The following is a 99,009-nucleotide window of genomic DNA, read 5'->3' on the forward strand; positions in this document are numbered from 1 at the left end:
CGCATCCGCAGGCCCGAGGTCCTTGACCTGGAATCAATGGATGTGGACGCTGCCCGACGGACCCGCAGCGTCATCATGCTGCTGGGGCCACTCCTGGACGAGACCAGCGAATACTTGCTTCCCTACGCCGGTGGTTGCGACCTCGGAACACGCACCGTAGAGCCCCACATGCAGGCGCTGCGCCAGTTCGGCCTGGACGTTGAGGCAAAGTCCGGGTTCTACTCGGTCACCGCGCCTCCCGCCGACGGACACCACCGCTCGTTCGTGCTGACTGAGCGCGGCGACACCGTCACGGAGAACGCCATCATGGCAGCGGCGCACCGCGAGGGCACCACGGTTATCCGCAACGCCAGCCCGAACTACATGGTCCAGGACCTCTGCTTCTACTTGCAGGGCTTGGGAGTGGACATCCAGGGCGTGGGAACCACCACATTGAAGATCACCGGCCGGCCGGCCATCGACGTGGACATTGAATACTTCCCGTCAGAAGACCCCATCGAGGCCATGAGCCTGATCACCGCCGGAATCGTGACCAATTCGGAAGTCACCATCCGCCGGGTCCCTATCGAATTCATGGAGATCGAGCTGGCCACCCTGGAACAAATGGGCCAGAAGCTCGAAATCTCCGGTGAATACATGGCCCGCAACGGCCGCACCCGCCTGGTGGACGTAACCACCAAGCCCTCGGAGCTGCACGCCCCGCAGGACAAGATCCACCCCATGCCGTTCCCGGGCCTGAACATCGACAACCTGCCCTTCTTCGCCGTCATCGCCGGCAATGCTGAAGGACAGACCATGATCCATGACTGGGTCTACGAAAACCGGGCCATCTACCTGACCGAACTGAACAAGCTCGGCGCCCAGGTGCAGCTCCTGGATCCCCACCGGATCTACGTCAACGGACCCACCAAGTGGCGTGCCGCGGAAGTCGGTTGCCCTCCGGCCCTGCGTCCGGCTGCCTGCCTTCTCCTGGCGATGCTTGCGGCCAGGGGTACGTCCGAGTTGCGCAACATCTACGTGATCGAGCGCGGTTACGAGGACCTGGCCGAGCGGCTGAACACCATCGGCGCAAAGGTGGAGTACTTCCAGGACTGATGCTGACGTATTTCTGCTGGATCATCGGCTTTCGCAGCAACGGGAAAGCCCGGAATCACGGGCCTTCCGGCTGCTGCTTCGAGCGATGATCCAGCAAATACGCTGTCACCGCCTACCCTGCGCCCTTCCGAGCCCAAGGCACGCCCGGATCTGGCCTAGGACCAAGTCCGGCGAGTTCCAGATTTGCTCGGGGGCGAAGCTCAGGACGCGGTAACCCAATGCATGGGCAGCGTTCAGCCTGCCCATGTCCTTCCGCCACGCCTCCCTTGAACTGTGGAACTGATAGCCATTGACCTCCACAATCAGCCAGCCATCAATCAGGGTGTCCACCCGGCCCACTCCGGAGATATGGACTTGGCGTCTGAATGATAGACCAGCTGATTCGAAGAGCAGGCGGGCACTGATCTCCGGGACGGATTCAGACAAACCGTCGGCCTTACGCAGGAGTTTCCTCGCATTCCCGAAGTGGTTGGCCCGCAGCTCGCCCTCCAGGACTTCACGGGGAACTCCACGGTTTTTCATGGCGGACTGAGCCACGGCAATGGCGTCAACGTCCGGCAGGCACGTGAGAGCATGAATGACGGTGTCTTCCAGCGATGCAACTGGAATGCAGGACTCCGGGCCCAGCCTAAGACCACCGTGCCGGATAAACCCCCGGCCTCTGTTGTGCTTGGTTGCCAGATGAAGTCTTCCCGGTTTGTCTTTAAGCCAGAGGCCATAGCGGACAGCAGCGCTTGCGCATGTCAGAAGTCCGTTGTTTACGAGGGCGGAGACAAACTCTGTATCTGCGGATGGCAGAGCCCATATGCCGTGCCGCGGTTGATAGGCCCCCTCGAGCTTCCTTAGGTCACCCGGGGTGTGCCCGTGGGCCCTGAGAAGACCCACCTTGGCTACTCCACCTACTGACGACAGGAATTCGAATGCGTTCATGCCTTCAGTCAGTCACGGACAGGTCCCTCCCCGGCCTGGAAACTTCGCGTATGTGGACAATTCTGCTGGATCATCGGCCCCGGCCAGCTTGCTTGACCCGCTGATCCGTGGGTCCCCTCCGCTACCAAGGGCGATGATCCAGCAGAATCTGTTTGCCGCAGGCCAATCCGCAAGCCCCACCCGATGTTCGGGAGGCAACCCGCTGCTGACCAGGGCGCGGCGGCCTTAGCCCTCCATGTCTCCGATGTTCCCGCTATCCCCGATGCCCCCGGGTTCCGGCCAAGCCATCAGGTACGCTCCTACAGCTCCTTCGGTGAGGTAGAAAACCAGGGGCGGTATGTCCTTGGTGGCAGCCAGGACCGCCCCGGAAACCGCGGCCATGCCTGCTGCCGTCAACCCCACCCATCGTTTGGCGGGGGACTTCAGGAGGCTGCCTCCCAGTGCTGCCAAGCCCACCACATGCAGCCATGAGTAGGCGAGGAACGGTGCATTGGATCCCCGAAAAGCAGCGAAACGCTCAAGGTCCGAGGCCCGCCGCGACAGGCTGTAGATAAAGAATGGGGCGCCCGCAAGCAGCACTGTCGCTGCCGCGGACGCCCATGCTTTGGAAGGTCCGGCCGGTTGTGTCTTTGAGAACGCCATGAAGCCCACCGGTACTGCGGCGGTTCCTGCAGCGGCCGCGTGATGGCCGATCACCCAGCCGCGCTCGCTGGCAAGCAGCAGACGCAGGCGCTCTGCGGGGTCTTGCATGAGGTACACCCGGGACCCCGGGGAAATCCCGGCCAGCCACACCACCGAACCCGCAACGATGACAGCCCCCGCCCGGCGGTATGGATGCCTCATGCCAGCAAGGTTAGACCTGTTTGAGGGCCTTCTCCAGATCCAGGATGAGATCGTCCACGTCCTCGAGCCCCACCGACAAGCGCACCACGCCATCGAACAGCCCAATCGCCGCGCGCCCCTCCGGCCCCATGGCCCGGTGGGTGGTGGTGGCAGGGTGGGTGATCAGGGACTTGGAGTCACCGAGGTTGTTGGAGATGTCGATGACACGAAGCCCATCAAGCAGAGCGAACGCGGCTTCCTTGGCGGAGCGGCCAGCTGACGGCGAGAGCTCGAAAGTGAGCACCGTGCCGCCGGCTTTCATCTGCTTCGCCGCGAGCTCGTACTGCGGGTGCGATTTCAGCAGGGGGTACTTGACCCAGCTGATGGCGGGCTGCTGCTCCAACCATTCGGCGATCTTCAGGGCTGATGCCGAGCTGTGGTTGACGCGCAGCCCGATGGTCTCCAGTCCCTTGGTCAATACCCAGGCGTTGAAGGCCGAAAGCGATGGTCCGGTGTGGCGCATGAGCTGCTTCACGGGTCCGTCGATGAATTCCTTGGTGCCCAGGATTGCGCCACCGAGGACGCGTCCCTGGCCGTCGATGTGCTTGGTGCCTGAGTACACAATCACGTCGGCGCCCAGCTCACCGCAGCGTTGCAGCAGCGGAGTGGCAAAGACGTTGTCGACGACGACAGTCGCCCCCGCGGCATGCGCCAGTTGGCTGACAGCCTCGATGTCCACGATTTCCTGCATGGGGTTGGAGGGAGACTCGAAGAACACCGCAGTGGTGGGTTCGGAGAGGGCCTCACGCCACTGTTCCAGGTCCGGGCCATCCACGAAAACGGTTTCCACACCCCAGCGGGGAAGGATCTCGTTGAGGATCACGAAGCAGGAGCCGAAGAGGGAACGGGCGGCAACCACCCGGTCGCCGGCAGCCAGCAGGGCACCCAACGCGGTGAAGACAGCGGACATGCCGGACGCCGTCGCAAAGCACGCCTCGGTTCCTTCGAGCAGGCGCAGCCGCTCCTGGAAGGTGGCCACGGACGGGTTGCCGTAGCGGGAGTAGACGAAGCGTTCGTCCTCTCCGGTGAAGGCACGCTCTGCGGCGGCGGCGGATTCGTAGACGAAACCGGAGTTCAGGAAGACGGGTTCGGCCGTTTCCTGGAAGTTGGTGCGGTCAAGGCCACCGCGGACGGCTTGGGTATCGGGGCTCCAGCCGGCGGCGTCGGGATTGAAAGTCACTTACTCGGTCCCCAGATTCGTTGGCAGGCCACGGTTCTTCCAACCATTCACAGTCCGTTCGCCGTAGCGGTCGGGTTCGCCCTCAAAGCCTTCAAGGACGTTGTAGGCGGTGAAGCCTGCCTGGGTGGCGGCGATGGCGGCGGAGATGGAGCGCTGGCCGGAGCGGCAGATGAAGACGAGCTCCACGCCGTCGTCCTCTGGCGCTTGCTGCTGCAGGTCCTCGATGAAGCGGGAGTTCGGGATGCCGCCTGCGAGGTTCCACTGGATGAACAGGGGATCGTTCTCGGTGGCTTTCGTGTCGGGAATGCCGATGTGGGCCCATTCGCCCTCGGTGCGGACGTCCACCAGGATGGCGCCCTGTTCAAGTTTGGCCCACGCGTCCTGCGGGGTCAGGTCACCTGCGTAGCTCATGCGTGGCCCTCGAATGCTTCTTCGTCGTCGGTTTCCAGTTCATCAACGGCGTTGGCAACTGCGGCATCGGCGCTGGCAATCGCGGCAGGCAGGACTACGGCCTGTGCGACGATCACCTCGGTTCCGTTGAAAGTGGCTGCGGGGCTGCCGTGCAGTACGTACCCGTCCGCCAGGGCGTTGGTGATCCGCTCACAAAAGTCGCGGGTATCCGGGCCTGTTATCAGGCGGTAAGAGAGTTTTTCTTCAGTGGGTTCAGGCATTGCTGGTGCTCCTCAGTCACGCTTGCAGTTCGAGTTGTCGATACGCCGAGTAGTCACCTGAGGCACCCCGCCGGAGAGAGGGTTGCCGACCAGCAAGTCAGGGCTTTGCGCTGGTTCTCATTACTCAAGAAAAACGTAGCATTCACGACGACGGCCCGCACGGCGGCCGTCGTCATGTTGCGTAATCGGAGGGTGCTGGAGTACGGGTCCAATTAAGACGTCCCGGGAGCATAATTGACGCAGTACGACCCCCCGTAACTTCGTATGAAATCAGGTCGCGGTGAACGGACAGAGCAGTTCTACACTCAAGCCCATGCTGCATTTTGGTTGGTTTGTGGGGCACGGATTCGGGGTCCAGGGCTGGGGAACTCCGGGCTACAGCCTGGGCTACGACTGGAAGAAACCCGCCCTGTACCAGGAGGCCGTGCGCGCGTTCGAGCAATCCGGGCTGGACCTGTTCATCATCGAGGATTCCCTGACAGTGCCGGACACGTACGGGGGTTCGGCCGAGGTTTCGCTGGCCCATGCTTCCTTTGCGCCGAAACATGATCCTTTGGCGTTGGTTCCGTACCTGCTTTCCGCCACGGAGCACTTGGGGATCGTTCCCACGGTCAGCGCTTCCTTCTACCCGCCCTTCACTGCGGCCCGGCTTCTTGCCACGTTGCAGCACTTCTCAGACGGGCAGCTCGGTTGGAACGTGGTCACATCGGGCAGCGACCTCGCCGCCCGGAACTACGGGCTGGACCAGCAGATCGAGCATGACCTCCGCTATGAAAAGGCTGAAGAATTCGTCGACGTCGTCAGGCGGCTCTGGCGGAGCTGGGAGCCTGACGCCGTGCTTGAGGACGTTTCAGCCGGGGTATTCGCGGACCACACCAAGGTGCATCCGATCAACCATCAGGGCGAGTTCTTCAAGGTCCGTGGGCCACTGAACACGGCTCCGCTGCCCGAGGAACCCGTGCTTGTCCAAGCCGGTGCCTCTCCCAGGGGCAAAGCGTTCGCCGGTGGTCACGCGGATGTGGCGATTGCCCTCGCCCGCGGCGTGGACGGGATGAAGGCTTACAGGGATTCGATCCGGGCTGAGGCGGCGAAAGCAGGGCGGAATCCCGACGACGTGAAGGTGCTTTTCGTCCTGAAGCCCACCGTTGTTGGATCTACTGCCGAGGCCGAGGAGTTGCGGGCACAGCGCCGGGAACTGACGCAGCGTGACATCGACAGCCAGCTGAATTCGATTTCCTACCTATCCGTGATCGACTTCAAGCAGTTTGATCTCGATGCCCCGCTTCCGGAGCTGAGCACCAACAGCAACCAGGGCACCCTGGAGCACTTTGCCAAGGCGGCTCCTCCCGGGTCCACGCTGCGTGAAATCCTGCAGGCCCGCAGCGGTGGTGCCGGGGATTCGATCATCGGCACGGCCGGTGAAATCGCGGATTACCTGGAGGAGACCGGCTCGGCGGTCGGGGGCGATGGCTTCCTGTTTTCCGGCTTTGTTGATCCGGTGACCGTGCACGGTGTGCTGGACAAGCTCACGCCCGAGCTGCGGCACCGTGGCCTGTTGAGGAAGAGTTACGGCAACGGCGGATTCCGCCAAAATCTGCTGGATTTCTAGTGGGCACTTTCACTATCGGGACAGGCCCCGTTTCCGCGTCGGCCGTGGCGCAAGCAGCAGCTGATCCGTCGTTTCACGTGGAACTCAACCAAGATGCGTTGAATTTGATCCGCCGGGGGCGGGAGATCGTGGAGCAGGCGGCTGCCTCCGGCCAGCGGGTGTACGGACTGAATACCCTGCTCGGATCAGGCCGGGACACGGTTGTGGAGGAAAAGTCACTCCTGGCCTACCAAGTCCAGGTAGTGAGGTACCACAACAGCGGCGTGGGCCCGTATCTGGACCGTTCCCCAGCCCGGGCGCTGATTCTGGCCAGGCTTGTCGGATTCAGCCGGGGCGGCTCCGGAGTACGTGCCGGGACCGCCGGGTTCTACGCCGAACTGCTCAACCGCGGCGTCTTTCCGGCCATCCCGCGCGAAGGCTCGGTAGGTTCTTCGGACCTGACCCAGCTGGCCGCCGTCGCTGCCGTGGCACTGGGTGAGGGCGAAGCGTTCGACGCCGCGGGCATGCTGGTGCCCGGCGCCAAAGCCCTCGCGGACGCCGGTCTGCAAGCCCTGGTTCTCGCGCCAGGGGAGGCGCTGGCCCTGGTGAGCGCCAACGCATACTCCGTTGGCGCAGGTACCCTCGCTTTGGCCCGCCTGCGGCACCTCGCCCGGCTGGCCGACGTCGCGCTTTCACTGTCGCTGGAGGCGATCGCAAGGTACGACGGCGGCGGGAACCTCAGTCCCTTTTCGCCGGCGATCCAAGCGGCCAAGGCGGTGGACGGCCAACGGGACTCGGCGGCAGCTGTTCGCCGGCTTCTGAGCGGCGGATGGCTGGAGGATGTCCGGCCGGAAGTGTCCGTGCAGGACGCGTTGTCGTTCCGGGCAGCTCCACAGACCCATGGGGCGTTCCGGGCCTTGGTGTCGCGGCTGCGGTCGGCCTTGGAGGTGGAATTGAACGGCCGGGGGGACAACCCGTTGGTCGATGTTGAGTCCGGTGCGATGGTGTCCGGTGGGAACTTTCAGCCCATGCAGCTGGCGTTATCCTTCGAGAGCTTGCGCCTGGGATTGGCGCACGTGGGAATTTCCAGCGAGCGGCGGATCGCCAAGCTGTATCCGCCGCAACGGGCCATCCGGGCCAGGCACCTGGCAGCGTCAACCTCCGCGCCTGGAACGGCGTCTGCCTTGATCCAGGAGGAGCTGCCCGGGCTGCTCTGGTATTCCGCGGCGGGGCTGTTGGCCGAGCTCAAATTCCTGGCAGCTCCTGCAACCCTGGGGGCGCCCACGCTCTCGGCCGACATCGAGGACCACTCCACGCTCGCGCCGCTGGCACTGCAGCAACTGGAGAAGTCGATTGATGCTGCGGAGAAGCTCCTGGCCATCGAGTCCCTCACGGCTTCCTACCTCTTGCTGGAAGCGGAAGCTGCACAGCCGCTCGGCAACGGAACCGGGCTGGTGGTGGGCAAGCTGGCTGATGTGCTTGCCGACCGGCCTTCGGCGCCGGACCTGGTGGAGCGCTCGCGGACTGTGTTGCGCGAAGCCGTGGACCAGCTTTTCACTGAAACAGAGGAGGCGACGCCATGAGCACGGCCACCCGTAAACATGGAATCCACGCACAGCCCGGGAGTCTTGACGGTCTCGACGCCTCGGTCCTGGAAGAGGTGGGGAACACCCCGCTGGTCAAGCTGGAGGCGTTCAGCCGCGGATTGGGGAGCGTCATCCACGTCAAGCTGGAGTCCGAGAACCCCGGCGGCTCCATCAAGGACCGTACGGCACTGAGCATGGTGCGGGCGGCCGAGCGTTCGGGGGAGTTGAGGCCGGGTGCCACCATTGTGGAGAGCACGTCCGGTAACACCGGCATCGGGCTTGCGCTGATCGGATACCTCACCGGCCACCCTGTAGTGGTGGTCACGGGCGACACCATTTCACAGGAAAAGCTCGCTGCGCTGCACAACTATGGGGCGCGGGTGATCCTGACCGATTGGAACGCGCCGTCGGAATCTCCGGAGAACGCGAGGGCTGTTGCGGCCCGGATTACTGCTGGGACGCCGGGCGCCTGGCGGCCCATGCAGTTCGATAATCCGGCCAATCCCTTGGCGCATTATGAGACGACCGGGCCGGAGATCTGGGAACAGACGGGTGGTCTGGTGACGCACTTCGTGGCCGGCATCGGTACGGGCGGGACCATCAGCGGTAACGGGCGGTACTTGAAGGAGCAGGTGGCGGCTTCGCGGCCGGGCGGGCACCTTGAAGTGGTGGGCGCCGATCCCTATGGATCCGCCTACAGTGGCGGCCATCCCGGCGAGATCCTGGTGGACGGCGTCGGCAATTCCTGGCCACAGGAAGAGTGGCCCAGGATCTTTGACCGCTCCATCGTGGACCGTTTCCTCCGGATTCCCAATGACGAGGTCTACTCAACCGTCCATCGGCTCCTCGACGAGGAAGGCCTGGCGCTGGGCCCTTCGTCCGGCCTGTCCGTGGCGGCCGCCGTGCGCGTGGCCCGCGCTGCGCCTCACGGTTCGGTGGTGGTAGCGATAGCTCCCGACGCCGGTACCAACTACCTGAGCAAAGCCTTCAACCCCGTGTGGCTGGCCGAGCATGGCATCCGCCTGGCCGCCGACACCCCGGAGTGACCCTCCCTCACGTCCTGTGTGGGGCGGACGCGTGCTCTTTCAAGCGCTCGCGGAGCGCGGTGCGTTAAGCTCCAACCATGCCTGAACAGGAAACAAAACCGCGGCTGGCCGGTTATCTCGATAAGCAGCAACCCGATCTCTACGCGACGCTCAGTCACTATTCGCAGCAACTTGTCGATGAAGCTGACCGCCTCGGGATCCCGCGCCGGACCCTGGAACTCATCAACTACCTGTGTTCGCAGATCAACGGGTGCGCGTTTTGCTTGGACCTTCACCACCGCCGGGCGCTGAAGTATGGCGAGACCGAACAACGCCTGTCATTGGTGGCCGTGTACAAGGAGGTGCAACTCTTCGAACCCAGCGAGGTTTTAGCCATGGAGATCGCCGAGCAGATCACCCGCATGAGCAGCTCGCGTCCAAGCCCGGAACTCTTTGAACAGGCGCGCAGGCACTACAGCGACGAGCAGATCAGTGTCCTCTGCATGGCGGCGATTGGAATCAACGCTTTCAACAGGCTGTCCATCCTGAGTGAGCACCCGGTCAGAGTAGCCAAAAAGTAGTGGCTGGGGCCGTCCGCAGTACTGAGTGCCAGGCGTCCTGACCTTCTTTCAGAGCAAATCAGCCCTTGGGCAACCGCAATAGGTTGGCCAAGGGCTGATCTGCATCCAAACAGGGTCAGGAAGCCGCAGAGCTAAGCGTCCAAGGCCTTCTTGAGCGACCGCCGTCGTCCGTACTTGAAGTAGAAGAACGCGTAGCAGGCACCCACGAAAGGCACGCCGAACAAGAGGGCCGTCACCTGGTTGGGATCGAACGCGATGCCGATCAACGACACAACGCACAAGGCGAAGGCGAGGATCGGCACCAGCGGAAAGAGCGGGGCCTTGTACGGCAGGCTGTTGACGTTACCGCCATTCCGCACGAACGTCCTCCGGTAGATGAAGTGTGAAGCCACGATGGACATCCACACACCCACTGTTGCAAAGCCGGCCACGGAAACCAGGACCAGGTAGACGGTAGCGGGTGCCACGACGCTGCTGATGAGCGAGGCCAGGCCGCCAAGCATGCTCACACAGAGGGCAACCAGGGGGATGCCGCGCTTGGTGAGCTTCTTGAAGGCCTGGGGTGCGTGGCCTTCATCGGCCAGCGAGAACAGCATGCGGGCACAGGAGAAGAGCCCGCAGTTTCCGGCTGAAAGCAACGCGGTGATGATCACAAAGTTCATGATGTCGGCCGCGTACGGGATGCCGAGCATGGAGAAGACGGTGACGAACGGGCTTTCGTCCACGCTGACTTTTTCATAGGGGATGGTTGCCGCGATGACCGTGATGGCTCCCACGAAGAAGATCATCAGGCGGATCACTGTGGTTCGCATTGCCTTGGGGATGTTGGCGCCGGGGTTGGCGGTCTCGCCCGCTGCAACGCCGATCAGTTCGGAACCGGAGAAGGCGTAGAAGACTGCCAGGCACGTGACGAAGACTCCAGTGAAGCCGTTGGGGAACAGCCCGTCAGGGGTGCTGAAGTTCTCGCCAAACGTGGGGTAGTCGCCCGTAGCCATGGGGTGGAAACCGGTCAGGGCGGCGCCGCCCAGGATGATGAGGCCGACGACGGCGGCGACCTTGATGAGCGCGAACCAGAACTCTGATTCTCCAAAGACGCGCGATGAGATGGCGTTCAACGTGAAGAGGACTGTTGCGAACACGAAGCACCAGATCCAGACGTCCACGCCCGGGAACCACCGTTGCATAAGAAGCCCGGCCGCGGTGAATTCCGAACCGAGGGCCACAGCCCAGCAGAGCCAATAGAGCCAGGCAGTGGCAAAGCCCGTGGCCGGTCCGATGGTCCGCGCTGCGTAGATGTGGAATGCGCCCGAGACAGGAAACGCAACAGCGAGTTCCCCGAGGCAGGCCATCACCAGATACACCACGACGGCGCCGATAAGGAAGGCAAGCACCGCGCCCAGGGGGCCTGCGGTTGCGATGGTGTAGCCGGAACTGACGAAGAGGCCCGAACCGATGACACCGCCCATGGCGATCATGACCAGGTGCCGGGCCTCCATGGACCGGCGAAGCCCTGATGTGGAGGCGGCAGTTGCGGACTGCGCCTCGGTTGCCGATGCTTCGGCTTTTGTGGGGGAGCTGAGTCCCATATTCCCTCCGGGAAGTTAGCCAGCAAAGTCTGAAGTAGTGCCGGTTGGACGTGATCCAACTAACACGAGAACAAGATTCATCACATGACGAATGACCATTTCAAGGAGGATAAGAGAAATGCGATTGAACGCACAAATTGCCCACGGCTGAGGCCAAGAGTTCCTAATCATTGAGTCATGCGAGCAATTACTCTACTTGCGACCTGCTAGGTTCCAAGCGGAGCATCCTTGGCGGATGCCCCGGGGCGGACCTCTATTCGATGCCTGCGAACAACTCGTTCAGCTCAGCTGTGAGCTGCTTTCGGATGGCCGGTGTACCGACCTCCTTGCCGTTGATGTGATTCACCGGGGCGATCAAGCGAATACTGGAGATGAGCCACACGGCGTCAGCATCGAACAAGTCTTGCGGCTCCAGCGGGCCGTAGCCCAGTTCCCAGCCGGCCGCCTTGGCTGCCGCGAACAGCGCACCCTGCGAGGTTCCCGGGAGGATGCCGCTGTCCAGTTGCGGTGTGATGAGGCGGCGAACAGTCCTGACGGAACCATCGCCGTCGTCTACTTCTTCAAGGTGCGCCAGCAGCACCGTGGACGTCGGCCCTTCAAGGACGCGGCCATCTGTCGAGGTGAAGATCGCGTCGTCGGCGCCTTGCTTGTGCGCGTAGCGCAGGGCAGCCATGTTGACGGCATAGGAAAGGGTTTTGGCGCCGAGCAAAAGCCATGGCGCGCGCTCGCCCGCTTCGGTATCGAAGCCACGGTCCAGAAGTACGACGTCGATGCCCGTCTCCCGCTGCCGGCGGCTGCCCGCGGGTGAGGGCGAAGCCTGTACCCAGCAAGTGGGGCTCGCCGCACCTTCAACCCCGCGGGTGACGATGAGTTTGACCACAACCTCGTCCTCCTCGGGCGTGGGCGCCGGGTGGACAGTGCGGAATTCCGTGATGGCCGTGTCGATGGCCCGCCGCCAGGCATCCTGATCGGGCGGGGTCAGGTCCAACGCGGCTGCGGAACTGGCCAGCCTGTTGAGGTGTGCCTGGACTTTCCGGGGGCGCCCCTGGACCGCCAGGAGTGATTCGAACACACCATCTCCGCGTGTAGCTCCCAGGTCCGTGGCCATAAGCTGCGGTTGGCTGGAATCGGCAATTCGGCCGTTTTCGAAAGCGGGGTCCAGGAAAACGAGGACCGTGGGGGCTGCTGAAGTCATGGTCCAAGCTTAGTGCGGGGCCACTGCTGATGACTTTGCCGGATAGGCTGTGGTCACTGTTGTCCATGAACCGTGGGGGTTTTTCACGTGCTCTTTCCTTTTCCGTTTGGCCAGGAGTGGACCTGGTTGCTGGGTGCGTGGGCCATCGTGGAAGTCGTCATGCGCATCGTCCTGCTGGGGATCATCCCCGGCAACCGGCGCCCCACAACCGCCATGGCCTGGCTTTTGGCGGTCTTCCTCATCCCATCAGTGGGGTTTGTGCTCTTCCTCCTCTTTGGCAATTTCAAACTTTCCCGGCGCAGGCGTGAACAGCAGGAAGAAGTCAACCGCCGCGTCCGCGCAGTGACCTCCGATCTGTCGGATCCCGTGAGCGTCTACTCCGGACCTGAGTGGGTGAAATCGGCCGGGGAACTCAACCACCGGCTGGGTTCACTGCCCATGGTGGATGGCAACAAGGTGGAACTGATCCCCGGTTACCAGGAATCCATCAAAGCCATGGCCGAAGCCGTCAGGGATGCCAAGAACTACATCAACGCCGAGTTCTACATCATGAGCAGTGACTCCGTGACAGATGAGCTGCTCACTGAGATGGAAAAAGCGGCTGAGCGTGGCGTTACCGTAAGGCTCCTCTTCGACCACATCGGAACATTGCGGGTCAAGGGCTACCGTCGCCTCATCCGCAGGCTCAAGGCGGGCAAGATCCAGTGGAAGCGAATGCTGCCGCTGCTGCCCATCCACGGTCAATGGAGGCGCCCGGACCTGAGGAACCACCGGAAGATCATGGTGATCGACGGACAGGTCGCATTCACCGGTTCGCAGAACCTGATTGAGCCGTCCTACAACAACCCCAAGCACCACAAGGTGGGCCGCAAGTGGGTTGAGCTCATGTCCAGGCTTGAGGGTCCGATCGTGCCCACCCTCAATGTGGTGTTCGCAACAGATTGGCTCAGCGAAACGGACGAGTCCTTGGAGGACCAGCTGCGCCTCCCGGCCTTGCCGTCCCCGGGGAAGGTCACCGCACAGGTTGTGCCCAGTGGCCCCGGGTTCGCTACGGAGAACAACCTGAGGCTCTTCAACACACTGATCTACTCGGCGCAGCACCGGATTTCGATCTGCAGCCCGTACTTCGTTCCTGATGACTCGCTGCTGTACGCCATCACCACTGCAGCCCAGCGGGGGGTGGACGTGGAGTTGTTCGTCTCGGAGAAGGGCGACCAGTTCCTGGTGCACCACGCGCAGCGCTCCTACTACGAAGCATTGCTGCATGCAGGGGTGCGCATCTATCTCTACCGCGCGCCATACGTACTCCACGCCAAGCACTTCACCATTGATGACGAGGTGGCGGTTCTCGGTTCCAGCAACATGGACATGCGCTCCTTCTCCCTCAACATGGAGGTCTCGGTGATGCTCCTGGGCTCCGAGACCGTGAACCTTATGCGGGCCGTGGAGTCCACGTACCGCGAGGTATCCCGTGAGCTTATGCTGGACGACTGGATGGACCGGCCCCCGCTGGCCAAGTATGTGGATAACGTGGCCAGATTGACGGCAACGCTCCAGTAATCCTCAACAGGGATTCAGTCGGGGAACCCGGTGCCAAGGGTGGAGAGCACACCGAAGGCCTTGGTCCGTATTTCCTCGTATTCGTCGTCGGCCACGGAGTCGGCAGTAATGGCCCCTCCTACGCCCAGCGACAGGGTGCGCCCGTTGTCGCCGTCGGGATTGACCACCAGGGTGCGGATGACCACCGCGAGGTCGGTGGCGGCGTTCAGGGAGAAGTAGCCGATCGCGCCGGAGTAAATGCCGCGCGGCCCTGATTCGAGCTGGTCCAGGATGTCCATGGTGCTGATCTTGGGTGCCCCGGTCATGGACCCTGCCGGGAAGGCGGCCGCTACAGCTTCTGCCCGGGGAGCACCGGGTTTCAGATGCGCGTCAATGGTGCTGACCATCTGGTGGACGGTGGCGTAGCTTTCGATGGCGCACAGCCTGCTCACTGTCACCGAACCGGGGATCGCGAAGTGGCTGAGATCGTTGCGGAGCAGGTCCACGATCATGATGTTTTCGGCGCGGTCCTTCAGTGATGTCTCAAGGTCCTGCCGCAGGGCTGCGTCCGCGTCATGGTCGGCAGACCGGCCCCGGGTGCCCTTGATCGGCTCGGCGCGCATGCCGCCGTCGGACAGGATCCGCAGGAACCGTTCAGGTGAGGTGCTCGCTGTCTCCAGGTCCCCGAACCGCAGGTAACTGGCGAACGGGGCCGGGTTCCTGCGGCGCAGCGCAAGGTAGCTGCTCCACGCGTCGAAGTTCCCCGCGTCCGCTTCCAGGGTGGTGGTGAGGCAGATTTCGTAGGAGTTGCCCTCGCTGATTTGGTGCTGGGAGTCGGCGATTTTGCGTTTGTAGTCGGTGGCGGAATCACGGCTGGTGAATTCGGGAACAGTTCCCGAAGGTGCCGCTACGGCAGCGTTAACGCCAGTGGTGGCCCCGACGACGGCGGAACGCGCCTCGCGCAGCCACTCGTCCGCGTCGGGGGCGTCCAAGGCAAGCAGCCAGACTGTTTGCTCGCGGTGGTCCAGCACCACGGCCCGCCCTGCGAAGAGGAGTGCGGCGTCCGGGGTTGCCGACCGGACATCGTTGCCGCCGGTTTCGCGTTTGAGTTCGTACCCGAGGTATCCAAGCCAGCCAAGGGTGAATTGGCCGTCGTATCCACGGGGCGCGCGGACGGCACGCCTGCCCCAGACGGAGTCCAGCCACCGGAAGAAGGGGCCTGGGGTGGTTACTGAGGCTGACCCTGCCGTAACGGTGGTGACTCCGGAACGGTGCGATACCGCCTGGCCGAACGTACCGCCGTCGTCGGCCAGGATGCTGAAGCGGCTGCGGGCCGCGGCTTGGGAGCGGCCGGCCACGGCGGCTGCGTTGGAGGAGTCAAGCCACACGGCGTTCTTTGAGTGCCCGTAGAGGGTTTCAAAGAGGTGCGCGGCGTCCGGGGCCCCCTCCAGGCGTTCGGACCGCAGTTGCAGCCCGCGTCGTGCGCTCAGTTCCGGGGAGAGGATGGCTGCAAGCGCCGGCAGGTACATGAGTGCCTGCAGGACGTGGTCGGGCGCGCTGCCGTTGGCGGAATTTTGAACGTGGATGTCGGCGTCGGCGATCACGGAGTCGTCCGACAACCACTCTTCTTCCTGGGCAGCCCAGGTGTCCCAGTACGGTTCGTAGGTGCTTCCGTCGCGTGTCAGGGCCCGACGACGGCGATCGTCGCCGTCCGCTTCCACCCACACCACCGCGTCCAGCAGGGGACGGGCGGCGTCTGCGGCGGATCCCACGCCCTCCACGATGACTATTTCAGCCGGCAGCGTGACGTTCAACCCGCCGTCGTAATGCCGTTCCCAGTCCCAGCTGACCCATTCGGCGGCCGATCCCTGGCTGAGCGGGGTGAGGACGGTGGCCACGTAGCGCTCGATGCCGGTACGCAGGCCGTTCCATCCCGGATAGATGTCCTCGAGGTGGAAGAGCGAAACTTTGTGGTGTTGCCGGAGCCGAGCCGCGAGCTCGACGGCCAGTGTGGTTTTGCCTGCGCCGGACCTGCCGTCAACAGCGATGATCACGGGTGCAGGGGTCATGTCATAGAGGTTACCTGCTGGTGCTCCTGGCCTGCTTCGGTGTCTGCGGAGGCGATGGCTGCTTTGACGTGTTCCACGATTCCCGGGATGGCCGATTTGATGAGCGTCCAGGTGTTGTCGAAGTCCGTGTGCCCGCCGTACCACGGGTCTTCGATGCCGAGATCCAGGGAGCTGCGTCCCGCCATCCGGGGGTCGAAGCTTCGCAGCATACGGACCTTTTCCAGTGCGGCGCGGTCTGGGGCGCCTTCCTGGAGCCAGCCGAAGTGGTCGACGTCCAGGGCCAGGATCAGGTCCCGCCCGGCGAACCATTCGTGCTGCCATTCCCGGGCCACGTGGTCCTCGGAGGCGATGTGCTGGGCTGTCAGGACGCGGGCGGCGCGTGGGTCGATGGGGTGGCCGACCTCGTAGCCCGTAGTGCCCGCTGAGTCGACCACTACAAGCTTGCCGAGCCCTTCCGCGGTGAAGGCTTCGGCCAGCATGAGCGCTGCCATGGGCGAGCGGCAGATGTTACCGGTGCAGACCGTAATGATGCGGTATGGGCTCGTCGTTGAGTACATGCAGCAAGCATGGTTGATGGCACCCCCTCTTGGCTAGGGGCAACTTCACAAGGGAGTCACTTTTGCTGTCAAAGCTGTCACAGCGGTAGGTGCTGCGCCCCTTCCATCAGGCGGTGGCGGCTGTTGGGGCTTCGGCCGCAAGTGCTGCTGCGGCGAGAAAAACGGTGCGGACGACGGCGGCGCGTCGCCTTTGGATGCGGCCGGGGTCGTTGCCGGCCATGAGTCCGTCCAAGGCCGGCAACACGGGGGCGGAATCGCAGAGGCTGACAATGGTGATGAGGAGGTCTCCGGCGTCTTCCCGGGAGATTCCGGGCAGGGCCGCGATGGTGCTGTTGACCTTCGACGCGCAGTTGGCCATGCGTTTTGGCAGGCCGACTACATCGGATCCCCGCTCGAGGCCTTCCCAGAACAGCAGTCGTGGCGCCGTGGCGTCTTCCTGGTGGTGGTCAAAGAGCCGCCCGGCGTAGTCCGCCATGGCTTCCGGCCCGTTGCCCTCGATGGGTACTTCATCCATGAGGGAGCTCAGGGCCGCCACAATCACGGCGTCGAACAGTCCGTTTTTGTTGCCGAAGTACTGGTAGATCCGCTCTTTGTTGACCCCGGCCTCGGATGCGATCCTGTCGATGCGGGCACCGGCCAGCCCGCGCGTGCAGAACTCGGACGTTGCCGCTTCCAACAGCAGCGCCTTGGTTCGTTCTGTGTCCCATGCCATGGGGTCATATTAGCAGTTTCCAACTAAGTAGTTGTAATTGTGGGGAGGTCCGGCTATGGTGATCTCAAGTCAATTACAACTATCTGGTTGGAGAATCTGATGACGACCGACATCGCCGCTGAATCAACTGCCCCCACCGTCCCGGTCCCGGCAGCAGCCCGCCCGCAGGGACCCTCCGTTCACATGCGGGCGCTCATTACCTGGATCGCCATATTCCCGCTTGTTTCTGTCGGGATGCTGCTGCTCGGCCCGATCATGGAGCCCTGGCATCCGGTTCTGCGCGCACTCCTGCTGACCGCATTCGTTGTCCCCACGGCTGTCTACCTGGTGGTGCCGCGCCTCATGGCCGGCCATGGAGCCCTGTCCCGCAAGGCTGTGGAGCGCTCCGCCCGGCGCTCAGCCCGCAAGTCCGCTTAACCCAACCAGGTCGCAGATCAGGTCGTTCCCAGCGCTGGGAACGACCTGATCTGCGATCTGCTTGGGTGGGGAGGCTGGGTTAGGACGTGCGCGCAGCCTCGACTTCTTCGCGGCTCGCATACGCGGCCTGCGTGCCCTTCTTCGTTGCGGCCAAAGCAGCAGCCACCGAGGCAAAGGATGCGGCATCGGCCAGGGATTCTCCGGCCGCCAAACGTGCAGCGACAGCACCCGTGAACGCATCTCCTGCACCCGTGGTGTCCACGGCGTCCACCCGGGTGGGGGAGATGCGCGTGATCTGCTCCTCCGTTCCACGGGCGAGCGAGTCCAGAACCACGGAACCTTGGGCGCCGAGAGTCACCAGCACCCGCTGCAAACCCCGGTCCGCGAACTGGTCCCGGACCGGCTCCCACGCCTCAGCTTCGGCGGCGGCATCGGGAATATCAGCCTCGGAGCCCAGGAACAGTGCGGCTTCGTGCGCATTCACCAGCAGAACGTCACTCAAACTGGCCAAAACCTCGGGCACCTCAGCGTACGGCGAGAGGTTCAACAGAACTGTTGCCGCGGCGTCGTGCCCTGCTTGGGCGGCGGCCACGACGGTATCGATCCCCACCTCCAGGCACAGGCAGACCACGGCGGCGTTGCGGAAGGCGTCAGCCTCCACGTCCGATGGCTTCAGGGTGCCGTTGGCTCCGGCCGAGATGATGATGCTGTTCTCGCCGCCCGCGTCCACGGAAATGACGGCGACGCCGGTAACTGCGTCGGAGCGTCGGACGCGGGAAACATCCACGCCCGCATTGGCCGTGGAGTCCAAAAGCATGGTGCCGTTGGAGTCGTCGCCCACAGCGCCGATCAGGCTGACCTGGCCGCCGAGCTTGCTTGCGGCCACCGCCTGGTTGGCGCTCTTGCCACCTGGGTTCACCGCGAAGCCGTTGCCATGCACCGTCTCGCCGGGGTTGGGGAGGCGGTCGGTGTAGATGGTGAGGTCGGCGTTCAGGGAGCCGACGACGACGATCCCCGCCTTGGGCGCGTTGCTGCCGTTGCTCATGCGGTCACCGCAGCTTCGTCGGCCACTTCTGCGTCCACCGGCTTGGGAATCAGGAGCGAGGCGGCGAAGGCAGCGAGCGTGATGGCGAGGCCCACCACGACAACCGTCAGGTAGGAAGCCTTGGTGTCGTTGAGCGAGGCTGTGGCCACGAGCACGGCCGGCAGGACCAGGAAGCTGAGCCCGGCGCCAAGGTTGAACGCTCCGGCGTTCATGCCCGGGAGGAAGCCGGGGTTGCCTTGCGGCGAAAGGACCACGCCCAGTCCGTTCAGCATGATGTTGACGGTACCGGCGTACATGATGCCCAGCAGGGCCGTGCCCAGGATCATCATGGGCAGGTTGTTGAGGCCGAAGAACGCGATGATGGCCAGTGCCACGAGGCTGCCGACCAGGCCGATGCGCAGGACCTTCGTGTAGCCCAGGATCGGCGCGAGGCGGCCACTGATCGGGCCGAAAATCCAACCCAGCAGCGCATACGGCGTCAGGATCATGAGCGACATCTCCGTGGGTCCGACACCGAAGCCCGGATCAGCAGCTTGGACGTAGGCCGGGACGATGCCGTTGATGACCGCGAAGATACCGGTCATGGTGAGGGTGGTGGTCAGCAGCGGTGCCCACGTGGAGCGCTGGCGCAGGTGCACGGTTTCCACCATGGGCTGCTTGGCGCGCTTCTCGACAGTCCAGAATGCAAAGAACGCGACGGCGGCAATCACCGTCAGGCTGATGGCCAGGGTCAACGTGCCGGAATCGAAGGCCGTGGCCAGCTTGGAGCCTTCGTTCAGTGCCGTCAGCAGTGCGCCCACGGCGATCACAATGAAGAAGACGCCCAACCAGTCCATGGTGGTGCCGGCTGCGGGCTTGCTCTCGCCGGCCAGGACGGCGATGAGGACCGTGGCCACCACAGCCAGAGCCACCATGAGCCAGAAGATGCTGCGGAAGCCGAAGTTCTCAGCGAAGTAGCCTCCGACAAAAGAGTCGACGCCGGCCACGCCGCCGTTGACAGCCGTGATCAAGCCCATGAGCGTGCCGTACTTGCGCGGGTTGCTGACCGCGGAGCGAAGCATGATCAGGCACAGCGGGACCGTGGGCCCACTGACGCCCTGGATGATGCGGCCCACGAAGAGCCACGTTACGTCCGGTGCCATCGCGGCGATGACGGATCCGACGGCCATGAGGAGCATCATGCCCACCAGGATCTTCTTGCGGCCAACGATGTCGCTGAGACGCGGCAGGAAGAGCGAGAACAGGGCGGCGGCTGTGAAGAACCAGGTCTGGGACAGGCCGATGGTGGCCTGGTCAGTGTTGAGTTCGTTGCCCATGGTGACCAGGGCCGGACTGAGCATGGAGGCGTTGAGCTGGAAAGCCACGCAGGCTGCCAGCAGGGCGACCATGAGCGCGGTGACGTTGCCGCGGGAGGACTTTGTTTCAGTGAGCGTGGACATCAGTTGGACTCTCCTGCCAGGACCGTTTCGGCAACTGCGGTGGCGTCAGCGCCGCCGTCGAGCGTTGGTTCGCCGATCCGTTGGATCGCATCGGTGACCAGATCCCAGAACTTCTTGTGGTCCAGGTCCACGGCGACGGACGTGTGGCAGTCCTCCGGAGCGGGCGCGCGGAAGTCGGCCACGGTCATGCCGAGGGTGAGCTTGCCCTGGAGTTCGATGTCCACGGGGACTTTGCGGGTGGTCATGACGGTGGGGTCGATGACGTAGGCGACGGCGCAGGGGTCGTGGACCGGCGGGAAGTCGAAGCCCTGGGCGTCCTTGTAGGTCTTCTTGAAGAATTCCATGAGTTCCAGGACGAACTTGGCCGGCTTGGTGCCGATGGCTGCGATGTTGTCGACTACCTCGTCCGTGGCCAGAGCCTGGTGTGTGAGGTCGAGGCCCACCATGACCACGGGCCACTTTTCGTTGAACACGATGTGCGCGGCTTCCGGGTCGATGATGATGTTGAACTCCGCCACCGCGCTCCAGTTGCCCACGTGGTAGCCGCCGCCCATGAGGACAACTTCCTTCACTCGCTCCACGATGCGTGGTTCTTTGCGGGCGGCCATGGCGATGTTGGTGAGGCCCGCCGTGGGGACCAAGGTGACCGTGCCCGGCTCGTGCGCCATGACGGTGTCAATGATGAGGTCGACGGCGTGACGCGGGTCGAGCTCGATTGCGGACTCAGGCTGCTCGGGGCCATCCATGCCGGAATCGCCGTGGATGCTGGGGGCGGTTTCGATGGTGCGGACCAAGGGGCGGTCGCAGCCGGCGGCGAACGGGACGCCGGTGATGCCTGCGATGGTGGCTACCGAGAGTGCGTTGCGGGTGACTTTCTCCAGCGTCTGGTTGCCCACCACGGTGGTCACGGCGAGCAATTCGATGTCCGGGTTGCCGTGCGCCAGCAGCATTGCCACTGCGTCGTCATGGCCGGGGTCGCAGTCAAGAATGATCTTCTTGCGTGTGTTGGATTCCACGTTTCTCTCCACGTCATTGGGGCCTGCCTGGAACTGACCCCGGGCAGGGCGATAAGCATTCAGGGTGATTTTGGCATTGCTTCGGCCGTTGCGTCAAACGCTTAACGTGAAGTGCGTCAAGCGCTTGATGCCTTGCCGCAGGTCAGGACGGTGCAACAACGCTACGATCGATGCATGGAATCCCTGGAACGGCGCAGCGGCCGGGCACATCGCACGCCCCGGGTGACAGCTGCCATGGTGGCCGCCCGGGCAGGTGTCTCAACGGCCACAGTTTCCCTGGTGGCCAACGGCAAAACCCAGGGGCGGGTATCCGACGACAACATTTCCCGCGTCCGTTCCGCGATCGCCGAATTGGGCTACGTGGTGGACAGCATCGGCAGCTCACTGGCCCGCGGAGTCAGCTCCATCGTCATCCTTGTCACGCCGGACGTGTCCAACCCCTTCTTCGCCAACGTGATCGCCGGGGTGCGGGAATCGTTGGGCGCCGAATATCAGCTGCTGCTCTCAGTGACCGACGCCGGCGAGTCACCCCAGGCATCCGACGTGCGGAAGTTGCTGGCCCTCCGGCCTGCAGGGTTGCTGGTGGGTGCCCCGAGCGCAGAGTTCCTGGAGGACCTTTCCGCGGCCGGCCCACTGGTGCTGCTGGACGCTCCCGGGTTGGAGGCTTTTGCTCCGTCCGTGAACCTTGATGTTGCCCAGGGAGCGCGGGAGCTTGCCCGGCATCTTGCGTCTTCCGGGCACACCCGCGCCGCCTATGTGGATGGCATCACCGGAACCGCGACGTTCCAGCTGCGGCGTGAAGCCTTCTTGGCCGAGGCGGCCGCGTGCGGACTTTCCGTCGCTGATGGCCATGTGATCAGTACCCCGATCGACGTCGGTGCTGCCGCGGCCGCCTTCGCCGAAGCGTGGCCGGAGTGGCAGCGCGAGGGCGTGACCGCCGTCGTCTGTGGGACGGACACGCACGCCTATGGCGTGCTGCAGGAGGCCCGGGTTGAGGGCGTCCGGATTCCTGAAGAGCTGGCCGTGGCGGGCTTCGACGACCTTCCCTATTCGGCCACCAGCAACCCCAGCCTCACCAGCGTGCACCTGCCCGCGAGACCACTGGGCCGCAAGGCAGGGGAGCAGCTCCGAGGGCTGATGGAAGGCATGCCGTTGGCGGAGCCACACGTGACGCTCGAAAGTTCGCTGGTGGTTCGGGGATCTACGGCGTAGGACCAGTTTCGTAGCTCCCGGCGAACTATCGCTTCAACGGGCGGAGCTGTTCCTCTGTGACAGGCAGCGAAACTGTGAAATAGATCTGCGGCGCCGTCATGTCGCCCCAATCATCTTTCTTCACCCGAACTGCGGTGGGTGTTACCTCGGCTATCCGGACGCGCAACCAGCCGCCGTCGTCGAGCCGCAATTCGTGCGGGTCCGCCAGGTAGCGCAACCCGAGGTCATCGAGAACTTCCTCCGCGCTCAACCAGTCCACGATTTCCGTGCGCGGACGGCCCAGCAAGTCCATGGCGATGAAACCGTCGTCGGCCGGCTTCATCCATCCAACATGTTCGCCGTCATCCGCGCGCCGGTGCTCGATCCAGTCCGATTCCATGCCTCTGACCGTAGCATTCGCGCGGTGCGGGAGACGTTAGTGAATAACTGCCAGGAGCATGCCCACCAGCACAAAGAGGCAACCGAAGATGCGGTTGAGGATCATCTGGCCGCGCTGGTCGTGGGTGAATCGTTGGAACGAGCGGGCAGCCAAGGCGAAGAAGAACCACATGACCATGATGTCGATGGCCAGCACAGTGGCGGTCAACACCACATATTGCTGCACCAAGGGCTGGTCCGGGCGGATGAATTGCGGCATGAACGCCAGGAAGAAGACGATCGCCTTGGGATTCAGCAGGTTGACCCAAACCCCGCGCTGGAACATGGACAGCGCGGGCTCGTTCTTCTTATCATCCACCTGTTCCTTGTCCAGGTCAGGCTTGTGCAGGAACTGCCGGATGCCGAGGTACACGAGGTAGGCCGCGCCGGCATAGCGGATCACGTTGAAGATGACCGGGGAGTTGGACACCAGGACGCCGACGCCCAAAGCGACGATCAGGATGTGGATGACCAAGGCAACCTGTTGACCGAGGATGCCCCAGATGGAGCGGCGGAAGCCTGAGTTGAGCGAATTGCTCATGGTGAAGATCGCGCCGGCGCCGGGAGTGAAACTGATCAGGGTGCCGGCGCCAACCAGGGCCAGCCAAAGTGAAAACTGCACCATGTCAGCTTATGCGGGGGAGGAGCGTAGTGAGGACCGTACCTTCACCACCCGCTTTGGCGGGCGGGATGCGGCGAACGCACCCGGAATAGGTTGATTCAGCCCTGTTGTGAGTTGAAAGAGGGTGGTGAAGGTACAGCCAAGGCCCGGGGCAATGAGGCAGACTGATCCCGTGAGCGGAATCCCCTGGGTGCTGCACGTTGATCTCGACCAGTTCATAGCGGCGGTCGAGGTACTGAGGCGGCCCGAGCTGGCCGGTAAGCCGATCATTGTTGGCGGCCGCGGCGACCCCACGGAACGGGCTGTGGTGTCCACGGCCTCCTACGAAGCCAGGGCGTTCGGCGTCGGCTCGGGAATGCCGCTGCGGATCGCAGCCCGGAAAGTGCCGGACGCCATCATCCTGCCGGTCGACCAGGAAGCCTATCTGGCGGCCTCCGAGACCGTGATGGCCACCCTGCGCGAGCAACCCGGCGCAACGGTCCAAGTGCTCGGCTGGGATGAGGCCTTTGTCGGGGTGGAAACTGAGGACCCGGTAGCGTACGCGAAGCGGATTCAGGCAGCCGTGCTGGAGAACACCCGGCTCCATTGCAGCGTGGGTATCGGCGACACCCTGGTCCGGGCCAAGAACGCGACGGATTTCGGCAAACCCGCCGGCATCTTCAGTCTGACGAAAGACAACTGGCTGGAGGTCATGGGGGACAAGCCCACCATTGAGTTATGGGGCGTCGGGCCGAAGATTTCCAAGCGGCTGGCCATCCACGGGATCACCACGGTCAACGAACTCGCCGCGTTTAACCCCCAGGATCTCGTCGCCGAGTTCGGACCAAAAATGGGCCCTTGGTACGCGCAACTGGGCCGTGGCGAGGGTGCCGCGGAAGTGGACGACACCCCTTGGGTTGCCCGGGCCCACGGCCGCGAGACCACCTTCCAGCAGGACATCACCGAAGCCGCGCAAATCAGTGAAGCCCTCAAAGAGCTGACCGCCCGGGTCCTCGAAGACGTGGCGGCAGAGGGTCGCCCCGTGATCGGTCTGACCCTGAAGGTCAGGTACAAGCCGTTCTTCACCAAGACCTACGCCAGGAAAATTCCCGAGACCTACGACCGCGACCAAGTCCTGGCCCAGGCTCTCGACCTCACCGCCAAGATCGAGCCCGACCGCCCCATCCGGCTCCTCGGACTGCGGGCAGAAATGGCCATGCCGGAGGAAGCCCGGAAGGGTCACACGCCGACGCGCAGCGGTTGGTAACGCCTTCGGTCCTAGAGCACGACGCCGGCCTGCCGCTTACCAGCGCGGGTGGATCGCTTCGCGGAAGTACCGGTCGTAGATGTCACGGACCCCGTCGGACAGCCCCGCGCCGACGACCTTCATGTCTCCGGCCTCCGCGTTGGCAGCGGCCTGCTGGGCTGAGCGCGCTCCGGGGATCACCGTGGTGACGCCATCCTGGGCGACGATCCATGCGAGGGCAGCTTGCGGGGTGGTGACGCCGTCGGGAACCAGCGCGCTGAACTCCTGCGCGGCCGTAAGGCCAGTGGCGAAGTCCACGCCGGAGAAGGTCTCGCCGACATCGAAGGCAGCGCCGGAACGGTTGTAGTTCCGGTGGTCGTCGGCCGGGAATTCCGTTTCACTCGTGTACTTTCCGGAGAGCAGCCCCGACGCCAGGGGCACACGGACAATGATGCCAACGCCGGCTTCCTTCGCAGCGGGCAATACTTCGTCCAGCGGCTTGAGGCGGAAGGCGTTCAGGATGATCTGCACGGAGGCAGTGTTGCCTCGCTTGATGGCTTCAAGGGCCTCGTCCGTGCGCTCGACGCTGACTCCATAGTTGAGGATGGCACCTTCGCTGACCAAGGTGTCCAGTGCGTCGTAGACTGCGGAATTGCTGTAAACGGACGTGGGCGGGCAGTGCAGTTGGACCAGGTCAAGGGTGTCCTGTTGCAGGTTGCGGCGCGAACGGTCGGTCCATTCGCGGAAATTTGCCAGGGTGTAGTTTTCGGGGACCTGATCAACGCGGCGTCCCATTTTGGTGGCTACGGTGACGTTCAGCTCCGGGCGGGCGGTGAGGAAGCGGCCAATGAACTGCTCGCTGCGCCCATCGCCGTAGACGTCAGCGGTGTCGAAGAACGTGACGCCATGCTCAACCGAGGCTTCCAGAACGGCAAGTGCGTCCTTCTCGGTAACGGATCCCCAGTCGGCCCCGAGCTGCCACGTTCCCAGCCCGACGGTTGAAACGGATCGGCCGGTCTTGCCAAGTATGCGCTGTTCCATGGTGTCGACTATATGGGGTCAGGCCCCGGCTGAGTCCAGTGCCTCCACTTTGCCCAACAGGTACCGGCGCTCCTGTAGGCTGCGGGTCTTTCTTGCAGCGGCGAGGAAGGCCGCACGGGCCTCGGGGAATGCCCCGGCCATCTCATGCAAGTGCCCACGGACGGCGTCCAGGCGGTGTGATCGCCCGAGGGCGTCATCCAGGCCCGCAAGCAACTTCAAACCAGCGTCGGGCCCCTTCACCATGGCCACTGCCACGGCACGGTTCAGCGCCACCACTGGACTGGGAGCCACGGCATCCAGAACGGTGTACAAGGCAAGAATCTGGGGCCAATCGGTCTGCTCGTGTGTGGCAGCTTCGGCGTGCACAGCAGCAATCGCCGCCTGCAGTTGGTACGGCCCGGCCGCGCCCCGTCCCAGCACGGACGACAACAACGCAATGCCTTCCTGGATCTGCCCGCGATTCCATAAACTCCGGTCCTGCTCAGCCAGTGGCACCGGGGTTCCATCGGCCTCGGCACGTGCCGCCCGACGGGAATCGGTCAACAGCATCAAGGCCAGCAGCCCGGTCGCCTCGAGCTCTGACGGCACAGCGGCCACCAGCAATCGGGCCAACCGGATGGCCTCCGCCGTGAGGTCCTCGCGCTGCAGCGACGAACCGGAACTGGCTGCGTAGCCTTCGTTGAAGATCAAGTAAAGGACGTGAAGTACGACGCCGAGCCTCGCCTTCCGTTCGGAAGGCGGCGGCATGCTGAACGTGGCTCCCGCTTTCTGGATCCCCTGCTTCGCCCTGCTGATGCGTTGTCCCATGGTCGCTTCGGGGACCAGAAAAGCTGAGGCGATTTCCGCCGTCGTGAGTCCTCCAACTGCCCGCAGCGTGAGGGCCAGTTGCGACGGCGCCGATAACGCGGGATGGCAACAAAGGAACATGAGGGTGAGGGTGTCGTCTGATGCTGGGGCTGAGGGGTGATCGGAATCCATGACCGCCACGCGTTCTTCGCGTGCACGCCGGGCGCTTTCACTTCGCCAAAAGTCCACCAGCCGACGGTTTGCCACGGCCAGCAGCCATGCTTTCGGATCGCGCGGCATGTCCATGGGCCACTGAAGAGAGGCCTCCAACAGTGCTTCCTGGACGGCGTCCTCGCAAGCATCGAACTGGCCGTGCTTGCGCGCCAGCACGCCGAGGACCTGCGGCGCGAGACTGCGCAGCAGGTCCTCAAGGTGCATGTGGCGGGAAGGTTCGGTCAAGGGCTAGACCTCAGGCGGTCCGTCCGGGATGGCGCGAAGTTCCACCACCTGCGAGTACTTAACAATGCTGGAACAGATCTCCACCGCGCGTTCCTCGCTCGCGACATCCACCACCCAGTAGCCCACCAGTGATTCCTTGGACTCGGCGTAAGGGCCGTCGGTGGTGATGACGCCGTCCGGGGTTTGTTTGACGAGCTTGGCGGTGCTGCCGTCTGCCAGCCCTGCGTTGAAGACGAGTTCGCCGGACTCGGTGAGGTCCTTGTCGATCTGGATCATGAACCCGATCATTTCCTTGATCCACGCGGGATCGGCAGTCTCCATCATGCCCTCGGCCGACCCGAACATCATGATCATGTATTTCATCTCAAACTCCTTGTGACGTGGCGCCCTTTTTGGGTGCTTCACTCATGGGTCGGAACTGCGGGGGATATTTCTACATGGTTCGGGAAACTTTTTATGCCCGGGCTATGACCTCGCCGTTGGGAATGAGGAAATAGCCGTCATCCGTGGCTCCCCAGCGGTGCCATCCTGCAGCGATCCGGGCGAGGTCGGCCTCGTTGGCGAAACCGTACTCCAGGGCTTGTTCGGCAAAGGCGGAGTGCAGGACGCGTTCGCTCCACACCCGGGACTGCCAGGCGCGCTGCTGTGCTGTGGCGTAGAGCCAGTTGCTGCTGCTGGGTGCAACCTGGGTGAATCCGGCTTGCTGGGCCCAGGAAACCAGGCGGCGTCCGGCGTCCGGTTCTGCCCCGTTGCGCCGCGCGATCTTCTGGTACAGCTCCATCCAGTCATCCAGCTCAGGAACCTCGGGGTACCAGCTCATGCCGTGGAAATCGGCGTCCCGCACGGCAACGATGGCGCCGGGCTTGGCTACCCGGCGCATCTCGCGCAGGGCGGCGACGGGGTCAGTGAGGTGTTGGAGGACCTGGTGGGCGTGGACGAGGTCGAAGGATTCGTCCTCGAAGTCTAGATCGTAGATATTGCCGGCCTGGAAGGTCACGTTGTCCACGCCGCGTTCAGTGGCGAGTTCGGTTGCCTGCGCCACGATTTCCGCAGAACGGTCCAGTCCTATCACCTGTCCGGGCGTGACCATCCCCGCGAAATCGCACGTTATGCTCCCAGGTCCGCAACCGACGTCGAGGACCGATATTCCGGTGGTGAGGTGCGGGATGACAAACGCGGCCGAATTCTCGACCGTCCGTGAGGCGTGGGCCCGGACAACCGACTCGTGGTGTCCGTGGGTATAGACATCTTCAGGCTGCTGCGCGTTCATAGGGAAACGCTACAACCACGACTGCCGGTTTTGGCGGAACGGCCTGAACTGCAGCTACTTCGGTTCCGTGTGCGCGGCCTGCTGGCGGGCTTCGATGGTTGCCTCCACCATGTCGGTCATGAAGCGTTGGACGAGCTCCAGTTCTGCCGTGGTGTAGGCGGCCATCGCGGTGCCCATCCGGATGGCCAGCGGCATGAACATGGCACTCCCATCGCGGTACGCCTTGGGCGTCATGTGGAGCTGGACCTGGCGGCGGTCCGTTCCCAAGCGCTCACGCACCACGTGCCCGGAGGCGTGCAGGCGATCGATCAATGCGGTGGTGGCGGGGGAGCTGAGCCGGAGTTCGGCGCGGAGCACGCCCGGCGTGACCACTTTCCCTGCCGCGGAGTGTCGCATGATGACGGCAAGGGCATTCATGTCCGTCCGGTGCATGTCGTTCTGCCCGCCGGCTGCGTCGACGTAGTGGTTGGCTTCCAGGGTGAAGTCCTGGAGGACGCGCACCAGCTCTTGGGAGGGGCCCGACGGCGGCATGGTGCCTTCCGGTACGACGCCCGGTTCCGCTGCGGAGTTGCCGGGGTGCTCTCCCCACGTATCCGACATCTGCCCTCCTTACGTCTTTGCTGCCCTCCGGATATTACTCCCAGGGCCGTCCCGTCAGCGCATCAGGACGAAAGAGTATTGGATTAGTTCCATCATAGAGATAATCTATGATCGAATAAAGTCCCGCACAGCATCCCCACAGAAGAAGGACTCATGAACCCCAGGAAAGTACCGTTCTGGCTACGCTGGCTGGTGCCAGTGGTGCTCGTCATCACCTGGCTGGGCATTGCCGGTGTCGGCGGCCCCACCTTTGGTCGCTTGGACGAGGTCTCATCCAACGATCAGGCCTCCTTCCTGCCTGCAGGAGCCGAAGCCACCGAAGCCGGAGATTGGCAGGCCAAGTTCCGCGACTCCGAAGAGATTCCCGCCGTGGTCATCCTCGAGAACGGTGCCGCGTTCACCCCGGCCCAACTGGGCGAAGCAGCCAAGCTGAAAGCCGACATTGAGGCACTCAAGCTGGGGAGCGCCGTCGTCGGGCCTATTCCGTCAGAAGACGGCAAAGCCGTCCAGTACATCGTTCCGATCTCCTCGACCGATGAGATACGCGACGTGGTGAAGGAACTGCGCGACGTCGTTCAACCGGGAGCCCCGGACGGGATGAAGGCGTTCGTCACGGGCCCCGCCGGACTGACCGCCGACCTGGTTAACGCCTTCGGCGGGATCGACGGCATCCTGCTGCTGGTCGCTCTGGGCGCTGTATTCGTGATCCTGCTTCTGGTGTACCGGTCAGTGGTGCTTCCGCTGGCGGTGCTTTTCACCTCGGTGTTCGCCCTGTGCGCCGCGATCCTGCTCGTGTTTGGAATGGCAAAGGCCGGCTGGATCCAGCTCAACGGCCAAAGCCAGGGCATCCTGTCCATCCTGGTAATCGGCGCAGCCACCGACTACGCGCTGCTGTTCGTTGCCCGCTTCCGCGAAGCCCTGACCCACACCAACAATCGGACACAGGCAGTCCTGACCGCCTGGAAGGCGTCCTTCGAGCCGATCCTTGCCTCCGGCGCCACGGTAATCATCGCCCTGCTCTGCCTCCTCTTCTCGGACCTGAACTCCAACAAGGCGCTCGGTCCCGTCGCCGCTGCGGGGATCCTGTGTTCACTGTTCGCCGCGCTCACGCTCCTTCCCGCGCTCATGGCGTTGCTTGGCCGCGCAGCCTTCTGGCCCTTCCGTCCCAAGCTCCTGCCCGACGACGAACGCGAACCTGAGATTGTCACCGGACTTGAGGGGCAAAAGGGTCTGTGGCGCGCCACCGGTCGGCTGGTTTCCAAGCGGCCGCGCGTCGTCTGGGTCGCCTCAGTGCTGCTGCTCCTGGTCGCTGCCACAGGCGTGTTGCAGTTGAAGGCAAACGGTGTTCCGCAAACGGACGTTATCTTGGCCAAGTCCGACGCCGTCGACGGCCAGGAAGCGCTGGCCCGTCACTTCGACGCCGGCAGCGGCAGCCCCGCCGTCGTCGTCACCTCCCAAGGGGCCGCGCAGCAGGTCCTGGACAAGGTCAAGGCAGCCAACGGTGTGGGTGACGCCTACCTTTTGGCCGACGGAAACGTCCCGATTACCGGAGCGCCGGGAACTCCTTCCGAGCCTGCAGTCCGCGACGGCCGAGTCCTCATCAACGCCACCCTGGACTCTGCCGCAGATTCGATCGAGGCAGAAAATGCGGTGAAAGAACTGCGGTCATCAGTGCGCGAGGTCGACTCCGAGGCGTTGGTGGGCGGCGTGACAGCCACAGCCCTGGACACCAACACCACTGCGCAGCGCGACCTGGTTGTCATCATTCCGATCGTGCTGGTGGTCATCCTGTTCATCCTGATGCTCCTGCTGCGCTCGGTGGTTGCGCCTGTCCTGCTGGTGCTGTCGGTAGTGCTGTCCTATGGTGCCGCGATGGGTGTCTCGGCGTGGGTGTTCAACGGCTTCTTCGGATTCTCGGGAGCTGATGCCACCGTGCCGCTGTTCGGCTTCGTTTTCCTTGTCGCCCTGGGCGTGGACTACAACATCTTCCTGATGAGCCGGGTCCGTGAAGAGTCGTTGAAGCACGGAACCCGCCCAGGCATCCTCCGTGGCTTGGGTGTTACGGGCGGGGTCATCACTTCCGCTGGTGTGGTGCTGGCGGCTACGTTCGCGGCGTTGGGCGTCATACCCATCATGTTCCTGGTGCAGCTGGCATTCATCGTGGCTTTTGGCGTGCTGCTGGACACCGTGTTGGTCCGTTCGCTGCTGGTCCCTGCGCTCGCTTACGACATCGGCGGCAGGATCTGGTGGCCGAACAAGCTGGCCCGCGAATCCTCGGCAGATTCGGCCGGATCCCCCGCAGAGGAAGAAGCGCCGGTGGGGAGGTAGTTACTCCCGCTGCGTACCGCCGTGGACCACTCCGGCGCCGCCATCAATGGTCACACACTGGCCGGGATGGCGGCGCCGGGTTGCATCACCCCTTCATTCCCCGCCATTCCCGGACCCTTCGCCGCCTTCAGACGACTGAAGACCGGCGCTCAATCAGGACCGTGTCACTCCACTGCCCGGCGCGGGGACCTCCCGGCATGCGCGCGATGCGCTCCCGGCGTCCGACAATCACAAAACCCTCGGCCTTGTGGAGTCGAAGGCTGGCTTCGTTTTCGGGGAACACGCTGGCCTGGATGGTCCAGATGCCGGCGCTCTCCGTGGATGCGATCAAGGCCCGGAGGAGGCTCTTCCCAACACCCCGGCCCCTGGTTTGCCCGGCAACGTAGATTGAGTGCTCCACGACGCCGGAGTATGCGGCCCGGGACGACACCGCCGAAACCGCGGCCCAGCCCAGCACTGCACCGTTCACTTCAGCAACAAACCGGTGTTCCTCCAGGCGTGAAGCGTTGAACTGCTCCCACTCCGGCGCTTTGGCTTCGAAGGTGGCGTGCCCGGACTCGATTCCGGCTGTGAAAATCTCCCTCACGCTGGGCCAGTCCCGTTCCGTCATATGCCGTATCACCACTTCTCCGGCACTGCGGTCATGCGCGCTGGTGGCGGCCGGGATGGTCACAGGGTCTCCAGGAGGCTGGTGGTCCGTTCCATTGCGCCGGGGACCATTGAGTAGTAAGCCCACGTGCCACGCTTTTCGCGGTGGAGGAGGCCAGCATCCACGAGGATCTTGAGGTGGTGGGACACAGTGGGCTGGCCGAGGCTCAAAGGTCCGGTGAGGTCGCAAACGCAGGCCTCGCCTCCCGCTGAGCCTTTGACGATGGACAGGAGCCGCAGGCGGTTGGGGTCTGCGAGGGCCTTGAAAACCGAGGCCCGGAGCTGTGCCTCGTAGTCGTCAATGGACGCCGGCCCCGACGGCTCGCAGCGCGCTTCCGCTTCTACTGGTGTCAGCTCAAGAGCAGGCCCGGACTTCATGCATCCATAGTGCCATACATTGACAAGCATCGATATAGCCGGACATACTCAATATCGACGTTCATCAATGTTTGTCCGTTGGATTGCGGGCATCGAGATCAGGAGCCGTGTGAGCACCCCGACGAAAACTACAGCCCATGAGGTGGATCCGGGCTCCGCCGTCGTGGGGAAGCTTTCGGCTGTCGACCGCTTCCTCCCCCTCTGGATCGTCGCCGCCATGGTGCTGGGTCTGCTCCTGGGTGGTCTCATTCCGGGGCTGGATGCTGCCCTGGAAGGAGTGAAGATCGGCGAAGTCTCGTTGCCTATCGCAGTAGGCCTGCTGGTGATGATGTACCCGGTTCTCGCCAAGGTCCGCTACGACCAAGCGCACCGGGTGCTGGCCGACCGCAAGCTGATGGTTACCTCTCTGGTCATCAACTGGGTTCTGGCCCCTGCCTTCATGTTTGCTCTGGCGTGGTTGTTCATCCCTGACCTGCCGGAATACCGGACGGGGCTGATCATTGTCGGTTTGGCCCGCTGCATCGCCATGGTGATGATCTGGAACGACCTCGCATGCGGAGACCGCGAATCCGCAGCAGTTCTCGTCTTCATCAACTCAGTCTTCCAAGTGGTGGCATTCGGTGGCCTTGGCTGGTTCTACCTCCAGTGGCTGCCCTCCCTTCTTGGGCTTCCCACCACGGCTGCCGACTTCTCGTTCTGGGCCATCACAATTTCAGTGCTCATGTTCCTTGGTATCCCGCTGCTCGCCGGCTTCCTCACCAGAGTCATTGGCGAGAAGGCCAAGGGTCGCAGCTGGTACGAGGAAGTCCTCGTGCCCAGGATTGGTCCGTGGGCGCTTTACGGCCTCCTCTTCACCATCACACTGCTCTTCGCGCTCCAGGGCGGCACCATCATGTCCCGGCCGTTTGACGTTCTTCGCATCGCATTGCCGTTGCTGGTCTACTTCCTGGTGGTGTTCGGCGCAGGGATGCTGACGGGCCGGCTGCTGAATCTCGGGTACGCCAAAACCACCACCCTCGCCTTCACGGCCGCCGGTAACAACTTCGAACTCGCCATCGCCGTAGCGATCGGAACCTTCGGCGTAACTTCGGGCCAAGCCCTTGCCGGCGTCGTCGGACCCTTGATTGAAGTACCCGTCCTTGTTGCACTTGTGTATGTAGCCCTCTGGGCACGCAAGCGCTATTTCCCTTCCGCCACCATCGCTGCCTGACCTTCGAGGAAACCCATGACCACCGAAAACGCCAAGAAACCGTCAGTCCTGTTCGTCTGCGTTCATAACGCGGGACGCTCCCAGATGGCCGCAGCATTCCTCACCACGCTCTCCGCCGGTGCCATCGAAGTCCGCTCCGCCGGCTCGCAGCCCGCAGACAAGGTCAACCCCGCTGCCGTCCAAGCCATGTCTGAACTCGGCATCGACATGTCTGCTGAGATACCAAAGGTCCTCACCACGGAGGCGGTCAAGGAGTCCGACGTCGTCATCACCATGGGCTGCGGCGACGAATGCCCCTACTTTCCAGGCAAGCGCTACGAGGACTGGGTTTTGGAAGACCCCGCAGGCCACGGTGTGGACGCCGTCCGCCCGATCCGCGACGAAATCAAGACACGTATCGAGGACCTGATCGCCTCGTTGATCCCTGAAGCCAAGTAACCCCGACAAACAGGAGAGACACCCGTGAGCAACGAACAATTGATCATCATCGGGTCAGGCCCGGCGGGATACACGGCCGCGATATATGCCGCCCGGGCAGGCTTGAACCCTTTGGTACTGGCCGGTTCAGTCACGGCCGGTGGTGCCCTGATGAACACCACCGAAGTGGAGAACTTTCCAGGCTTCCCGGGCGGGATCCAAGGCCCGGAGCTGATGGACGGACTTCAGGAGCAGGCTGAAAAGTTCGGCGCCCGCATAGTGTTCGACGACGTCACTGAAGTTGAGCTCAAAGGTCACCTGAAGCGGGTGGTCACCGGGGCGGGCGAGACTCACGAGGCTCCTGCCGTCATCCTCGCCACGGGCTCCGCGTACAAGGAGCTTGGCCTCCCAGAGGAGAAAAAGCTCAGCGGGCACGGCGTGTCCTGGTGTGCCACCTGTGATGGTTTCTTCTTCCGCGAGCAGGACATCATCGTGGTCGGCGGGGGAGACTCAGCAATGGAGGAAGCAACGTTCCTGACACGCTTCGGAAAGTCAGTGACCGTGGTGGTCCGCAAGGGCGAACTCCGGGCTTCCCGCATCATGGCCCAGCGTGCCAAAGACAACCCGAAAATCACCTTCGCCTGGAACTCGGCCATCACCAAAATCCACGGCGACACCAAAGTGACCGGCGTGACCCTCACGGACACCCGAACCGGCGAAACCCGTGAGCAGGGCGCTACCGGCATCTTCGTAGCTATCGGACACCTGCCACGCACCGAGCTCGTCGCGGGGCAGGTGGACCTTGACGACGAGGGCTACATCAAGGTGGACTCGCCCACCACGCTGACCAACCTTTCGGGTGTCTTCGCGTGCGGCGACGCCGTCGATCACCGCTATCGCCAAGCCATCACAGCAGCCGGTACAGGCTGCGCTGCGGCCCTGGACGCCGAACGGTACCTGGCCGCGCTGGATGATGCGGACAGCATCGCCACCGCACTGGTCGAAGAGCCGACCCACTTCTGAGCTGTACCAATGGAGGTATGAGTTACCCATGGTTGAAAATCTTCCCGTCGCCGTGATCGGTGCCGGTCCCGTCGGGCTGGCTGCAGCAGCACACCTGCTCGAGCGCGGTCTGGACCCCATGATCTTTGAATCCGGAACATCGGCAGGTGCCGCCATTGATCAGTGGCGTCACATCCGCTTGTTCTCGCCCTGGCGTTTCAACCTCGACGCCGCGGCCGTCCGCTTGCTCGAACCCACGGGGTGGGAGCCACCGCGGTTGACGGCGCTTCCTTACGGCGGCGAACTCGTCGACAACTACCTTGCTCCATTGGCTGCCATTCCGGCGATCGCTTCCCGGCTCCAGACAGGAGCCAGGGTTCTCGCGGTCACCCGGAGGGGCTTGGACAAGACCCAAGGACGCAAGCGCGACACGACCCCCTTTGTGGTCCGCGTTCAAGATACCGCGGGGGAGGTACGCGACGTCACCGTTTCGGCGGTTATCGATGCCTCAGGGACATGGTCCAGGCCCAATCCTCTGGGCACTTCGGGTTTGCCGGCCATCGGTGAGGATGGTGCCGCAGACCGGATCTCATCATCCCTTCCTGACGTCTCAGGGCGGGACAGGCATTCCTTCGCTGGAGGCCGGGTCCTGGTGGTCGGAGCTGGGCACTCGGCAGCGAATACTCTCATCAACCTTGCCGAACTGGCCAAGGAAGAGCCGGGCACACGCATTCTTTGGGCTGTCCGGGGAGGCTCGGCAGAGAAGACCTACGGTGGAGGTGACGCCGATGGCCTGCCTGCACGCGGACAACTTGGTTCCCGTCTTCGCCGCCTGGTCGAGGCCGGCACGATAGAACTCCACACGGACTTTAGTATCAGTTCGCTGGCTGATTCCGAGCACGGCGTGACCGTCACATCCGGTGACGGACGGGCACTCGTGGCAGACGTCGTCGTACCCTGCACGGGCTTCCGCCCTGACCTGGACATGCTCCGGGAGCTGCGCCTTGACCTGGACCCGGCTGTTGAGGCGCCCACGGAACTGGGGCCGCTGATCGACCCCGAGTTCCACTCGTGCGGCACTGTTCCGCCGCACGGCGCAAGGGTTCTCGCGCACACGGAGAAGGACTTCTACATTGTCGGCATGAAGTCCTATGGCCGTGCTCCGACGTTCCTTTTGGCTACGGGCTACGAGCAGGTCCGCTCCGTGGCTGCGGCGCTGGCAGGGGATCGCGCGGCAGCTGACACCGTGCACTTGGAGCTGCCGGAGACCGGAGTCTGCTCCTCCGACGCTGGTACCAGCTGCGACGTTCCTGCAGTTGCTCTTGCGTCGGCGGAGGATGATTCCAGCAGTTGCTGCTCAGCGCCAGAGCCGGTGCTCATCGGCATTCCGACAGGTCTCGCCCACGGTCGTTCCGGAGTGTAGCCGCTGCGGCCTTCAACTGAGTCAGGCGCTGACCGTATTCCGTTCCCTGTAGGCGTCCGCTGCGTAGACGCCGAGGACGCGCACTTCTGTTGTGAAGAACTCCAATTCCTCCAACGCCCGGCGCAGACGGGCATCCTCGGGGTGCCCCTCCACATCGGACAGGAACATGGTCGCCGCGAACTCGTCGCCCACCATGTAGCTCTCCAAACGGGTCATGTTGAGGCCGTTGGTCGCGAAACCACCCAGTGCCTTATAGAGGGCCGAGGGAACGTTGCGGACCCGGAAGACGAAGCTGGTGATCGCAGGACCGGGCAGTTCTTCCTTCGTGGGAAGTTCGCGTTCCCGAGCCAGCACAACAAAGCGGGTGGTGTTGCTTGGGTTGTCTTCGACGCCGGAGGCCAGCACGTCCAGTCCGTACAGTTGGGCGGCAAGCGGCGGAGCCAGCGAAAGCTTGCGGGGATCGTTCCACTCCCTGACTTCGCGGGCTGAGCCCGCCGTGTCGCCGGCTATGACGGGCTTGAGTCCGGCTTCGCGGATGATCCTGCGGCATTGACCCAAGGCGTGGATGTGGCTGTGGACCTCAGTGGCGTCCTCCATGGTGCTGCCTGGTATTCCCATCAGGTCAAAGTGGATGGGCAGGAAGTACTCGCCGACGATCTGGAGTTTTGATTGGGGGAGGAGTACGTGGATGTCGGCCACTCGTCCAGCGATGGAGTTCTCGATCGGGATCATGGCCAGATCGACATCTCCACTGGAGACCAGTTCAAACGCGTCCTCAAAGCTGGCGCAAGGCACGCTTTCAAGCTCGGGGAACATTTCCTTGCACGCGAGATCCGAATTGGCTCCGGGCTCACCTTGGTACGCAATCTTCTGGGCCATGCTGCTCATGGTTACACGGTGAGCGCCCGGCAACCCAACCGCGTCCAACCAGTGACTGGACAAGCGGCAGCAATCGTCGCTTTTTGTGGCCGGTAGGGTTCGAAGGTGAACTTCCACGCCTTTGAACGCTTCGTAGCCCGGCAGCCGCTTCCCGATGATTCCCTCGGGGTTGTCCACGCCGAAGAGCAGAACAGTGACTATGAATCCGGAGTTGCGTTGATCGCCGGGGAGCAGTGGCGCATCCGGACTGCACGGATCACACCGACCAAGCCGGGGGCCTTTGTGGCGGTGTGGAAGCGGGACGACAATGGTTCGACCCGCCCCTTCACCGTTGAGGAGTCGTTGTCGGGCCTGCTCGTCTTTGTGGAGGACCGTGGAGAGGACCGTGCAGGGGGCAGGGAGCGGTTCGGTGCATTCCGGTTCACCCCTGAACAGTTGATCTCACTGGGCTATGTCAGCTCCGGCCCGCGTTCGGGCAAGCGCGGATTCCGTGTCTATCCATCGTGGTGCACGGATTTGAATCCCCAGGCGTTGCGGACCCAGCGCGGACAGGCCGCTGCGTTCGTCGAGTTCCCGTCGACGTGCGCAGCGAGCCCTGCCGCGCTGCTCGGCACAGCTAGCCGTTGATGACCTGGGGGACGCCGAGTGCCTTGAGGCCTTCGGCGCCAAACTCCAGGCCGTAGCCGGACTGCTTTGCGCCACCGAACGGGACACGGGGGTCCACAGCGCCATGCTTGTTGATCCACACGGTGCCGGCCTGGATCCGTGAGGCGACTTCGCGTGCGGCACTCACGTCGGAGGACCAGACCGAGGCGCCGAGTCCGACGTCGAGCGCGTTCGCCTTGGCGACCGCCTCGTCAACGGTGCTGTACTTGATGATCGGCAGTGCGGGTCCGAACTGTTCCTCGGCCACCAGCGGGTTGTCGTTATCGATATCGGCCACCAGCGTAGTGGGGTAGAAGTTGCCCGGCTGATCGGCGTCCGGGTTGCCGCCGAGCAGGATGCGTGCACCGGAATCGCGAGCGGCATCCACCAGCCGGGCCACGATGTCGTACTGCTGGCGGTTCTGCAGCGGCCCGAGAACGTTGTTCTCATCCAGCCCGTTGCCCATGGGCATCGCCGCAGCCACGGCCGCCAGCTCAGAGCAGACAGCCTCGTACTGGGACTCGTGGACGTACAGCCGCTTCAGGGCGGCACAGGTCTGGCCGGTGTTGATGAACGCGCCCCAGAACAGGCCCTCGGCGATTGCCTTGGGGTCGGAATCGGGCAGGACGATGCCGGCGTCGTTGCCACCGAGTTCCAGCGTGAGTCGCTTGACGGTATCGGCGGACGAGCGAATGATTGCCCTGCCCGTGGCGGTGGAGCCGGTGAACATGACCTTGCCGATGGCGTCGTGCGAGGCCAGCGCTTCGCCCACGTCGCGGCCGCCCGAGACTACGGACAGCAGTCCTTCGGGAAGCTCTTCGTTAATGATCGCGGCGAGCGCCAGCACAGACAGCGGGGTGTACTCGGAGGGCTTGACCACCACGGCGTTGCCCATGCGCAGTGCCGGGGCGATTTGCCAGACGGTGATCATCATGGGCCAGTTCCATGGGCCGATGGCACCGACGACGCCGATGGGCCGGTAGTGCAGTTCGGCGTGGGTTTCGCCGTCGTCCACTACCGTCTCGGGGTCCAGTGGCGTCGCAGCCGTGGCGCGAAGCCACGCGGCGCAGGCGCCGACTTCGAAGCGGGCATTCGGGCCGTTCAGCGGCTTGCCCTGCTCGCGCGAGAGCAGTTGGGCGAGTTCTTCAGCGGAACGCTCGACGGCGTCGGCTGCTTTCATGAGCGCAGCTGACCTGGCGTCGTGGCCCAAGGCAGCCCAGGCCGGTTGGGCGGCAGCGGCGGCATCAACCGCGCGCTGGAGGTCCTCAACGCTATGAACGGGCGCATCGCCTACAGCCTCGCCCGTAGCGGGGTCGAAAATGGTGCGGCGGTCTTGGCCGGGGGCCGGGGTGATCGAGGCCAGCAGGGCGTCGTAAGTCTCCATTGGTACTCCGCTCGGGTAGTAAGTCTTGGCGGCCAGTAAGGCGCGCGGCGATGTTTCCAGTGTGGTCGGCGTCACCTCAAAGGGCCTTGTCGATGAACGAACGGCCCTTGACGGGAAGCGAACGCTTTCGCCGGAGGCTGGGAGACCCTCATAATCGACCTTGTGACTCTTGCTTCCCTCGCAGCGTTTGCCGGTCTCTGCCTTGTCCTTTCAGTGACCCCTGGGCCGGACACATTCCTGGTCCTGCGTATCGCGTTGAACAGGCCCAGTGCTGGCATTGCTGCAGCCGCCGGGTCTGCACTTGGCGCGATCGCCTGGGCAGCCTTGGTGGGTGTTGGCCTCGCCGCCATCCTGGAGCAGTCAGCGGAACTCTTCCGTTGGGTCAAGATCGCAGGCGGCCTGTACTTGCTGTATTTGGGGGTTTCTTCGTTCATCAAATCCCGCAAGGCAGCAAAAGCCGCAAAGCTTGGAGCTGAAGGAGCGGGCTCCAATGAACCGCTTCCGTACAGCCGGCTCTCGGCACTGGGGGCCGGCGCGCTCTCAACGCTGCTGAACCCCAAGGTTGGCCTGTTCTACCTGGCCGTGGTTCCGCAGTTCATCCCGCACGGCGGCGACACCATGGGCACCTCTCTCATTCTGGGCATGGTGGTGGCCGTCATCGCCTTCGCATATCTCTCGATGATCGCCGTGGTGGCCTTCAAGGCCATGCGGTGGCTCAAGCGCCCCAAGGTGAGTACCGTCGTCGAGCGTGTCAGCAGTGGCGTGATCGCCGGGCTGGGCGTCGGCGTGGTGGCGTCGGGCGCAACCAGCTAAGCCACAAGCAGCGCCAGATAATTGTCCAACTGCCCCGCGAGGTCCTGCGAGAAATGCTCGTCGGGGGACAGGGCGGCGACGATCTGCGCGCCCAGCATCATGTTCAGCAGGTGATCGGCGACGGCGGCGTCTCCGATGGGGGTGGCGACCTCGCCGGCCGCCCGGGCTGCTGCGCAGTGGGCCGTGATGGTGGTGTGCCACTGGCTCATGGACTCGCTGTGGAGGGTTGCCATGTGGGCGTCGTTGAGTGCCTTCTGCCAAAACGGGATGACGATACGGGCCTCGTTGACGCGTTCCTCGTCCAGGGGCAGGACTTCGGCGCAGAACGCACGGAGGGCCGCCACTCCTGAGAGGCCCTCTGTCATGGCGGTGATGCGCTGGTTGGTCCGGTTGAACACGTGCCCGAAAGCGGATGTCAGCAGCAGGTCCTTGGTGGGGAAGTAGGGCTTGAGGGCGCCGTTGGCGAAGCCTGCTTCCTCTGCTATTTCCCGCATGGTGGCGCCTTCCATGCCGAGCCTTGCGATGATCCGCCACGTTGCATCCACCAGTTCGAGGCGTCGTTGATCGTGGTCCACAATCTTTGGCACTGGCTGGGCTCCCGGAAAAATAATTGGCGGAAAGGTCTTGTGACCCATCTTACGTTTTGGTTATTCTCTACATCTATAGAAAATAAATTCCGACCCATCATAGGTCCCGGACAAGAGGCAGCCATGACGCCCACAGCAACTGAGACAGTCGCCACCGAGGAAGCCCAGTACCGCCTGGCCACGGGCGCCGAGATCTCCGAGGTCCAGGCAATCCTGCAGGCCGCCGGACACCTCGGTTCCGAAAAGCGAATCGCCTACCTCGGGTTGGTTGATCCTTCGCGCGGCACCACGGAGCGCGAGCGCCGCTTCCGCGTCTTCATCCACGACATTTCCGGCGGGGCACCCACGGATGTCCTTGTTTCGGTGACGCGAGGCCAGATCCTCGCCGCCGTCGAACTGGACACCAAAGTCTCCGGCGAACTGCCGGTCCTTGAGGAAGAGTTTGAGGTTGTGGAGACGCTCCTGGCAACGGACGAGCGTTGGCTCGCCGCGCTCGCCGACCGGAACCTGGACGTTGAAAAGGTCCGCGTCGCTCCGTTGTCCGCCGGCGTCTTTGAATACGCCGAAGAGAAAGGCCGCCGCATCCTCCGCGGCCTGGCCTTCGTGCAGGACTTCCCAGAGGACAGCGCCTGGGCCCACCCTGTCGATGGGCTGGTGGCGTATGTGGACGTGGTCAACAAGGAAGTCACCCAGGTCATTGATCTCGGCGTCATGCCCATCCCGGCAGAACACGGCAATTACACGGATCCTGAACTCACCGGACCGCTCCGCACCACCCAGAAGCCCATCAGCATCACCCAGCCCGAAGGTCCGAGCTTTACGGTCACCGGCGGTAATCATGTCGAGTGGGAAAAGTGGAGCGTGGACGTCGGCTTCGACGTTCGCGAAGGAGTGGTCCTCCACAACCTTGCCTTCCAGGACGGCGAGAAGAAGCGGCCCATCATCAACCGCGCTTCCATCGCCGAGATGGTGGTTCCCTACGGTGATCCTTCGCCCATCCGTTCCTGGCAGAACTACTTCGACACTGGCGAATACCTCGTGGGCCAGTACGCCAACTCTCTGGAACTGGGCTGCGACTGCCTGGGCGACATCACCTACCTCAGCCCGGTCATCAGCGACGCTTTCGGCAACCCCCGCGAAATCCGCAACGGCATCTGCATGCACGAGGAAGACTGGGGCATCCTCTCCAAGCACTCCGACCTCTGGACCGGCATCAACTACACCCGCCGCAACCGCCGCCTGGTGATCTCCTTCTTCACCACCATCGGTAACTACGACTACGGCTTCTACTGGTACCTCTACCTGGACGGCACCATCGAATTCGAAGCCAAGGCCACCGGCGTCGTGTTCACGTCCGCGTTCCCCGAGGGCGGCTCGGACAACATCTCGCAACTGGCACCCGGCCTCGGCGCACCGTTCCACCAGCACCTCTTCAGTGCCCGCCTGGACATGGCCATCGACGGCCTCACCAACCGTGTGGAGGAAGAGGACGTGGTCCGTCAGGCCATGGGCGAAGGGAACGAGCGCGGCAATGCGTTCTCCCGCAAGCGCACGGTCTTGGCCAAGGAGTCGGAGGCTGTCCGGGAAGCCGATGCCCGCGCGGGCAGGACGTGGATCATTTCCAACCCGGAGTCCAGGAATCGTCTGGGTGAGCCGGTCGGCTACAAGCTCCATTCCGAGAACCAGCCCACGTTGCTGGCCGATCCTGGCTCCTCCATCGCGAAGCGCGCGGCTTTCGCCACCAAGGACGTGTGGGTCACCCGCTACGCCGACGACGAGCGCTACCCCACGGGCGACTTCGTGAACCAGCACTCAGGCGGCGCCGGGTTGCCCGCTTACGTTGCCCAGGACCGGGACATTGACGGCCAGGACATCGTCCTCTGGCACACGTTCGGCCTCACGCACTTCCCGCGCGTGGAGGACTGGCCGATCATGCCCGTGGACACCGTTGGCTTCAAGCTCCGCCCCGAGGGCTTCTTCGACCGCAGCCCTGTGTTGGATGTGCCGGCGAACGCCTCCGGCTCAAGCTGCCACAGTGGGTCCGCCTCCGGTGAAGCAGCCGATGACGGGCACGGCGAAGCCGCCGGGCACTGCCACTAGCCATGGCGATCACTGCCGGACGGGTCCGTGCACGCGGACCCGTCCTCCATCCCCGCATCTGCGCGGCGCTGACAGCCGTTTCCTGCGCCGTGCATCTGTGGCTCGCGGCCTCGGGGCACCACGACGCCTGGCTGGGCATCCTCATGATCGGCCTGGCTGCAGTCTGCATTCCGTGCACCGTCCATATTTGGCGCCACAGCAGGGTGGGCGCGCTCCATCAAGTGACCATCTCCGCCCTCGCCATGGTGGGACTGCACGCCGTCCTGCTGCTCGGCGCGAGCGGTGCCGGACACGCACACGGCGGCAGCCCGGCGTCGAACGTTGTTGATACGGCCGGGGCAGCGCAACTGCTGCTGGTGATCGGACTGGAAATCACGACGGCGTTGCTCGCCGCTACGCTGGTGGCGCGCCTCCGCCGTCGGGTGGCTGTGGCGTCCTGACCCACCGCCGGCCGCCGAAGTGGCCCATCTTTGCCGCAGCAAAGTCCGGAGTTCAGGCAAAAGGGACCGGCCCGGGAGGCCAAAGAAGGGCCAAAACGACAAGGGTCAGAGCGAAAGCCGGGTCAGCTTGTCCGGGTTGGACAGTTGCCGCAGCCCTCGGATGCTCCCGTCCGGACCCGCGTCCACTTCAACGACGTCGGAACGGCCGTGGTGCCTGAGGACCAAGGCCGCTCCGCCGTTGATCTCAATGACCCATGCCCGGACAGGCTCCACGGGATCGAAATTAACCGCCTTGGCCAGGATGCCCGCAAAAAAGCGCGCGATCCGCGCCGCCCCGAACAGCGGGTTCATGGCGCTCTTGACCTTGCCGCCGCCGTCGGCCCACAGGACCGCGTCCCGATGGAGCATCGCCACCACAGTGTAGATCTCACCCTGTTCGATGGCTTGGACCAGCTTCTCCAGGACGGCACGGTCCTTGGCCCGGGGAGCCGGCGCATCGGGGTCGATCTCCAGGCGGCGTTCGGCACGGGAGATCATCTGGCGCACGGCCGCGGGCGTCTTGTCCAGGATCTCCGCGATTTCCGGAGCAGGCATCCCGAAAGCGCGGTGCAGTACCAACGCCGCCCGCGCTTCCGGTGCCAACTGCTCGGCCAGATGGAGCAAGGTCAAGGACAGTAATTCGCGGTTGGCCACCGCCTCCTCGGGCAGCTGCCCGGAGTCCACGGGTTCAGGCAACCATGGCCCCGTGTACTCCTCGCGCGCGGCGGCGAGCTGGCGCACCCGGTCAATGGAGCGACGCACGCACACCGTTGTCAGCCATGCCGGCCAGGAGTCCACCCCGCTGGCGGCGGTATTCCGTTCCTGCCGCACGGCGTCGATGGCAACCTCGGAGACCACGTCCTCGGCGTGGCCGAAGTCGCCCAACATCCGGTACGCAATCCCCAAGAGGCGGTTCCGTTCACTTTGCCACGCCGCCGTGGCCGAGACTGCCAGAGTCATGCTGCCCACGTTACCGTTCAGACCAGCGGATTCTTTTCATCCACCGGCGGCTCCATCTGTGTGCTGATGGCGATCCGGTTCCACACATTGATGGTGGAGATCGCCAGGATCAGGCCACCCATCTGGCCGTCGTCGAAATGAGTGGCCGCAGCGTTCCAGATCTCGTCCGTTACCGTGTCCGGCCCCAGTTGCGTCACGGCGTCGGTCAGGGCGAGTACAGCCTGTTCGCGGGCGTCGAAGAACACCTTGGAGTGCTGCCAGGCCGCCACCGCGTGCAGCTTCCGGTCCGGGATGCCGCGCTTCCTGCCGTCGGTTGCGTGCATGTCCACGCAGAAGCCGCAGCCATTGAGGATGGACGCGCGCAGCTTGATCAGCTCGTACAGATCGGGATCAACCGACGTACGTGCGTAGCCTTCCAAGCCAATGACGGCAGCGTAGCCGAGTTTGTTGCTGCGGCCGATGTTGATGCGGGTCATGCTGACTTCCCTTCAGAGTTGGTTCGTTACATCAGGAATGTCGGAAGCGGCCTGCGAAGTGTGACAGGGGCGGCTAATTGTTAGAGTCAGTCGATGCGCGCAGTAGTTTTCGATGAGGTCCGGACCCAGCCCGACGTTCGGGAAGTCACCAAACCCGAGGCTCCCGTTGGGGGTGTGGTGGTGAAGGTTCTGGCCACCGGCATGTGCCGCAGCGACTGGCATGCCTGGGCCGGCCACGATGACATAGCGATGCCCCACGTTCCTGGCCACGAGCTCGCCGGTGTCATCGACTCTGTCGGGGAAGGCGTCCAGCGCTGGAAGGTCGGCGACCGCGTCACCGTCCCCTTCGTTTGCGGGTGCGGTAAGTGCGAATGGTGCCTTGCCGGGGACGCGCAGGTGTGCCCTGACCAGCAGCAGCCCGGCTTCACCCACTGGGGATCGTTCGCCGAATACGTGGCCCTGCACGCTGCCGACAGCAACCTGGTCGCCATCCCGGAAAGCATTGAATTTACGACGGCGGCAAGCCTCGGCTGCCGCTTCGCCACGGCCTACCGTGCCCTGGCAGCCCGTGCCACCTTGAAGGCCGGCGAATGGGTCACCATTGTGGGCGCGGGAGGCGTCGGCCTCAGCGCTGTGATGATTGCCAAGGCCATGGGAGCCAACGTCATTGCCGTCGATCGGAACCCGGACGCCCTGGCAGCGGCTGCACGTTTGGGCGCCGACCATACCGTGCTTGCTGATGGTGCGGACATCCCCGCCGCGGTCAACGTCCTCTCCGGCGGGGGCAGTCACGTGGCGGTTGACGCCGTCGGAAGTGAACAAACCTGCGCAGACGCAATCCTCAGCCTTCGCAGGCGGGGCCGACACGTCCAGATCGGCCTGTTGCCTTCCATTGACGGCAACCCGCAGGTGCCCATGGCCCGCGTGATCGGCTGGGAACTGGATGTCCTGGGCAGCCACGGCATGGCCGCGGTGGACTATCCCGGAATGATGGCCCTCATTGAACAGGGTGCGCTCCAGCCGCAACTGCTGATCGAACGTACCATCGGGCTGGAAGACGCTGCGGCATTGTTGCCCGGTTTCGACAAGGCCAACCCGGCAGGCATGACCATGGTGGACCCGACCCGCTAGTCCCTTCTCCTGCATGCCATGTCCCTCCTGTTCGCCGATACCTTCGCCCTGGGCGCACCTCCACCGGGAAAATCGCCGAGCGGACCTTGCGCGAGACCGGGGTTTGTGCTGCCGGGGAGGCTGAGCCCGGCGCTGGGTCCAGCTAGCGTTTCTCCGTTCCGAACATCAGTGTGGGCGAAGCCAGCCGCGTTACTGTTTCCATTCCTCCGCTGGCCGGTTCCGGTACGCGGCCAAAAAATGGGATATCCGGCGCACGGCTTCTTCGATGTCCTCGACGGACGGCAGGATCACGAACCGGAAGTGGTCCGGGGTGGGCCAGTTGAAGGCCGTGCCATGGGAGACGAGGATCTTCTGTTCCTGCAGGAGCTGGAGGACGAATTTCTCGTCCGAGGCAATGGGGTAGATCTCCGGGTCCAGACGTGGGAACAGGTACATCGCGCCAGCAGCGGGCACACAGGAAACGCCGGGAATTGCCGTGAGCAACTTCCAGGCAAGATCCCGTTGTTCCCGGAGCCGACCGCCGGGACGGATGAGGGCTTCGATGCTCTGGTAACCACCCAGACACGTTTGGATGGCGTGTTGTGCCGGGACATTGGCGCACAACCGGAGCGATGCCAACAGCTCCAGCGACTCCCGGTACGCGGCGGTCGCCGTCAGCGGCCCGGTCACAGCAACCCAGCCCGCCCGGTAACCCGGCATACGGTAGGCCTTGGACAGCCCGCTGAAGGTCAGCACGCAGATGTCCTCGGCGACCGAGGCTGTGTGGATGTGCGGGGCATTGACGTAACGGATTTTCTCGTAGATCTCGTCAGAGAAAAGAACAAGATCGTGCTTCCGGGCCAGCGCTGCGAACTGTTCCAGGATGTGGCGCGGGTAGACGGCCCCGGTGGGGTTGTTCGGGTTGATGATCACGATGCCTTTGGTGCGTGGCGTGATCTTCGCTTCGACGTCGGCCATGTCCGGCCACCAGTTTTCGTCCTCGTCGCAGAGGTAGTGCACGGGCTTGCCGCCCGTGAGGGTCACAGCGGCAGTCCACAGCGGGTAGTCCGGTGCCGGGATGAGGATCTCGTCACCGTTCTCCATGAACGCCTGCAGAGTCATGGAGATCAGTTCGCTGACGCCGTTGCCGATGAAGACGTCCTCCACACCGATGTTCATGAGCCCCCGCGTTTGGTAGTACTGCGAGATGGCCGTGCGGGCAGAGAAAATGCCCTTGGAGTCGCTGTACCCTTGCGCACCGCGAAGGTGATGGATCATGTCCACCACCACAGACTCGGGAGCTTCCAGTCCGAACGGCGCAGTATCCCCAAGATTCATCTTGAGGATACGGTGCCCTTCGGCCTCCATCGCCTTGGCTGCCTGAAGGATCGGCCCACGGAGTTCGTAACGGACGTTCTGGAGTTTGCTGGAGTGCTGCATCGGACGCATGGTTGATCTTTTCATGGCAGCAGCCATGACGGGCAAACTTGTCCGGAATCAGGACCAACGGATGGTTACGGGGAGCCGCTTGGTGCTGGCGGAAACTTCCCTTTCGGTACCGTCCACCGCTACAGCGAAGTGCTGGAGTTCATCGGCGGAAGCCAGGACCTCGAAATGCCCGGTCGCGTCGCTGACCACTGCAGTGGCCGAAGAATGGGCATGGATGTAGGCGTCGGGGATGCCCTTGTTATGGGCATCCACCAGGCGTCCCCGGATCCTGCGGACAGCCCCCGGGTTGCCCGTCACAGCTTGGTTGGGCGGGTCGGAAGGCTCCTCGAAGCCAAGGGATACCGGAACACGCACCAGGAATCCCAGCCCATCTTCCAGGACATCTGGATAGTCTTCCGCCCGGAGTTCGTCGCGGGACACCACGGAGAACTCGCTGTGGACTTCCACTGCCAAAAGAAGCTGCTCCATGATGTCCAGCTGCTCGGGCCCGTGGCATTCAACCGCCACCCTCAGCTCAAGATCCAGGGCAGGGGTCTCATGATGTGACCTGCCCACCCGGGTGAGTGCCACCGCCCGCACGGTGACCGGAGCCTCCGGCGGCGGGACACCGGCAACGGGGGACCCGTCGTCGAACCTGACATGGCGAGGAGCGACGGCTTGCGAAAGCACCCCGAGAAGCTCAGACAACGACGAACGAACAAGGCCCACGGCAGAACCCCAGCCGGACAGGAATCCAGAATTGCAACTGGGTCTAGGCTACTCCCACAGTTGCCCGTAGTCACTGGGATTCAGGCGAGGCCGGGCACACGGTCGTTGATGGTGAAGGACTTCCTGGTGCTGACCGGAGCGCCCGGCGTGGTCACGTAATCGAGCACGCGGAAGTCGGCGGTCATCGAGTCCTTCGTAATCCGTGTGTTCACGTACCCGCGGTTGTCGTTGTAGAACTTCAGGTGCGGGTTCCAGGCCATGGTGGGGTCGGTGGTGGAGCCTGTGCCGTTGCCCGTGGACGTGATTGACGAGCACACCAGTTCCGAGCCGACCACCGGAGATGCAGGGTCCTTGTAGTCCACTTTGAGGTCTGTTGCCCAGTGGCGGTGCACGTCGCCGGTAAGCACGACGGCGTTGCGCACCTTCGCGTCTACCCAGCCTTGGGTGATGCGGCGGCGGGAGGCGGCGTACCCGTCCCAACCGTCCATGGAGACATCGTCGATGTCCGGCGCCTTATCGCGGTCCCGTTCGGCGAAGAACACCTGCTGGCCCAGGATGTCCCAGCGCTGGGTGGAGTTCCTGAAGCCGTCCAGGAGCCATTTTTCCTGCTCGGCTCCGGTGATGGTGCGGTTTTCCTCCAGGCGCCCGGCCACGTTCTTCTGCCAGCCATCGCCTGCCAGCTGGTCATCACGGTATTGCCGGGTATCCATCATGTGGAAGTTGGCCAGTTGGCCCCATTGGATGGTGCGGTAGATCTTCATGTCGAAACCGGCCGGAACCGAGGACGCACGGAGCGGCATGTTCTCGTAGTAGGCCTGGAATGCGGCGGCGCGGCGCTGCCGGAAATGCCCGGTGGTGTCGTTGAGCTGTCCGGCGTCCGTGTTCTCCGGGATGTCGTCCGCCCAGTTGTTGTCCACCTCGTGGTCGTCCCAGACCACCAGCCATGGTGCGATTGCGTGCGCTGCCTGCAGATCGGCGTCGGCCTTGTACTGGGCATGCCGCTGGCGGTAGCCGGCCAGGCTCACGGTCTCCGGTCCTTCGTGGTCCCGGGGATTGCCGCCGCCGATCACGTAACTGCCCTTCTTGTACTCGTAGACGTAGTCGCCGAGGTGCAGCACCAAATCCGGATGGTCCTCGGCCAGGCGCTTATAGGCAGTGAAGTACCCGTGCTCGTACTGGGCGCAGCTGGCAAAAGCCATGGCCAGTGCGGCGGGAGTCTCACCTGGGGCGGGGCTGGTCAGCGTGCGCCCTACTTCGCTCATGTGCCGGCCGGTACGGAAACGGTAGAAGTACTCCCGGCCCGGCCTGAGGCCCTTCACCTCGACGTGCACCGAGTGGGCGGTTTCAAGGCGAGCATGTTCGACGCCGCGGGCTACTGTCCGGCGCATCGCCGGGTCTTCTGCGACTTCCCAGGCAACGGTGACGTTGCGGGAGGGCATGCCGCCCAGGCCATCCTCTGCCACGGGGTTCACGGCCAGCCGCGTCCAGAGGACGAACCCGTCGGGCCACGGTTCGCCGGAGGCGATGCCGAGGGTGAACGGATCGGTGCGGAGACCGGCGTCGTCTGCTGTCGAAACCGCGACGGCGGAACTGGCGGCGGGACTGGCGACGGCGGCGACGAGTCCGGCCCCCAGACCGGCGGAGATGAGGGATCTGCGGGAGATGTTTTCCATGAGTCCGACACTAAGAAGCCTTAGTTGACAGGATCCAAGGGTGATGTGAATGGCTGGTTAATAGTGTGACAAGAGGTGTTAACCCCCTTGGTGCCCTGCCAGCGGTTGCCTGCGCTCGTCTATGCTCAGGTTATGACGACGGGGGAGCGCCCTAAGCGGCCTGGTGCGGTGACTTTCTCGGTGGTGCTGATGTACATCGGCGGCATCGCGCAGATCCTTCTCGGCGTACTGACGATTTTCCTGCGGTACACGCCGGAGGCCCAGTCCGGCGGTGTTGCCCTGCCAGTGACTTTGCTCGGGGCAGGAATGGTCCTCTTCGGTTTGCTGGTGATCGGGCTCGCCTCGGGAGTAGCGCGCGGAAGCTCCGCCGCCCGCAGCGGGGGTACGGCGGTGATGTTTCTTGGGCTGGCCTTCGCCGTGGTTGACCTGCTGGTGGCCGCTGACGGCGACTGGTCCGCTGTCATTTCGCAGTCCATTGCGACCGTGCTGGTGGTTGTGCCGCTGTGGGTCGGACGGGGACGCCGTTATTTCGACAGCCGCTGACGGGACTCCTCAGCGTCACGGTAGGCGACGCGGCGGTGCACGAACCTCACGATTTCGATCAGCGCGATGCAGGCCACGGACGTTCCAAGCACGAGTAATGCCGTAGGGAGCGTCGGGTCGGTGAACTGCAGGAAATCGCGGGCGATCCGGACGGAATACACCAGGACCAAGCCCACCATCATGGCCCCGATCACCATCCCTTTGAAACGGGTGACCGGCCGTGAAAGCACCACCAGGATCCAGATACCGATGATCGCCAGGATGAGGGTGGACCCCGTCCTGATTTCAGCTTCCGGGATGGACAGGTTGGCCGCTAGCTTGGCGTACGCTGCGAGCCCCAACGTGACCGATACCCCTGCCGGCACCGCAAAGGTGAGCGAACGCCGAAGGAAACCAGGGATGTAGCGCTGGGCGTTGGGCAGCAAGGCCAGGAAGAAGGCCGGAATGCCGATGGTCAGGCCATCAGTGACCGAGAGTTGCCGTGGAAGGAACGGGAAAGGCAGCAGGAGGATGCCGAACGCGATGGCCAGGAAGGTGGCGTAAGCGGTTTTGGTCAGGAAGAGCATGGAGACGCGCTCGATATTGGCGATCACCTGACGCCCCTCAGCCACAACGCTCGGCAAGTGCGAAAATTTGCCGTCCAGGAGGACCAACCGCGCCACCGCTTTGGTCGCAGCGGCGCCGGAGTTCATCGCCACGCCAATGTCCGCCTCCTTGATCGCGAGCGCGTCGTTCACTCCGTCTCCGGTCATCGCGACCGTCCTCCCGGCAGATTTGAGTGCCACGACGATGCGCTTTTTCTGATCAGGGGACACGCGCCCAAAGACCACGTTGCTGTTGATGACCTGCAGGAGCTCCTGCTCATCATCCGGCAACCCGCGGGCATCAAAGCCGTGGGGTGCGTCCAAGCCGACCTCACGGGCAATGGCAGCAACGGTTTGGGGGTTGTCGCCGGAAATGATCCGGACATCCACCTCTTGTGCCGCGAAATAGCTCAGGGTTTCAGCGGCATCGGAGCGGATGTTCTCCCGGAAGGTCAGGAGCACCACGGGCACCGCATCGGCGGGCACCGTTTCATCATGCGTAGGCGTTCCGTGTGCCAGGACGAGCGTGCGGCGGCCGGTGGAGGCAAGTTCGGTGGATTGGGAAGCGAGTTTCTGCAGCACGGGATCTTGTGAATCGTGGGCAGGGAACACCATTTCCGGGCCGCCGAGGATCCACATGTCGTTGCCGAAGACTACCGCGCTCCATTTGCGGGCGGATGAAAAGGGAACCCGGTCCCTTTCGTGGTCTTGAGGCTGCTGCGTGAAGTGCCCGGCCAGGCTGCGTGCCGTGGCGTTGGCATCCTTCTGGACCCCGTACCAGGAAAGGACAGCTTCCCAGCCCGGACGGGTAACCAGCGGGTGGGCGGCGTCGAAAATGATGTCGCCTTGGGTGAGCGTGCCGGTTTTGTCCAGGCAAATAATATCCACGCGCGCAAGCCCCTCAACGGCGGGAAGTTCCTGCACCAGCACCTGCTGCCGGGCGAGCTTTACTGCCCCCACAGCGAAGGCAATGCTGGTCATCAACACCAGTCCCAACGGGACCATCGCGACGACGGAGGCGATGGTGGCCGTCGCTGCCTCGCGCCACGCCCCACTTGCCGAAGCCTGGGACCACCCGCCCTGGGCAATCATCTGGGCATTCAGAACCAACAGCGCCACGGGGCCAACGAACCAGGTCACCCATTTCAGGACCCGGTCAATGGATGAACGGAGTTCTGAAGCCACCAGTGAGAATCGCTTGGCTTCGGCCGCCAGGGAGTTGGCGAACGAGTCCGCACCTACCCGGTCCACCACCGCGGTTCCTTCACCGGCAACCACTACGGAGCCGGACAGCACGCGGTCAGCGTCTTCCTTCTCAACGGCGTCTGATTCACCGGTCAGCATGGATTCATCCACCTGGAGTCCGCGGGAGCCGGTCAACACCCCGTCGGCGGGCACTTGGTCCCCGGCCCGGAGGATCAGGGTGTCATCCATGACGACGTCGTCCAAAGGAATTTCGGCCTCTGATCCCTCCCGCATGACGCGGGCATGCGGCGCGTTGAGCAGGGCCAGCCGGTCCAATGCCCGCTTGGCGCGGTACTCCTGGACGCTTCCGATCACCGCGTTGGCGATGGCGCTGAAACCGAAGAGCGCATCCTGCCACCGGCCGATCGCGAAAAGGACAATGAAGCAGGCCAGGATGATGCCGTTGAACAAGGTGAGCACATTGGCGCGGACAATGCTCCATACGCTGCGGCTGGTGTCCTGGACAAACGCATTGGTTTTTCCCGCGGCCACCCGCTCAGCAACGTCGGCAGCGCTCAGTCCCTGCGTCGAAACAACGTCTTCCCGGACGGCTGTCCCGGACTGGTCCTTCTCATTTTCCGGCACTCATGCCCCCTGCTGTTGAGCCGATCCAAGGAATTCTGAGTCGATCCCCGGACGGTTGGTGCACTGGGTTTGAGTATGCCAGCCGTCAGGCCGTGAAGGCGAGGTCCTTGGCGTGCAGTGGGTGGAGCAGTGGTTCACCCCGGGAGATCCGTTGGGCTTCTTCGATGGTGCTGACGGCCATGCGTTCCAGTTCCATACCCAGCGAACCTGCCAGATGTGGTGTGAGCAGCACGTTTGGATGGGTGTAGAAACCAGAATCCGCAGGGAGCACCCAAGGGGTGGTGACGTCCAGGACGGCGTAAAGGTCGCCTTGTTGGATACGTCGAAGCAGCGCGTCCTGGTCCACCAGTTCGCCGCGAGCGGTGTTGATGAACGTGGCTCCCGGCTTGAAGCTGGCCACCAGGCCTTGGTGGATCAGGTTGCGGGTGGACGGGAGCGATGGCGCGTGGAGGCTGACGACGTCGGAGCCCGCCACGAGCTCTTCCAACGAAACACGTTCGACGCCGAGATCAGCTGCCGCGGCATCGTCCAGGAAGGGATCGGCTACCACTACCTGGACGTCGTAGGACTTCAGGAGCCGGATGACGTGCTTGCCGATCCTCGAGGCACCGATGATGCCCACTCTCTTGCCGAAATTGCCCATGTCGGGAAACACCTGATCGGGTTCGATCTCTGTCTTCTCCGTGTGCAGTTTCCGGGCGATCTGCAGTACGCGCTTGTTGGCCAGGAGGATCATTGCCACTGTGTACTCGGCTACGGGGATGGAGTTTGCGTCCGCAGCGGTACTGACTTCGATGCCCCTCTCCCAGCACTCATCGCCCACGTGGTGCTTGACCGTGCCGCCCGCGTGAAGGACATGGGTCAGGCGCGGAGCAGCCGTGAGAGCTGCGGCGTCGAGTTTTGGGCAGCCCCATCCTGTGATGAGGATGTCTGTTTCCGCCAGCAGTTCCTGCGAGCGCGGTGAGGTGAAGTCTTCCATGGGCACCGGGCTGAGGAGCCTCAGCCCGGGTCCCAGGGTTTGGAGCCTGCGGGGCGGAAAGACCCGGTTTACGACGCCGGGGCCCATGGCGAGTGCGACGTTCAGTTCAGTGGTGGTCACTTGACGCTCCCTGCGGTGAGGCCGGACTTCCAGAAACGCTGGAGCATGATGAAAGCGACCAGCAGCGGAAGGATGGACAAGAGCGAGCCTGTGATGACCATGGGGGTGAATTCGGGCTGTGGGACCGAGTAGCCCTGCCAGATGGAGATGCCCACGCTGACCGGCAGCAGCTGCTGGTCCTGGAGCATCACCAGGGGCAGCATGAAGTTGTTCCAAACGCCCACGAACTGGAACAGGGCGATGGTGATGTAGCCCGGCATCATCATGGGCAAGCCCAACGAGAAGAAGGACCGGATAGGGCCCGCACCGTCCATGCGTGCCGCTTCAAGGGTTTCGGCCGGGACGTAGCTGGACGAGTAAACCCTGGCCAGGTAAACACCGAACGGGTTGCAGAGCACAGGGATGAGGACAGCCCAGACGGTGTTGGTCATGCCCACCAGGGAAGCCAGGAGGTACATGGGCAGAACCGTAGCCGTGTTGGGAATCAGGACACCCACCAATACGAATCCGAACAGCGAGTCCTTCCAACGGAACTGGAACTTGTCGAACGCATAACCTGCCATGACGGAGATCAGGCTGCCCAGCACTGCACCGACTCCGGCGTACATCACCGAGTTGCCGAGCCATCGGAAGAACAACCCGCCGTCCTGCTTGGCCACGTTGGCGATGTTTTCGAAGAGCGAGAAGTTCCCCAACGCGTAGGCGCTGGTGCCGTAGAGGTCTGCCGCATTCTTGGTGGAGGCGAACACCAGCCACAGGACTGGCACCACCATGTAGGCGGAGCCGATGATCAGGAGCCCGTTGACGGTGAGCTTGCTGGCGAAGCCGCCACTGCGGTTGGAACCGCCGCGTCGCGGAGCATTGTGGGCAGAAGCTGCAGCGCGGGGCCGGGACAAAGTTGAAGTGCTCATGATTTGTTCATCCTGGAGCTGAGGCGGGTGACGGCCAGGGACAGGATTGCTGCCAGCCCCGCGATGATGACGGAAGCGGCGGCCGCTTGGTTGAGGTTGTGCCGAATGAAGGCGGCATCGTAGGCCCACAGGTTGGGAACCCAGGTACTGGTCACGGAAGCTGTGGCCTTGGAAATGATGGACGGTTCTGTGAACAGTTGCAGGGTGCCGATGATGGTGAACAGCATGATGACGCTCAACGCCGGGAGGATCAGCGGGAACTTGATGCTGATGGCGGCCCGGATCTCCCCGGCACCGTCCACACGGGCCGCTTCCAGGATTTCGCGGGGCACGGCCTGCAGTGCGGTAAAGAGGATGATCACGTTGTAGCCGGTCCACTCCCAGACGCCGATGTTCACAATGGACGGAAGGACCATGTGCGCATCAAGGAAGTTGATCTGGATGCCACCGCCTTGGAGGGCCTGGACGAGAGGGCTGATGCCGGGCGTGTAGAGGTAGGCCCAGATGAGGGCAGCGATGACGCCCGGAACTGCGTGCGGCAGGAACACCAGAAGCTGGAAAAGTTTGCGTGCCTTGGCCACTGAGGCATCCAGCAGGAGCGCGAACACCACGGCGCCGCCCACCATGCAGGGAATGTAGATCAGGCAGTACAACCCGAGCCGGGCGATACCTTCCACGAACGTCTCGGATTGGAAAACCTGCACGTAGTTCTCAAGTCCTACGAAAACTGTCTTGGCTTCCCCGAAGCCCAGACCGGACTTCTGCTGCGAGTGGAAACTCAGCACCAGCGAGTAGATCACCGGTGCGATCATGGCGATCGCAAAGACCGCGAAGAAAGGGACCAGGAACAAGGCGGCAGTCCGTCCGCCGGTTCCCGCCAGTGCGCGGCCTCGGCGGGGCACTGTGGTGGTGAGGGCCTGGGTGGCCATGGGATTCTCCTTGGTTGGAGGGGGCCTCCGGCGAGGCCCCCTGCCTGTGACTGCTTTGTGGAAGAGCTACCCGGTGACGGGCCTACTCTTTGACGGACAAGCCGGCCTGCTTCAAGCCGCCTACGGTGGCGTCCTGCGCGGTATCGACGGCGTCGTGGATGGTGCCGCCGGTGGTCAGCTTCCCGTAGGCGTCTTTGAGCGCGGTGTTGGTGATGTCCCAGTTCGGGCCCCACTGCCAACCCGGGGTGATGGTGCCGTAGGCCTTGTTGAAGACCTCGTAGATGTCGTTGCCGAAGTAGCTGGCGTCGTAGGCCTTCTGCGCAACGGGCGTCAGTCCCGGGAAGGCAAGGAAGGCGGATCCGGTGTTGCCACGGGCCTTGATGGCTTCCTGGTTGGTGGTGAGGAACTCGACGAACTTGGCGGCCGCGGCCGGGTTTTTGCTGCTCTTGGTCACGTTGAAGCTGGATCCGCCATAGAACGCTCCGGACTCGTTGCCCCAGGTTGGCAGCTCGGCGGCGATCCACTGGCCCTTCTGACCACTGGCTTCGGTGCGCTTCTGGATACCGGTGGCACTCCAGTTGGCGCCGAGGACTCCAACTACCGTGCTGTTGGCCAGATCCAGGCTCCACTCGTCACTGTAGGCCTGGGTAACTTTGACGATCTTCTCGTCAATCAGCTTCTGCCAATAAGAGGCAACCTTCTGGGTGGCTTCATCGTTGACGCCCACCTTCCAGCTGTCGCCCTCGGTGCCGAACCACTTTGCGCCAGCCTGCCAAGCCAATCCGGCGCTCGCGGCTACCTCGTTGGGGTTGAAGCTGGCGAGGTAGGAGTTGGGCGCTGCGGCTTTGAGCTTCTTACCTGCCTCTTCGAATTCGTCCCAGGTTTTAGGGACCTCGACGCCGGCCTTCGCCAGCATGTCCTTCCGGTACCACATGAGCATGGGGGCTGCGTCGTAGGGAAGGGCGTAGGTCTTGTCGCCGAACTGGACCAATGCCTTGGTCTCGTCCGTGAGCTTATCCACGGTCTCAGCCTTGTTGATGAGGCCATCGAGAGGAACGACCTGGCTATTGCTGACGAATTGCGGCAACTGCGGGTATTCGATGGTGGCCACGTCCGGGCCGTTGCCTGCCGTGATGGCGGTGGAGAGTTTGGCATACCCGCCGTTGGCGCCGTTGGGGATGGTTTCGAAGCTGACCTTGATCTTGTCCTGGCTGGCGTTGAACGCTTCAGCCACTTTGTCCATGCCGGCCAATGAGGACCAGAAGGTGATGGAGCCGGAGGGATCTTCCGTGGGCGTGGGTGCTGCCGCTGGGGTGGGGCCGTTGCCGCACGCGGCCAGCAACAGAGTGCTGGCAGCCAAGCCAGCTACTCCGGCGAAGAGATGACGACGCTTCATGGTGTTCTCCTTTGAAGACTTCGGATGCGAAGGGGATATGTGGTGGGGGCCACACGGCGATAGGTCCATGTAATCGGCAAGTTCGAACATCTTCAACGTTTCAAACAAATTCAAACATCCATCGAAATCAGCATTGTAGGAATCTGCAAGGTATAGCTGCTCTGAACGAAATGAGTTGTGTTTGAACGAACAGAAAAGCTGGACTGTGTTCGCTCTGCGCTGCTATGAATTCTGGACACCCCAACAACAGCTCACTCATCGAGCACTTCCTAAGAGCAGGGATTCCAATGGAGAAATCGAACATCAGCAGGCGGGCAGTCCTCCAGGTCGGGGGAGTGGCGTCGCTCGCAGCGGCCATGGGGCTGGCAGCCGGCCAACCGGCGTCGGCGTCCGCCTCCCTGGCGGCCAAACCGAAGGCGACCGAGGTCCTGGACCTTGGCCCCGGCGTCGTACAGTTCTCCCTCATGAGCGGGCTGCTGGTGGGTGAGACGCTGTACATTGGTTCGCGAAACCTGGACCCGGTACGGATTGTGGCTTTCCACGTGCCCAGCGGCAAAGTCACCGGCGTGAGCGAACTGGAGAACGGCTACGCCATCCAAACCCTCGCTGCCGACGCCTCCGGCCGGTACCTGTATGCCGGGGTATTGCAGAACACCACTGGTCCCAAACCGAACCTGTTCCGCTGGGACCTGTCCAACCTGGGCGCAAAGGCCACCCCGGTTGGCCGGATCGGTGACCGCGACGTTCGCGACCTGAGTGTGGCCCCCAACGGCCGCCTGTATGCCGTGGGCGGCGGCAGCGGTACCGCGCCGGCCCTGTGGGAATACGAGCCCGCCACCGGCACGGTTTCCAACCTCGGCGTTCCGGACGCCGGAGCCACCTTGGCCCGTGCCGTCGCCGCCACAGACTCCACCATCTTCTTCGGCGCGGGCAGCACTCTGGGTGGCGGAGGAAGCGCCAGCCGGGCGTGCTTGTACGCCTATGACCATGCAGCCAAGTCCTTCAGAAACGTCACGCCTGCGGAGATGATCGCGGACCCGAGCATCAGGGACCTGGCGATCGTGGGCGACAAGCTAATGGTCAGCTCGGCCGCTTCAACATCTACCTCCAAAATCGCGGCCCTGAGTGTCACCAACCCGTCCTCCTATGCCTCGGCGGCATCGGAAGGAAAAACCGCAAAGAACTTCGCAGCAATTGGCGACAAGGTCTATTTCGCCAACGAATCGGGGCTCCTTGCCTACTCCCTTTCTGCCAACACCGTTTCAGCTGTTCCGTACCAAGGCCCGTTCTTGGGCGAGATCTGGGGCGTTGACACCCTGAACGGCAAAGTGCTGGTGACCTCCGCATTCGGGTTCGTTGCGGAAATCGACCCCACGTCCGGGACATTCAAGACCACCGACCTTGGCGAGGCCGGAGCGCCGTCGGACGCCCAGGAAGCCATGGGTCTGGCAGCCGGAGGCGGCCTCGTGTACGTCGGCGGCAACGGTGTCATCTCGCGACGATCACTGGGAACCGGTCAGGTCGCCAACATGACCGTCCCCGGGGAGGCCAAGGACGCCGTGGTGGTGGACAGCGTCTTGTACACCGGCCAGTACAGCTCCCAAGGCATCTGGAGCTACGACCCCCGCAGCGGCAAGCCCATCAGCCAGGTGGCCAAGTTCTCCTCCGAACAGAACCGGCCCTTGGACGTCCACTGGGATGAGGTCAACAAGCTCGTTCTGGTGTGCGCGCAGGCCGATACCGAGGGCGGCGGTTCGTTGTGGACCTACGATCCCCGCACGGGTAAGTCGGGATTCTTCCTTAACCCCGTGGATAAGGTGCAGTTGGTCCGCGCGGTAACAGCGCGCGACGGCGTCGCTTACCTCGGCGGCGGACGGCCCGGAACGGAGGGGCCTGGCACCGTTGTGGCGTTCGATCCCGTAGCGGGCAAGGAACTGTGGCGCCTTGATCCCGGTTTGGGCGCCGGCGTTTCCGCCTTGGCGGTGCAGGGGCGGTACCTCTATGGGATTGTGCGGACCGGACGTGTTTTCGTGATTGATCTGCCGAAACGCACGCTGATCCACCAGGCCGATATCAGCTCGGTCTGCACGGGATTCGCTGCTCTGGTCACCAACCGTGGCGCTGTCTACGGTGTCTCGGATACGAACGTCTTCCGCTTCGATCCCAAGACCTTCGCGCTCGCCACTGTTGTGGCTGACATCAACGGCGGCTGGTACAGCGGCTCGCACATCACCAACGACGAAGACGGCTACCTCTACACAATGCGTGGCCGCAACGTCGTGCGGATCGACGACCACCCACGGCCGTGACGGCTGGCGTTGCGGGGTCTGCTCTGCGCACTCTGGCGAGCGTTTACGCGCAAAGCCGGCCCCGCGACGTCGTTTCCATTCAGTCAATTATGCTTATTTGAACATTGGGATTCCGGAAGAGGACTGGCATGCTCAGCGGGGAACGCCACGAGAAAATACTCCGCGAGCTGGAGTTGCGGGGGACCCTCACCGTGAACGACTTTGCCGAAAAGAGCGGCCAGTCCACTATGACCATCCGCCGGGACCTGACGCAGCTCGCTGCCCAAGGACTCCTCCGCCGGGTCCATGGCGGAGCGGTCCGTATGGTGGTGGAGCGGCCAGGAGAGGCCATCCACAGAAGGACCCGCCAGCCGCTGGCCACTTTGGGACTCATTGTCCCCACCACCGGCTACTACTTCCCCGAGGTCATCCGCGGTGCAGAAGCAGCGGCCCGGGCTTTGAATGCGCGCCTGATCCTGGGTGTCAGCAACTACTCTGCCGACGACGAATTCCGGCAACTCCAGCGCATGGTGGCCAACTCCGTGGACGGGATACTCCTGGCAACCGCAGGCCCCCTCGAACCCGGTTCGCCAACGTTCGACCTGCTGTCCGGAGTGCGGATCCCGGTGGTGCTGGTGGAGCGTTCAAGCCGGGTGTTCGAGTCCGTGATGTCAGACCACTCATACGGTGCTGAACTGGCCATGGAGCACCTTGCCTCCCTGGGCCACCGCAGGATCGGACTGGCCATTGCCAGCAGCGCCACGGCACCTTGGCTGCGTGAAAGCCATGAGCGCATGGTGGCCAAGCTGGGTCTCGAAACGGATGCACCTGTCCTGGAGTACGTCCGCTCGGTAGTGGGTGCGGGAAACAACCACAAGGAGTTTGCCAAGTTCCTGAAAGACTGCCGCCGCACCAACACCCGTGCCGCACTGGTCCTTCCGGACGAGGAAGCCATTACCCTGGTCAACCTTGCTGAGGAGTCCGGCGTCGACGTTCCGGAGGACCTGGCAATCGTTGCCTATGACGACGAAGTTGCGGACCTCGCCCCGGTACCCCTCACCTCCATTTCTCCGCCCAAGCGGGACGTTGGATACGCGGCCGTGACCATGTGCATGGAGAGGTTGACTGGCATGGCCGGCTCCGCCGTTTCACCCGCACTCCGCCGGGTCAGCCTGGCACCCAAGCTGATTATCCGGGAGTCCACCGTGACCGGGGAGGACTCGGAGTAGGGGGTTCCTCACCGATGTCGCTCACCCCCGCCACGGAGTCAACCGCGGCCACCATCCCGGGACGTTGCGCCGGTACGTGGTGTATTGCTCGCCATAGGTCTCAGTGAGTGTCGGCTCCTCATAGCCCTTCACGAAGGCCACCACCATGGCGAGGACTATCACTGCGTAGATCACCAGCCCCCAGCTGCCGAACAGCAGCGCCTGGCCGAGGATGATACTGAGAACCGCGAGGTACATGGGATTGCGCACGTAGCGGTAGGACCCTGTCACAACGAGCGTTTCGGTGGGAGCCACTGGCGCAGGTGTTCCGCGGTTCAGTGCGAAGAGTGCAAAGGCGTGCAGGAGGATAACCACTCCGGCAGCAACAGCCACCCAGGCGACCACGACGGTCCACCCATCGCCCCACGGGTGCCACGGCCAACCCGTGATCATCCACGGAACAAATCCCGCAACGATCCCAGGCGCCAGGAACAAGAAAAGAACCGTGCCGATCCACGCGCGCACAGGCGAGGCTGCCTTGGCCATGGGCGCCAGAATAGTCCCATTCCCTCTACTGCGCGACCCCGAACGTTTCTGTTTGTTCCTGATTCGCTGAGCGCTACACCGTTGTCATGGCGAGCGGTGCGCGCTGCATCTTTCCACGAACCACAATCAACGCGACCACCGCGATCAGGATGTAAATCATGTTGGCCGGGCCGGCCAGCTGCACGAGCGGGCTTTGCGGCCCCGCAGCAGCCTGATCGATGCCTCCCGTGGACAGGAAGAGCGTGGGGTCATAGAGGGCATGAAGAATCATGGGCCAGATCAGGTTGCCGGTAACCCGCATGGTCAGGTACATGCAAATGCCGAAACCGAACGTGAACACAATGGTCACCAGGACCGTGATGATCGGCATGCCTGACAGGGCATTAGCGGAGTGCAACAGGGCAAATATCAAGGAAGACAGCACCATGACCACCCACTCGGATTTCCCGGAGTCCCGCAGCATTTTCACCACAATGCCGCGCGTGAGGATTTCCTCCGCGAAACCGATCAGCAGGCCGGTAAGCAGCATGATGACCACGACGGAGGCCTGGTAACTGCTGTAGTTGATGCCCAGGAAGCGCAACACAATGGCGGCAACCAGGAAGAACGGCGCCGCCCACATCCACCAACTTCCCTTGACAGGTTGCTTCGCGAAGAGCGGTTTGAACCAGCCCACGGAATAAACGAACGCAGCCAGTGCAGCACTGCCAACAATCAATGACAATGTCAGACCGATGAAGACGCTCTGGGGTGTGCGGAAGATATCCTCGGCGACCACTTGATCGCCTGCAATGAGGCCGATGACTTGGCCCGCACCAAGGTAGACCACCATGTAAAGCACCGCCAGGAGGACTGCCCGCCACCAGCCTCCGCGGTCCCAAAAAGACTTCCAGCCTGATGTGCGTGCGTCGTCCTGCCCCATTTACTGACCCCTTTTTTGGCACTCGGGATGCGTTCGCCCCCACTAAAAACTTACTGCATCAGATCCATGGCCGATTGCCGGGCATGACGGTAGTAATCGGAGTGTGCCAGCGCCGCGGCGGCCTCTTCGTCGATGATCACAGTTGCCCGCGCATGCTGTTGAATGACCGAACCAGGAATGGTTGAGGACACAGGCCCCTCCAAAGCAGCCTCAACGGCCTGTGCCTTGTTCGCGCCAAAAGCCAGGAGCACCAACTGCCTGGCTCGGAGGATGGTTCCCAGTCCTTGGGTAATGCAGTGCGTTGGAACCTCTTCGGGCGAGTTGAAGAACCGTGCGTTGTCCTTGCGTGTTTGTTCGGCCAGTGCCTTGATGCGTGTTGACGAAGCCAGGGACGAGCCCGGCTCATTGAACCCCACATGGCCGTTGGAACCGATGCCCAGGATCTGGATATCCACGCCGCCGGCTTCTGCAATCAATGCTTCGTACTCTTCCCCGGCCCGGGTGATACCGCTGCCCGTGCCCCGCGGGGTGAACACGTGATCCGGGTTCAGTCCCAGGGGCTCAACGACTTCGCGGGTGATCACCGAGCGGTAGCTTTCGGGGTGATGCGGAGGGACGCCCAGGTACTCGTCCAAGGCAAAGCCCTTTACGCGGGAAACGTCAATCCGATCTTCGCGAATGGACTTCGCCAATGCTGCATACGTGGACAGCGGCGTGGAGCCCGTGGCCAGGCCCAGCACTATGGCCGGGTTGGCGGTGATTTGCTGGGCGATGATGGTTGCTGCGACGTTTCCGGCCTCGGTGTGGTCGCGGACAATAATGACTTCTGCCATGGGTCTTCCTTCAAGTTGTTGGGTAAGAGAAGTTGCTGATCGGCGGCCATCGCCGCACCGACAGAGCCAATGGGGAGTCCCTGAGGGACCAACTGGATGCGATCGCCGAGTGCGAGAGAGCCAAGGAACGGCGACGGTGAACTGAACCGGACAAGTTCCCTTTGGATACCTTTGAGCAGTGGCTGGCCCAGTGCGTTCAGACCGCCGCCGACGTAGATCGAAGAGGGGTCGTAGGTCAGTCCAAGGATCCGGATAGCTGTGGCAACTCCTTCGAAGAACCGCTGCTGAACAACTTTGGCGAGAGGGTCGCCGTCGAGCGCTGCCTCGAAAAGTGCGACGGCGGGCCACTGGCTTTCGGCGGGCCACCGACGGGCAATGCCAGAACCCGAAGCGATGAGCTCCAGGCAGCCCTTTTGGCCACAGGGGCATTCCTCGCCCTGGTGCCCGAGGGGGAGGTGCCCAATTTCGCCTGCGGCCCCGGATGCGCCCCGGACCACAACACCGTTGCTGACGTAACCCGCCGCCAAGCCGGTACCGAGATTGAGGTAGGCGCTGGAGCCGGACGTGTCGCCGTCGGCCAGTAGGTAGTGGGCTCCGAGGGCGGCGGCATTGACGTCGTTCTCCACCGAAACCGGCAGCCCCTGCTCAGCTTCCACCAGGCTGCCCAACGCGAGACTGGTGACGCCAACGTTCACCGCATTGGCGACGTACCCGGACGCGGTATCCACTGTTCCGGGAATTCCGATGCCCAACCCGGACACGCTGCAGTCCGCGAGGGTTTCGGCGCCGCGCAACTCTTTGAGGACGTCGAAGAGAGTGCTGAGAAGGGCCTCATTCCCACGTACGGTGGGACGGCGGACAGCGTGCAGGACATTGCAGTCCTCATCGATGGCGACAGCCTCGATCTTGGTGCCGCCGATATCGACGCCGATCCTCACCGTTCGGGATGACACACGGGTTGTTGTCTGGATCATGAGCTTCTTCCCACGGACACCGGGAGTCCGGCCTCCAGGCTTTTGTTGGCGGCTTCCACGATGGCGACAATGCTGAGGATTTCCCGCAGGGGTACGTTCGGTGTCCCCCTGTGGATGGAGTCCACGATCCCCTTCAACAGCCCAACAAGCATGGAAGGGCCGGCTTCGATCGAGAACTCGCGGACCCCTTCATCGGTTGTGAGGCGTCCTGTGGTGAGAGGATTCCACTGGGATTCGCCTTTCATGTCAGCCACTCGTTCGTTACCCCACCGCACCGTCACCGAGGTGACGGTGGTGAAGGAACCCGGCTTCCCGGCGTCGACCGTTATTGCTTCCGGGCCGGCGCCGAGCGCGGCTACTGCGAGGTCTACCAAGTGCACCCCGTACCACGACAAGCCGGGATGCCCCGGCTGGGTGGGCAAAGCTCCGTCCAGTGTCACCTCCCGGACGCGGGCACCACCACGGGCCGCTTGGAACTCCGGAGTGAACCGTTTGGGGGACCCGGCCAGGACCAGTGTGCCGGAGGCTTGTGCCTGGGCGAGCATGGTCCGGGCCTCAGCCAGGGTGGGGGCGAAGCGGGTGTCCACGTAGATCGGCTTTCCGTAGCGGACAACGCGCTCAAAGTAATGGGGGTGTGTCCGTGCATCGGAGGCCACGATGAGGAGGGCATCGCAGGCTTCGGCCACAGCTTCGGGAGAGTCACACAAGGTGACGCCAAGCCCGCTGACTTCGTCCGCGAAGCTGTCGATCCGGTCGAGGCTCAAAGGAAAGTCCGACGCCGCTTCCCCCTTCCAAGCGTGCGTCACCGTGCCGCCGGGGACCGCGCCGTCGACGCCGTTTCCAAAGAGTCGCGTAAAGGACGGCGCGTGCGGGGAATCGACGCCGATGAGGCCGAAACGGATGGGCGGGGTCATCCCTTGACCCCGCTGTGCGTGATGCTGGCGACGATGTGTTTCTGCAGCAAAGCGAAAATCACCAGGCAGGGGAGGAAGCTGACCAGTGTCGCGGCCATGACGTTGGACGTGGACGCTGTCTCTGTGTTCAGCGTTGCCAAGCCCACCGTGAGAGTTCTTGCTGCGTCCGATTGGCCCACCACCAATGGCCAGAGGAGGTCATTCCAATGCCATAGGAATACGAAGATCGCCAGGGTTGCCAGGACGGGACGAATCAGGGGCAGGACGATCTGCCAGAAGGTCCGCCATTCGCCGGCACCGTCAATGCGGGCGGCGTCGAAGAGTTCCTCGGGCATGTCCCGCACGAACTGGCGGATGAGGAAGATCGCCTGGGCGTTGGCCAGAGTAGGCAGGATCAGGCCCCAGAGGGTGTTCACCCCGCCCATCTTGGAGATGAGGATGAACGTGGGGATCAGGGTGGCCTGCACGGGCACCATCATGGTGGCGATGATGGCCCAGAGCAGCGCGTTCCGTCCGGGGAACCGCTTGCGGGCCAAGGCGTAAGCGGCCATGGAGGCGGTGAGCAGGACAACCACCACGGATACCGCCGAGTACAGGAATGAGTTCCAGAGCCAGAGCGGGAATTCGCCCACGTTGAAGATGCGGACAATGTTGTCGAACGTCAGTGACGATGGCACCGCGTAAGGCAGCGTGGGTGCATCCGCGGGGGAGAGGGCCAGCACGGCCACGGCAATCAGGGGCGCCACGGTGAACAGTGAGATCACTGCCAACACCCAGGTCAGGGTGCGCTGGCGGCGCTTCTCTTTGCTGCGTCGGGGGCTGGACACGGCGGGACCTTTGGCTGGGCCCCGGCCAACAGTTTGCGTTGAGATGGTGGCAGTCACTTGGAGTCCTTACCTTCGAAGAAGCGCTGCTGGATGAGCGACAGGATGAGCACAATGATGAACAGCACCACGCCGATGGCCGAGGCATAGCCGAAGTCGAAGAACTTGAAGCCTTCATCGAACAGGAAGTAGATGAGGCTGTGGCTGGCCCGGGCGGGTCCGCCTCCGGTCATCACATAGATGGTGTCGAAGACCTGGAAACCGACAATCGTCTCGATGACCAGGACAAAGAACACCACGGGCTTCAGCAGCGGCAGCGTCACGAACCAGAACGACTTCCAAGCGCCTGCCCCGTCGATGCGGGCAGCCTCATGGACTTCAGCTGGCTGCGCCTTGAGCCCGGCCAGGAATATCAGCATGGAATAGCCGAAGCCTTTCCACACGGACACTACGGCCAGGGACAAGAGGACCAGCAGCTGAGGCCCTGAGGTGAAGGGGACGGGCCCCATGCCCAGGCCGCCCAGGGCGGCATTTAGAGGACCATCGGTGGAAAAGATCCAGGTCCAGATGATGCCGGCCATCACGAACGAACTGAGGTACGGAATGAACAGCAGCGCCCGGAAAGTCCCGGAGAACCTGACCAGTTTGTCCAGGAGGACAGCTCCTGCCAGTGACACGGCGATGATGAATGGCACAAAGATCGCCACGTACAGGAACGTCACCTTGAGGCTTTGCCAGAAGTTGGGATCCGCGGTCAGGCGCGTGTAGTTGTCTGCGCCGATGAACTCGAAGTCACCGTTGAGGCTGTACTCGGTCAAGCTCATGGCGCCGGCCCCGAAGATGGGCAGGAATTTGAAGAGGCCGAAAATGACCAGCGTGGGAAGGACGAAAAGGATGCCGGCCAACGCTTCGCGGTTACGGGCCTTCCTGGCTCCAAAAGGTTTGAGCGGTGACGCCGTCAACTCTGGATGTCGGCCGGCCAGCGTCGTTCTGGTGCGGGTGTTTACAGACATGGGGTAACCAATCGGTGGTTGGGCTTACTCAGGATGCCGAGCGCTGCAGGATGCCGCGGGCTTCTTTGGCGGCACGCTCGAGGGCTTCCTTCGCGCTGACATCGCCGCGGAGCGCAGCTTGGATGTTCGGCGCGAGGGCGCCCATGACCTGGCGTGCAACCGGGGACGGTTCGCCGGGGTTTGCGGACTTCAAGGCTTCTGCCATGGCGAGGGAGTCGGCATCAGTGCCCAGTGCGGCGGCGTCGCTTCGCGTAGGCAGGTTACCGGCAGCGGCGTTGAGTGCCTTCTGTGATTCAGCCGAGCTCAGGTAGTTCATCACCTTGTAGGCAGCTTCGCGGTTCTCCTTCTTATTAATAGAGGTCAGTGCCAGCAAGCCGGGATTGCCGTAGGTCGCCTGGACTTTGCCCTGCAGCGGGGCGCCGAGAGCAACATTGTCGGCGCCGAGCGCGGCGCGCATCTGCTTCAGTTCCGGGAGGGACGTCGTGGCGCGCATCGCTGCCTTGCCGGTGGCAATCGGCGCACCTTCAACCTTGGGGCCATCGGTGGCGGCATCCGCCGGAAGCCCGCCGAGCTTCTTGAGGTCGATCAGCAGCTGGAGCGCCGAAACACCGGCTTCTGAATCGAAGGCGATGTCCTTGGCGTCATCGGTGAACACCGTTCCGCCGGCCTGCCACAGCAGGGGATAGAAGGACAGGTTCAAGGTTTGTTCGGGGCTGCCGGCGTAGTCCATTACGGCGATGCCCTTCTCCGCCAGGATCGGTGCCGCGTTGCGGAGATCGTCCCAGGTCTTGGGCAGCGGCAGCCCTGCGTCGGCGAAGATTTTCTTGTTGTAGGCAGTGGTGTTGATGTTTTGGAACAGCGGAACGCCGAACACTTCGTTGTCGAAAGTTGCTGCCTCCAGCGTGCCGGGGTAGAAGTTGTCTTTGTCCTGCTCAATGGCCTTGTCCACAGGCAGCAGCCCGCGCACGTTGCGGTAGGTGGCTGCCTGGTCAGGCGTAATAAGGACGACGTCGGGTCCGGAGCCTGCGGCCAACGCCGCCGAGATCTGGGCATCCCGCTTGTCGAACGTCTGGAGCTCGATGGTCAGGTCGATTCCCGGGTTGGCTTTCTCGAAGCTGGCCTCAGTGTCCTGCCAGAACTTCTTGCTGGCGGTCTCGTCCTTGATGACGGGGTACATCCAGAGCGTCACCTTGCCTGTGGCCGGTCCGCCGTCGGACGTTGGGGAACCGGAGGAACCGCAGGCGGTGAGTGTCAAAGCGGCGGTGACGACGGCGGCTGTCGCCAAAGCGGTGCGGTGCATCTTTCGAATGAACATGGGGCTACTTTCGGGTGAGGGTGGCTTCGTGGATCGCGTCGAGCGCGAGCTGGTGGCGGCTGGCTGCTACAGGGGCGGTGAGGAGGGGGTCGTCACAGTCCCGCATCCAGTCGAAGAGTGGAGCGGAGAGGTCCGTGAGGATCTCCGCTTGCCCCGGATGGTCGGCGATGTTGTCCAGTTCCTCAGGGTCCGATGTGAGGTCGTAGAGTTCCAGGGCCGGGCTGGTTCCGATGGTTGGCCCGCCAAGGTCTGCGGGCAGGCTGCGGTGAATCCAGGATTGTGTGGGATCCATGGCTCGTGGTGCGTTGGAAAAATTGACGATCAGCTTGTGCGTGGATGTCCGCACTGATCGCTTGGGGTCGTAATAGGTGTGGTGGCTCAACTGGCTGAAACAGTGCGTTCGCGGCGCCTCTCCTGCTTCAACTGCGGGCCGCAGGGTTGTCCCGGCGAGGTCCTCCGGACAAGGGACATCGGCCAGCTCCAGCAACGTGGGCAGCACGTCCACGTGACTGACGATGTCCTTCACACGTCTCCCGGACCATGCCGCGTTTCCGGGGTGGCGAAGCATCAGCGCAACGCCCAGTCCGGCGTCGTACAGGGTGCATTTGGCGCGGGGCAGCGCGAGCCCGTGGTCGGTGGTGAACAGCACCAGGGTCTGGTCGCGGAGGCCAAGCGAATCGAGTTCCGAGAGGATGCTGCCCACGCCTTCGTCCATGTGTTTCACGGCGCCTTGGAGTTCGGCGATCTCTTCGCGGGCGCCGTCGTCGTCCACCAAATGCGCTGGGACGGTGTGGCCCAGAGTGACATCCGGGTTCACACCGTCGGCAAGGAACCCCATCACGCCCGGGCGGTCCCGATCAGACGGCACCCGGTGGGGTTCCGTGAAACCAACCTGCAGGTAGAACGGACGGTCGCTGACGGACATGCGGCGCAGGGCGTCGGTTGCGCGGCTTACGACGACGTCCCGCGCGCCCCCCGTACGGGCGCGGTCGAAACCGAGCCTGCCCGCAACCACGTCATCCGCCAGCACACGCGATTCGTGGTGCACACCAACCAGCTCGGTCTGGTAGCCGGCTGACTTCAACCTGTAGGCGATGTGCGCTTTGGGTTCCTTCAGATCCCAGCTGAAGGGTTCATGCGTGAGTCCCAGGACACCGTTGCTTTGGGGATAGGTACCGGTGAAAAGCGAGGCGCGGGCCGGGCTGCAGTGCGGAGCAGTAGCGAAGGCCTGCTCGAAAAGCGTGGATTCATCGGCGAAGGAGTCCAGATGCGGGGTTGACACCGTTTCCACTCCGTAAGAGCCAAGGAAGCGGCCCAGATCGTGGCAATGGATCAGGAGGATGTTGCGCATGGTCAGCCCATCCGTTCGAGGTCGGTCCGGGTGAGGGCATGTTCCATGGGTTCGCCGTTGATAAACCGGCGCAATTCGTCAACCACAATGCCGCCTGCCCGCCGCCGGGAGTCCACGGTGGCTCCGCCCAGATGGGGCGTAAGGAGCACATTTGGCAGGGAGCGCCAAGGATCGTTTACGGGGAGAGGCTCTTGGCCGAAAACGTCGAGCGCGGCATCAATTCGTCCCGAGTAGACCTCTTTGTACAAGGCATCCATGTCCACGATGGTGGATCGGGCCGTGTTCACCAGCGCTGCCCCATCCGGAAGCAGGGCAAGTTCCGCCGCACTGATAAGTCCGGCGGTTTCGGGGGTGGCCGGAGCGTGGACGGCCACCACGTCGCTGTGGGCCATGAGGTCGGTCAGAGTGGCCGAGCTGGCCGCGAGGGGGTCGCCTTTGATCAGGTACGGATCGTAGACGCACACGCGCGCGCCGAGTGCCCGGCATGCCTCGATGTACCGGCGGCCTGTCCTCGATGCTCCGACGACGCCGATGCGGGCGCCGGAGATTTCCCGTGCCCGTTGGACGTTTCGGGCGTCATCCCAGGTGGCCCCCGTGCGGAGGCTGTGATCGAGCTGGTGGACGCGTCGCAGCAGGGCCAGGGTGAAGGTGAGCGAAAGCTCCGCGACGGCCGGGGCCATTGCTGCGCCCGCTTGGGAGATGGGGATGCCGGTGGTCCAGAAGTCCTCGCTGACCAGAGCGTGCAGCGATGACGCGGCATGGACAACGCACTTGAGGTTCGGCGCCGCGGCCAAATGTTCGGCGTCGAGTCGGGGGAATCCCCAGGCGGTGATGAACGCATCCTTGTCTGCGGCAGCAGTCGCGAAAGCATCCAAGGACTGGAGTCCGGCCGGGGCGATTTCCGTGACCTCGCCAAGTTCTTTGAGGGCAGAGCGGGTTTCGGGGGAGATGAAGGCATCCCGCTCAGCGTCCGGGATGCTCAGCAGGATCCTCAGCCGGCTTGCTGTGGGAGGCGAAGAAGTGGATGCAACGCCGTTGTTGATGTTCATGGGACCGAGATTGCCAGTTTCAATATCTTTTGTCAATGACTAAAGTAAGTACAATAAAAGGTATGAAGACATCCGGGCAGCAGATGCCAGAATGGGGGAGATCCCTTGCGACGCAACAACAGGAGCCACGAGCCATGAAGCCACGCGCAGGAAGCAAGGCCCTGATCCGCGAGATCAATGAGGCGCTGGTACTGGACATAGTCCGGACACAGGCGCCGGTATCCCGCGCCCAAATCACGGTCCAAACCGGTCTGAGCGCAGCCAGCGTCACGGGGATCACGGGCAAGCTTGTGCACGCCGGGTTGCTGGTGGAAACCGAGATTGCGCCCAGCACCGGTGGCCGTCCGGCACGTCTCCTGGAGCTGGGGCGCGAAGGCGTCTTCGCGGCAGGGGTGAGGCTGTCCGCCACGGAGGCGCACGCCGTCGTCGTCGATTTGCGCGGTGGCGTGGTGGCCACCTACAGCGAGCCGATGCCGTCTGCCGGTCCTGACGATGCGGCAGCGGCCGCGGCCCGGGCTGTCAGCGCCGCTGCGGGCGGGATGGGGTCCAGGCTCATCGGGGTGGGAGTTGCCGTTTCCGGGGTAGTGGACCAAGCCGGCGGTCTGGTGCGGCACAGCGGCGCGATGGGCTGGACTGACGTCAAGTTCCAAGTGCTCCTTGAAGAAATCGCGGACCAGCCGGTCGTCGTCGACAGCTACGTCAACGCCTACGCGCGGGGGCTCTTGTTCGACGACGTTTCCAAAGGGCGCGAGATGCTTATTTTCAGCGTTGGAACCAGTTTGGGTGCCGCCGTCGTGGTTGAAGGCCGCATCCAGCGCGGCTTCAACGGCGCCGCCGGAGGTTTCGCGCATTCGCGGGCGATTACCGGACCAGGGCCGGCCAGGCCGTGCCACTGCGGTGCGGAAGACTGCTTCGAAACCCGGGGGAGCCTCTGGGGCATGCAGCGCGAACTGGAGCGGAGCGGCCAGGACCGGCAGATAGACCCCGACGGCGACTCCGGACTGATTGCCGACGCCGCCCTGCATCTGGGTATCGGCATGGCGAATGCTGCCAAGATCCTGGGTCCGGAACAGGTGATCGCCGGATTTGCTCCGGAAGCCGACCTTGGCACTTTCGCGGAACAGACCAAGCGCGCTTTCCTGACTCAGTACCACCACGCGAATACTCCGCCTCCTTTGTTTGATGCAGCCATTGCAGATCCCGTAGCGGTGGCCCGGGGTGCTGCGTGCTCGGTGCTGGCGGGACTGTTTTCCGCCGGCCCAACTGGGTAGCAGCAAATGCCGTTCTGAGGGCTCAAAACGGCATCTGCTGCTACTTACTTGGGTTACGTGGCTTACCGGCGCATGGTTTGCATCGCCTGCTGATCGTCTATGCGGACAAGGTTGGGTCCCCGCAGGGTGTAGAGCAGGCCGTCCTCATCGGCGGTGATGTGGGGTCCGCTGTACCAGCCGCCATTAATGTCTGCCACAACAACCGAGACAGCAAACGTGACCGGGTCAATGCGGAAAACAGTGGTGTCGGAAACGCCGTACACAATTCCCCTGCTGACTTGGAGGGCCCCGAAGTCCGTGCACACGCTGCTCAGATCGCCCCGGTGGACCACCTGGCGGCTGTCCAGGTCAATGACGAACAACCCCGCGGCCTTGCGGGACATGCCGTAGAGGAACTTGCCATGGATTGCCATGGCCGCAATGCCCTGGGTCTGTCCCGGATCCAGGCGCCACAACTCCTGGTTTGCCACGGGGTCCCAGGCCACTACCGTGCTGCGTGGCCCGGTGCTGTAGATGTTGTCACCACCGAGGTAGGCCACGCCGTCCTTCGTGGCAACAGCGCGGACCATCTGGAGGGCATCGATCGGGTTGACCTTGGTGATGACCTGGGTGGTGGAAGGTTTGTACGCGGCGAAGCAACCGCCGCCGCCGGTATCGTTCTGCGCACCTGCAATAACCATCCCGTTGACGGCATCCCAGCAAACGTCCAAGGGCCGGTTCTGTCCTGCCGGGAGTGCAGCGACCTGGTAGGGCAGCTGGCCGGTGGCGGGGTCGTAGGAGTAGATACCGCGTGAGTTGTACTGGCCCGTGTAGAGGATTCCGCCCACAACGATGGCATCCTTTGCCTCACCCGTGGCCCGAAGATACGACACCTGCTCTGAGGCGAGTTGATGACGGGCAATGGTTCCGGTGCCGCCCACATAAACGTCCCCCGCGCCTGCAGCCAGGCCCATGCACAGTTGGGGGCCACCTGGGGCCCCGGCGTCCGTGAGGTCATGTTTGATGGCGGTTTTCGCCACGGGGTCCACTTCGATGACGTCGTAGGAGGAAACCGTGAGCGCCTTGTTTCCGTACACATCCAGACCCCACATGGCCCCGACGTCTTCCGTCAGAATCTGGGTGATCTTCTTGGTGACCATGTTGTAAGACCACACGCCCGGTTCCTTGACGAAGAAGACGTCGTTGCCCAGTTGCCTGAACATGACGCCCGTCTTGGCGATGATGGTGTACTGGGCGTGGTTGGCAAGGTTGATCAGCACGGACTTGCCGGGCCCCTTGACCCCCACTCCGAGCTGCCCGTTGAGCACGCTGAGGGAGGTGACCGAGACACCGGTTGCTACTTCGGCCGGAAGGATGTTTGTGGATGTCCTGGTTGTTCGATTGAACGCAAAGAGACGAGCCGGACTGGAGCCATTCCCGCCGCCAAGGGTACTGCCGGTGCCGAAGTACACGGTGTCAGCGGTCGCGGCAACAGCCTGCGCAATGGTTGCCCCGGGGTCCGGGACGCCCCAGCTGGTCATCGCTTCGGTGCCGGGATCGTATTCCCATAAGGACGGTGCGTTGGTGGTCAGCCCGCCGCCGGCCAGGTACACCTTGCCATCCGGGGCTACGGCGAGCGCACGGATGTCGCGGTCGCCGGTTTCGCCGACGCCGACTGCCGGGACGTTGGGAGTGCTGAGGTCCCAACGGTAGAGGTTCGGCTTGCCGTCGATGCCGTCGCGGAGCACGCCGGCGTAGAGATAGCGGCCGGTGGAGTCGGCCGCGAGCGCCTGGATACTGTAGCCGGAACCCAGATCCGTGCGCGAGGTGATGGTGCCTGTGGGCAGGTGGAAGCCGATGATCCGAACAGGGTTGAGGTTGCGTGATCCGATGTAGACCGTGTCTCCCACAAGCAGCGAACTCATGAGTGAAAACTGGACGACGGCGGGTCCCAGGTCGGTGATCTGCGGTGCTGCAGTGTTCAGCGGCCGGGCGGCCTCTGCAGCGCCGGGCGACATTGCTGACAGCGCTACGGCGAGTCCGCCGATGCCCCCGGTCTGCAGCAATTGACGGCGATTGATGGCGAAGGTGGACATGGAAGGTTCTCCTCATTGAGTATCCCGTGGGGGTGGATTCAGGGCGCTTGGAGCGGTCCGGATCCGCCCTGTGCACTTCCCTCAGGGTTCCAGCCAGGAGCCGGCAAATCCATGATTCGAACAATTTCAGACATTTGAGCGGTGCCCGTCCTTCGCCGGTTTTCAGCTGTCAGGACAGCCGCCTCAGGGCAGGGGCGCATCCCTGTGGTGCAAGCGGCGGAACCGGCTCGGGGAGTAGCCGGTCTTCTTGGTGAAGAGCCGGCTGAAGTAGGCGGGGTCGTCGTAGCCGGTGAGCGTGGCGATCCGCTGAACGGACAGGGCCGTATCGGCAAGGAGTGACTGGGCGCGGGATATGCGCAGTTGCAGAATGAGCTCCTTGGGGCCTGCTCCTGTGGCGGCGTGAACTACCCGCCGCAGGTCCGGGACGGACACCTGAAGTGATGCGGCCAGTTGGGACAGGCCAAGTGGCAAATGGGCCAGTTCGTGAAGCGTGGCGAGGAGTTCGTCGTCTCTGCCGGGAAGGCCTGGTTCCGTGGTGCGCCTGCCGGTTTCCACGAGGATTCTTTGGCAGAGCACCGATGCCTCCAGGTCTCCCTGGCGGCCAGCGGTTGAGAGCGCGGCCCGCAACTGCGGAAAAAGTCCCAGTCCTTCCTCATCCGCCGGACCGTCAAGCTGGACCAAGGGGCGGGTTCGGGTGAAGCCTCCCAACTCCTCCATCGCCCGTGCCATGGGTCCGGTGAAGAGCAGCCAATGCTCTTTCCACCCGTGGGGCCCTGGTCCGTAGCCGTGGCTTACGCCGGGAAAGAGCCAGATGACCGAGGGAGCCTGGACCTCGTATCGCTTGCCATCCATCGTGAAATGACCGGACCCGCCGGAGACCAGCACCATTGCGTGACTGCTCAATGTCCGCTCGGAAAAGGAGGGCAGAACACCGCTTTGTTCACCGGCGCCCAGGCACGCCAAACCCAGGTCCCGTAGCGGTTGGGCGGGTTGCCGGTAGCTTGACCAATTGTCCATGGCCTTCAATGTTGCCCCTGCCAGCACAATGAAGACAAGGCCCATGAAAGTCCAAGTGTCAGGGAACAGGAGTCCATTCACTTCCTTGCGCCCCGCTGACACTGTGGTAATTATGTTGACCTCGAATGGCCACGTCCTGGACGAATCGGAAACCCGCCTGGCTGAACTTGAACCGGTGCCCTCTTCCGAGCGCGGTGACCGCGACGCGCTTTGGGCAAGACTCCGCCGGGACGGATACCTGTACTTGAAGGGCCAGTTGACCCCGGAGCGCCTCCTGGACTTCCGGGAGTTCTACTTTGCTTCGTTGGGCGAGGCAAACGTGTTCGCACCCGGCACGGACCCTCGTGACGGCATCGCAGCGGAGGGGGACGTGGACAGGGCTGCCTTGCGCCGGGGAGTGTTTGACCACGTCGTCCCAGGTCCGGAGTATCAGGCGCTGTGCACGGCTGAAGGGATTGCCGATTGGTTTGCCTGGTTTTTGGCGGACGAGGTCCATTTGCACCGGCGGAAGATCATTCGCCATACCAAGCCCGGTGAGAGCGGCATCGGTACGGCAACCCAGGCGCACTACGATCTTGTCTACCTCCGGGAGGGCAGTGATCGTGTTCTCTCCATGTGGATTCCGCTGGGCGATTGCCCCCGTGAGCGCGGCGGTTTGGCCTACCTTGAGGGCAGCCACCACTGGGTGATGGCCGCGGAGCGGGAGGGGACGTTGAAGATGCCTGCCGCGTCCATCACCGCAGACCTCCCCGGGTTGGCCAATGAGCGGGACGCCCGGTGGCTCGTGACCGACTACGAGGTTGGCGACGTCGTGGTCCATTCCGCGCATATTGTCCACGCGGCTTTGGACAACACGGACCGTGGAGGCATCATGCGCCTGTCCACCGATATCCGTTACCAGCGGCTCAGCGAACCTATTGATTGGCGCTGGCAGGAGCACTGGAATTACGACGACGGCCTCTGAGCCGCCGCTGTGCGGCACCTCTACCTGGGCTGCTGGACCGCGCCCCGCCACCACGCCACCGTGGCAGCCGTTGCTTCGGCCAGGGGAGTGGGTTCGAGCCCGAGGAGCCGCTGGCTTTCCGAGGAATCCATGACGAACGGCCGCTCGAATTGGTACAGCATCTCTGCCAACTCGCGCATGTCAGTGGAGACAATGGCGGCTATCCGGAACACCCACCCAGGTACAGCGCTCACCTTCGGTGCCGACAAACCCGCGGCCGCCGCCTGGGCAGCTGCCATTTCGCTGTGTGTGACGGCGGGTCCTGTGGGGGCGTGCAGCACGGTGTTCCACAGTGCGGGCTTCTTGGCGGCGGCAATCATGGCTGCTGCGAGGTCGGGAACGTAGGTGAAGGAGTGCGGCTGGCGGGCGCTTCCGATGACCTGCACTGCTTTGCCCGCCAGGATGGGCGTCACCATGCGCTCCCCGGCGTGGGCCATCTTCACGCGCGGTCCGAAGAAGTCGCCGGCCACGACGCTTACGGTATCGGCTGGATGTGCTTGCCGTGCTTTCAACAACGCGGTCCGGATTCCGCGTTTACCGCCGGTCGCCGAGCGCGGCCCGGCTTCTGTCATGATGCGGTCGGGCTCGCTGTAGGCGTACAGGCTTTCGGGGAAGACGACGACGGCGCCCGCGGCTGCCGCTGCATCCATCACCACTTGCTCGGACTTGGGGAGTTCAGCAGCCCACGCTGATGCCCGGTACGCGGATCCGTGGATGCAGTGAAAGACGGCGGTGGCACCGGTCATGGAGTTGGCCAGTTGCTTCGGGTCTGAGGCATCCACCCGCATCCTTTCCACCAGGGGATGCTCCGGGCCGCTGCCCGAACGGGTCAGGATGCGTACTTGGTGGCCTTGTTCTGCGAGCTGTTGGGCGACTGTGGATCCAACGGGTCCTGCTCCTGTGACGACGTACATGGGTCCTTCTTTCGGGGTGGCGGGATCAAAAATCGAAACTGAGAGCACTGCTCTCTAAATCCAGAATGGGCACTCTTCCCCGCAATGTCAAGAGCACTGCTCTCATTTGTTGACGTCGCTCTCTCTTGTGGCAAGCTGGACCCATGCCGCCCGCCGAAACGTCAAAGAGCAAAGCAACGACTCCGCGCGAGCGTGCCCGTGCCCAAACCCTGGTCGACATCGTGCGCATCGGGCGGGAGCACTTGGCCGTCCATGGCGCCGCTGCCCTGTCCCTGCGTGCCGTGGCCAGGGACCTCGGAGTGGTGTCCTCCGCCGTGTACCGCTACGTGCAGAACCGCGACGAGCTCCTCACGCTCCTGCTCATTGACGGCTACAACGAGCTCGGCGACCATGTGGACGCGGCCGTGGACGCAGTTCCGGACGATGACTTTGCCGCGCAATTCAAGGCGCTCGGTCACGCCGTCCGGCATTGGGCTCTCCGTGAACCCGCCAGCTATGCCCTCCTCTTCGGCAGTCCAGTGCCCGGATACCAGGCTCCGGGGGAGCGCACCACCGTCCCCGGAACCCGGGTCATCTTCCGGTTGGTGGGCATCTTCGACGCCGCCCAGCGGGCGGGTGCCCTGGACGCCCAGGTGGGTCCCGCCGTCGTGATTCCTCCGGCGTTGGCGGCGGATCTGGAGGCCATCCGCTCTGAACTGAACCTCTCGGTATCGGATTCGTCGCTGGCGCGCGGGGTGCTGGTGTGGACGTCCGTTTTCGGGGCGATCAGTTTCGAGGTTTTCGGTCAGTACGGTCAGGACACCTTCAAGGCCCGCGACGAGTTGTTCGAGCACCAGTTGGCCGTGCTCCAGGGCGTCGCCGGGCTCCAAGGCTAGGGCGCTAGAGTATTCGGATGGCTCGAGGACTGGCGGATATTGGTGCGGAGGGCGTCCTGCTGGCCGGCGCGGGGCGCGCGATTCTCCTGCAGATCGCCAATCCGCGCGTGGGCCACGGCGTAGCTGAGCACAGCGACTTCGCGGAGCGCCCCATGGACAGGCTCCGTGCCACCATGACCTACGTATACGCGGTGATCTACGGTTCCAAGGAACAGCTGAACGCCGTTCGACGCGCCGTCAACAGGGCGCATGCGCCGGTCCGCCGGGGATCCGATGCCACCTCCGCGGGCTACAGCGCGTTCGACGCCGAGTCCCAACTTTGGGTGGTCGCCACCCTGTACGACACCGCCGTTACCGTGTACGAGAAGGTCCACGGACCGCTCGACGACGAAACCGCCGGCAACATCTATCGGGACTATGCGCGGATAGGGACGGCGCTCCAGCTTCCGCCCCAAATGTGGCCACGCGACAGATCCGCGTTCGCTGAATATTGGGCCGCCCAGGTCGACGCGTTGCGGCCGGACGCAAAGGCCCTCAAGGTCGCCAAGGAACTGCTGTATCCGGCCGGCGGTCCGCGGTTGCTCCGCCTGGCCATGCCGCTGGCCCGTTTCCTCACGGCCGGTCTCCTGCCTGAGCACGTCAGGGAAGCTTTTGGTTTCGAATGGAGCCCCGGACAGGCCCGCCGCTTCGAGCGGACCATGAAGGGCCTGGGCCGTGTCTACCCGCGGCTGCCGCAGCGGATCCGGCACTGGCCACGTGACTACTATTTGAAGCAACTCGCCGTGGATGCTGGGGCGACGCATGCGTAATTTCACATCGGTGGAGCAGTCGATCGACCAGGCCGCCCACCGCTACCTGGACCACGTCCGGGGAAGCCGTTTCCAGGCGGGACTCACTGAATTCGTGGTTTTCGGTTTGAAGCAGGCCTGGGCGTGTGTGTTCGGCGCCGCGCTGCTTGCGGTGATCATCGGCGTGCGGCTCTGGTATCCCTCCGATGCCGGCTTGGCCAGCAACGATTTCCTGACCATCGCTGCCGTCGTTATTCAGGTCCTGATGATCAGCTTCAAACTTGAGACGCTGCGTGAACTGCGGGTGATCCTGCTTTTCCATGTGGTGGGGACGGTGATGGAGCTGTTCAAGACGGACGTGGGCTCGTGGGCCTACGAGGCTGAGGGTGTCCTGCGGATCGGGGCGGTGCCGCTGTTCAGTGGCTTCATGTATGCGGCCGTGGGCTCCTACATGGTGCGGGTCTTCCGGCTGTTCGACCTCCGCTTCGACCGCTACCCGCGCCGGTGGATCACGGCCCTCGTTGCCGGCGCAATCTACGTCAATTTCTTCTCGCACCACTACATCCTTGACCTGCGCTGGGTGCTGCTCGCCGCCGTCGTGCTTGTCTACGGGCGGTGCATGATGCACTTCAGGGTGTTCCGGCGTCGCTTCCGAATGCCGATTCTGGTGTCGTTCCTGCTGGTGGCGTTGTTCATTTGGTTCGCCGAGAACATCGGCACGTGGTCGCGTGCATGGCTGTATCCGAACCAGCTCAACGGTTGGCAGGCGGTTTCCATCGACAAGCTCCTGGCGTGGTTCCTGCTGATGATCATCTCGGTGGTGCTGGTGGCGTGGGTGTACAAGCCGGAACCGCTCGGGTCCGCTGACGCCACCCAAACGGCTGACGCCACCCATATTCAATAGTGACACCCGGATATGGGTGTCGCCGCTCCGAGTGAGTGACGCAGTGCATTTTGCGCGTCATGAGGCTTCGCTGCCAGTTCACCGTGGGCGAAACCAGCCCGAAAGCCGCGTGATTCCGGGACTTTCTTGAGCCCTCAGGGCAAAGTTGAGCGCACTTGACTCAACTTTGGATTGACATCTTTCTGAGGCTGAGTACAGTTGAGTGCAGAACGCTCAACTAGCCGATTGTTGAGCAGGCTCCCTGCAGGTCAACCGCCCAGCGGACCACTGCCAGGTGCAATCTCCAACATCGGCCATTGAAAGGAAACAAGATATGTCACGTGCAGTAGGTATCGACCTCGGAACCACCAACTCCGTGGTCTCTGTTCTCGAAGGTGGCGAGCCCACCGTCATCGCCAACGCAGAAGGCGGCCGCACCACGCCGTCGGTCGTTGCGTTCTCCAAGTCCGGCGAAGTCCTGGTTGGCGAAATCGCCAAGCGCCAGGCCGTCAACAACATCGACCGCACCATCGCTTCCGTCAAGCGCCACATGGGCACTGACTGGAACGTCGCCATCGATGACAAGAAGTACACGCCGCAGGAAATCTCCGCGCGTATCCTCATGAAGCTCAAGAACGACGCCGAGAGCTACTTGGGCGAAAAGGTCACCGACGCTGTGATCACCGTTCCGGCATACTTCAACGACGCCGAGCGCCAGTCCACCAAGGAAGCCGGCGAAATCGCAGGCCTCAACGTCCTGCGCATTGTCAATGAGCCCACCGCGGCTGCACTGGCCTACGGCCTGGACAAGGGCAAGGAAGACGAACTCATTCTGGTCTTCGACCTCGGTGGCGGTACCTTCGACGTCTCCCTCCTCGAGGTTGGCAAGGACGAAGACAACTTCTCCACCATCCAGGTCCGCGCAACCGCCGGTGACAACCGCCTCGGTGGCGACGACTGGGACAACCGCGTCGTCGAGTGGCTCCTGAGCCAGCTCAAGGTCAAGGGCATCGACCTCTCCAAGGACAAGATCGCCCTCCAGCGTTTGCGTGAAGCTGCAGAGCAGGCCAAGAAGGAACTGTCCTCCTCCACCAGCACCAACATCTCCCTCCAGTACCTGTCCGTCACCCCCGACGGCCCGGTCCACCTGGATGAGCAGCTGACCCGTGCCAAGTTCCAGGACCTCACCAAGGACCTGCTGGACCGCACCAAGAAGCCGTTCCACGACGTCATCGCTGAAGCCGGCATCAAGGTTTCCGACATCGACCACATCGTCCTCGTCGGTGGCTCCACCCGTATGCCTGCTGTCTCCGAGCTCGTCAAGGAACTCGCCGGCGGCAAGGAGCCCAACAAGGGCGTCAACCCGGACGAAGTTGTGGCCGTTGGTGCCGCACTGCAGGCCGGTGTCCTGAAGGGTGAGCGCAAGGACGTCCTCCTCATCGACGTCACCCCGCTGTCCCTCGGCATCGAAACCAAGGGTGGCGTCATGACGCACCTCATCGAGCGCAACACGGCCATCCCCACCAAGCGTTCCGAGACCTTCACCACCGCAGACGACAACCAGCCGTCCGTGGCCATCCAGGTCTTCCAGGGCGAGCGTGAATTCACCCGCGACAACAAGCCGCTGGGCACGTTCGAACTGACCGGCATCGCTCCGGCACCGCGTGGCGTCCCGCAGGTCGAGGTCACCTTCGACATCGACGCCAACGGCATCGTCCACGTATCCGCCAAGGACAAGGGCACCGGCAAGGAACAGTCCATGACCATCACCGGTGGCACGGCACTGTCCAAGGACGACATCGACCGCATGGTCCGTGAAGCCGAAGAGCACGCTGCAGAGGACAAGGCCCGCCGCGAAGCTACGGACACCCGTAACTCCGCAGAGCAGCTCGCCTACTCGGTGGACAAGCTGATCGCCGACAACGACGACAAGCTGCCGGAAGAGGTCAAGACCGAGGTCAAGGCCGACGTCGACGCCCTCAAGTCCGCGCTGGAAGGCACCGACGACGCCGCCGTAAAGACCGCGTTCGAGAAGCTCCAGGCCTCCCAGACCAAGCTCGGTGAAGCCATCTACTCGCAGGCCTCCGCAGCTGACGCTCCGGGTGCAGGCGCTGAAGGTGCTCCGGCCGGTGACAAGGCCGCCAACGACGAGGACATCGTTGACGCCGAAATCATCGACGAAGACGAAGCGAAGAAGTAGCCATGCCTCATCACGGCAACGAAGCAGAGCACTCAGAAGGCAACGAGCAACGCAAGCCCGTAATCCGGGACAACCGCAAGGTTGACCCGGAAACTGGGGCAGCGCGCCACCCTGAAGGCGAAGCTGCGGCTCCCGCCGAAGGCAACGCCGCTCCCTCGGACGGCGACGCCCTCTCCCAGGCTGAGGAAATCCTCAACGGGGTAGAGGTGCCGGCTGAAGAGTCGGTAGCCTCCGGTGCCGCAGCTGAAGCCCAGGCAGCGGAGCTCCGCAACGATCTCCTTCGCCTCCAGGCTGAGTACGTCAACTACCGCAAGCGCGTCGAACGCGACCGCGCCGTAGCAGGGGAAATGGCCGTCATCGGCGTCCTGAACTCCCTGCTCCCGGTGCTGGACGACGTCGACGCCGCACGCCAGCACGGTGACCTCGAAGACGGCCCATTCGCCGCGATCGCCACCAAACTGGAAAACGCGTTGAAGACGTACGGACTGGAACGCATCGCGGATACAGGAGTCGAATTCGACCCCACCATCCACGAGGCACTCATCCAGCAGCCCGGCGAAGACATCCAGGTGGACACTGTCAGCCAGGTGCTGCGCTCGGGATACCGCTCGGGTGAGCGGGTCCTCCGCGCAGCCCAGGTGATTGTCGCGGTTCCGGCGTAACTAGCAGCGCGAAGCGAGACAAGGGGCCCCGCCCCTACGCCGGGTGGCTTGGGATCTTCGATCCGAAGCCACCCGGCTCCGGTAGCGGATATTGGCCTTCCCAGCACTCGCAAGCTCGTGCCGGGACCCTCGGCCAGATCCTTGGAAGCCATTCCCGGGCCCCTTGTCCCGCTCTGCTCCGGCTGTCGGGTCACCTAAGGTGAGATGACCGTAGCGCAGCTGGATAGGGGGCCGCGGCGTGGCGGGCATCGCGAAGCGGGCACGGCCCCCTATCCAGCGAAGCGCAAGCTTCAACAACGAAAGGAAACGCTCTTGGCCAGCCAGGACTGGGTTGAAAAGGATTTTTACGCGATCCTTGGTATTGCCAAGGACGCGTCCGACGCGGATATCAAGAAGGCTTACCGCAAGCTTGCCCGGCAGTACCACCCGGATACCAATGCCGGGGATGCTGCCGCGGAGAAGAAGTTCAAGGACATTTCCGAGGCCTACTCGGTGTTGTCCAGTCCTGAGGACCGCCAGCAGTATGACGCCATCAGGGCCATGGGTGGCGCTCGGTTTGCACCTGGTGCCGGCGGCCGCGGTGGCCCGTCGGGTGCCAACGGTGGCTTCGAGGACCTCTTTGGCGGCCTGTTCGGTGGCGGGCCTGGGGCCCGTCAGCCTGCCGGCGGAGGTATTCCTCCGGAGTTTGCCGACTTGTTCGGTGGTGGTTTCGGCGGTGCAGGCCAGACCGGCTTCCAGAGGGCTCCCCAGAAGGGATCGGACCGCACGGCCACTACCACCATTTCGTTCGCCGGCTCCATCAAGGGCACCACTGTGAGCCTGCGCGAAAGCAATGGCAACGTGATCGACGTCAAGATTCCTGCCGGGATCAAGGACGGGCAGAAGGTCCGCCAGCGTGGCAAGGGCAACGTAGGCCCTGCCGGGAACGGCGACCTCATCATCACGGTCAGTGTGAAGCCCCACGAATTCTTCCAGCGCGACGGCGACAACATCCGCATCCACGTGCCCGTCACGTTCGCGGAAGCGGCGCTCGGCGCCACCATTGAGGTTCCAACGCTCGACGGCGACACCGTCAAGTTGCGCGTCCCGGCGGGCACACCCGCAGGCCGCACCCTGAGGGTCAAGGGCCGGGGTGTGAAGACGTCCAAGGCGACAGGCGACCTCCTGGTGACCATCGACATCGCGGTTCCGCAAAACCTCAATAAAGAGGCAGAGGAAGCTGTCAAGGCCTTTGCTGCTGCCACCACTGACGCCAACCCGCGTCGCGACCTGGCCGCGAAGGCCCGGTTGTAAGGAGGCAGGTCATGGCAATCGACGTCAACCAGCCGATCTTTGTCATCTCCGTCGCGGCGGAGCTTGCCGACATGCATCCGCAGACGTTGCGCCAGTACGACCGTCTGGGCATCGTCTCGCCCAGCCGCGCGCCCGGGAAGTCGCGTCGCTACTCCCAGAACGATGTCAATAAACTGCGCGAGGTCCAGCGCCTTTCGCAGTCCGGTGTCTCGCTTGAAGGCATCAAACGCATCCTCGAGCTCGAGAACCAAGTGGCCGCGCTGCAGTACCGGGTGGCTGAACTGACCGAGGAACTGTCACGGCGCCGCACGCCGATGGACGCGCGCATCTTCGCGGCAGGCGCGGCGGGCGACGTCGTCAGCCTTACCCGTGGGCAGCGTCCCCGGGGCCGCTCCCAGGCCGTTGTGGTGTGGCGCCCGCGGCCGGCGGACGAACGCAGGAACGGGAGTTAGTCCCGCGTCCGGTCCCAGCTGACAACGACCCGGGCAGCGCCGGTTTCCGTGCGTTCAACGTTGGTGACAATCTGGGACTCTTTGGCCCCCATGTCGCGGATCCGGCGTCGGTAGTCCTCAACGTGAGCCTGAAGGGACTCTTCCGTCCATTCGCCTGGACGCATCCTGGTGGAAATCTCTACCGGCTCTTCCCGGGGCAAGATCTCCGCGGGTTGCCGTTGGGGTTCCTTGGCTGGCTCAGGTTCGCCGGGCGGCACCAGCATTCGGATTGCGAAAGCGCCGCCTGCTATGCCGGCGACGAGGCCTGCTGCGATCAGCAACAGTGTTCGTCCCCGTTTGCGGTTTCCGGGGGCGTGAACCTTTGCTATGCGAGTGGGCGTGGCGGTCGATTTCTGGGCCATGGGAAGAGGCAACCTTCCGATCGGTGGTTCGTTGTCCGTGCGGTATTGGTCAGGAGAACACCCACTCAGTCTGCCACTGTATCGCCGTGTCTGTGCGCTACTTTCCATTGGCCATCCTCGCGACGGTAAACCTGGGTTGCCCTGAGGGTATAAGTTCGGGGGGTCCCATTGAGGGTGGCCGAGGTATGTTCCAGGCCGGCTGTGTAAGCCATGTCCCCGATGACGTCGCAGGCCTGCAATTCGAACTCGTAGGACGTGCAATCCGAGAAGCTGGCGCCCAGGGCCGTGAAGAGTTCATTGAGCTCATCCTGCCCATAAGCGTTCCGGAAGGCGCCGAGCACGCTTACCGGTTCCTTGCGGGACCACAGGGCCCGGCGTGGTTCCGGGTCGCCGTTGTGAAGGGCCAGTTCTGCCTGGTAGAGGGCGGATTTGATCCATCTCAGAAATTCTTCTTTGTCGCTCATGCAGCCAGTATGCTCGCAGGGCGTCAGCTGGTGAAGGAGCTTTTGCGGTCTTATCCGTGCCCTGATTCCCGCGTGGTTCATGGCGTGATTCTGCCCGGTTGAGCAGTGGCTGGAAGGCCGGATCGGGAAGATAATGAAGGCAGAGCACGGCAGGCAGCGTCCGTGCCAGGTAACTGAGCAGCAATGCCGGGACGGGCAAGCCTGCTCGCGTGGTGAGGAAGAGTCCGGTGTCCTTGTCGGATGAGGAGCGCAGGAGCTTGGAAGAGCTGGAGCAGGACCTGGCTGCGACAGATCCAGACCTCGCGCATGAGCTGACGTCGGGCCGCCTTCGTGGAACCAAGGCCCGCACCACCTTTGGTGTGCTTGGCGTGCTTTGCGGATTCGTGATGGTGATCGCGGGGATCGTCACCCAACTCCTGGTGCTGGGTGTGGTGGGCTTCCTGTTGGCTGGCTCGGGAGCGTACCTGCTTTTCGCCGGGACGTCGTTTCGACGACGCGTCGGATAACGCTGCACTGGTCGGCCAGTGCAGAAACTTCAGCCAGTGCAGAAACTTCAGCCAGTGCAGAAACTTCAGGGAACCGGCGGTACGGGCGGCTGAACCGGGGCCTCCGGCGCCTTGATCGGTTCAGGTTCGCCGGGAGGCATCATCGTCCGCCATGCCAGCACGGCTCCGGCGCCGATGACGGCCGCCAGGAGTGCAATCAGCCAGCCCCAGGGACGTGCAGTGGGCTTCCCGGCCTGACGGGACAGTACGCGCGTTGCCCTCTTCACGGCCCTGGAGGCAGTGCGCCGGGCGTCTTTGGCGGTCTTCTTGTTCCCGGTGAGTGTGAGCATGACGCCATGAACCACGGACGGGACATCGGCGTGGTTGATCCGGGCCAAGGCCCACCGCACCACGGCATCGGTCTGTGAGCTGGTTCCGTCTGCTGCGTGGGTTACCCATTCCCGCGCAAGATCCTGGACTGCAGGAAAGATGCTCTGCGGTTTGTACATTGCGCGCCCCTAACGGAGAGATGGCCCCGTGAGCCAGCCTACGCCGTGGGCCGGCACGCAACTAGTCCCGGATTACGGCGGCCAGCTCTACAGGCTTGTCCAAACCCGCCCATTGTCCACTCAGGATCAGTTCGTGGTGAAGTTCCGGTGCCGAGGCGGTGGTGGCTGATGCGTCGGCTGCCACGTCCACCACCCGTGCAACCTTCAATTTCAGCCCACCCGCGTCGATGATCGTGACGCCGCTGCCCGAGACCGGAGCCGAGGCACTCAAGGCGGGCACGCCGCCGTCGAGCGTTCCGCTGCCCTTCACCGTGACGCTGCTGGGGCGGGGGTCAGACTCGCCTTCTACCAGCAGGGCTGCCTGTTCCTGCCCGGTGAGGATGGCCGTGGCAAGGGCTTTGACGTAGACGGGGTCGGCGCAGGCGTCGTATACCCAGCGCTTGCCGAGGACCGAATGTTCCATGGTGCCGATCAGCCATTCGTCTGCGCCACCCAGTTCGTGGCCGCGATAGCTCAGGGGAACCTGGTAGATCCGCTCGCCCGCAGCCACCACGTGTGTTTCGAGGCCTACCTCGCCGGCGGGATCGTCGAAGCGGTAGGCGCCGATGAGTTCGGGGGTGCCGTCCTGGATGAACCACGGCTGCGTCGGCAGATAGTCAGCGATGATTTCGAGCTTGGTGGGGGACAGGTTTGCTTTGTGTATGATCGCCATGTCCCCCAGCCTAGGGCAGCCCGGATCCTGCCTCTAAGCAGGGTCCGATGCGTGGGCTCGGCTCTGCTCTGTTTACAATCAAAGGGACGTCGACCACTGAGGGAATCATGAAGAAACTCACCACTGTCCTGATCGCTGCCGGGCTGCTTGTCTCCGCTTCCGCTTGTTCCGCTCAGCAACAGCTGACCACCAAGGAGACCTGCGACCGCGTGAACGTCGCCGCGGCCGGCGGTATTTCGCAAAACCCCAGCCGGACCCTTTCAACCCGCGCAGCAAACGCCGTCCGACCCATTGAGTCTGTGGCGTCCGACGACATGAAGCCTGTGGTCACCGCCATCCTGGAGTACCTGGACGAGCAGTCGAAGGAGAACCCGAATGAAGAACGTATGGGTGAACTGACTACCAACTTCCAGGAAGCTGGAGCCAAGTTCGGCCAGCTCTGCGGCGCCGGGCAGTAGCTTTTTAGCCACCCCCCAGCCCGATTCGTTGCTTGGCTGCGGATTCCATGCTGCGCACGGCATGTCCGGCAGCGAACCAACGAATCGGGCAACCCCTGCTTCCCAGCGCGCTTGAAGTAGGCTCTCCGAATGACTCAATCCGATGTAAAGCAGCGCCTTCTCGCAGCCTATGACCAGCAGCTCCGCACGGACGCGGAGACCTCGGATGCCCTCACGGTCACCGGGAATGGTCCGCTTCGCTTGGCCACCTTCGTGGGCGGGCGCGGGTTCATCACCTACCGGAACCTGGGTGGGGCGGATCCGGAAGGCATTCGTCGCCTGGTTGCTGAAGCCATCGCCTACTTCGAAGACCAGCCAGGCATCAGCCGGGTGGAGTGGAAGACGCGCGGGCATGATGATGCCCCGGGTCTCCACGAAGCGCTCCTGGCCAACGGCTTCACCGCTGACCCGCCCGAATCGATCATGATCGGTGAGGCCCGGGCGTTGAGCGCTGATGTGCCGCTTCCCGACGGCGTGACGTTGCGTCGCGTCGTCGACGAACCGGACGTGCGGGCGATGACAGCCATGCAGGACGAAGTCTTCGGCGAGCCAGTGTCGAATGACATGGCGGACGCGCTGCTGCATCGGATGACGCTGGACGACACCATGGAACTGTGGGTGGCCGAAGCTGACGGCCGGATCATCAGTGCCGGGCGTCTGGATCCTGTTGCCGGAACAGATTTTGCCGGCATCTGGGGCGGGGCAACCCGTCCGGAGTGGCGCGGCCGTGGGATTTACCGTGCGCTGACTGCCCGCCGCGCCCAGTCAGCGTTGGCGAAGGGCAAGGCATTCATTCAGAGCGACTCAACCGAGTTCTCGCGCCCGATTCTGGAACGCTCGGGACTGGTCAAGGTTTCGACGACGACGCCGTACCGCTGGGTGCGCAGCTGACCTCCCCGCCTCCTCCTCCCCCCTCCCCCCGCAAACAGCAACGCGGGGTCACTTATGGCCCATGTTGGGGGCATTAATGGGCCATATCTGACCCCGCGTTGCTTGGGGGAGGGCTGCCGTGTATAGATGTATACAAGTACACCTTCTCAATTTTGGCGGCACCATTGGCAGACCCACAACCTCGGAATACCGGAGCGCACCTCGTTTACAGCGAGTTGAAGAGGCGGATACTCAGCCTGGAACTCAAACCCGGGGAGCGCATTTACGAGCCCGCGATGGCCACGGAGCTCCAGGTCAGCCGCACCCCGCTCCGGGAAGCGATCCGTCGGCTGATCTCCGAAAGCCTGCTTGAGCAGCAACCCACTGGTGGAGTGCTTGTGCCGCTGCTCGACGCGAAAGCCATTTCAGAGTTGTACGACGTCCGGGCGGCCCTGGAGTCACTGATGGCACGGGAAGCATGCGCCAACGCCACCGCGAATGACCTTGATGAGCTTCGGGGGATCGTAGCCCGCAACGCCGCGATGGTGGAGTTTCCTGACGAAGCCATGAAGTACGGGGTTGCCCTGCACGCCGCGATCGTGAGGATCGCAGGAAACTCCTGGGCCCGGCGCTTTCACGAGCAAATCGCCAGCCAGGTTGAGCGCTACAGGTACTTCACCAACAACGCTCCCGAACGCCGCGATGAAGCACTTGCCAATCACCGGTTACTGGTGGACGCCATTGCCGCCAAGGACGCGGAAAAGGCAGCCCGGATTGCGTTCGACCACGTCATCGGTGCCCGGGACGAGACGTTGCGGGCCATCTCCCGCAAGGGCCTCGACGTCCAATGATCGGCGAACTCGGCCGACGCTCGTCCACAGCGCTGCTTATCCACTCGGCTCTGATCCAGGCGGTGACCTTCCTTGTCCGGCCAGCGGCCACTTATCGTGCCCTTGAACTTGACGTTCCGCCGTTTGCGCTGGGTGTCCTGGCAGCCAGCTATGCGGTTTTCCCGTTGCTGCTTGCGCTCCCCATCGGCGGACTTGTGGACAGATTGGGTGAGCGTCGCCTTATGGCGATCGGGGCCGCCGTCGTTCTTGGTTGTTCTGCTTTCCTGCTGTTCTGGGGGTCGTCGGTGGCTGCGCTGGTGGCCGGAACGGCGCTTCTTGGCGCGGGGCAGTTGGCGTGCGTGGTGGGGCAACAAGCGGTGGTGGCGAACAACGCAGCGTCGTCGCGTTTGGACTCGGCATTCGGGTATCTGACGTTCGCGGCCTCACTGGGCCAGGCCCTCGGCCCGTTGGCTATCTCCGTGGTGGGCGGCCTCTCCGTACATCCCAACACCCAGGCTATCTTTATTCTTTCGGTGGGTATGAGCCTGGTGCTGTTTTTGACCACGTTCCTGATTTCGCGCAAGGTCAGCGGCCGGACAAGCAAAGTAAAAGCCAAGAACGCGGCCAAGGGCGGCGCGATCGCGTTGCTGGGAACGCCGGGCGTCGTCCGGGCCCTCGCCACGAGCGCCACTGTCCTGGCCGTCGTCGACCTGACGGTCGTTTACCTCCCGGCTCTCGGCGCCGAACGCGGTCTGACGGCGGCAACGGTGGGTCTGATGTTGACCGTCCGTGCTTTGTTCTCCATGGTTTCGCGCATTGGCCTGGGCAGCATGTCGCGCAAGCTGGGACGGATGAGGCTCCTTGTCCTGAGCCTGGCCATCTCCACCGTTGCCTTGGCTGTGGCTGCCATCCCGATGCCCGCGTGGCTGTTGTTCGTTGTCACGGCGTTCCTGGGCTTGGGGCTGGGAATAGGGCAGCCGCTCACCATGTCCTGGCTCTCAGCCCAGGCCCCCGCCGGTCAAAGGGGTCGCGCGTTGGCCCTGCGTTTGGCGGGTAACAGGGTTGGCCAAGTGGTGCTGCCCAGTGCGATCGGGGTTGTTGCGGTGGGCCTGGGCGCGGCGGGAGTGTTCCTTGCATCAGCGGCTGCCGTGGGCGGGACGATGCTGTTGCTGCGGGGTGTTCGGCTGGACGACTGATTTCTCCGTCATGTTCTGCCCTTTCACCGCACTGCTTGTTAAGCGGGAAAGTAAGGGGGCAGTTCCCAGTGAAACAAAGCACTGTGTTCACGATGTCGGATCCGGATGCCTTGCCGGTGCGGTACTACAAGGCGTGGGAGTACTTCCTGCCGGGCGATGAAGTCGACGTGAAGCTACGTGGCGCTGACTCCCAGACAGGGCAGGTGGTTGATGTCATGCCTGACGGCACGGGGGTCTGGGTGTACGTCCACGGCGTAGGTCGTCGATTGTTCAGCGTTGAAGACGCTGTGGAAATCACGGTCACGGACCCGGCCAGGCGTCCGGACATTACGGTGAATTCGGCGGACGAGGCTCGGGAGAAGAAGTGAAGTCACAACTGTTGGCATCCGCAGGCGCGCTGATGGTGGGCGGCGCCGTTGCCTACGTGTCCGGCCCCGTGCTTGGTACGGCTATGGGTCTCGCCGTTTTTGCCGGCGCCCTGCAGGACATCAAACGGCGCCGGCGCAAGCGTGAATAGCCAACCCGGCGTTATTCCGCGAACAGGGCCGCCAGGTCGTCCGCCGTCAACGAGCCACCTGCCAAAGCATCGCCCTCCATCACATCCGCGAACAGCTGCGACTTCTTGGCCTTCAACGCCATGACCTTCTCCTCGATGGTGTCCTTGGCAACCAACCTGTAGACCATGACGTTCCGCGCTTGCCCAATGCGGTGCGTGCGGTCCACGGCCTGGGCCTCGGAAGCAGGGTTCCACCAAGGATCCAGGAGGAACACGTAGTCGGCCTCGGTCAGGTTCAGCCCGAATCCACCGGCCTTCAGCGAAATCAGGAACACCGGCGCTGAACCGTTCTTGAACTCGCTCACCACGTCGCCGCGGTTACGCGTGCTGCCATCGAGGTAGCAATACTCCACACCTTCCTCGTCCAGACGCTCGCGGACTTTCCCAAGGAATCCGGTGAACTGGCTGAAGATCAGCGTGCGGTGGCCTTCGGAAATAACATCTTCCAGTTGCTCAAACAACACGTCGAGCTTGGATGACCGCACACCGGACAGCGAAGAATCCACCAGCGACGCATCCAGGCTCAACTGCCGGAGCAAGGTCAAGGACTGGAAGATCGTGAAGCGGTTCTTGTTGACGTCGTCGATCAGTCCCAGGATCTTCTGCCGCTCACGCTGCAAGTGGGTCTGGTAGACCTTCTGGTGCCGCGGGTTCAGCACCACTTCAAGGACCTGCTCCTGCTTGGGCGGCAGGTCCTTGATGACTTGCTCCTTGGTGCGGCGCATCATGAGCGGACGGACACGACGGCGGAGCTTGCCCAGTTGCGCCGAGTCACCGTTCTTTTCAACCGGCTTTTGGTAGTTCTCGGCGAACCTCTTGGGGCTCGGGAACAGGCCCGGCGCCACGATCGACGTCAGCGCCCAGAACTCCATGAGGTTGTTTTCCAGCGGGGTGCCGGTGATCGCCAGCTTGAACCTTGCCGGCAGCTTCCGGGCACACTGGTACGCCTTGGATTGGTGGTTCTTCACGAACTGGGCTTCGTCCAGCATCAGCCCGGCCCACTGGAACGACGCGTAGGCGTCGTAGTCAATGCGGAACAGTGCGTAGGAAGTGATGACGACATCGGCACCCGTCAACGCTTCCGACGGCGACAGGCCGCTCTTGGCAAAAGTCTCACCAACGGTGCGGACCACCAGACCAGGAGCAAAGCGTTCCGCTTCGAGCGCCCAGTTGCTGACCACACTGGTGGGCGCAACCACCAGGAAAGGCGCCCGTGGGACCACATCAACTGACGCTCCCTGTGCGGCGGCGGCAGTCTCGGCGACCATCTCCTTCGCCGCGCACATCAGTGCGATGGCCTGCACGGTCTTACCGAGGCCCATGTCGTCGGCCAGCACGCCCCCGAGGCTGTGCTTGTACAGGAAGCTGAGCCAGTTGAAACCCTCCAACTGATACGGACGCAGTTCCGCGTTAAGGCTGGCCGGCAGCGGAAGCCCGGTCACGCCGTCGTCGAGCAGTCCCCCCACGGCTTCACGCCAAGCGGCGGCCTGTTCGTCCACGATCCCCAGCTGGGCAAGCTCGTCCCAGAGCCCGGCCTGGAAGCGGCTGATCTGCAGGGTGCCGTCCTTGTTGTCCGGGTTGTCCTGCAGGGAGCGCGCCTCGTCGATCAGGGCGCGCAGTTGGTGGAGTTCGGGCAGGTCCAGCGAGAAGTAGGCGCCACTGGGCAGCAGCATGCGGCTCATCCCGGCTGCGAGCGCCGAGAACACGGCGGCGAATGAGACGGGTTCGCCTTCCAGCGTGATGACGATGCCGAGGTCGAACCAGTCACCGCTGGCGGTTTCCTTGGTGGAGATGGACACTACGGGTGCTTCGGCGGCTTCGCGGTAGTCGGCGATGTCACCTGAGGTTTCCACAACGACGTCGGGCAGTTCCCTGAGCGCGGGCAGGACCTCTTCGGTGAACGCCAGGGTGTCCAGGCCGCCCAGTTCCGCGGTGGCTGCCAGACGCGGAGCACCCCAGCCGCCGGTGGCGGACTCGGCCAGCGCCGGCACCACATCCCACGGCCGTCCAAGTGACTCCAGAATCCGGGCTTCTTCAAGATCATCCCGGTAGCCGCGGTCGTCGGGGTGGCGCCACAGCGGCTGGGCCGTGACGAGGGTGCCGGACTTGTAGTGCCATTCCCAGTGCAGCCGGACCTTGTGGTCGTTGCCGTAGTTGGCCAGCAGGGACAGGGTGGGAACTGCCAGCGTGGGCAGTTCGACGGACTTGTCAGCGGCCTGCACGGGCGTGGATTGCCGCAGCTTCGGATAGAACGAGGTGAGGAAGCGGCTCTCGTCCTCCGCCGGAATCCGGAGTGTTTGGCCATCCATGACGAACTCCAGGAGCTCATCGCTGACGCCGCCCTCAATCGGGGCCAGGGTGATCAGGTTCTTCTGCTGCGGCACACCGGGCAGGGTTTCGCCGCCGTGGGTGAAGAAGATGCCGTTGGCCGGCTTGCCCAGGAATCCAACGGTTCCGGGGTCCACCGCTTCACCGCCGAGGGTGACCGACGGCGCGAGCTGCAGGCCGCCGTCGGGCGTTGTGTTTTCGGTTCCGTCCGCGTCCAGGCGCGCCAAACTGAGTCCGACGACGGCGGGTTGGGTCTCGACGCGGACAGGCTCGCTCCCAGCGGAGTGGATGAGTGGGATGCCGGCTTTGGCGGCGTCGGCCAGGAGGGTCCACAGGTTCTTGGCGGCGAAGTCGTTGAGGCTGAGCCACATTGCGCCCGAAGGTTGTTGCCGCCCGTTGCTTGAGCCGTGGGCTGCCAGGAACGTCTGAAGCCATTCGACGTGGACTTCATTGAATTCGCGGCGGAAACTGACGTAGCTGAGGTTGTTCCACGAGACGTCGCCGCGGATCCACTTGCCTTTGGCGCCCATCATGACGGGCCGGGCCTTGAGCTGGCGGACGCTGCGCATTGGGTCGCGCCGCCCTGTGTAGGAGAAGTGGGCTGCCGGTTCTTCCACCTCGAACTGGAGTGCCAGTGGGATCCCTGCGGCGCTGGGCGCGGTGCCGGGCTTGGCGATCAGCCTGTTGAGAGCTTGTTCCCAGGCGGGCCGGGCAGAGCCGCCTTGCTGGCTTGAGCCCAGACGCGAGGTTTGGATTCCCGGCGCCTGCGACAGGAGCTGGGCACGGATGGTGGGGTGGTCCTCTGCGGTGAAGAGCAAGGCTGCCACGTGCTTGCAGTCCTTCCGGACCGGGCAGCTGCAGATACCCACCGTGCAGCTCCAGCCAGCGGGCTTACGGACCAGTTTGGCCGACGTCGAATAGGGTTGCGGACCGCTGCCCCGGACCTTGCCCAGGAGAAGGCCGGTAGCCGGATCGAAGGAAATTCCGCTCACGCGGCTGCCCATGGCATAGGCCAATCCGGCCGCCAGGGAGCGGTCGTTGATGGCTGGAGTCTGAATGGCCAGTTCCCAGGATTCGTCTGTGTGGGACGGCATGCGTCGGGCTACTTTCGGCAGGAGGTTATCTGCTCAATCTTAGTCAGCAGAAAACAGCTCCCAAACTTCGCCCTCCGTTAACCTCAACCTCGATTGCCGCGCCGCTCCCACGCGTACGTTGAAAGTGTCCGGAGCACCATCAGCTTTCAGCAGTGAGGATTTCCCATGACTACCAACGAGTACCCCGTCGTCCTGAACAAGACCAGCTTCGAAGCCGGCAATGCGGATGTTGTGGATTCCAACGTCACGGTGGTGAACCACATGTACCAGGAGCTCCTTAATAGCGACGAAATCGCGACCCCTGCGCTCAACAGCTACTTCGTGGACTTCTACCTGACGCAGGCACTGTCCGGCGGCTTTGCGCAGTACGTCTTCACCGCTCCGGAGCGTGAGGAAGTTGATGCGTATGTCCGTGCCGGCCTCGAAGCCATGGGTGCCGAGCGTCATTTGGACCTTTTCAACCGCACCGCTTCGACGTTTGACGCGCTGACGGAAGAGGAAGCCGAGGCCTACCTGGACGGCGAGCTGGATGAATCCGAGACGCCTGTTCCCGCGGTTGTTGCGCTGGACGAACTCGACGGCGAGTTCGAAGCCTTGCTGGAGGAGGAGGACATCATCGAGCTCAACGGCGCGTACCTGCGCGACCAGTCCGAACTGTTGGTCCTCACGGACGAGGAAATTGAGGCACACATCGCTGCCCGTGTGGCCCGAATCCCGGATCTGGCCGAGCGACAGGCCGAGGCCGAGGAAGAAGCCCTGGCCAACGCCCCGGAGTTCGAGGTCATCATCCGCGAGTTGTGCGATGTGGCCGGCTACTCCTTGGAGAAGATCACCATGGGCGATCCCAACTACGAGCACGACGGCGTCAAGACCCTCGCCTGGCACTTCTCCACCGACCACGGGGACTACCTCATGATCGAGGACGACGAGGAAGCCTTCATGATCCACCCGGAGACGAAGGAAATCATCGCCGCCGTGGAGTTCGAAGAGTCCGAGGAATTCGTGGACGCTTAGACCTCTCCACCGGGATCGCCGGGATCGCCGGGATCGCCGGAACGCTGCGGATTCGCCGGAGTTTTCCGGCGTTCTCGACGCGCTCCGGCGTTCTCGACGCGCTCCGGCGATCTGGTCGCGCTCCGGCGCTCCCGGGCTAGGTGGTTTTGGCGCGGTTGAGCTTGACGAAGCCCCAAACGATGGATGCCTGCCAACAGGCGAGCAGGCCAATCCAGATCCAGTCAAAGCCGCGGTTTGCCGCGTTGATGGCCATGGCTACGACGCCCAAGGTCCAAGCCACCTCTTGCAGGGCCAGAAATCCCAGGTTCGGCGGATTCTTGCTCTTGTCTGCCATTTTCCCTCCCCAATGAGTAACTGGCAGTCTAACCGACCGGCGAATTCGCCCGGGCCTCAGTAGCCGGCCGCCGCTGCGCCCTTGATCATCTCCCCGCTCGGGCTGATGAGGTACCAGACACCGCCCACGCCTTGCCCTGTAACATCGCCTGCGGCTTTATCCTTGGCGTAGTAGTACAGGGGCATTCCGTTAAGGGTGACCTGCTTCTTCCCGTCAGGCGTTGCGATGGTTCCAACAGTTCCGCTGACGCCGTCAACGACGGGGGCGTCCGACGTCGTGGTGAAGACGGGCCAAGCCTGTAGGCAAGCGCCCGTGCATGCGCTGGTTCCTGAATCCTTCACGTCCTTGGTGAAGATGTAGAGGCTCATGCCTTTGCTGTCCACCACGATCTGCCCGGCGCTGGATGAAGCTGTTTTCATCTCAGCACCAGCTGCTGTACTGGATGCTGCGGTACTGGAGGCTGCCGCGCTGGAGGCCGGAGACGAGGAAGCTGCGGGCGGGGGAGTGGAAGTACTTGTTCCCGAACTGCCCCCGCACCCCGCCAGTGCTGCCGCAACGATCAGTGCACCCAGCCCAAAGCCAACTCCGTTTTTCATGCCCAGGTTTTTCATGTCCAGCTCCTTGAGATGAGCCGGTCGGGATGGGCCGGCGCTAACCCCTACGACGCCGGCGGGGCGAGAATGGTTCATGGTTGCTGAACCTTCTTGGGCCTCGGTGCGTCGTATAGGCCAGAGGCTGCGAAAGGGAGGTGCCGATGCCGTTGGACGAAGACGTGGTGGCTGCGATGTATCGCGATCACGGCACGGCCCTGAAACGGTTTGTGGTCAGCTGTACCTCGGACGCACATCAGGCCGACGACGTAGTGCAGGAAACCATCCTCCGGGTCTGGCAGCACGCACCACAAATCACAGGAAGCCTGCGTAGCTACCTGTTCAGGACGGCCAGGAACGTCATCATCGACAACTATCGCAAAGCCCAGCGGCGTCCGCACGAGACCGGTGAGTACGACCTCCCTGACAACGCTGCCACCGAACGCGTTGACGAGCTCCTGAACCGGGTACTCATGGAGGAGGCGCTGCTCCGGCTCAGCGTCGAACACCGCGAGGTCCTGGTGGCCTTGCACTATCGGCGGTTCACCGTGGTGGAAGCGGCACTGCAGCTGAACATCCCGGCCGGAACAGTGAAATCCCGGGCTTTCTACGCGGTGAAAGCCCTCCGAACAATCCTCGATGAGATGGGGGTGGAACGATGAACGGCGACTCCGTCCACCAATTGCTGGGCGCCTACCTCCTGGGTGGGCTGGAACCCGAGGAATCCCGCGCTTTTGAGTACCACCTTGAGTCATGCGCGCAATGCCGGCGGGAAGTTGAGGAACTCGCGAGCCTCCCGGCACTCCTGGACGCCGTGCCCGCTGCCGACGCTGTTGCCCTCACCGCCGCAGGTGCTGCGTCCCTTGCTCCGCTGGCGATGGAACCCGAGCCGCTTCCTGACAAGGTCCTGGTTGACCTGGCGGCCCGCAGAAGGAAATCACGACGCCGGTGGGCAGCTTTTGTGGGGGCCGTCGCCGCTGCGTGCCTGGCCGTAGGAATCCTGGCCGGGCCCCTGTTCAACCAGCCTTCGAAGCCGGATGCGAGCTATTCGGTGCAAGCGGACGGAGGTTTGCAGCTCACGGTGGGCATGGTCAAGAAAACGTGGGGAACAGAGCTTGAAGTCGAGGGTCGGAGCATGCCGCTTGAAGGCACTCTCTACCTGTGGGTCAAGGGCCGCGACGGCGCCGAAGAACGCACCTGCGGATGGACAGCCACACCAAGTGGCCGGATCAAAATCACCGGTGCCACACCAGTTCAGTTGGCAGGCATCGCCGGGGTCGAGCTCCGTGACGAGGCCCAGAAGACGGTGGCATCGATTTCGGTGCCTTGAAGCTAGGCGTCCGTCGCTTGGGCCTTCAGCTCAGCCACCAACGCAGGGTCCTCGCAAGCACGGGCGAAAGCTTCGATCCGTCGTTCAATCTCGCGGCCCAAAAGCCAACTGCCGATTCTCTCCGCCACCGGCCTGATGAAAGCCGGGCGGCAGGAAAAGGTGTACTTCCAGACTGCCCGGGTGCCGCCGTCGTCCGGAGTGAACCGCCAGCCGCCGCCAAAGTTCCCAAAGAACCACGGACCGGAAACCATGGTCATGCCCACGTTGCGCGGGGGAGTGTACGAAACGTACTCGCTGACCATCTTCAATCCCATGCGCGAAACCGTCCGGGTCCGCACGCCCTTTCCCGCTGCTTGGGCGCCGTCCATGAAGGCCTGGGCGGAAATAAAGGGATCCCACTTGAGCCGAAACGCGCCCGTCGTCTGGGAGAGGGCAAAAGCTGTTTCAGGATCCAGCCGGATGAACCGTTCTGCGCGTACCTGTGGCATCAGAACCCCTGCCCTGATCCGAGCACCAGGAACACCATGAAGGCCACGCCAAAAACGTTGATTGCCATGATGGCCAGGCCGATGATCCCCGTGACACGGCCCGCGTTCATGCGTCCGGCACGGAACACGGCTATCAGCCCACTGACCACGGCAACGATGGCCAGCAGGACCGCTATCCCGGCCAGGACCAGGGCACCGATCCACCAAGCATCGTTGCCCGGGTTGTAACGGCTCATCGCCGATGCGACGGCCGCTATGCCCAAGGGAATACTGACCACGGCGGCGATGGGCGACAGGACGGCCGAGACAATGCTGGTGATGCCGGCACCCAGGCCGCGGGTGCCGGATTGTGGTGGTTGCTGGTAGTAGTCGACCGGTGGCTGGTAGCTCATGATTCCCCCAAAGTCCGTTGGCTAAAGCTTGCGGTACGTGAGGTCGAAGATCATGCGTCCGGCCTCATGGGCTTTGTTCTCAAAACTGGTGCGGATACGGCCATCGAACCGGGGAGCCCAGCCGCCTTCTTCATCCACACCCTCATTCGGGCCGGTGTGCTCGGTACTGACCGGCGCCCGGCCTTCCCTGACGGGCGCACCGCCCACAACGGATTCGACGCCGGACTGCCACACCTGGGTCAGGGGGCTCTCCTCACCGCTGCGCTCGCCTTCGTGCATGTTCTCGAACTCCGTGGATTCGGCCAGAACTTCGCGGACGTGCACGGCGTAGTTGGACCAGTCCGTGGCAATTCTCCAGTAGCCGCCCTTTTGGAGGGCCTTGGCAGCAACGGAGGCGAAAGCCGGCTGGATGAGCCTGCGTTTGTGGTGGCGTGACTTGTGCCATGGGTCCGGGAAGAACACCCACAGTTCGCTGACCGACCCTGCGGGCAGCATGGATTCGAGGACCTCGGGTGCGTTGGCTTCCACCACGCGCACGTTGGTCAGGCCGCGGCTGTTGATCTTGATGATCGTGTTTGCCAGCCCAGGCGTGTAAACCTCTACGGCAAGGAAGTCCTTGTCCGGGTTTTGCTCGGCTGCGTGAACCACGGCGTCACCCAATCCGGAACCGATCTCGACAATCAAGGGCGCTTTGCGCCCGAAGACAGCCTCGGCGTCGAAGGTGTAATCCGGGTGCACGGACGTGTTGGCGACATGGCGGGGGACCTGGATAGCCCAACGCTCCGCGTGTTCTTCCCAGGCCGCCTGCCTCCGACCCTGCAGTCGTGTACCGCGGCGCACGAAACTGACCGGCCGGCCTCCGTAGGTACCGAAGGAAGCCTGGCTGCCGGGCGTGATTGGTCGCGGGGAATCTGGGGTTTCACTCATCGTTTCCAGAATACTTGGGTTCGGGATGGGGCTCTGCAGAGCAGGCTGGGACGGCAGACGATTCGGCGGGTGCCTCGCAAACCTCGGTTATCCACGAGATTCGTCGCGTGCTGTTACATCCCCTGTGCGCCCACCCTCCACGCGAAAACAGGTATGGCCCGCAAACCAGGGCTTGCGGGCCATACCTGTTGAGTCAACCTTGGCCGACTCTTATGCGTTTAGCTGTGACGGGAGGCTGCCCTCCTGCGGGTCAAGAGCAGCAGGACCAGACCGAAGACCAGCAGCGCTGCAGCGGCAGTGACGTAAGGAGCCAACTGTGCGCCAGTGTTGGCGAGGTCTCCACCTGGGGCATCAGCCGCAGGTGATTCCGTGCCCGGCATTTCGGTTGGGTTCGAAGTTTCGGACGGGATAGGAGTCCCCGTCGGGGTCTCCGAGGGTGCTGGCGTCTCCGTCGGGGTTTCCGAGGGGGTTTCCGAAGGAGTGTCCGAAGGGGTGGGCGTCGGGGTCGGCGTCTCTGTCGGGGTTTCCGAGGGGGTGGGCGTCGGGGTCGGCGTCTCTGTCGGGGTTTCCGAGGGGGTGGGCGTCGGGGTCGGCGTCTCTGTCGGGGTTTCCGAGG

100 protein-coding genes, 1 pseudogene and 1 riboswitch (1 of these 102 only partly in view) are annotated in these 99,009 nt (G+C 63.4%); of the genes and pseudogenes, 41 read left to right on the forward strand and 60 right to left on the reverse strand.

The annotated features are described in order from the left end of the window. Nucleotides 1-1,095, forward strand: the 3' portion of a protein-coding gene (locus IEY62_RS17335) for a UDP-N-acetylglucosamine 1-carboxyvinyltransferase (protein WP_189020136.1). 429 nt of this gene lie to the left of the window's left edge; 1,095 of the gene's 1,524 nt are visible here — the last part of the coding sequence; its start codon lies off the left edge, out of view; it ends in the stop codon at nt 1,093-1,095. Nucleotides 1,096-1,200: 105 nt separating this feature from the next. On the opposite strand, the gene IEY62_RS17340 is transcribed toward IEY62_RS17335, so the two are convergent. From IEY62_RS17340 to IEY62_RS17360, 5 genes are all read right to left on the reverse strand, one after another. Continuing rightward, nucleotides 1,201-1,617, reverse strand: a complete 417-nt coding sequence (locus IEY62_RS17340; protein ID WP_189020139.1) for an endonuclease domain-containing protein — start codon at nt 1,615-1,617, stop codon at nt 1,201-1,203. Between the two features lie 633 nt (nt 1,618-2,250). Then, entirely contained in the window at nt 2,251-2,868 is a 618-nt protein-coding gene (locus IEY62_RS17345; RefSeq protein WP_189020141.1) for a hypothetical protein, read from the reverse strand. A gap of 10 nt (nt 2,869-2,878) precedes the next feature. Continuing rightward, entirely contained in the window at nt 2,879-4,087 is a 1,209-nt protein-coding gene (locus IEY62_RS17350) for an O-succinylhomoserine sulfhydrylase (protein WP_189020143.1), read from the reverse strand. Further along, nucleotides 4,088-4,498 (reverse strand): rhodanese-like domain-containing protein, encoded by a 411-nt coding sequence (locus IEY62_RS17355; protein ID WP_189020145.1) that lies wholly within the window; start codon nt 4,496-4,498, stop codon nt 4,088-4,090. Further along, complete coding sequence (locus IEY62_RS17360) at nt 4,495-4,758, reverse strand: DUF1737 domain-containing protein (protein ID WP_189020147.1); 264 nt, start codon at nt 4,756-4,758, stop codon at nt 4,495-4,497. The genes IEY62_RS17355 and IEY62_RS17360 overlap by 4 nt, the downstream gene beginning before the upstream one ends. Before the next feature lie 13 nt (nt 4,759-4,771). Further along, nucleotides 4,772-4,883, reverse strand: a riboswitch (SAM riboswitch). Between the two features lie 155 nt (nt 4,884-5,038). On the opposite strand from IEY62_RS17360, the gene IEY62_RS17365 reads away from it, so the two are divergent. The 4 genes from IEY62_RS17365 to IEY62_RS17380 all read left to right on the forward strand — a co-directional run bounded on the left by IEY62_RS17365 (nt 5,039) and on the right by IEY62_RS17380 (nt 9,538). Then, on the forward strand, nt 5,039-6,367 hold the full coding sequence (locus IEY62_RS17365) for an NtaA/DmoA family FMN-dependent monooxygenase (protein ID WP_189020150.1): 1,329 nt from the start codon (nt 5,039-5,041) through the stop codon (nt 6,365-6,367). After that, on the forward strand, nt 6,367-7,929 hold the full coding sequence (locus IEY62_RS17370) for an aromatic amino acid ammonia-lyase (protein ID WP_189020152.1): 1,563 nt from the start codon (nt 6,367-6,369) through the stop codon (nt 7,927-7,929). The genes IEY62_RS17365 and IEY62_RS17370 overlap by 1 nt, the downstream gene beginning before the upstream one ends. Next, nucleotides 7,926-8,978, forward strand: coding sequence for a PLP-dependent cysteine synthase family protein (locus IEY62_RS17375; protein WP_189020154.1), 1,053 nt, complete (start codon nt 7,926-7,928; stop codon nt 8,976-8,978). Before IEY62_RS17370 ends, IEY62_RS17375 begins: the two co-directional genes overlap by 4 nt. 77 nt (nt 8,979-9,055) lie before the next feature. Beyond that, entirely contained in the window at nt 9,056-9,538 is a 483-nt protein-coding gene (locus IEY62_RS17380; RefSeq protein WP_189020156.1) for a carboxymuconolactone decarboxylase family protein, read from the forward strand. A 131-nt stretch (nt 9,539-9,669) separates the two neighbouring features. Here the strand turns inward: IEY62_RS17380 and IEY62_RS17385 are convergent, their stop codons facing one another. Then, nucleotides 9,670-11,124 carry an amino acid permease gene (locus IEY62_RS17385; RefSeq protein ID WP_189020159.1) on the reverse strand — a complete coding sequence of 485 codons (1,455 nt, stop codon included), beginning with the start codon at nt 11,122-11,124 and terminating at the stop codon, nt 9,670-9,672. Between the two features lie 253 nt (nt 11,125-11,377). Then, entirely contained in the window at nt 11,378-12,319 is a 942-nt protein-coding gene (locus IEY62_RS17390; RefSeq protein WP_189020161.1) for an aminodeoxychorismate lyase, read from the reverse strand. A gap of 87 nt (nt 12,320-12,406) precedes the next feature. Between IEY62_RS17390 and cls the strand changes: the two genes are divergently transcribed. Next, nucleotides 12,407-13,879 (forward strand): cardiolipin synthase, encoded by a 1,473-nt coding sequence (cls, locus tag IEY62_RS17395; protein ID WP_189020163.1) that lies wholly within the window; start codon nt 12,407-12,409, stop codon nt 13,877-13,879. 14 nt (nt 13,880-13,893) lie between these two features. Here the strand turns inward: cls and pabB are convergent, their stop codons facing one another. The 3 genes from pabB to IEY62_RS17410 form a co-directional block, all read right to left on the reverse strand. Beyond that, the gene (pabB, locus tag IEY62_RS17400; protein ID WP_189020166.1) at nt 13,894-15,927 is read right to left on the reverse strand and encodes an aminodeoxychorismate synthase component I; all 2,034 of its coding nucleotides are present in this window, start codon (nt 15,925-15,927) and stop codon (nt 13,894-13,896) included. Continuing rightward, the gene (locus tag IEY62_RS17405; RefSeq protein ID WP_189020168.1) at nt 15,924-16,484 is read right to left on the reverse strand and encodes a low molecular weight protein-tyrosine-phosphatase; all 561 of its coding nucleotides are present in this window, start codon (nt 16,482-16,484) and stop codon (nt 15,924-15,926) included. The genes pabB and IEY62_RS17405 overlap by 4 nt, the downstream gene beginning before the upstream one ends. 106 nt (nt 16,485-16,590) lie before the next feature. Continuing rightward, nucleotides 16,591-17,196 carry a TetR/AcrR family transcriptional regulator gene (locus tag IEY62_RS17410; RefSeq protein WP_189020170.1) on the reverse strand — a complete coding sequence of 202 codons (606 nt, stop codon included), beginning with the start codon at nt 17,194-17,196 and terminating at the stop codon, nt 16,591-16,593. Between the two features lie 99 nt (nt 17,197-17,295). Between IEY62_RS17410 and IEY62_RS17415 the strand changes: the two genes are divergently transcribed. Then, a complete protein-coding gene (locus IEY62_RS17415) occupies nt 17,296-17,613 on the forward strand; it encodes a hypothetical protein (RefSeq protein ID WP_189020172.1) in 318 nt (105 codons plus the stop codon). A 79-nt stretch (nt 17,614-17,692) separates the two neighbouring features. Here IEY62_RS17415 and IEY62_RS17420 read toward each other — a convergent pair whose 3' ends face one another. From IEY62_RS17420 to uriH, 3 genes are read right to left on the reverse strand one after another with little or no spacing between them, the layout of a single operon-like run. After that, on the reverse strand, nt 17,693-18,658 hold the full coding sequence (locus IEY62_RS17420) for a ribokinase (RefSeq protein WP_189020174.1): 966 nt from the start codon (nt 18,656-18,658) through the stop codon (nt 17,693-17,695). Beyond that, nucleotides 18,655-20,097, reverse strand: coding sequence for a uridine transporter UriT (gene uriT / locus IEY62_RS17425; protein WP_189020176.1), 1,443 nt, complete (start codon nt 20,095-20,097; stop codon nt 18,655-18,657). Before uriT ends, IEY62_RS17420 begins: the two co-directional genes overlap by 4 nt. Beyond that, the gene (uriH, locus tag IEY62_RS17430; protein ID WP_229785416.1) at nt 20,097-21,113 is read right to left on the reverse strand and encodes a uridine-preferring nucleoside hydrolase UriH; all 1,017 of its coding nucleotides are present in this window, start codon (nt 21,111-21,113) and stop codon (nt 20,097-20,099) included. The genes uriT and uriH overlap by 1 nt, the downstream gene beginning before the upstream one ends. 174 nt (nt 21,114-21,287) lie before the next feature. Between uriH and IEY62_RS17435 the strand changes: the two genes are divergently transcribed. Continuing rightward, entirely contained in the window at nt 21,288-22,325 is a 1,038-nt protein-coding gene (locus tag IEY62_RS17435; protein ID WP_189020180.1) for a LacI family DNA-binding transcriptional regulator, read from the forward strand. A 25-nt stretch (nt 22,326-22,350) separates the two neighbouring features. Here the strand turns inward: IEY62_RS17435 and IEY62_RS17440 are convergent, their stop codons facing one another. Beyond that, nucleotides 22,351-22,704 (reverse strand): hypothetical protein, encoded by a 354-nt coding sequence (locus IEY62_RS17440; RefSeq protein ID WP_189020182.1) that lies wholly within the window; start codon nt 22,702-22,704, stop codon nt 22,351-22,353. A 36-nt stretch (nt 22,705-22,740) separates the two neighbouring features. Then, a complete protein-coding gene (locus IEY62_RS17445) occupies nt 22,741-23,367 on the reverse strand; it encodes a LysE family transporter (protein ID WP_189020184.1) in 627 nt (208 codons plus the stop codon). Between the two features lie 151 nt (nt 23,368-23,518). Between IEY62_RS17445 and IEY62_RS17450 the strand changes: the two genes are divergently transcribed. Next, the gene (locus IEY62_RS17450; protein WP_189020186.1) at nt 23,519-24,610 is read left to right on the forward strand and encodes a DNA polymerase IV; all 1,092 of its coding nucleotides are present in this window, start codon (nt 23,519-23,521) and stop codon (nt 24,608-24,610) included. Nucleotides 24,611-24,646: 36 nt separating this feature from the next. Here the strand turns inward: IEY62_RS17450 and IEY62_RS17455 are convergent, their stop codons facing one another. The 5 genes from IEY62_RS17455 to IEY62_RS17475 all read right to left on the reverse strand — a co-directional run bounded on the left by IEY62_RS17455 (nt 24,647) and on the right by IEY62_RS17475 (nt 28,745). After that, nucleotides 24,647-25,630 carry an aldo/keto reductase gene (locus IEY62_RS17455; protein WP_189020188.1) on the reverse strand — a complete coding sequence of 328 codons (984 nt, stop codon included), beginning with the start codon at nt 25,628-25,630 and terminating at the stop codon, nt 24,647-24,649. 18 nt (nt 25,631-25,648) lie between these two features. Then, a complete protein-coding gene (locus IEY62_RS17460) occupies nt 25,649-26,875 on the reverse strand; it encodes an RNA polymerase sigma factor (protein ID WP_456152523.1) in 1,227 nt (408 codons plus the stop codon). Nucleotides 26,876-26,878: 3 nt separating this feature from the next. Next, entirely contained in the window at nt 26,879-27,238 is a 360-nt protein-coding gene (locus tag IEY62_RS17465; protein WP_189020190.1) for a YciI family protein, read from the reverse strand. A gap of 91 nt (nt 27,239-27,329) precedes the next feature. Then, nucleotides 27,330-28,145, reverse strand: coding sequence for a methyltransferase domain-containing protein (locus IEY62_RS17470; protein ID WP_189020193.1), 816 nt, complete (start codon nt 28,143-28,145; stop codon nt 27,330-27,332). 54 nt (nt 28,146-28,199) lie between these two features. After that, entirely contained in the window at nt 28,200-28,745 is a 546-nt protein-coding gene (locus IEY62_RS17475) for a MarR family winged helix-turn-helix transcriptional regulator (RefSeq protein ID WP_189020195.1), read from the reverse strand. Between the two features lie 153 nt (nt 28,746-28,898). On the opposite strand from IEY62_RS17475, the gene IEY62_RS17480 reads away from it, so the two are divergent. Next, nucleotides 28,899-31,073 (forward strand): MMPL family transporter, encoded by a 2,175-nt coding sequence (locus tag IEY62_RS17480; protein WP_189020197.1) that lies wholly within the window; start codon nt 28,899-28,901, stop codon nt 31,071-31,073. A gap of 127 nt (nt 31,074-31,200) precedes the next feature. Here the strand turns inward: IEY62_RS17480 and IEY62_RS17485 are convergent, their stop codons facing one another. Next, on the reverse strand, nt 31,201-31,683 hold the full coding sequence (locus IEY62_RS17485; RefSeq protein ID WP_189020343.1) for a GNAT family N-acetyltransferase: 483 nt from the start codon (nt 31,681-31,683) through the stop codon (nt 31,201-31,203). Nucleotides 31,684-31,742: 59 nt separating this feature from the next. Further along, a complete protein-coding gene (locus IEY62_RS17490; RefSeq protein ID WP_189020199.1) occupies nt 31,743-32,099 on the reverse strand; it encodes an ArsR/SmtB family transcription factor in 357 nt (118 codons plus the stop codon). Between the two features lie 109 nt (nt 32,100-32,208). Here IEY62_RS17490 and arsB point away from each other — a divergent pair, with 109 nt between their 5' ends. From arsB to IEY62_RS17510, 4 genes are read left to right on the forward strand one after another with little or no spacing between them, the layout of a single operon-like run. Further along, a complete protein-coding gene (gene arsB, locus IEY62_RS17495) occupies nt 32,209-33,309 on the forward strand; it encodes an ACR3 family arsenite efflux transporter (RefSeq protein WP_189020201.1) in 1,101 nt (366 codons plus the stop codon). 15 nt (nt 33,310-33,324) lie between these two features. Beyond that, nucleotides 33,325-33,747 carry an arsenate reductase ArsC gene (locus IEY62_RS17500; protein WP_189020203.1) on the forward strand — a complete coding sequence of 141 codons (423 nt, stop codon included), beginning with the start codon at nt 33,325-33,327 and terminating at the stop codon, nt 33,745-33,747. A gap of 24 nt (nt 33,748-33,771) precedes the next feature. Continuing rightward, entirely contained in the window at nt 33,772-34,749 is a 978-nt protein-coding gene (trxB, locus tag IEY62_RS17505) for a thioredoxin-disulfide reductase (protein WP_189020205.1), read from the forward strand. Nucleotides 34,750-34,777: 28 nt separating this feature from the next. After that, complete coding sequence (locus IEY62_RS17510) at nt 34,778-36,151, forward strand: NAD(P)-binding domain-containing protein (protein ID WP_189020207.1); 1,374 nt, start codon at nt 34,778-34,780, stop codon at nt 36,149-36,151. A 21-nt stretch (nt 36,152-36,172) separates the two neighbouring features. On the opposite strand, the gene IEY62_RS17515 is transcribed toward IEY62_RS17510, so the two are convergent. Further along, complete coding sequence (locus IEY62_RS17515) at nt 36,173-37,030, reverse strand: prephenate dehydratase (RefSeq protein ID WP_189020345.1); 858 nt, start codon at nt 37,028-37,030, stop codon at nt 36,173-36,175. A gap of 105 nt (nt 37,031-37,135) precedes the next feature. Between IEY62_RS17515 and IEY62_RS17520 the strand changes: the two genes are divergently transcribed. Then, nucleotides 37,136-37,657 carry a MepB family protein gene (locus IEY62_RS17520; protein WP_189020209.1) on the forward strand — a complete coding sequence of 174 codons (522 nt, stop codon included), beginning with the start codon at nt 37,136-37,138 and terminating at the stop codon, nt 37,655-37,657. On the opposite strand, the gene IEY62_RS17525 is transcribed toward IEY62_RS17520, so the two are convergent. After that, nucleotides 37,647-39,059, reverse strand: a complete 1,413-nt coding sequence (locus tag IEY62_RS17525) for an aldehyde dehydrogenase family protein (RefSeq protein ID WP_189020211.1) — start codon at nt 39,057-39,059, stop codon at nt 37,647-37,649. The two genes, IEY62_RS17520 and IEY62_RS17525, sit on opposite strands and share 11 nt — an antisense overlap. 162 nt (nt 39,060-39,221) lie before the next feature. On the opposite strand from IEY62_RS17525, the gene IEY62_RS17530 reads away from it, so the two are divergent. Continuing rightward, nucleotides 39,222-39,872 carry a LysE family translocator gene (locus tag IEY62_RS17530; protein WP_189020214.1) on the forward strand — a complete coding sequence of 217 codons (651 nt, stop codon included), beginning with the start codon at nt 39,222-39,224 and terminating at the stop codon, nt 39,870-39,872. Here IEY62_RS17530 and IEY62_RS17535 read toward each other — a convergent pair. Continuing rightward, nucleotides 39,869-40,459, reverse strand: coding sequence for a TetR/AcrR family transcriptional regulator (locus IEY62_RS17535; RefSeq protein ID WP_189020216.1), 591 nt, complete (start codon nt 40,457-40,459; stop codon nt 39,869-39,871). The genes IEY62_RS17530 and IEY62_RS17535 overlap by 4 nt on opposite strands. Before the next feature lie 123 nt (nt 40,460-40,582). Between IEY62_RS17535 and IEY62_RS17540 the strand changes: the two genes are divergently transcribed. Further along, nucleotides 40,583-42,559, forward strand: coding sequence for a primary-amine oxidase (locus tag IEY62_RS17540; RefSeq protein WP_189020218.1), 1,977 nt, complete (start codon nt 40,583-40,585; stop codon nt 42,557-42,559). Nucleotides 42,560-42,561: 2 nt separating this feature from the next. After that, the gene (locus tag IEY62_RS17545; protein WP_189020221.1) at nt 42,562-42,999 is read left to right on the forward strand and encodes a hypothetical protein; all 438 of its coding nucleotides are present in this window, start codon (nt 42,562-42,564) and stop codon (nt 42,997-42,999) included. Between the two features lie 105 nt (nt 43,000-43,104). Here IEY62_RS17545 and IEY62_RS17550 read toward each other — a convergent pair whose 3' ends face one another. Beyond that, complete coding sequence (locus IEY62_RS17550) at nt 43,105-43,998, reverse strand: sigma-70 family RNA polymerase sigma factor (RefSeq protein ID WP_189020223.1); 894 nt, start codon at nt 43,996-43,998, stop codon at nt 43,105-43,107. 17 nt (nt 43,999-44,015) lie between these two features. Further along, the gene (locus IEY62_RS17555) at nt 44,016-44,474 is read right to left on the reverse strand and encodes a carboxymuconolactone decarboxylase family protein (RefSeq protein ID WP_189020225.1); all 459 of its coding nucleotides are present in this window, start codon (nt 44,472-44,474) and stop codon (nt 44,016-44,018) included. A gap of 93 nt (nt 44,475-44,567) precedes the next feature. Here IEY62_RS17555 and IEY62_RS17560 point away from each other — a divergent pair, with 93 nt between their 5' ends. After that, a complete protein-coding gene (locus IEY62_RS17560) occupies nt 44,568-45,605 on the forward strand; it encodes a zinc-dependent alcohol dehydrogenase family protein (protein WP_189020227.1) in 1,038 nt (345 codons plus the stop codon). A 189-nt stretch (nt 45,606-45,794) separates the two neighbouring features. Here the strand turns inward: IEY62_RS17560 and IEY62_RS17565 are convergent, their stop codons facing one another. The 3 genes from IEY62_RS17565 to IEY62_RS17575 all read right to left on the reverse strand — a co-directional run bounded on the left by IEY62_RS17565 (nt 45,795) and on the right by IEY62_RS17575 (nt 49,414). Next, nucleotides 45,795-47,033, reverse strand: a complete 1,239-nt coding sequence (locus IEY62_RS17565; RefSeq protein ID WP_189020347.1) for a pyridoxal phosphate-dependent aminotransferase — start codon at nt 47,031-47,033, stop codon at nt 45,795-45,797. Nucleotides 47,034-47,081: 48 nt separating this feature from the next. Further along, nucleotides 47,082-47,702 (reverse strand): hypothetical protein, encoded by a 621-nt coding sequence (locus IEY62_RS17570; RefSeq protein ID WP_229785418.1) that lies wholly within the window; start codon nt 47,700-47,702, stop codon nt 47,082-47,084. A gap of 119 nt (nt 47,703-47,821) precedes the next feature. Beyond that, a complete protein-coding gene (locus IEY62_RS17575; RefSeq protein ID WP_189020231.1) occupies nt 47,822-49,414 on the reverse strand; it encodes an alkaline phosphatase D family protein in 1,593 nt (530 codons plus the stop codon). A gap of 132 nt (nt 49,415-49,546) precedes the next feature. Here IEY62_RS17575 and IEY62_RS17580 point away from each other — a divergent pair, with 132 nt between their 5' ends. Next, on the forward strand, nt 49,547-49,957 hold the full coding sequence (locus IEY62_RS17580; RefSeq protein ID WP_229785420.1) for a hypothetical protein: 411 nt from the start codon (nt 49,547-49,549) through the stop codon (nt 49,955-49,957). Here IEY62_RS17580 and IEY62_RS17585 read toward each other — a convergent pair. The 5 genes from IEY62_RS17585 to IEY62_RS17605 all read right to left on the reverse strand — a co-directional run bounded on the left by IEY62_RS17585 (nt 49,939) and on the right by IEY62_RS17605 (nt 56,706). Further along, complete coding sequence (locus IEY62_RS17585) at nt 49,939-52,371, reverse strand: HAD-IC family P-type ATPase (protein ID WP_189020233.1); 2,433 nt, start codon at nt 52,369-52,371, stop codon at nt 49,939-49,941. The two genes, IEY62_RS17580 and IEY62_RS17585, sit on opposite strands and share 19 nt — an antisense overlap. An 85-nt stretch (nt 52,372-52,456) precedes the next feature. Next, a complete protein-coding gene (locus IEY62_RS17590) occupies nt 52,457-53,470 on the reverse strand; it encodes a hydroxyacid dehydrogenase (protein ID WP_189020236.1) in 1,014 nt (337 codons plus the stop codon). Continuing rightward, entirely contained in the window at nt 53,467-54,381 is a 915-nt protein-coding gene (locus IEY62_RS17595; protein ID WP_189020238.1) for a carbohydrate ABC transporter permease, read from the reverse strand. The genes IEY62_RS17590 and IEY62_RS17595 overlap by 4 nt, the downstream gene beginning before the upstream one ends. Further along, nucleotides 54,378-55,310 (reverse strand): carbohydrate ABC transporter permease, encoded by a 933-nt coding sequence (locus IEY62_RS17600; protein ID WP_189020240.1) that lies wholly within the window; start codon nt 55,308-55,310, stop codon nt 54,378-54,380. The genes IEY62_RS17595 and IEY62_RS17600 overlap by 4 nt, the downstream gene beginning before the upstream one ends. An 82-nt stretch (nt 55,311-55,392) precedes the next feature. Then, a complete protein-coding gene (locus tag IEY62_RS17605; RefSeq protein ID WP_189020242.1) occupies nt 55,393-56,706 on the reverse strand; it encodes an ABC transporter substrate-binding protein in 1,314 nt (437 codons plus the stop codon). 287 nt (nt 56,707-56,993) lie between these two features. Between IEY62_RS17605 and IEY62_RS17610 the strand changes: the two genes are divergently transcribed. Beyond that, nucleotides 56,994-59,015 (forward strand): NHL repeat-containing protein, encoded by a 2,022-nt coding sequence (locus IEY62_RS17610; RefSeq protein WP_189020244.1) that lies wholly within the window; start codon nt 56,994-56,996, stop codon nt 59,013-59,015. A gap of 128 nt (nt 59,016-59,143) precedes the next feature. Continuing rightward, nucleotides 59,144-60,223, forward strand: coding sequence for a substrate-binding domain-containing protein (locus IEY62_RS17615; protein ID WP_189020246.1), 1,080 nt, complete (start codon nt 59,144-59,146; stop codon nt 60,221-60,223). A 21-nt stretch (nt 60,224-60,244) separates the two neighbouring features. Here IEY62_RS17615 and IEY62_RS17620 read toward each other — a convergent pair whose 3' ends face one another. The 10 genes from IEY62_RS17620 to IEY62_RS17665 all read right to left on the reverse strand — a co-directional run bounded on the left by IEY62_RS17620 (nt 60,245) and on the right by IEY62_RS17665 (nt 69,943). Continuing rightward, a complete protein-coding gene (locus tag IEY62_RS17620; protein WP_189020249.1) occupies nt 60,245-60,748 on the reverse strand; it encodes a methyltransferase family protein in 504 nt (167 codons plus the stop codon). 73 nt (nt 60,749-60,821) lie between these two features. Continuing rightward, the gene (locus IEY62_RS17625) at nt 60,822-61,670 is read right to left on the reverse strand and encodes a CPBP family intramembrane glutamic endopeptidase (protein ID WP_189020251.1); all 849 of its coding nucleotides are present in this window, start codon (nt 61,668-61,670) and stop codon (nt 60,822-60,824) included. Nucleotides 61,671-61,720: 50 nt separating this feature from the next. Further along, a complete protein-coding gene (nagB, locus tag IEY62_RS17630) occupies nt 61,721-62,503 on the reverse strand; it encodes a glucosamine-6-phosphate deaminase (RefSeq protein WP_189020253.1) in 783 nt (260 codons plus the stop codon). Beyond that, entirely contained in the window at nt 62,410-63,477 is a 1,068-nt protein-coding gene (locus IEY62_RS17635; RefSeq protein WP_189020255.1) for an ROK family protein, read from the reverse strand. The genes nagB and IEY62_RS17635 overlap by 94 nt, the downstream gene beginning before the upstream one ends. Further along, nucleotides 63,474-64,391 (reverse strand): Gfo/Idh/MocA family protein, encoded by a 918-nt coding sequence (locus IEY62_RS17640; protein ID WP_189020257.1) that lies wholly within the window; start codon nt 64,389-64,391, stop codon nt 63,474-63,476. Before IEY62_RS17640 ends, IEY62_RS17635 begins: the two co-directional genes overlap by 4 nt. Next, the gene (locus tag IEY62_RS17645) at nt 64,388-65,275 is read right to left on the reverse strand and encodes a carbohydrate ABC transporter permease (RefSeq protein WP_229785421.1); all 888 of its coding nucleotides are present in this window, start codon (nt 65,273-65,275) and stop codon (nt 64,388-64,390) included. Before IEY62_RS17645 ends, IEY62_RS17640 begins: the two co-directional genes overlap by 4 nt. Next, on the reverse strand, nt 65,272-66,228 hold the full coding sequence (locus IEY62_RS17650) for a carbohydrate ABC transporter permease (RefSeq protein ID WP_189020260.1): 957 nt from the start codon (nt 66,226-66,228) through the stop codon (nt 65,272-65,274). Before IEY62_RS17650 ends, IEY62_RS17645 begins: the two co-directional genes overlap by 4 nt. A gap of 28 nt (nt 66,229-66,256) precedes the next feature. Beyond that, the gene (locus IEY62_RS17655) at nt 66,257-67,543 is read right to left on the reverse strand and encodes an extracellular solute-binding protein (protein ID WP_189020262.1); all 1,287 of its coding nucleotides are present in this window, start codon (nt 67,541-67,543) and stop codon (nt 66,257-66,259) included. Between the two features lie 4 nt (nt 67,544-67,547). Further along, the gene (locus tag IEY62_RS17660) at nt 67,548-68,894 is read right to left on the reverse strand and encodes a sulfatase family protein (protein WP_189020264.1); all 1,347 of its coding nucleotides are present in this window, start codon (nt 68,892-68,894) and stop codon (nt 67,548-67,550) included. Between the two features lie 2 nt (nt 68,895-68,896). Beyond that, nucleotides 68,897-69,943 carry a hydroxyacid dehydrogenase gene (locus IEY62_RS17665; protein ID WP_189020266.1) on the reverse strand — a complete coding sequence of 349 codons (1,047 nt, stop codon included), beginning with the start codon at nt 69,941-69,943 and terminating at the stop codon, nt 68,897-68,899. A gap of 134 nt (nt 69,944-70,077) precedes the next feature. Here IEY62_RS17665 and IEY62_RS17670 point away from each other — a divergent pair, with 134 nt between their 5' ends. Further along, the gene (locus tag IEY62_RS17670; protein WP_189020268.1) at nt 70,078-71,214 is read left to right on the forward strand and encodes an ROK family transcriptional regulator; all 1,137 of its coding nucleotides are present in this window, start codon (nt 70,078-70,080) and stop codon (nt 71,212-71,214) included. Nucleotides 71,215-71,276: 62 nt separating this feature from the next. Here IEY62_RS17670 and IEY62_RS17675 read toward each other — a convergent pair whose 3' ends face one another. Beyond that, nucleotides 71,277-73,289 (reverse strand): NHL repeat-containing protein, encoded by a 2,013-nt coding sequence (locus tag IEY62_RS17675; protein WP_189020270.1) that lies wholly within the window; start codon nt 73,287-73,289, stop codon nt 71,277-71,279. A gap of 183 nt (nt 73,290-73,472) precedes the next feature. Then, entirely contained in the window at nt 73,473-74,306 is an 834-nt protein-coding gene (locus IEY62_RS17680) for a helix-turn-helix transcriptional regulator (protein ID WP_189020272.1), read from the reverse strand. A 112-nt stretch (nt 74,307-74,418) separates the two neighbouring features. Here IEY62_RS17680 and IEY62_RS17685 point away from each other — a divergent pair, with 112 nt between their 5' ends. Further along, nucleotides 74,419-75,270: a phytanoyl-CoA dioxygenase family protein gene (locus IEY62_RS17685; protein WP_189020274.1), complete on the forward strand. Its 852-nt coding sequence runs from the start codon at nt 74,419-74,421 to the stop codon at nt 75,268-75,270. A 20-nt stretch (nt 75,271-75,290) separates the two neighbouring features. Here the strand turns inward: IEY62_RS17685 and IEY62_RS17690 are convergent, their stop codons facing one another. Further along, a complete protein-coding gene (locus IEY62_RS17690) occupies nt 75,291-76,223 on the reverse strand; it encodes an NAD-dependent epimerase/dehydratase family protein (protein WP_189020276.1) in 933 nt (310 codons plus the stop codon). A gap of 143 nt (nt 76,224-76,366) precedes the next feature. On the opposite strand from IEY62_RS17690, the gene IEY62_RS17695 reads away from it, so the two are divergent. From IEY62_RS17695 to IEY62_RS17725, 7 genes are all read left to right on the forward strand, one after another. After that, on the forward strand, nt 76,367-77,098 hold the full coding sequence (locus IEY62_RS17695; RefSeq protein ID WP_189020279.1) for a TetR/AcrR family transcriptional regulator: 732 nt from the start codon (nt 76,367-76,369) through the stop codon (nt 77,096-77,098). A 17-nt stretch (nt 77,099-77,115) separates the two neighbouring features. Next, on the forward strand, nt 77,116-77,907 hold the full coding sequence (locus IEY62_RS17700) for an oxygenase MpaB family protein (RefSeq protein WP_189020281.1): 792 nt from the start codon (nt 77,116-77,118) through the stop codon (nt 77,905-77,907). Next, nucleotides 77,900-78,790: a DUF817 domain-containing protein gene (locus IEY62_RS17705; protein WP_189020283.1), complete on the forward strand. Its 891-nt coding sequence runs from the start codon at nt 77,900-77,902 to the stop codon at nt 78,788-78,790. Before IEY62_RS17700 ends, IEY62_RS17705 begins: the two co-directional genes overlap by 8 nt. 313 nt (nt 78,791-79,103) lie before the next feature. After that, entirely contained in the window at nt 79,104-80,969 is a 1,866-nt protein-coding gene (gene dnaK / locus IEY62_RS17710) for a molecular chaperone DnaK (RefSeq protein ID WP_189020286.1), read from the forward strand. Between the two features lie 2 nt (nt 80,970-80,971). Further along, a complete protein-coding gene (locus tag IEY62_RS17715) occupies nt 80,972-81,631 on the forward strand; it encodes a nucleotide exchange factor GrpE (RefSeq protein ID WP_189020288.1) in 660 nt (219 codons plus the stop codon). A 312-nt stretch (nt 81,632-81,943) separates the two neighbouring features. Continuing rightward, entirely contained in the window at nt 81,944-82,924 is a 981-nt protein-coding gene (locus IEY62_RS17720) for a DnaJ C-terminal domain-containing protein (RefSeq protein WP_189020290.1), read from the forward strand. Nucleotides 82,925-82,935: 11 nt separating this feature from the next. Continuing rightward, the gene (locus tag IEY62_RS17725; RefSeq protein WP_189020293.1) at nt 82,936-83,376 is read left to right on the forward strand and encodes a heat shock protein transcriptional repressor HspR; all 441 of its coding nucleotides are present in this window, start codon (nt 82,936-82,938) and stop codon (nt 83,374-83,376) included. Here IEY62_RS17725 and IEY62_RS17730 read toward each other — a convergent pair. Beyond that, nucleotides 83,373-83,777, reverse strand: a complete 405-nt coding sequence (locus IEY62_RS17730) for a hypothetical protein (RefSeq protein ID WP_189020357.1) — start codon at nt 83,775-83,777, stop codon at nt 83,373-83,375. The genes IEY62_RS17725 and IEY62_RS17730 overlap by 4 nt on opposite strands. A 65-nt stretch (nt 83,778-83,842) precedes the next feature. Then, the gene (locus tag IEY62_RS17735) at nt 83,843-84,241 is read right to left on the reverse strand and encodes a nuclear transport factor 2 family protein (protein WP_189020295.1); all 399 of its coding nucleotides are present in this window, start codon (nt 84,239-84,241) and stop codon (nt 83,843-83,845) included. A gap of 209 nt (nt 84,242-84,450) precedes the next feature. Here IEY62_RS17735 and IEY62_RS17740 point away from each other — a divergent pair, with 209 nt between their 5' ends. Beyond that, nucleotides 84,451-84,747, forward strand: a complete 297-nt coding sequence (locus IEY62_RS17740; protein ID WP_229785422.1) for a DUF3040 domain-containing protein — start codon at nt 84,451-84,453, stop codon at nt 84,745-84,747. A gap of 65 nt (nt 84,748-84,812) precedes the next feature. Here the strand turns inward: IEY62_RS17740 and IEY62_RS17745 are convergent, their stop codons facing one another. Beyond that, nucleotides 84,813-85,235 (reverse strand): hypothetical protein, encoded by a 423-nt coding sequence (locus tag IEY62_RS17745; RefSeq protein ID WP_189020297.1) that lies wholly within the window; start codon nt 85,233-85,235, stop codon nt 84,813-84,815. A gap of 61 nt (nt 85,236-85,296) precedes the next feature. Further along, complete coding sequence (locus IEY62_RS17750) at nt 85,297-85,947, reverse strand: CG0192-related protein (RefSeq protein ID WP_189020299.1); 651 nt, start codon at nt 85,945-85,947, stop codon at nt 85,297-85,299. A gap of 107 nt (nt 85,948-86,054) precedes the next feature. Here IEY62_RS17750 and IEY62_RS17755 point away from each other — a divergent pair, with 107 nt between their 5' ends. The 6 genes from IEY62_RS17755 to IEY62_RS17780 all read left to right on the forward strand — a co-directional run bounded on the left by IEY62_RS17755 (nt 86,055) and on the right by IEY62_RS17780 (nt 89,857). Beyond that, nucleotides 86,055-86,405: a hypothetical protein gene (locus IEY62_RS17755; protein ID WP_189020301.1), complete on the forward strand. Its 351-nt coding sequence runs from the start codon at nt 86,055-86,057 to the stop codon at nt 86,403-86,405. A gap of 129 nt (nt 86,406-86,534) precedes the next feature. Next, nucleotides 86,535-87,335: a GNAT family N-acetyltransferase gene (locus tag IEY62_RS17760; RefSeq protein ID WP_189020303.1), complete on the forward strand. Its 801-nt coding sequence runs from the start codon at nt 86,535-86,537 to the stop codon at nt 87,333-87,335. A gap of 164 nt (nt 87,336-87,499) precedes the next feature. Continuing rightward, on the forward strand, nt 87,500-88,165 hold the full coding sequence (locus tag IEY62_RS17765) for a GntR family transcriptional regulator (protein WP_189020305.1): 666 nt from the start codon (nt 87,500-87,502) through the stop codon (nt 88,163-88,165). Further along, nucleotides 88,162-89,340 (forward strand): MFS transporter, encoded by a 1,179-nt coding sequence (locus IEY62_RS17770; RefSeq protein WP_189020307.1) that lies wholly within the window; start codon nt 88,162-88,164, stop codon nt 89,338-89,340. Before IEY62_RS17765 ends, IEY62_RS17770 begins: the two co-directional genes overlap by 4 nt. Nucleotides 89,341-89,408: 68 nt before the next feature. Beyond that, nucleotides 89,409-89,708, forward strand: coding sequence for a hypothetical protein (locus tag IEY62_RS17775; RefSeq protein ID WP_189020309.1), 300 nt, complete (start codon nt 89,409-89,411; stop codon nt 89,706-89,708). Further along, on the forward strand, nt 89,705-89,857 hold the full coding sequence (locus IEY62_RS17780; RefSeq protein ID WP_189020312.1) for a hypothetical protein: 153 nt from the start codon (nt 89,705-89,707) through the stop codon (nt 89,855-89,857). The genes IEY62_RS17775 and IEY62_RS17780 overlap by 4 nt, the downstream gene beginning before the upstream one ends. Before the next feature lie 11 nt (nt 89,858-89,868). Here IEY62_RS17780 and IEY62_RS17785 read toward each other — a convergent pair whose 3' ends face one another. Continuing rightward, nucleotides 89,869-93,318, reverse strand: a complete 3,450-nt coding sequence (locus IEY62_RS17785; RefSeq protein WP_189020314.1) for a DEAD/DEAH box helicase — start codon at nt 93,316-93,318, stop codon at nt 89,869-89,871. Between the two features lie 165 nt (nt 93,319-93,483). Here IEY62_RS17785 and IEY62_RS17790 point away from each other — a divergent pair, with 165 nt between their 5' ends. Continuing rightward, the gene (locus tag IEY62_RS17790; protein WP_189020316.1) at nt 93,484-94,332 is read left to right on the forward strand and encodes a DMP19 family protein; all 849 of its coding nucleotides are present in this window, start codon (nt 93,484-93,486) and stop codon (nt 94,330-94,332) included. A gap of 136 nt (nt 94,333-94,468) precedes the next feature. Here the strand turns inward: IEY62_RS17790 and IEY62_RS17795 are convergent, their stop codons facing one another. Together IEY62_RS17795 and IEY62_RS17800 are read right to left on the reverse strand one after the other, a co-directional pair. Then, nucleotides 94,469-94,666 (reverse strand): hypothetical protein, encoded by a 198-nt coding sequence (locus IEY62_RS17795; RefSeq protein WP_189020359.1) that lies wholly within the window; start codon nt 94,664-94,666, stop codon nt 94,469-94,471. Nucleotides 94,667-94,722: 56 nt separating this feature from the next. Next, a complete protein-coding gene (locus tag IEY62_RS17800; RefSeq protein ID WP_189020355.1) occupies nt 94,723-95,262 on the reverse strand; it encodes a COG4315 family predicted lipoprotein in 540 nt (179 codons plus the stop codon). Between the two features lie 158 nt (nt 95,263-95,420). Between IEY62_RS17800 and IEY62_RS17805 the strand changes: the two genes are divergently transcribed. Then, complete coding sequence (locus IEY62_RS17805; RefSeq protein WP_189020318.1) at nt 95,421-95,918, forward strand: sigma-70 family RNA polymerase sigma factor; 498 nt, start codon at nt 95,421-95,423, stop codon at nt 95,916-95,918. Next, nucleotides 95,915-96,586, forward strand: a complete 672-nt coding sequence (locus IEY62_RS17810) for an anti-sigma factor family protein (protein ID WP_189020320.1) — start codon at nt 95,915-95,917, stop codon at nt 96,584-96,586. The genes IEY62_RS17805 and IEY62_RS17810 overlap by 4 nt, the downstream gene beginning before the upstream one ends. 2 nt (nt 96,587-96,588) lie before the next feature. Here IEY62_RS17810 and IEY62_RS17815 read toward each other — a convergent pair whose 3' ends face one another. The 5 genes and pseudogenes from IEY62_RS17815 to IEY62_RS21740 form a co-directional block, all read right to left on the reverse strand. Next, nucleotides 96,589-97,074, reverse strand: a complete 486-nt coding sequence (locus tag IEY62_RS17815) for an SRPBCC family protein (protein ID WP_189020322.1) — start codon at nt 97,072-97,074, stop codon at nt 96,589-96,591. Then, nucleotides 97,074-97,466: a hypothetical protein gene (locus IEY62_RS17820; protein ID WP_189020324.1), complete on the reverse strand. Its 393-nt coding sequence runs from the start codon at nt 97,464-97,466 to the stop codon at nt 97,074-97,076. The genes IEY62_RS17815 and IEY62_RS17820 overlap by 1 nt, the downstream gene beginning before the upstream one ends. A gap of 21 nt (nt 97,467-97,487) precedes the next feature. Continuing rightward, a complete protein-coding gene (gene trmB / locus IEY62_RS17825) occupies nt 97,488-98,393 on the reverse strand; it encodes a tRNA (guanosine(46)-N7)-methyltransferase TrmB (RefSeq protein WP_189020327.1) in 906 nt (301 codons plus the stop codon). A gap of 218 nt (nt 98,394-98,611) precedes the next feature. Further along, on the reverse strand, nt 98,612-98,773 hold the full coding sequence (locus IEY62_RS17830; protein WP_189020329.1) for an LPXTG cell wall anchor domain-containing protein: 162 nt from the start codon (nt 98,771-98,773) through the stop codon (nt 98,612-98,614). Continuing rightward, nucleotides 98,745-99,009: pseudogene (locus IEY62_RS21740) on the reverse strand (hypothetical protein); the annotation flags it as partial. The pseudogene IEY62_RS21740 and the gene IEY62_RS17830, both read right to left, overlap by 29 nt.

It is taken from the genome of Paenarthrobacter histidinolovorans (assembly GCF_014647595.1).
GTDB classification, from domain to species: Bacteria; Actinomycetota; Actinomycetes; order Actinomycetales; family Micrococcaceae; genus Arthrobacter; species Arthrobacter histidinolovorans.

Coding starts and splice junctions, on each gene's coding strand:
- IEY62_RS17790 (WP_189020316.1), top strand. CDS start 93,484: ATGACTACCAACGAGTACCCCGTCGTCCTGAACAAGACCAGCTTCGAA.
- IEY62_RS17725 (WP_189020293.1), top strand. CDS start 82,936: ATGGCAATCGACGTCAACCAGCCGATCTTTGTCATCTCCGTCGCGGCG.
- IEY62_RS17500 (WP_189020203.1), top strand. CDS start 33,325: ATGACCACCGAAAACGCCAAGAAACCGTCAGTCCTGTTCGTCTGCGTT.
- IEY62_RS17525 (WP_189020211.1), bottom strand. CDS start 39,059: ATGGAGACTTACGACGCCCTGCTGGCCTCGATCACCCCGGCCCCCGGC.
- IEY62_RS17390 (WP_189020161.1), bottom strand. CDS start 12,319: ATGACTTCAGCAGCCCCCACGGTCCTCGTTTTCCTGGACCCCGCTTTC.
- IEY62_RS17440 (WP_189020182.1), bottom strand. CDS start 22,704: ATGGAATCGGACTGGATCGAGCACCGGCGCGCGGATGACGGCGAACAT.
- IEY62_RS17515 (WP_189020345.1), bottom strand. CDS start 37,030: ATGGCCCAGAAGATTGCGTACCAAGGTGAGCCCGGAGCCAATTCGGAT.
- IEY62_RS17810 (WP_189020320.1), top strand. CDS start 95,915: ATGAACGGCGACTCCGTCCACCAATTGCTGGGCGCCTACCTCCTGGGT.
- IEY62_RS17550 (WP_189020223.1), bottom strand. CDS start 43,998: ATGACTCTGGCAGTCTCGGCCACGGCGGCGTGGCAAAGTGAACGGAAC.
- IEY62_RS17455 (WP_189020188.1), bottom strand. CDS start 25,630: ATGGAACAGCGCATACTTGGCAAGACCGGCCGATCCGTTTCAACCGTC.
- IEY62_RS17785 (WP_189020314.1), bottom strand. CDS start 93,318: ATGCCGTCCCACACAGACGAATCCTGGGAACTGGCCATTCAGACTCCA.
- IEY62_RS17360 (WP_189020147.1), bottom strand. CDS start 4,758: ATGCCTGAACCCACTGAAGAAAAACTCTCTTACCGCCTGATAACAGGC.
- IEY62_RS17605 (WP_189020242.1), bottom strand. CDS start 56,706: ATGAAGCGTCGTCATCTCTTCGCCGGAGTAGCTGGCTTGGCTGCCAGC.
- IEY62_RS17490 (WP_189020199.1), bottom strand. CDS start 32,099: ATGAAGTCCGGGCCTGCTCTTGAGCTGACACCAGTAGAAGCGGAAGCG.
- IEY62_RS17375 (WP_189020154.1), top strand. CDS start 7,926: ATGAGCACGGCCACCCGTAAACATGGAATCCACGCACAGCCCGGGAGT.
- IEY62_RS17730 (WP_189020357.1), bottom strand. CDS start 83,777: ATGGCCCAGAAATCGACCGCCACGCCCACTCGCATAGCAAAGGTTCAC.
- IEY62_RS17560 (WP_189020227.1), top strand. CDS start 44,568: ATGCGCGCAGTAGTTTTCGATGAGGTCCGGACCCAGCCCGACGTTCGG.
- IEY62_RS17690 (WP_189020276.1), bottom strand. CDS start 76,223: ATGTACGTCGTCACAGGAGCAGGACCCGTTGGATCCACAGTCGCCCAA.
- IEY62_RS17655 (WP_189020262.1), bottom strand. CDS start 67,543: ATGTTCATTCGAAAGATGCACCGCACCGCTTTGGCGACAGCCGCCGTC.
- IEY62_RS17555 (WP_189020225.1), bottom strand. CDS start 44,474: ATGACCCGCATCAACATCGGCCGCAGCAACAAACTCGGCTACGCTGCC.
- IEY62_RS17480 (WP_189020197.1), top strand. CDS start 28,899: ATGAACCCCAGGAAAGTACCGTTCTGGCTACGCTGGCTGGTGCCAGTG.
- IEY62_RS17805 (WP_189020318.1), top strand. CDS start 95,421: ATGCCGTTGGACGAAGACGTGGTGGCTGCGATGTATCGCGATCACGGC.
- dnaK (WP_189020286.1), top strand. CDS start 79,104: ATGTCACGTGCAGTAGGTATCGACCTCGGAACCACCAACTCCGTGGTC.
- IEY62_RS17405 (WP_189020168.1), bottom strand. CDS start 16,484: ATGTACTCAACGACGAGCCCATACCGCATCATTACGGTCTGCACCGGT.
- IEY62_RS17680 (WP_189020272.1), bottom strand. CDS start 74,306: ATGGACAATTGGTCAAGCTACCGGCAACCCGCCCAACCGCTACGGGAC.
- pabB (WP_189020166.1), bottom strand. CDS start 15,927: ATGACCCCTGCACCCGTGATCATCGCTGTTGACGGCAGGTCCGGCGCA.
- IEY62_RS17345 (WP_189020141.1), bottom strand. CDS start 2,868: ATGAGGCATCCATACCGCCGGGCGGGGGCTGTCATCGTTGCGGGTTCG.
- IEY62_RS17600 (WP_189020240.1), bottom strand. CDS start 55,310: ATGGCCACCCAGGCCCTCACCACCACAGTGCCCCGCCGAGGCCGCGCA.
- IEY62_RS17565 (WP_189020347.1), bottom strand. CDS start 47,033: ATGCGTCCGATGCAGCACTCCAGCAAACTCCAGAACGTCCGTTACGAA.
- IEY62_RS17735 (WP_189020295.1), bottom strand. CDS start 84,241: ATGAGCGACAAAGAAGAATTTCTGAGATGGATCAAATCCGCCCTCTAC.
- IEY62_RS17665 (WP_189020266.1), bottom strand. CDS start 69,943: ATGAACATCAACAACGGCGTTGCATCCACTTCTTCGCCTCCCACAGCA.
- IEY62_RS17340 (WP_189020139.1), bottom strand. CDS start 1,617: ATGAAAAACCGTGGAGTTCCCCGTGAAGTCCTGGAGGGCGAGCTGCGG.
- IEY62_RS17510 (WP_189020207.1), top strand. CDS start 34,778: ATGGTTGAAAATCTTCCCGTCGCCGTGATCGGTGCCGGTCCCGTCGGG.
- IEY62_RS17470 (WP_189020193.1), bottom strand. CDS start 28,145: ATGAACGCGCAGCAGCCTGAAGATGTCTATACCCACGGACACCACGAG.
- uriT (WP_189020176.1), bottom strand. CDS start 20,097: ATGTCCACGCTCACTGAAACAAAGTCCTCCCGCGGCAACGTCACCGCG.
- IEY62_RS17410 (WP_189020170.1), bottom strand. CDS start 17,196: ATGGCATGGGACACAGAACGAACCAAGGCGCTGCTGTTGGAAGCGGCA.
- IEY62_RS17545 (WP_189020221.1), top strand. CDS start 42,562: ATGGCGATCACTGCCGGACGGGTCCGTGCACGCGGACCCGTCCTCCAT.
- IEY62_RS17540 (WP_189020218.1), top strand. CDS start 40,583: ATGACGCCCACAGCAACTGAGACAGTCGCCACCGAGGAAGCCCAGTAC.
- IEY62_RS17385 (WP_189020159.1), bottom strand. CDS start 11,124: ATGGGACTCAGCTCCCCCACAAAAGCCGAAGCATCGGCAACCGAGGCG.
- IEY62_RS17610 (WP_189020244.1), top strand. CDS start 56,994: ATGGAGAAATCGAACATCAGCAGGCGGGCAGTCCTCCAGGTCGGGGGA.
- IEY62_RS17755 (WP_189020301.1), top strand. CDS start 86,055: ATGAAGAAACTCACCACTGTCCTGATCGCTGCCGGGCTGCTTGTCTCC.
- IEY62_RS17660 (WP_189020264.1), bottom strand. CDS start 68,894: ATGCGCAACATCCTCCTGATCCATTGCCACGATCTGGGCCGCTTCCTT.
- IEY62_RS17640 (WP_189020257.1), bottom strand. CDS start 64,391: ATGACCCCGCCCATCCGTTTCGGCCTCATCGGCGTCGATTCCCCGCAC.
- IEY62_RS17475 (WP_189020195.1), bottom strand. CDS start 28,745: ATGTCGGATACGTGGGGAGAGCACCCCGGCAACTCCGCAGCGGAACCG.
- IEY62_RS17675 (WP_189020270.1), bottom strand. CDS start 73,289: ATGTCCACCTTCGCCATCAATCGCCGTCAATTGCTGCAGACCGGGGGC.
- IEY62_RS17715 (WP_189020288.1), top strand. CDS start 80,972: ATGCCTCATCACGGCAACGAAGCAGAGCACTCAGAAGGCAACGAGCAA.
- IEY62_RS17815 (WP_189020322.1), bottom strand. CDS start 97,074: ATGCCACAGGTACGCGCAGAACGGTTCATCCGGCTGGATCCTGAAACA.
- nagB (WP_189020253.1), bottom strand. CDS start 62,503: ATGGCAGAAGTCATTATTGTCCGCGACCACACCGAGGCCGGAAACGTC.
- IEY62_RS17625 (WP_189020251.1), bottom strand. CDS start 61,670: ATGGGGCAGGACGACGCACGCACATCAGGCTGGAAGTCTTTTTGGGAC.
- IEY62_RS17415 (WP_189020172.1), top strand. CDS start 17,296: ATGACGACCGACATCGCCGCTGAATCAACTGCCCCCACCGTCCCGGTC.
- IEY62_RS17650 (WP_189020260.1), bottom strand. CDS start 66,228: ATGTCTGTAAACACCCGCACCAGAACGACGCTGGCCGGCCGACATCCA.
- IEY62_RS17595 (WP_189020238.1), bottom strand. CDS start 54,381: ATGAGCACTTCAACTTTGTCCCGGCCCCGCGCTGCAGCTTCTGCCCAC.
- IEY62_RS17575 (WP_189020231.1), bottom strand. CDS start 49,414: ATGGAAAACATCTCCCGCAGATCCCTCATCTCCGCCGGTCTGGGGGCC.
- IEY62_RS17380 (WP_189020156.1), top strand. CDS start 9,056: ATGCCTGAACAGGAAACAAAACCGCGGCTGGCCGGTTATCTCGATAAG.
- IEY62_RS17705 (WP_189020283.1), top strand. CDS start 77,900: ATGCGTAATTTCACATCGGTGGAGCAGTCGATCGACCAGGCCGCCCAC.
- IEY62_RS17685 (WP_189020274.1), top strand. CDS start 74,419: ATGTTGACCTCGAATGGCCACGTCCTGGACGAATCGGAAACCCGCCTG.
- IEY62_RS17770 (WP_189020307.1), top strand. CDS start 88,162: ATGATCGGCGAACTCGGCCGACGCTCGTCCACAGCGCTGCTTATCCAC.
- IEY62_RS17580 (WP_229785420.1), top strand. CDS start 49,547: ATGACGACGGGGGAGCGCCCTAAGCGGCCTGGTGCGGTGACTTTCTCG.
- IEY62_RS17820 (WP_189020324.1), bottom strand. CDS start 97,466: ATGAGCTACCAGCCACCGGTCGACTACTACCAGCAACCACCACAATCC.
- IEY62_RS17670 (WP_189020268.1), top strand. CDS start 70,078: ATGAAGCCACGCGCAGGAAGCAAGGCCCTGATCCGCGAGATCAATGAG.
- IEY62_RS17635 (WP_189020255.1), bottom strand. CDS start 63,477: ATGATCCAGACAACAACCCGTGTGTCATCCCGAACGGTGAGGATCGGC.
- IEY62_RS17420 (WP_189020174.1), bottom strand. CDS start 18,658: ATGAGCAACGGCAGCAACGCGCCCAAGGCGGGGATCGTCGTCGTCGGC.
- IEY62_RS17750 (WP_189020299.1), bottom strand. CDS start 85,947: ATGGCGATCATACACAAAGCAAACCTGTCCCCCACCAAGCTCGAAATC.
- IEY62_RS17745 (WP_189020297.1), bottom strand. CDS start 85,235: ATGTACAAACCGCAGAGCATCTTTCCTGCAGTCCAGGATCTTGCGCGG.
- IEY62_RS17615 (WP_189020246.1), top strand. CDS start 59,144: ATGCTCAGCGGGGAACGCCACGAGAAAATACTCCGCGAGCTGGAGTTG.
- trmB (WP_189020327.1), bottom strand. CDS start 98,393: ATGAGTGAAACCCCAGATTCCCCGCGACCAATCACGCCCGGCAGCCAG.
- IEY62_RS17620 (WP_189020249.1), bottom strand. CDS start 60,748: ATGGCCAAGGCAGCCTCGCCTGTGCGCGCGTGGATCGGCACGGTTCTT.
- IEY62_RS17355 (WP_189020145.1), bottom strand. CDS start 4,498: ATGAGCTACGCAGGTGACCTGACCCCGCAGGACGCGTGGGCCAAACTT.
- IEY62_RS17435 (WP_189020180.1), top strand. CDS start 21,288: ATGGAATCCCTGGAACGGCGCAGCGGCCGGGCACATCGCACGCCCCGG.
- IEY62_RS17760 (WP_189020303.1), top strand. CDS start 86,535: ATGACTCAATCCGATGTAAAGCAGCGCCTTCTCGCAGCCTATGACCAG.
- IEY62_RS17795 (WP_189020359.1), bottom strand. CDS start 94,666: ATGGCAGACAAGAGCAAGAATCCGCCGAACCTGGGATTTCTGGCCCTG.
- IEY62_RS17700 (WP_189020281.1), top strand. CDS start 77,116: ATGGCTCGAGGACTGGCGGATATTGGTGCGGAGGGCGTCCTGCTGGCC.
- IEY62_RS17800 (WP_189020355.1), bottom strand. CDS start 95,262: ATGAAAAACGGAGTTGGCTTTGGGCTGGGTGCACTGATCGTTGCGGCA.
- IEY62_RS17830 (WP_189020329.1), bottom strand. CDS start 98,773: ATGCCGGGCACGGAATCACCTGCGGCTGATGCCCCAGGTGGAGACCTC.
- IEY62_RS17695 (WP_189020279.1), top strand. CDS start 76,367: ATGCCGCCCGCCGAAACGTCAAAGAGCAAAGCAACGACTCCGCGCGAG.
- IEY62_RS17465 (WP_189020190.1), bottom strand. CDS start 27,238: ATGAAATACATGATCATGATGTTCGGGTCGGCCGAGGGCATGATGGAG.
- IEY62_RS17445 (WP_189020184.1), bottom strand. CDS start 23,367: ATGGTGCAGTTTTCACTTTGGCTGGCCCTGGTTGGCGCCGGCACCCTG.
- IEY62_RS17450 (WP_189020186.1), top strand. CDS start 23,519: ATGAGGCAGACTGATCCCGTGAGCGGAATCCCCTGGGTGCTGCACGTT.
- IEY62_RS17485 (WP_189020343.1), bottom strand. CDS start 31,683: ATGACGGAACGGGACTGGCCCAGCGTGAGGGAGATTTTCACAGCCGGA.